At 56.7% G+C, this 115,343-nt stretch carries 109 protein-coding genes, 2 tRNA genes and 1 riboswitch (2 of these 112 running past the window's edge); of the genes, 49 read left to right on the forward strand and 62 right to left on the reverse strand.

Annotated features, from left to right (window positions below):
• Both PuT2_RS04185 and PuT2_RS04190 read left to right on the forward strand, forming a co-directional pair.
• Window positions 1-264, forward strand: the 3' portion of a protein-coding gene (locus tag PuT2_RS04185; RefSeq protein ID WP_093969774.1) for a DoxX family protein. It extends 141 nt beyond the left edge of the window; the window shows 264 of its 405 coding nt (coding positions 142-405); its start codon lies off the left edge, out of view; it ends in the stop codon at window positions 262-264.
• Window positions 265-301: 37 nt separating this feature from the next.
• Window positions 302-1,099, forward strand: coding sequence for a class III extradiol ring-cleavage dioxygenase (locus PuT2_RS04190; protein WP_093969775.1), 798 nt, complete (start codon window positions 302-304; stop codon window positions 1,097-1,099).
• On the opposite strand, the gene PuT2_RS04195 is transcribed toward PuT2_RS04190, so the two are convergent.
• From PuT2_RS04195 to PuT2_RS04220, 6 genes are all read right to left on the reverse strand, one after another.
• On the reverse strand, window positions 1,096-2,697 hold the full coding sequence (locus PuT2_RS04195) for a serine hydrolase (protein ID WP_093969776.1): 1,602 nt from the start codon (window positions 2,695-2,697) through the stop codon (window positions 1,096-1,098). The genes PuT2_RS04190 and PuT2_RS04195 overlap by 4 nt on opposite strands.
• A gap of 133 nt (window positions 2,698-2,830) precedes the next feature.
• On the reverse strand, window positions 2,831-3,280 hold the full coding sequence (locus PuT2_RS04200; RefSeq protein ID WP_093969777.1) for a PACE efflux transporter: 450 nt from the start codon (window positions 3,278-3,280) through the stop codon (window positions 2,831-2,833).
• A 30-nt stretch (window positions 3,281-3,310) separates the two neighbouring features.
• On the reverse strand, window positions 3,311-4,093 hold the full coding sequence (locus PuT2_RS04205; RefSeq protein WP_093969778.1) for an exodeoxyribonuclease III: 783 nt from the start codon (window positions 4,091-4,093) through the stop codon (window positions 3,311-3,313).
• A gap of 12 nt (window positions 4,094-4,105) precedes the next feature.
• Window positions 4,106-5,353: a muropeptide transporter gene (locus PuT2_RS04210; RefSeq protein WP_371596405.1), complete on the reverse strand. Its 1,248-nt coding sequence runs from the start codon at window positions 5,351-5,353 to the stop codon at window positions 4,106-4,108.
• An 11-nt stretch (window positions 5,354-5,364) separates the two neighbouring features.
• Window positions 5,365-5,988, reverse strand: coding sequence for a methionine biosynthesis protein MetW (metW, locus tag PuT2_RS04215; RefSeq protein ID WP_093969779.1), 624 nt, complete (start codon window positions 5,986-5,988; stop codon window positions 5,365-5,367).
• Window positions 5,985-7,214: a homoserine O-acetyltransferase gene (locus PuT2_RS04220; RefSeq protein WP_093969780.1), complete on the reverse strand. Its 1,230-nt coding sequence runs from the start codon at window positions 7,212-7,214 to the stop codon at window positions 5,985-5,987. Before PuT2_RS04220 ends, metW begins: the two co-directional genes overlap by 4 nt.
• Window positions 7,206-7,284: riboswitch (SAM riboswitch) on the reverse strand. It overlaps the preceding gene by 9 nt.
• A 154-nt stretch (window positions 7,285-7,438) precedes the next feature.
• On the opposite strand from PuT2_RS04220, the gene PuT2_RS04225 reads away from it, so the two are divergent.
• Window positions 7,439-7,693, forward strand: a complete 255-nt coding sequence (locus PuT2_RS04225) for a helix-turn-helix transcriptional regulator (protein ID WP_093969781.1) — start codon at window positions 7,439-7,441, stop codon at window positions 7,691-7,693.
• Window positions 7,694-7,749: 56 nt separating this feature from the next.
• On the opposite strand, the gene PuT2_RS04230 is transcribed toward PuT2_RS04225, so the two are convergent.
• Entirely contained in the window at window positions 7,750-8,283 is a 534-nt protein-coding gene (locus PuT2_RS04230) for a hypothetical protein (protein WP_093969782.1), read from the reverse strand.
• 115 nt (window positions 8,284-8,398) lie between these two features.
• On the opposite strand from PuT2_RS04230, the gene gshA reads away from it, so the two are divergent.
• Together gshA and PuT2_RS04240 are read left to right on the forward strand one after the other, a co-directional pair.
• Window positions 8,399-9,985, forward strand: coding sequence for a glutamate--cysteine ligase (gene gshA / locus PuT2_RS04235; RefSeq protein ID WP_093969783.1), 1,587 nt, complete (start codon window positions 8,399-8,401; stop codon window positions 9,983-9,985).
• 77 nt (window positions 9,986-10,062) lie between these two features.
• Window positions 10,063-12,870, forward strand: coding sequence for an aconitate hydratase (locus PuT2_RS04240; protein ID WP_093969784.1), 2,808 nt, complete (start codon window positions 10,063-10,065; stop codon window positions 12,868-12,870).
• A gap of 4 nt (window positions 12,871-12,874) precedes the next feature.
• On the opposite strand, the gene PuT2_RS04245 is transcribed toward PuT2_RS04240, so the two are convergent.
• The 6 genes from PuT2_RS04245 to PuT2_RS04270 all read right to left on the reverse strand — a co-directional run bounded on the left by PuT2_RS04245 (window position 12,875) and on the right by PuT2_RS04270 (window position 19,398).
• On the reverse strand, window positions 12,875-13,597 hold the full coding sequence (locus tag PuT2_RS04245) for a type 1 glutamine amidotransferase (protein ID WP_093969785.1): 723 nt from the start codon (window positions 13,595-13,597) through the stop codon (window positions 12,875-12,877).
• Window positions 13,594-15,057 (reverse strand): amidase, encoded by a 1,464-nt coding sequence (locus PuT2_RS04250; protein ID WP_254046928.1) that lies wholly within the window; start codon window positions 15,055-15,057, stop codon window positions 13,594-13,596. The genes PuT2_RS04245 and PuT2_RS04250 overlap by 4 nt, the downstream gene beginning before the upstream one ends.
• Window positions 15,041-16,207 (reverse strand): ABC transporter substrate-binding protein, encoded by a 1,167-nt coding sequence (locus PuT2_RS04255; RefSeq protein ID WP_371596299.1) that lies wholly within the window; start codon window positions 16,205-16,207, stop codon window positions 15,041-15,043. Before PuT2_RS04255 ends, PuT2_RS04250 begins: the two co-directional genes overlap by 17 nt.
• A gap of 82 nt (window positions 16,208-16,289) precedes the next feature.
• A complete protein-coding gene (locus tag PuT2_RS04260; protein ID WP_093969786.1) occupies window positions 16,290-16,613 on the reverse strand; it encodes a 2Fe-2S iron-sulfur cluster-binding protein in 324 nt (107 codons plus the stop codon).
• Between the two features lie 8 nt (window positions 16,614-16,621).
• A complete protein-coding gene (locus PuT2_RS04265; protein WP_093969787.1) occupies window positions 16,622-18,058 on the reverse strand; it encodes a glutamine synthetase family protein in 1,437 nt (478 codons plus the stop codon).
• A 2-nt stretch (window positions 18,059-18,060) separates the two neighbouring features.
• Complete coding sequence (locus PuT2_RS04270; protein WP_093969788.1) at window positions 18,061-19,398, reverse strand: aromatic ring-hydroxylating dioxygenase subunit alpha; 1,338 nt, start codon at window positions 19,396-19,398, stop codon at window positions 18,061-18,063.
• A 342-nt stretch (window positions 19,399-19,740) separates the two neighbouring features.
• On the opposite strand from PuT2_RS04270, the gene PuT2_RS04275 reads away from it, so the two are divergent.
• Window positions 19,741-20,466 carry a GntR family transcriptional regulator gene (locus PuT2_RS04275; RefSeq protein ID WP_093969789.1) on the forward strand — a complete coding sequence of 242 codons (726 nt, stop codon included), beginning with the start codon at window positions 19,741-19,743 and terminating at the stop codon, window positions 20,464-20,466.
• 1 nt (window position 20,467) lies between these two features.
• Here the strand turns inward: PuT2_RS04275 and PuT2_RS04280 are convergent.
• A tRNA-Arg gene (locus tag PuT2_RS04280) sits at window positions 20,468-20,542 on the reverse strand.
• A gap of 154 nt (window positions 20,543-20,696) precedes the next feature.
• Here PuT2_RS04280 and PuT2_RS04285 point away from each other — a divergent pair.
• A complete protein-coding gene (locus PuT2_RS04285) occupies window positions 20,697-21,608 on the forward strand; it encodes a cytochrome c5 family protein (protein ID WP_093969790.1) in 912 nt (303 codons plus the stop codon).
• Window positions 21,609-21,725: 117 nt separating this feature from the next.
• On the opposite strand, the gene PuT2_RS04290 is transcribed toward PuT2_RS04285, so the two are convergent.
• From PuT2_RS04290 to PuT2_RS04360, 15 genes are all read right to left on the reverse strand, one after another.
• Window positions 21,726-23,261, reverse strand: coding sequence for a 3-hydroxyacyl-CoA dehydrogenase (locus PuT2_RS04290; protein ID WP_093969791.1), 1,536 nt, complete (start codon window positions 23,259-23,261; stop codon window positions 21,726-21,728).
• Between the two features lie 52 nt (window positions 23,262-23,313).
• Complete coding sequence (locus tag PuT2_RS04295) at window positions 23,314-25,383, reverse strand: UvrD-helicase domain-containing protein (RefSeq protein WP_254046929.1); 2,070 nt, start codon at window positions 25,381-25,383, stop codon at window positions 23,314-23,316.
• Window positions 25,383-27,485 carry a primosomal protein N' gene (locus PuT2_RS04300; protein ID WP_093970071.1) on the reverse strand — a complete coding sequence of 701 codons (2,103 nt, stop codon included), beginning with the start codon at window positions 27,483-27,485 and terminating at the stop codon, window positions 25,383-25,385. The genes PuT2_RS04295 and PuT2_RS04300 overlap by 1 nt, the downstream gene beginning before the upstream one ends.
• 367 nt (window positions 27,486-27,852) lie before the next feature.
• Complete coding sequence (gene hemE / locus PuT2_RS04305) at window positions 27,853-28,923, reverse strand: uroporphyrinogen decarboxylase (protein ID WP_093969792.1); 1,071 nt, start codon at window positions 28,921-28,923, stop codon at window positions 27,853-27,855.
• A 30-nt stretch (window positions 28,924-28,953) separates the two neighbouring features.
• Window positions 28,954-29,862 carry a hypothetical protein gene (locus tag PuT2_RS04310; RefSeq protein ID WP_254046931.1) on the reverse strand — a complete coding sequence of 303 codons (909 nt, stop codon included), beginning with the start codon at window positions 29,860-29,862 and terminating at the stop codon, window positions 28,954-28,956.
• Window positions 29,863-30,030: 168 nt separating this feature from the next.
• Window positions 30,031-30,462 (reverse strand): F0F1 ATP synthase subunit epsilon, encoded by a 432-nt coding sequence (locus tag PuT2_RS04315; RefSeq protein WP_093969793.1) that lies wholly within the window; start codon window positions 30,460-30,462, stop codon window positions 30,031-30,033.
• A gap of 11 nt (window positions 30,463-30,473) precedes the next feature.
• Window positions 30,474-31,892, reverse strand: a complete 1,419-nt coding sequence (atpD, locus tag PuT2_RS04320) for a F0F1 ATP synthase subunit beta (RefSeq protein ID WP_093969794.1) — start codon at window positions 31,890-31,892, stop codon at window positions 30,474-30,476.
• Between the two features lie 46 nt (window positions 31,893-31,938).
• Complete coding sequence (atpG, locus tag PuT2_RS04325) at window positions 31,939-32,853, reverse strand: F0F1 ATP synthase subunit gamma (protein ID WP_093969795.1); 915 nt, start codon at window positions 32,851-32,853, stop codon at window positions 31,939-31,941.
• A 99-nt stretch (window positions 32,854-32,952) separates the two neighbouring features.
• Window positions 32,953-34,494, reverse strand: a complete 1,542-nt coding sequence (gene atpA, locus PuT2_RS04330) for a F0F1 ATP synthase subunit alpha (RefSeq protein ID WP_093969796.1) — start codon at window positions 34,492-34,494, stop codon at window positions 32,953-32,955.
• Window positions 34,495-34,527: 33 nt separating this feature from the next.
• Window positions 34,528-35,067 carry a F0F1 ATP synthase subunit delta gene (locus PuT2_RS04335; RefSeq protein ID WP_093969797.1) on the reverse strand — a complete coding sequence of 180 codons (540 nt, stop codon included), beginning with the start codon at window positions 35,065-35,067 and terminating at the stop codon, window positions 34,528-34,530.
• A gap of 15 nt (window positions 35,068-35,082) precedes the next feature.
• Window positions 35,083-35,553 (reverse strand): F0F1 ATP synthase subunit B, encoded by a 471-nt coding sequence (locus tag PuT2_RS04340; RefSeq protein WP_093969798.1) that lies wholly within the window; start codon window positions 35,551-35,553, stop codon window positions 35,083-35,085.
• Window positions 35,554-35,684: 131 nt separating this feature from the next.
• Entirely contained in the window at window positions 35,685-35,927 is a 243-nt protein-coding gene (gene atpE / locus PuT2_RS04345) for a F0F1 ATP synthase subunit C (RefSeq protein WP_093969799.1), read from the reverse strand.
• 119 nt (window positions 35,928-36,046) lie between these two features.
• On the reverse strand, window positions 36,047-36,928 hold the full coding sequence (gene atpB, locus PuT2_RS04350) for a F0F1 ATP synthase subunit A (protein ID WP_093969800.1): 882 nt from the start codon (window positions 36,926-36,928) through the stop codon (window positions 36,047-36,049).
• 78 nt (window positions 36,929-37,006) lie between these two features.
• Complete coding sequence (locus PuT2_RS04355; RefSeq protein ID WP_254046932.1) at window positions 37,007-37,456, reverse strand: ATP synthase subunit I; 450 nt, start codon at window positions 37,454-37,456, stop codon at window positions 37,007-37,009.
• A gap of 153 nt (window positions 37,457-37,609) precedes the next feature.
• Window positions 37,610-38,386 (reverse strand): enoyl-CoA hydratase, encoded by a 777-nt coding sequence (locus PuT2_RS04360; RefSeq protein ID WP_093969802.1) that lies wholly within the window; start codon window positions 38,384-38,386, stop codon window positions 37,610-37,612.
• 30 nt (window positions 38,387-38,416) lie between these two features.
• Here PuT2_RS04360 and PuT2_RS04365 point away from each other — a divergent pair, with 30 nt between their 5' ends.
• The 4 genes from PuT2_RS04365 to ttcA all read left to right on the forward strand — a co-directional run bounded on the left by PuT2_RS04365 (window position 38,417) and on the right by ttcA (window position 42,415).
• A complete protein-coding gene (locus PuT2_RS04365) occupies window positions 38,417-40,186 on the forward strand; it encodes a M61 family metallopeptidase (RefSeq protein WP_093969803.1) in 1,770 nt (589 codons plus the stop codon).
• A 14-nt stretch (window positions 40,187-40,200) separates the two neighbouring features.
• Window positions 40,201-40,974 carry an SDR family oxidoreductase gene (locus PuT2_RS04370; protein WP_093969804.1) on the forward strand — a complete coding sequence of 258 codons (774 nt, stop codon included), beginning with the start codon at window positions 40,201-40,203 and terminating at the stop codon, window positions 40,972-40,974.
• A gap of 68 nt (window positions 40,975-41,042) precedes the next feature.
• A complete protein-coding gene (folB, locus tag PuT2_RS04375) occupies window positions 41,043-41,408 on the forward strand; it encodes a dihydroneopterin aldolase (protein ID WP_093969805.1) in 366 nt (121 codons plus the stop codon).
• Window positions 41,409-41,413: 5 nt separating this feature from the next.
• The gene (gene ttcA / locus PuT2_RS04380; protein ID WP_093969806.1) at window positions 41,414-42,415 is read left to right on the forward strand and encodes a tRNA 2-thiocytidine(32) synthetase TtcA; all 1,002 of its coding nucleotides are present in this window, start codon (window positions 41,414-41,416) and stop codon (window positions 42,413-42,415) included.
• 12 nt (window positions 42,416-42,427) lie between these two features.
• Here ttcA and PuT2_RS04385 read toward each other — a convergent pair whose 3' ends face one another.
• From PuT2_RS04385 to hemA, 5 genes are read right to left on the reverse strand one after another with little or no spacing between them, the layout of a single operon-like run.
• Window positions 42,428-43,000, reverse strand: a complete 573-nt coding sequence (locus PuT2_RS04385; RefSeq protein ID WP_093969807.1) for a UbiX family flavin prenyltransferase — start codon at window positions 42,998-43,000, stop codon at window positions 42,428-42,430.
• On the reverse strand, window positions 42,993-43,319 hold the full coding sequence (grxD, locus tag PuT2_RS04390) for a Grx4 family monothiol glutaredoxin (protein WP_093969808.1): 327 nt from the start codon (window positions 43,317-43,319) through the stop codon (window positions 42,993-42,995). The genes PuT2_RS04385 and grxD overlap by 8 nt, the downstream gene beginning before the upstream one ends.
• A gap of 30 nt (window positions 43,320-43,349) precedes the next feature.
• Window positions 43,350-44,171, reverse strand: a complete 822-nt coding sequence (gene prmC / locus PuT2_RS04395) for a peptide chain release factor N(5)-glutamine methyltransferase (RefSeq protein WP_093969809.1) — start codon at window positions 44,169-44,171, stop codon at window positions 43,350-43,352.
• Window positions 44,172-44,176: 5 nt separating this feature from the next.
• Window positions 44,177-45,256 carry a peptide chain release factor 1 gene (gene prfA / locus PuT2_RS04400; RefSeq protein WP_093969810.1) on the reverse strand — a complete coding sequence of 360 codons (1,080 nt, stop codon included), beginning with the start codon at window positions 45,254-45,256 and terminating at the stop codon, window positions 44,177-44,179.
• Between the two features lie 57 nt (window positions 45,257-45,313).
• A complete protein-coding gene (hemA, locus tag PuT2_RS04405; protein WP_093969811.1) occupies window positions 45,314-46,588 on the reverse strand; it encodes a glutamyl-tRNA reductase in 1,275 nt (424 codons plus the stop codon).
• Between the two features lie 170 nt (window positions 46,589-46,758).
• Here hemA and PuT2_RS04410 point away from each other — a divergent pair.
• Window positions 46,759-46,834, forward strand: a tRNA-Phe gene (locus PuT2_RS04410).
• A 216-nt stretch (window positions 46,835-47,050) separates the two neighbouring features.
• Here PuT2_RS04410 and PuT2_RS04415 read toward each other — a convergent pair.
• From PuT2_RS04415 to PuT2_RS04425, 3 genes are all read right to left on the reverse strand, one after another.
• Window positions 47,051-47,587 (reverse strand): DUF2058 domain-containing protein, encoded by a 537-nt coding sequence (locus PuT2_RS04415; RefSeq protein WP_093969812.1) that lies wholly within the window; start codon window positions 47,585-47,587, stop codon window positions 47,051-47,053.
• A 15-nt stretch (window positions 47,588-47,602) separates the two neighbouring features.
• Window positions 47,603-47,947, reverse strand: a complete 345-nt coding sequence (locus PuT2_RS04420; RefSeq protein ID WP_093969813.1) for a zinc ribbon domain-containing protein YjdM — start codon at window positions 47,945-47,947, stop codon at window positions 47,603-47,605.
• A 93-nt stretch (window positions 47,948-48,040) separates the two neighbouring features.
• Window positions 48,041-48,937, reverse strand: a complete 897-nt coding sequence (locus PuT2_RS04425; RefSeq protein WP_093969814.1) for a LysR family transcriptional regulator — start codon at window positions 48,935-48,937, stop codon at window positions 48,041-48,043.
• A 153-nt stretch (window positions 48,938-49,090) separates the two neighbouring features.
• On the opposite strand from PuT2_RS04425, the gene PuT2_RS04430 reads away from it, so the two are divergent.
• From PuT2_RS04430 to PuT2_RS04465, 8 genes are all read left to right on the forward strand, one after another.
• Window positions 49,091-49,633, forward strand: coding sequence for a cytochrome b (locus tag PuT2_RS04430; protein WP_093969815.1), 543 nt, complete (start codon window positions 49,091-49,093; stop codon window positions 49,631-49,633).
• 85 nt (window positions 49,634-49,718) lie between these two features.
• A complete protein-coding gene (locus PuT2_RS04435; RefSeq protein ID WP_093969816.1) occupies window positions 49,719-50,291 on the forward strand; it encodes a YceI family protein in 573 nt (190 codons plus the stop codon).
• Between the two features lie 100 nt (window positions 50,292-50,391).
• On the forward strand, window positions 50,392-50,961 hold the full coding sequence (locus PuT2_RS04440; protein WP_093969817.1) for a YceI family protein: 570 nt from the start codon (window positions 50,392-50,394) through the stop codon (window positions 50,959-50,961).
• A 196-nt stretch (window positions 50,962-51,157) separates the two neighbouring features.
• Entirely contained in the window at window positions 51,158-52,984 is a 1,827-nt protein-coding gene (locus PuT2_RS04445) for a PhoX family phosphatase (protein WP_093970074.1), read from the forward strand.
• Window positions 52,985-53,142: 158 nt separating this feature from the next.
• The gene (locus PuT2_RS04450) at window positions 53,143-54,390 is read left to right on the forward strand and encodes a SpoIIE family protein phosphatase (RefSeq protein WP_255416169.1); all 1,248 of its coding nucleotides are present in this window, start codon (window positions 53,143-53,145) and stop codon (window positions 54,388-54,390) included.
• Window positions 54,387-54,980 (forward strand): SiaB family protein kinase, encoded by a 594-nt coding sequence (locus PuT2_RS04455; protein ID WP_233574790.1) that lies wholly within the window; start codon window positions 54,387-54,389, stop codon window positions 54,978-54,980. Before PuT2_RS04450 ends, PuT2_RS04455 begins: the two co-directional genes overlap by 4 nt.
• Before the next feature lie 50 nt (window positions 54,981-55,030).
• Entirely contained in the window at window positions 55,031-55,420 is a 390-nt protein-coding gene (locus tag PuT2_RS04460; RefSeq protein WP_093969819.1) for a DUF1987 domain-containing protein, read from the forward strand.
• A gap of 2 nt (window positions 55,421-55,422) precedes the next feature.
• On the forward strand, window positions 55,423-56,121 hold the full coding sequence (locus tag PuT2_RS04465; RefSeq protein ID WP_254046934.1) for a GGDEF domain-containing protein: 699 nt from the start codon (window positions 55,423-55,425) through the stop codon (window positions 56,119-56,121).
• Here PuT2_RS04465 and PuT2_RS04470 read toward each other — a convergent pair.
• Window positions 56,106-57,014, reverse strand: coding sequence for a LysR family transcriptional regulator (locus tag PuT2_RS04470; protein ID WP_093969820.1), 909 nt, complete (start codon window positions 57,012-57,014; stop codon window positions 56,106-56,108). The genes PuT2_RS04465 and PuT2_RS04470 overlap by 16 nt on opposite strands.
• A 108-nt stretch (window positions 57,015-57,122) precedes the next feature.
• Between PuT2_RS04470 and PuT2_RS04475 the strand changes: the two genes are divergently transcribed.
• The 4 genes from PuT2_RS04475 (at window position 57,123) to PuT2_RS04490 (ending at window position 61,284) form a co-directional block, all read left to right on the forward strand.
• Window positions 57,123-58,343 carry a M20 aminoacylase family protein gene (locus PuT2_RS04475; RefSeq protein WP_254046935.1) on the forward strand — a complete coding sequence of 407 codons (1,221 nt, stop codon included), beginning with the start codon at window positions 57,123-57,125 and terminating at the stop codon, window positions 58,341-58,343.
• A gap of 23 nt (window positions 58,344-58,366) precedes the next feature.
• Window positions 58,367-59,401 (forward strand): TRAP transporter substrate-binding protein, encoded by a 1,035-nt coding sequence (locus PuT2_RS04480; RefSeq protein WP_093969821.1) that lies wholly within the window; start codon window positions 58,367-58,369, stop codon window positions 59,399-59,401.
• 105 nt (window positions 59,402-59,506) lie between these two features.
• On the forward strand, window positions 59,507-59,992 hold the full coding sequence (locus tag PuT2_RS04485; RefSeq protein WP_093969822.1) for a TRAP transporter small permease: 486 nt from the start codon (window positions 59,507-59,509) through the stop codon (window positions 59,990-59,992).
• Window positions 59,992-61,284 (forward strand): TRAP transporter large permease, encoded by a 1,293-nt coding sequence (locus PuT2_RS04490; RefSeq protein WP_093969823.1) that lies wholly within the window; start codon window positions 59,992-59,994, stop codon window positions 61,282-61,284. The genes PuT2_RS04485 and PuT2_RS04490 overlap by 1 nt, the downstream gene beginning before the upstream one ends.
• Window positions 61,285-61,421: 137 nt before the next feature.
• Here PuT2_RS04490 and PuT2_RS04495 read toward each other — a convergent pair whose 3' ends face one another.
• Complete coding sequence (locus PuT2_RS04495) at window positions 61,422-63,593, reverse strand: molybdopterin cofactor-binding domain-containing protein (protein WP_093969824.1); 2,172 nt, start codon at window positions 63,591-63,593, stop codon at window positions 61,422-61,424.
• 11 nt (window positions 63,594-63,604) lie between these two features.
• Window positions 63,605-64,066, reverse strand: a complete 462-nt coding sequence (locus tag PuT2_RS04500) for a (2Fe-2S)-binding protein (RefSeq protein WP_093969825.1) — start codon at window positions 64,064-64,066, stop codon at window positions 63,605-63,607.
• 309 nt (window positions 64,067-64,375) lie between these two features.
• Here PuT2_RS04500 and PuT2_RS04505 point away from each other — a divergent pair, with 309 nt between their 5' ends.
• Window positions 64,376-65,395 carry a catalase family peroxidase gene (locus PuT2_RS04505; RefSeq protein WP_093969826.1) on the forward strand — a complete coding sequence of 340 codons (1,020 nt, stop codon included), beginning with the start codon at window positions 64,376-64,378 and terminating at the stop codon, window positions 65,393-65,395.
• Complete coding sequence (locus tag PuT2_RS04510) at window positions 65,396-65,938, forward strand: cytochrome b (RefSeq protein WP_093969827.1); 543 nt, start codon at window positions 65,396-65,398, stop codon at window positions 65,936-65,938.
• A gap of 3 nt (window positions 65,939-65,941) precedes the next feature.
• Here PuT2_RS04510 and PuT2_RS04515 read toward each other — a convergent pair whose 3' ends face one another.
• Complete coding sequence (locus PuT2_RS04515) at window positions 65,942-66,562, reverse strand: NUDIX domain-containing protein (protein ID WP_093969828.1); 621 nt, start codon at window positions 66,560-66,562, stop codon at window positions 65,942-65,944.
• Between the two features lie 29 nt (window positions 66,563-66,591).
• Entirely contained in the window at window positions 66,592-68,094 is a 1,503-nt protein-coding gene (locus PuT2_RS04520) for a methyl-accepting chemotaxis protein (RefSeq protein WP_143516099.1), read from the reverse strand.
• 331 nt (window positions 68,095-68,425) lie between these two features.
• Here PuT2_RS04520 and PuT2_RS04525 point away from each other — a divergent pair, with 331 nt between their 5' ends.
• The 5 genes from PuT2_RS04525 to PuT2_RS04545 all read left to right on the forward strand — a co-directional run bounded on the left by PuT2_RS04525 (window position 68,426) and on the right by PuT2_RS04545 (window position 73,723).
• Window positions 68,426-69,376 (forward strand): MerR family transcriptional regulator, encoded by a 951-nt coding sequence (locus PuT2_RS04525; protein WP_158214007.1) that lies wholly within the window; start codon window positions 68,426-68,428, stop codon window positions 69,374-69,376.
• A gap of 221 nt (window positions 69,377-69,597) precedes the next feature.
• The gene (locus PuT2_RS04530) at window positions 69,598-70,428 is read left to right on the forward strand and encodes a VOC family protein (RefSeq protein ID WP_093969831.1); all 831 of its coding nucleotides are present in this window, start codon (window positions 69,598-69,600) and stop codon (window positions 70,426-70,428) included.
• Window positions 70,429-70,459: 31 nt separating this feature from the next.
• Window positions 70,460-71,317: a fumarylacetoacetate hydrolase family protein gene (locus PuT2_RS04535; protein WP_093969832.1), complete on the forward strand. Its 858-nt coding sequence runs from the start codon at window positions 70,460-70,462 to the stop codon at window positions 71,315-71,317.
• 16 nt (window positions 71,318-71,333) lie between these two features.
• The gene (locus PuT2_RS04540; protein WP_093969833.1) at window positions 71,334-72,104 is read left to right on the forward strand and encodes an IclR family transcriptional regulator; all 771 of its coding nucleotides are present in this window, start codon (window positions 71,334-71,336) and stop codon (window positions 72,102-72,104) included.
• A 20-nt stretch (window positions 72,105-72,124) separates the two neighbouring features.
• Window positions 72,125-73,723: a bifunctional 3-(3-hydroxy-phenyl)propionate/3-hydroxycinnamic acid hydroxylase gene (locus PuT2_RS04545; RefSeq protein WP_093969834.1), complete on the forward strand. Its 1,599-nt coding sequence runs from the start codon at window positions 72,125-72,127 to the stop codon at window positions 73,721-73,723.
• A gap of 40 nt (window positions 73,724-73,763) precedes the next feature.
• Here the strand turns inward: PuT2_RS04545 and PuT2_RS04550 are convergent, their stop codons facing one another.
• Window positions 73,764-75,281 (reverse strand): malonyl-CoA synthase, encoded by a 1,518-nt coding sequence (locus PuT2_RS04550; protein ID WP_093969835.1) that lies wholly within the window; start codon window positions 75,279-75,281, stop codon window positions 73,764-73,766.
• A gap of 196 nt (window positions 75,282-75,477) precedes the next feature.
• Here PuT2_RS04550 and PuT2_RS04555 point away from each other — a divergent pair, with 196 nt between their 5' ends.
• Genes PuT2_RS04555 through PuT2_RS04565 form a run of 3 tightly spaced genes read left to right on the forward strand, consistent with a single transcriptional unit; the run spans window position 75,478 to window position 80,572 of the window.
• Window positions 75,478-77,931 (forward strand): ATP-binding protein, encoded by a 2,454-nt coding sequence (locus PuT2_RS04555; protein WP_158214008.1) that lies wholly within the window; start codon window positions 75,478-75,480, stop codon window positions 77,929-77,931.
• Complete coding sequence (locus PuT2_RS04560; protein ID WP_093969837.1) at window positions 77,928-78,593, forward strand: biliverdin-producing heme oxygenase; 666 nt, start codon at window positions 77,928-77,930, stop codon at window positions 78,591-78,593. The genes PuT2_RS04555 and PuT2_RS04560 overlap by 4 nt, the downstream gene beginning before the upstream one ends.
• Complete coding sequence (locus tag PuT2_RS04565; protein WP_093969838.1) at window positions 78,590-80,572, forward strand: sensor domain-containing diguanylate cyclase; 1,983 nt, start codon at window positions 78,590-78,592, stop codon at window positions 80,570-80,572. The genes PuT2_RS04560 and PuT2_RS04565 overlap by 4 nt, the downstream gene beginning before the upstream one ends.
• Before the next feature lie 46 nt (window positions 80,573-80,618).
• Here the strand turns inward: PuT2_RS04565 and PuT2_RS04570 are convergent, their stop codons facing one another.
• From PuT2_RS04570 to PuT2_RS04585, 4 genes are read right to left on the reverse strand one after another with little or no spacing between them, the layout of a single operon-like run.
• On the reverse strand, window positions 80,619-80,981 hold the full coding sequence (locus PuT2_RS04570; RefSeq protein ID WP_093969839.1) for a DUF5368 family protein: 363 nt from the start codon (window positions 80,979-80,981) through the stop codon (window positions 80,619-80,621).
• A gap of 9 nt (window positions 80,982-80,990) precedes the next feature.
• Window positions 80,991-82,283 (reverse strand): NAD(P)/FAD-dependent oxidoreductase, encoded by a 1,293-nt coding sequence (locus tag PuT2_RS04575; protein ID WP_093969840.1) that lies wholly within the window; start codon window positions 82,281-82,283, stop codon window positions 80,991-80,993.
• Between the two features lie 58 nt (window positions 82,284-82,341).
• The gene (locus PuT2_RS04580) at window positions 82,342-82,530 is read right to left on the reverse strand and encodes a DUF2892 domain-containing protein (protein WP_093969841.1); all 189 of its coding nucleotides are present in this window, start codon (window positions 82,528-82,530) and stop codon (window positions 82,342-82,344) included.
• 36 nt (window positions 82,531-82,566) lie between these two features.
• Window positions 82,567-83,427, reverse strand: coding sequence for an MBL fold metallo-hydrolase (locus PuT2_RS04585; protein WP_093969842.1), 861 nt, complete (start codon window positions 83,425-83,427; stop codon window positions 82,567-82,569).
• A gap of 118 nt (window positions 83,428-83,545) precedes the next feature.
• Here PuT2_RS04585 and PuT2_RS04590 point away from each other — a divergent pair, with 118 nt between their 5' ends.
• The 4 genes from PuT2_RS04590 to PuT2_RS04605 are packed head-to-tail and all read left to right on the forward strand — an operon-like array spanning window position 83,546 to window position 86,469.
• The gene (locus PuT2_RS04590) at window positions 83,546-83,878 is read left to right on the forward strand and encodes a helix-turn-helix transcriptional regulator (protein ID WP_093969843.1); all 333 of its coding nucleotides are present in this window, start codon (window positions 83,546-83,548) and stop codon (window positions 83,876-83,878) included.
• Complete coding sequence (locus tag PuT2_RS04595; protein ID WP_093969844.1) at window positions 83,868-84,299, forward strand: YeeE/YedE family protein; 432 nt, start codon at window positions 83,868-83,870, stop codon at window positions 84,297-84,299. Before PuT2_RS04590 ends, PuT2_RS04595 begins: the two co-directional genes overlap by 11 nt.
• A gap of 25 nt (window positions 84,300-84,324) precedes the next feature.
• The gene (locus PuT2_RS04600; protein WP_093970078.1) at window positions 84,325-84,741 is read left to right on the forward strand and encodes a DUF6691 family protein; all 417 of its coding nucleotides are present in this window, start codon (window positions 84,325-84,327) and stop codon (window positions 84,739-84,741) included.
• A gap of 18 nt (window positions 84,742-84,759) precedes the next feature.
• Complete coding sequence (locus PuT2_RS04605; RefSeq protein WP_093969845.1) at window positions 84,760-86,469, forward strand: SulP family inorganic anion transporter; 1,710 nt, start codon at window positions 84,760-84,762, stop codon at window positions 86,467-86,469.
• Here the strand turns inward: PuT2_RS04605 and PuT2_RS04610 are convergent.
• Window positions 86,466-88,256 carry a ClcB-like voltage-gated chloride channel protein gene (locus PuT2_RS04610; RefSeq protein ID WP_254046936.1) on the reverse strand — a complete coding sequence of 597 codons (1,791 nt, stop codon included), beginning with the start codon at window positions 88,254-88,256 and terminating at the stop codon, window positions 86,466-86,468. The two genes, PuT2_RS04605 and PuT2_RS04610, sit on opposite strands and share 4 nt — an antisense overlap.
• Before the next feature lie 9 nt (window positions 88,257-88,265).
• Window positions 88,266-90,110 carry a phosphoenolpyruvate carboxykinase (GTP) gene (locus PuT2_RS04615; RefSeq protein ID WP_093969846.1) on the reverse strand — a complete coding sequence of 615 codons (1,845 nt, stop codon included), beginning with the start codon at window positions 90,108-90,110 and terminating at the stop codon, window positions 88,266-88,268.
• Between the two features lie 178 nt (window positions 90,111-90,288).
• On the opposite strand from PuT2_RS04615, the gene PuT2_RS04620 reads away from it, so the two are divergent.
• The 4 genes from PuT2_RS04620 to PuT2_RS04635 all read left to right on the forward strand — a co-directional run bounded on the left by PuT2_RS04620 (window position 90,289) and on the right by PuT2_RS04635 (window position 94,842).
• Entirely contained in the window at window positions 90,289-91,482 is a 1,194-nt protein-coding gene (locus tag PuT2_RS04620; RefSeq protein ID WP_093969847.1) for an ABC transporter substrate-binding protein, read from the forward strand.
• Window positions 91,483-91,484: 2 nt separating this feature from the next.
• Window positions 91,485-91,934 carry a MarR family winged helix-turn-helix transcriptional regulator gene (locus tag PuT2_RS04625; RefSeq protein ID WP_093969848.1) on the forward strand — a complete coding sequence of 150 codons (450 nt, stop codon included), beginning with the start codon at window positions 91,485-91,487 and terminating at the stop codon, window positions 91,932-91,934.
• Between the two features lie 87 nt (window positions 91,935-92,021).
• The gene (locus PuT2_RS04630) at window positions 92,022-93,749 is read left to right on the forward strand and encodes an FAD-dependent oxidoreductase (RefSeq protein WP_254046937.1); all 1,728 of its coding nucleotides are present in this window, start codon (window positions 92,022-92,024) and stop codon (window positions 93,747-93,749) included.
• A gap of 28 nt (window positions 93,750-93,777) precedes the next feature.
• The gene (locus PuT2_RS04635; RefSeq protein ID WP_093969849.1) at window positions 93,778-94,842 is read left to right on the forward strand and encodes a maleylacetate reductase; all 1,065 of its coding nucleotides are present in this window, start codon (window positions 93,778-93,780) and stop codon (window positions 94,840-94,842) included.
• Window positions 94,843-94,857: 15 nt separating this feature from the next.
• Here the strand turns inward: PuT2_RS04635 and rmuC are convergent, their stop codons facing one another.
• Window positions 94,858-96,408, reverse strand: a complete 1,551-nt coding sequence (rmuC, locus tag PuT2_RS04640) for a DNA recombination protein RmuC (protein ID WP_173862509.1) — start codon at window positions 96,406-96,408, stop codon at window positions 94,858-94,860.
• A 57-nt stretch (window positions 96,409-96,465) separates the two neighbouring features.
• Complete coding sequence (gene panB / locus PuT2_RS04645; protein ID WP_093969850.1) at window positions 96,466-97,296, reverse strand: 3-methyl-2-oxobutanoate hydroxymethyltransferase; 831 nt, start codon at window positions 97,294-97,296, stop codon at window positions 96,466-96,468.
• Between the two features lie 83 nt (window positions 97,297-97,379).
• On the opposite strand from panB, the gene PuT2_RS04650 reads away from it, so the two are divergent.
• Window positions 97,380-98,225 carry an aldo/keto reductase gene (locus tag PuT2_RS04650; RefSeq protein WP_093969851.1) on the forward strand — a complete coding sequence of 282 codons (846 nt, stop codon included), beginning with the start codon at window positions 97,380-97,382 and terminating at the stop codon, window positions 98,223-98,225.
• A gap of 47 nt (window positions 98,226-98,272) precedes the next feature.
• Here PuT2_RS04650 and PuT2_RS04655 read toward each other — a convergent pair whose 3' ends face one another.
• Genes PuT2_RS04655 through PuT2_RS04665 form a run of 3 tightly spaced genes read right to left on the reverse strand, consistent with a single transcriptional unit; the run spans window position 98,273 to window position 101,606 of the window.
• Window positions 98,273-99,739: an MFS transporter gene (locus tag PuT2_RS04655; protein ID WP_093969852.1), complete on the reverse strand. Its 1,467-nt coding sequence runs from the start codon at window positions 99,737-99,739 to the stop codon at window positions 98,273-98,275.
• On the reverse strand, window positions 99,736-100,626 hold the full coding sequence (locus PuT2_RS04660) for a TIGR00730 family Rossman fold protein (protein ID WP_093969853.1): 891 nt from the start codon (window positions 100,624-100,626) through the stop codon (window positions 99,736-99,738). The genes PuT2_RS04655 and PuT2_RS04660 overlap by 4 nt, the downstream gene beginning before the upstream one ends.
• Before the next feature lie 35 nt (window positions 100,627-100,661).
• Window positions 100,662-101,606, reverse strand: a complete 945-nt coding sequence (locus PuT2_RS04665) for a Gfo/Idh/MocA family oxidoreductase (RefSeq protein WP_093969854.1) — start codon at window positions 101,604-101,606, stop codon at window positions 100,662-100,664.
• Window positions 101,607-101,745: 139 nt separating this feature from the next.
• On the opposite strand from PuT2_RS04665, the gene PuT2_RS16185 reads away from it, so the two are divergent.
• Entirely contained in the window at window positions 101,746-103,356 is a 1,611-nt protein-coding gene (locus tag PuT2_RS16185; protein WP_093969855.1) for a methyl-accepting chemotaxis protein, read from the forward strand.
• Between the two features lie 225 nt (window positions 103,357-103,581).
• Window positions 103,582-103,791, forward strand: a complete 210-nt coding sequence (locus PuT2_RS04675; RefSeq protein ID WP_093969856.1) for a cold-shock protein — start codon at window positions 103,582-103,584, stop codon at window positions 103,789-103,791.
• Between the two features lie 77 nt (window positions 103,792-103,868).
• Here PuT2_RS04675 and PuT2_RS04680 read toward each other — a convergent pair whose 3' ends face one another.
• The 8 genes from PuT2_RS04680 to PuT2_RS04715 are packed head-to-tail and all read right to left on the reverse strand — an operon-like array spanning window position 103,869 to window position 111,066.
• On the reverse strand, window positions 103,869-104,360 hold the full coding sequence (locus tag PuT2_RS04680) for a nuclear transport factor 2 family protein (protein WP_254046938.1): 492 nt from the start codon (window positions 104,358-104,360) through the stop codon (window positions 103,869-103,871).
• The gene (locus PuT2_RS04685) at window positions 104,357-105,130 is read right to left on the reverse strand and encodes an SDR family oxidoreductase (protein WP_093969857.1); all 774 of its coding nucleotides are present in this window, start codon (window positions 105,128-105,130) and stop codon (window positions 104,357-104,359) included. Before PuT2_RS04685 ends, PuT2_RS04680 begins: the two co-directional genes overlap by 4 nt.
• 9 nt (window positions 105,131-105,139) lie before the next feature.
• Window positions 105,140-105,691, reverse strand: a complete 552-nt coding sequence (locus PuT2_RS04690; RefSeq protein WP_093969858.1) for a DUF3833 domain-containing protein — start codon at window positions 105,689-105,691, stop codon at window positions 105,140-105,142.
• A 1-nt stretch (window position 105,692) separates the two neighbouring features.
• Window positions 105,693-107,000, reverse strand: a complete 1,308-nt coding sequence (locus tag PuT2_RS04695) for an MFS transporter (RefSeq protein ID WP_093969859.1) — start codon at window positions 106,998-107,000, stop codon at window positions 105,693-105,695.
• Window positions 107,000-107,668: a chalcone isomerase family protein gene (locus tag PuT2_RS04700; protein WP_093969860.1), complete on the reverse strand. Its 669-nt coding sequence runs from the start codon at window positions 107,666-107,668 to the stop codon at window positions 107,000-107,002. The genes PuT2_RS04695 and PuT2_RS04700 overlap by 1 nt, the downstream gene beginning before the upstream one ends.
• A gap of 3 nt (window positions 107,669-107,671) precedes the next feature.
• Window positions 107,672-108,916: a cyclopropane-fatty-acyl-phospholipid synthase family protein gene (locus PuT2_RS04705; protein ID WP_093969861.1), complete on the reverse strand. Its 1,245-nt coding sequence runs from the start codon at window positions 108,914-108,916 to the stop codon at window positions 107,672-107,674.
• A complete protein-coding gene (locus tag PuT2_RS04710; protein ID WP_093969862.1) occupies window positions 108,909-109,736 on the reverse strand; it encodes a DUF1365 domain-containing protein in 828 nt (275 codons plus the stop codon). Before PuT2_RS04710 ends, PuT2_RS04705 begins: the two co-directional genes overlap by 8 nt.
• Before the next feature lie 4 nt (window positions 109,737-109,740).
• Window positions 109,741-111,066 carry an NAD(P)/FAD-dependent oxidoreductase gene (locus tag PuT2_RS04715; RefSeq protein WP_093969863.1) on the reverse strand — a complete coding sequence of 442 codons (1,326 nt, stop codon included), beginning with the start codon at window positions 111,064-111,066 and terminating at the stop codon, window positions 109,741-109,743.
• A gap of 163 nt (window positions 111,067-111,229) precedes the next feature.
• Between PuT2_RS04715 and PuT2_RS04720 the strand changes: the two genes are divergently transcribed.
• The 4 genes in view from PuT2_RS04720 to PuT2_RS04735 are tightly spaced (at most 20 nt apart) and all read left to right on the forward strand, a layout consistent with a single transcriptional unit that may run on beyond the window.
• Window positions 111,230-112,204 (forward strand): MerR family transcriptional regulator, encoded by a 975-nt coding sequence (locus PuT2_RS04720; RefSeq protein WP_093969864.1) that lies wholly within the window; start codon window positions 111,230-111,232, stop codon window positions 112,202-112,204.
• A 20-nt stretch (window positions 112,205-112,224) separates the two neighbouring features.
• Window positions 112,225-113,454 (forward strand): efflux RND transporter periplasmic adaptor subunit, encoded by a 1,230-nt coding sequence (locus PuT2_RS04725; protein WP_093969865.1) that lies wholly within the window; start codon window positions 112,225-112,227, stop codon window positions 113,452-113,454.
• A gap of 11 nt (window positions 113,455-113,465) precedes the next feature.
• Complete coding sequence (locus PuT2_RS04730) at window positions 113,466-114,671, forward strand: ABC transporter permease (protein ID WP_093969866.1); 1,206 nt, start codon at window positions 113,466-113,468, stop codon at window positions 114,669-114,671.
• On the forward strand, window positions 114,664-115,343 hold the 5' portion of the coding sequence (locus PuT2_RS04735) for an ABC transporter ATP-binding protein (protein ID WP_093969867.1). The gene runs 52 nt beyond the window's last position; 680 of the gene's 732 nt are visible here — the first part of the coding sequence; its start codon is at window positions 114,664-114,666; the stop codon falls past the right edge of the window. The genes PuT2_RS04730 and PuT2_RS04735 overlap by 8 nt, the downstream gene beginning before the upstream one ends.

The raw sequence follows: 115,343 nt of genomic DNA on the forward strand, positions 1-115,343 counted from the left end.
TCAATTTACGGCCTGGCCGGCATTATTGAAATTGTATTTGGCATTTTGCTGTTTATCGGCCTGTTTACGCGATTTTCCGCATTCATTGCCTCGGGCTTTGCCGCAGCGGCTTACTTCATCGGCCACGTCGCACCCAAGGGCGACTTGCTATTGCCTATACTTAACGGTGGCGAAGCAGCCACGCTGTTCTGCTTTGTTTTCTTTTATATTATTTTTGCCGGGCCAGGCGCCTGGAGTGTCGACGGCTTAAGAAAGACAGCCTGACACGGCGGGGCCCACCCCAAACTGCACGAGAACCACCATGACAATGCCTGTTTACTATATTTCGCACGGCGGCGGCCCCTGGCCTTGGATGCCTGAAGCTGCAGAACGCTACGCTATTCTGACAGCTGCACTACAAGACATCCCGAACCAGTTGCCGCGCAAACCCAAAGCCATTGTCATGGTCTCAGCGCACTGGGAAGCCGACGGCGGCTTCTTAATTATGGGCAATCCGAAGCCGCCCATGTATTACGACTATTACAACTTCCCGCCACACACCTACGAAGTACAGTACCCTGCACCGGGCTCGCCAGAACTCGTCAAGCAGATCGCCACGCTACTCGACCGCGCCGGCCTGCCCTGCGCCATCGATTCTGAGCGCGGTTTTGACCACGGTACTTTTGTACCTTTGGCAATCATGTATCCAGACGCCGATATCCCGGTGGTACAGGTCTCCCTAGAAACGCATTTCGACCCAGAGCTACACCTGGCGTTAGGGCGTGCCCTTGCCCCGCTGCGTAACGAAGACATTTTGATCATTGGTAGTGGTCTGAGCTATCACAATCTGCGTGAAATCCGCACGATTGGGTCTGAACCCTCGGCTCAATTCGATGCCTGGCTGCAGCAGGTCGTGGTCGAAGGCCCGGTGGCAGAGCGCAGCAATGCCCTTAAACAGTGGGAATCGGCACCCGCAGCGCGACGCGCGCACCCACGCGAAGACCACCTGCTTCCCCTGATGGTCGCAGTAGGCGCAGCCGAAAACGAAGCCGCGACCTGTGTACACCACGAGGTCACCGCATTCGCAAACATTACCGCATCCAGTTTCCGGTTCGGCTAGTGGGCGGCGCTTGTGCGCTGCCACTGGCCCAGCCCATTCCCGTTTAGATACTCAACGACAAAGCCTTGGGCGACTTTACTGCCCGGCATTCGCTCAAACTGAACTGACGACAGCGACCCCTTGGCTTCATTCTCGGACACTGGCGCAATAGCGAAGGTGTCGCCATCCCAAGGCTTGAGCTCTGCATTGAGCCCCCCGGGGCCCAAGGCCAGATACAACGACGGCCCCCGCGCTGTAATGGTAGCCGGGCCGTAATACTCGTTGTGATAAGTGCCCACATACCCGGTCGGGTCGCCCGCCGGCCGAACCGTTGCCGGGGGTAGCTGGCCCACCAGATCACCAACCGGCTCGAGCAAGCCCTGAAACAAGGGTTGATAAGCACTAAACCAGTCACGCAAAGGCTTGCCGTACTGAACGCGATCGGTAAATTCGGCGGCAATGCTTTCGGCGACCCCCACCGGACTACCGTTGGTGAGCACCACAATACCAACATTGGCCGAGGGCAGCAGACGATAGTGCGTACCCGTGCCCAGCAAGAACGCCCCCGAATGACTGACCAGCACACGGCCGTTCGGTTCGATACCCACGTTGAAGCCATAACCATAAAAACCCGGGCGGGACTCAGCTGTGGCCATCGGCCCACTGAACGCCTGGGGTTGGGTCGCCTGTAAAAGCGCTTCGGCGGTGGCCAATTGCCGACCCTTGTACCGACCCGATGCCAGCATGAATTTCATCCAGTTCGCCATATCGAGCACGTTGGACGACACGCCCCCAGCCGGCGACTGCGCATCGGCATTACGATCGTAAAGCGCCTGAAACCGACCATCCTCAAACGCATGTTGCGCCGCCCGATTCTGGCGCCTCATAAAGTCTTGATGACGTGCACTGCTTGAAGCCATGTCCAGCGGGTCAAACAAAGCCGCCTGAATCAACGACTCCCATGGCTTGCCCACCGCCGTTGCAACGGCCTCGGCGGCAGTCGTCGTGCCAAAGTTGGCGTAGTGGTAAGAAGTGCGAAAGTCGTCGAGCGGCAACAAGTGCAGACGCGAAAGAATTTGCTCGCGCGAGTAGCCAAGGTCTTCGAGATCGTCTCCGGCCGCACTAGGCAAACCAGAACGATGGGCCATGAAGTCGCCGATAGTTGCTGTTTGACTAACGTAAGTGTTGGCCAGCCTGAAGCCCGGCAAATACTTGACAACCGGATCGTGCCACTGCACTTTGCCCGCACTGACTTGTGTGGCAATCAACGCGCCGGTCAACGACTTTGACAAAGACGCTATAAGAAAGACCGTCTCGGGGGTAACGGGCTCTGGCTTACCCAACTGACGTACACCAAAACCCTGTGCAAACACGGTGTCGCCATTGTGGACCACCGCTACGGCTACGCCCGGCACCTGGCTACGGTCGATAATATTCTGCACAATGGCCGGCAATTCGGCCAACGCCTGCGTCATACCATTGGGGGCAAGCGCGACCTGGTCGAGACCGGGAAATAGCCCCACATTGATATGCGGTGACGCACTACGTGCGCTGAACGGCACTGCCAAGGCGGCGGAAAGCCCGACGGTTACCAAAAAATTTCGGCGCAAAATGGGCATATCAGGGCTCCTGGGACAGGTGTGTACCAACCGGAAAGTCAGATGCCCATTAAAACGCCTTTAACCGTTGACCAACAAGCCCCCGAAACAAATAGGCCGCTCCAGCCCCGGAAGCGGCGCAGCGCAAGCGGGCTTACTGCGCTGACTGACCCTGCGCAACCGGCTGGGGCATAGCCGATGCGGGCAAGCCAAAGACGCGGTCGAACACCCAACTGAATACAAAGGTGTACACCAGAAAGAAAACGATCAGACCGGCGTCCAGCACCAAGGCCTCCCACCACGACACCTGCAACCACCAGGCAAAAAACGGCACCAGAAACACCACTAACCCGCCCTCAAAGCCGATGGCGTGGGCAATGCGCCGCGCAATGCTGCGCCCTTTGCGAATTTGGCGTGACTCCCAGAACTCGAAGCCGGTATTCCAGACCAAATTCCAGAGCACAGCGATAACTGACGCCACGACAGAGGCGATACCCGCGTCTGTCATGCTGTAGCCCAGCAAATAAAACACTGTCGTGGTCAGTGCAATAGCGATAGCCTCGTATAACGACACATACACCACCTTGCGTTTGATCCCTTGCATCACGCTTCCTTTAGCCAAACAACCCGAGGATTACACCTGGGTATCGTAATCAATGATCAGCGGCGCATGGTCGCTGAACCACTGTTCTTTATAAATGGACGCCTGCGTTGCGGTCGCCGCAATATCGGGCGTGGCAATTTGATAATCGATACGCCACCCGACATTATTGGCCCGTGCCTGACCCCGATTGCTCCACCATGTGTAGGCGTCACCGGTGGCCTCTGGATATAACCGACGATACACATCCACCCACGAAAGCTCATCAAACACACGGGTCAACCAGGCGCGCTCTTCTGGCAAAAAACCACTGTTCTTCAGATTGCCTTTCCAGTTTTTCAGGTCGATTTCTTTATGGGCGATGTTCCAGTCGCCACACAAGATAACCCTGCGGCCGGCTTGCGCCAACTGCTGCAAATGGCCGTAAAAGACATCCATAAAACTGTACTTTGCCGCCTGACGGTGGTCTCCGCTTGAGCCCGAAGGCAAGTAAACAGAGATAACCGAAAACCCGTCGTAAACCAGCTCGATATAGCGGCCTTCAGCGTCGATTTCAGGTACGCCCAGGCCTTCAATAACCTGATCGGGCACCTTACGGGCGTAAATACCCACACCGCTGTAGCCTTTTTTCTCGGCGTAATGAAAATAGCCCATGTAGCCCGACGGACTGCGCATTTCGTCGGTCAGATTATCGGCCTGGGCTTTTAATTCTTGCAGGCAGATAAAGTCGGCGTTTTGCTCGGGCAACCAGGTAAAAAAACCTTTATTTGCCGCCGAGCGGATACCGTTAAGGTTGGCAGAAATAACACGGAGCATAAGCGGAATCTTTTAATGTCGGTCGGTGCTGTCAAGCTGCCTGATTTCATCGCGCTTGAACCAAAGCAGCGCCAAACCTGGCAAGGCTATCAATACCGTAAATACAAAAAACTGCGGCCAGCCGAAGGCCTCTACCAAAGGCGGCGTAAATGGCCCCGCCAGATAAGTGCGACCAACGGCCGACAAAGCAGACAACAATGCAAACTGGGTTGCCGAGAACTGCTGGTTGCACAGCGCCATAAGCAGGGCCACGAATGCGGCCGTACCCAGCCCGCCGCACACGTTTTCGATAGCGACCACCATGCCCATGGTGTAAAGATGTGGCGGCGTTACCGCCAACACCCAATACCCAAAATTGGACACGGCCTGCAAAATGCCAAACAGCAATAACGAGCGATACAGCCCCATACGGGCCATAATGCTGCCACCGGCCAGCGCACCGATAATGGTGGCTACTAGGCCAAATATTTTATTAACCGCCCCCACCTCTTCGGTGCTGAAACCAGCACCGCGGATAAGAAAAGTGGTGGACAAGGCCCCGGCAAAGGCATCGCCCAGCTTGTACAGCACAATCAGCAACAAAATCAGTACTGCGCCACGCCGACTAAAAAACTCGGACAAGGGCGCAACAACGGCCACACCCAACGTGCGAGGCGCCGCCGCAATGACTTCGGGTTCGGGCGCCAACACCGTGGCCAAGGCGCACAACATCATGAACACACCCATGAGCGCATAGGTGTACTGCCAACCCAGCCACGACCCGGCCAGGACCAGCGCCAGCCCCCCGGAAACGATCATGGCCAACCTGTACCCTAATACTTTCAGGGCGGCACCTGCGGCGCGCTCGTTGTCGCGCAAGACGTCGGTACTATAGGCGTCGAAAGCGATGTCTTGTGTGGCCGACAGAAACGCCACAATAACGGCCACTGCCGCCAACAAACCCAAATGCGACGAGGGCGACAACATGCCCATGGCAATAATAAATATGCCCAGCAGCAACTGGCTGAAAAACATCCAGCTACGACGACGTCCTAGAAAATCGGGTGCATAGCGATCAACCAGCGGTGCCCACAAAAATTTGAGGGTGTAGGCCGTACCTACTAGCGTGAGAAAGCCAATATTTTGCAGCGAAACACCGGATACGGTGGCCCAGGCCTGCAACGTACCCGTAACCAGCGCCAGGGGCAGGCCACTGGCAAAGCCCAAGACCAGCAGAGGATAGACCCGCGGGCTTGCATAAACACTGCTGAACGAAGATATGTCAGCCTCCTTCAGGATGCGGCGTTGGGAGACTCGAAACGGTACACCGCCAGTGTGCTGCGCCAACCACGCAAAAAGTTGATTTCTTTATCGCGGTTAAAGGTAGCGACATGCGTCACTTTAAGCCCCAATTGTTGCGCCAGATCTTCGAAATCTTTCATGGTGCACAAATGAATATTGGGCGTGTTGTACCACTCGTAGGGCATTTGACCAGTGACCGGCATACGCCCTTTTAAAATGGATAACCCGTGCGGCCAGTAACCAAAGTTGGGAAACGACACAATGCCAAAACGCGCCACACGGGCCATTTCGCGCAAAATGTGTTCAGTATGGTGCATGGACTGCAAGGTTTGCGACAGCACGACTGAATCGAACTGCTGATCGCGAAACAAGGCAAGACCGTCTTCAAGGTTTTGCTGAATGACCCTGACCCCGCGCCGAACTGAAGCAATGACTCGCTCGTCGTCAAACTCAACCCCTGCGCCATCGACCTTTTTATGATCGCGCAGATAAGCCAGCAACGTGCCGTCGCCGCAACCTAAATCCAGTACTCGGCTGCCTGGCTCGATCCAGCCTGCAATACGGACAAGGTCGGGGCGGATGGCCGCAGTATCGTGTTTTGTGGGGGTCGTCATGCCAATACTCCCGTCGTTTTAGTGCGCTCGGGCAAACCCAGTTCGCGGGCAATCTGGTCGTAATAGCCCTGCACAACAGCATGGTAGCGACGATCGTCGAGCAAGAAGGCGTCGTGGCCGTGCGGCGCGTCGATTTCGGCATAGGTAACCGGCAACTTGTTCTCGAGCAGGGCCTCAACAATCTCGCGGGAACGCTCGGGTGGAAAGCGCCAGTCGGTCGTAAACGACACCAGCAAAAAGCCGGCTTTAACGTGGTTCAGCGCCCGGGCCAGACTACCCTCGTACCGGCGCGCCGGATCGAAGTAATCGAGCGCACGCGTAATCAGCAAATAGGTATTGGCGTCGAAATAGGTTGAGAACTTTTCGCCCTGGTAGCGCAAATAAGACTCTACTTCGAACTCGACATCGTAACCGTAATGGAAATCGCCACCCTCGGCCGGCGCCCGTTGTGTGCGACCAAACTTAGTAGCCATGTCGTCGTCTGACAAATACGTAATATGGCCCACCATTCGGGCCAGCGACAGACCGCGGCGCGGCACCGTGTTATGGGCGTAATAGTCGCCGCCATGAAAGTCGGGGTCGGTAATAATGGCCCGGCGCGCGACTTCGTTGAAGCCAATATTTTGGGCCGATAAGCGCGGCGTACTGGCAATGACAATGCAATGACCGACGCGGTCGGGGCAGATCATTGACCACCCCAGAGCTTGCATCCCCCCCAACGACCCGCCCATGACGGCGGCAAACTTTTTAATGCCCAGGTAATCAGCCAGACGGGCTTGTGCATGTACCCAGTCTTGTACTGTAAGCATGGGGAACGAGGCCCCCCAGGGCTTGCCCGTATCGGGGTTGATACTGGCCGGGCCTGTCGAACCAAAACAAGACCCGATATTATTGACACCGATCACAAAAAAGCGGTCGGTATCCAGCGCCTTGCCAGGGCCTACCATGTTGTCCCACCAACCCACGTCTTTGACATTGTCTGCCGACAAGCCGGCCACATGATGCGAGGCATTTAGCGCATGACAAACCAGCACTGCATTACTACGGTCGGCGTTAAGCGTGCCGTAGGTTTCTATGGCCAGCTCGTAGCGCGGTAAGACCTGCCCGCTGACCAGGTGCAGCGGCTCGTCGAAACTGATGAATTCGGGGGAAACAATACCGACGGAACCTGAGGGAATCGCGGTTTCGGGGGGCTGATTGGTGACTGTATGAGGTGATTGGGCCATAGAAGGACCTCTTTAGCTGGATTTATGAGGCGCCCGCAAGCAGATCAAGCAAATCGGCGCCGTACATTAAGTTAATCGAAATTCTAACACCTCGGCCACGCAGTTTTTAGCCACCCTGACTTTGATATTGTTCGCAAAATTGATACATTAATAACAAATTCTTTCAATTCACCAATAGATAAGGCCACCACAATGGTGGCGGCATACAAAAAAGGATAACAAAAATGATAGGCACGGCCCACGACACTGCAACCATCCAAGGCCCCCACCTTACACCCCGCGAAGTCGAGTGCCTGCGATGGGCGGCCATTGGTAAAACCAGCGCCGAAATAGGCGCCATCTTGGGCCTGACCGAGCGCACCGCCAACTTCCATATTAAAAATGCTTGCACCAAGCTGGATGTCTGCAACCGGCAGGCGGCCATTACACATGCTTTACGCGCCGGCTATCTGGACACGCTTGAGCGGGTTGCTGCTTGAAGCGCCGCACGCAACGATTAAAAGCAACAAACCTCCAGACGCTAAGCGCGGCCTAGTCAGCTCCCCGGCGCTTTGACCGCGTTCAAGAACTGCCCGGCCGGCTCGGTGGGAAACCGATCGGCAGGGGCCATGACCAACGCTTCGGTGATCGACGACGAATGCACCCACACCACCCCCTGAAGGCGCAACGGCCCGCCAGGGCCTTTCCCGGCAATCTCAAATGGCTGGCCCTGGCGGGGCAACGGATTGGGGGGTTGCTCCCCGAAATTCCCGTAAAACGACAGCAACGTCTGCTGATACAGGCGCTCGCGCATGCCGGCGTCTTGCCCGATAACCGGTGGCAGCGGCGCATGGCCGACAGCAAACACGGCATCGTTCAACACCGTGCCTGTCAACGAAAATTCAAGCGCGTGCCCCTCGAAGGGCAGCGTCTTTTTTTGTACCCGGGGTTTATCAGGAAACGCAGCCATGACCAGGCCGTCGGCCAGCGTGACTTCGCGCCAGTTGTAGTCGGGGGAGCACCCCACCAAAAAACCGGCAAACGCCACTACAACCAAGGCGCGCAGCGCCATCAAGACCGAACGAAACACCTCAAATCCCCTTTGGAATTTGCTGGAAATACAGCAAAAAAACATTCACAGGCGTACATTGTAGGGGCTCGGGTAAAATCCGCTGCCATACGCCCATATCAAGAAGATACACCGAATGAACCAACGCGCCGAACGACACACGCTGCTGCACCCCAAGGCCTCCGTCTTGCGAGGCATTATGCGGGGTATCGAAAAAGAAGGGCTGCGGGTAGACCTGAGCGGCGCCCTGGCCCGTACGCCTCACCCACAGCAGCTGGGCAGCGCGCTAACCAATCCTAAAATCACCACCGACTACTCCGAAGCCCTGCTCGAACTGATTACCGGCGTACACGGGTCGATCGAGTCGCTACTGGGCGAGCTTGAAGACATTCACCGGTTTGTCGCGGGCAAGCTGCGGGGCGAACTGATCTGGAACCAATCCATGCCTGCCCTGCTGCCCGGCGAGGCCGACATCCCCATCGGCTGGTATGGCACATCGAACACGGGCATGCTAAAGCATGTGTATCGGCGCGGCCTGGCCGAACGCTACGGCAAAGCCATGCAATGTATTGCCGGCGTTCATTACAACTTTTCATTGCCCGACGACATCTGGGCTCTGTTGGGCACCGAAGGCAACAGCATCGAAGAACAGCGCTCAAAAGGCTATCTGGCGCTGATTCGCAACTTTACGCGCTATTCTTGGCTGCTCATGTATCTGTTCGGTGCGTCGCCGGCCATTTCGACCAGTTTTGTCAAAGGCCAGCCGCATCAGCTCGAACGCTTCGACGACGACACGCTGTACCTACCCTACGCCACCAGCCTGCGCATGAGCGACCTGGGCTACAACAACAAGGCACAGTCCGAACTTCAGCTGTGCTACAACGACATCGAAACCTTTCTGAAGCGTTTGCACGATGCCGTCACCACGCCCTGGCCTGCCTACGAAGCCATCGGCACCCATCGCAACGGCGAATGGATCCAGCTGAACACCAATCTGCTGCAAATTGAAAACGAGTACTACTCCAGCATCCGGCCCAAGCGCTCTGTAGAGCGCGGTGAACGCCCGTCAACAGCACTGGCTGCGCGCGGAGTCCAATACATCGAAGTACGGTGCCTCGACATCGATCCGTTCTGTCCGGTAGGCATTCCAGATACCACCAGCGCCTTCATGGACGCCTTCCTGCTGTTTTGCGCAGTCGAAGACAGCCCGTTTTTCCCAAATAACGGCTTTTGCCGCGACAGCAACGATAACTTCGGCGTTGTTTCCAAACGCGGCCGCGAACCCGGCCTGAAACTGGTCCGTCAGAACCAACCCATTGGCTTACAAGAATGGGGCCGAGAACTGATTGAACGCATTGGGCCCTACGCCGAATTGCTCGACACTGCAAATAACACCACCTTGCATGCGCAGGCTTTGCAAGTGCAGGCACAAAAGGTCAATCACGTCGAAGAAACACCGTCCGCGCGTCTGCTGGCCGACCTGCGCGCCAGTGGTCGCACCTTCCACGACTACACGCTCGCGCAAAGCCTGGCCCACCATCAAACCCTGACCGCCACACCACTGGCGCCCGAAACAGTAGCCAACCTAGAGCGCACCGCGACCGAATCGCTGGCCGAACAAGTTGCCATCGAAAACAGCGACACCGAGTCTTTCGACACTTACGTCGCCAAATATCACGCGGCACTTCATGCGCCCGTGCCGTCCTGGGCCGCAACCCAATAGCAAGGTCGCTCCCCGGGGGTTAAGATAAAAGGGTAGCTGCCCTGCGGCACGCCCTTTTACCAACCGGGAGATGCGTCATGAGCAACACCAATAGTTTTGGCGCCCGACAACAGCTTGATGTCGGCGGCGAATCCTACGAAATCTACCGGCTCGATGCCGTCAAAGGCAACGGGCTCGATGTGGCCAGCCTGCCCTACAGCCTGAAGATCCTGCTCGAAAACCTGCTACGCACCGAAAACGGATCAGACGTCACGGCGCAAGACATCCGTGCGCTGGCAGGCTGGAACCCCGCAGCCGAACCCGACAAAGAAATTGCTTTCACACCTGCGCGGGTCGTGTTGCAAGACTTTACCGGCGTACCGGCTGTCGTCGATCTGGCCACCATGCGTGAAGCGGTCAAAGAACTGGGCGGCGACCCCACTAAGATCAACCCACTGGCGCCCGTCGAACTGGTCATCGATCACTCCGTCATTGTCGACGTGTTCGGGCAAAAAACGGCGTTCGAACAAAATGTTGATATCGAATACCAACGCAACCTAGAGCGCTACCAATTTTTGCGCTGGGGTCAAGAGGCCTTCCAGAACTTCAAGGTCGTCCCGCCGGGCACCGGCATTGTCCACCAAGTGAATTTGGAGCATTTGTCACGCGTCGTCTTTACCAAAGACAACGGCGTGAACAAGCAGGCCTACCCCGACACCTGCGTCGGTACCGATTCGCACACACCTATGGTTAATGGGCTGGGCATCGTAGCGTGGGGGGTCGGCGGCATCGAAGCCGAAGCGGCCATGCTGGGCCAACCCATTTCCATGCTGATCCCGCGCGTTGTTGGGTTCAAGCTTACCGGCTCGTTGCCCGAAGGCACCACCGCAACCGACCTGGTCCTGACGATTACCGAAATGCTGCGCAAGCATGGCGTTGTTGGCAAGTTTGTTGAGTTTTACGGGCCAGGGGTGTCGGCAGTACCCCTGGCCAACAGGGCCACCATCGGCAACATGAGCCCCGAATACGGCTCAACGGTTGCTATCTTTCCCATTGACGACGAAACCCTGCGCTATATGGCGCTTACGGGTCGCCCGCAAGCACAAATCGACCTGGTCGAGGCCTACGCCAAAACGCAAGGCTTGTGGCACAACCCCGCAGCAGAACCGCGCTACTCTGAACGGCTCGAGCTCGACCTCTCGACCGTCGTACCTTCTATCGCCGGGCCAAAACGCCCCCAAGACCGGATCGCACTGACCGACGCTAAGCCCTCTTTCCAAGGGGCGCTCTCGTCTTACATCAACGCTCCCGACCAAAAGCCCAAAGGGTACGACAAGGCCGTGGCCGAATCCTTCCCGGCCTCCGACCCGCCATCGCACGACGAAAAAGCAGCCCAATCCCCCGCCCCTACCGATCACACCGAAGCGGCCACCGGCACGCGTCGCCATGCGGCCGTCCCCATCAAACTGGCCGATGGCAGCACAGGCCAACTCGACCATGGTTCGGTCGTTATCGCCGCCATCACGTCGTGTACCAACACCTCCAACCCGGCCGTCATGCTAACGGCGGCCTTGCTGGCCAAAAAGGCCGTCGAAAAAGGGTTGACACGCAAACCCTGGGTCAAGACCAGCCTTGCGCCCGGGTCTCGCGTGGTCACCGACTACTACGAACGTGCCGGGCTGACGCCCTACATGGATAAACTGGGCTTTAACCTGGTGGGTTACGGATGCACCACCTGCATCGGCAACTCCGGGCCACTCATTCCCGAAGTCAGTAATGCCATCAACGAACATGATTTGTCGGTCGTGTCAGTTTTATCGGGTAACCGCAACTTCGAAGGCCGAATCCACCCCGAAGTCAAGATGAACTATCTGATGTCGCCGCCGCTGGTCGTCGCCTACGCACTGGCCGGCACAATGGACATCGATATGTACGCCGAGCCGCTAGGCAAAGGCACAGACGGGCAAGACGTATACCTGAAAGACATCTGGCCTACCACGGCCGAAGTTCAGGCAGTTATCGACAGCACGATTGCAGCCGACATGTTTGCCGGCGGCTACGCCAATGTGTTTGCGGGCGACGCGCGCTGGCAAAAGTTGCCTACACCCAAAGGGCAACTGTTCCAGTGGGATGACAGCTCTACGTATGTGCGCAAACCGCCCTATTTTGCCAACATGCCGCGCCAACCCGAGCCGGTTACCGACATCCGTAACGCGCGCGTCCTGGCGCTTCTAGGCGACTCGGTTACCACCGACCACATCAGCCCGGCAGGCTCAATTGCAAAAAGCTCGCCCGCCGCAGCGTACCTGACCAGCCACAACATCACGCCCGCCGACTTCAACTCTTACGGTTCACGGCGTGGCAACCACGAGGTCATGATTCGGGGTACGTTTGCCAACGTACGGCTGCGTAACCAGTTGGCGCCGGGCACCGAGGGCGGCTATACACGCGACTTTTCTCAGCCCGATGCGCCGGTTACCAGCATTTACGACGCATCCACCCAGTACATCAAAGCCGGCACGCCGCTGGTAATTCTGGCGGGCAAAGAATACGGCTCGGGGTCGTCTCGCGACTGGGCGGCCAAAGGTACAGTCCTGCTGGGCGTACGCGCCGTCATCGCCGAGTCCTACGAGCGAATTCACCGCTCCAACCTGCTGGGCATGGGCGTACTCCCCCTGCAATTTCCGGCCGGCCAATCGGTGCAGTCACTGGGCTTGACGGGTGAAGAGGTATTTTCAATTACCGGCATTGAGACCTTGAATCAGGGCAAAGTGCCGGCAACAGTCAAGGTCAGCGCCGGCAACATCAGCTTTGATGCCATCGTTCGAATCGACACCCCCAGCGAGGCCGACTACTACCGCCATGGCGGCATCATGCAGTATGTGCTGCGCAATCTTCTGAAATAAAGCCTTATGCTTTAAGTCCCAGTGCCCAGCGGGTATATACCCGCTGGAGTACTGCTTTCATGCCATCGGTACGCTCATCAAGCTGGCTCAGCGTGTCCTCAACCGACGTCACGGCAGGGTTACCTGCGGCATGCTCGCGTCGCAAAAAAGCGCCGTTGCGCTGATAGTAGTCGTGAACCAGAGCAGGCGTCATTTCGAAATGCGATTGCATGCCAATATGCAAGTCGCGCACCACAAAGGCCTGATTGGCACAATGGATGCCGGTAGCAATCCGGTGCGCGCGGTCGGGTAGTTCGAAGGTGTCGCTATGCCATTGAAACGTTAACAGACTATCTGGCTGCAACACGCCCCACCACCTTAACGCCAGCGGGTCGGACTCGACAGCAATGGGCTGCCAGCCGATCTCGGGTCGCACATTGCGCTGCACCGTCGCTCCTAACGCCTTGGCCAACTGCTGCGCTCCCAGGCAATGGCCAGCTACCGGAATATCCTGCGCATCGGCCCGACGTATCAAGTCCCGCTCGTGCTCCAGCCACTCGTCATTATCATTCACCCCCATGGGCCCGCCCATGAAGATCAACCCGCTGAAATCGTCGGCGTGCCGGGGCACCGGCTCGCCCCGATACGTTTCAATGATCGAATACGAAAGACCCAGGGCGTTGATAATGTCGATGACCGAACCGGGACGGCCGATATCGGAATGCTGGAATATGGCGACAGGTTTCATGCAGTGCGTTGAAGATGAAGTTCAAGTTCTGCGGCAAACCTTAACACTTGTTCGTCTTCGTAGCGACGGCCAACCACCTGCAAACCAAACGGTAAACCCGCAGCGTTAACCCCCAGCGGCATGGCAATAGCCGGCATTTGCGTAATATTGAACGGAAATGCAAAGCCATTGTCGGCAAACCAGTTCTCGGCATCCGGGGACGTCGCAACAGGGGCATCGAGGCGCGGCGCGACCTGCGACGTCGCCGGTGTCAGCAATACGTCGATCTCGCTGAACAAGGTAGCAATACGTGTTGCAAACGTGCGTAAACGTGCCCGGCTGCGGGTCAGCTCAGCGTGGTCCAGCCTGGCCCCTGCTTCATACACCCCACTCAAACGCGGGTCGAGTAAAGCCAGTTTGTCGGGAGACCAGTCGACAAACGATTCGTATATGCGCGACTGCCAGACACGCCACATGTCTTCTGCAAGGCCTTCGGTACGCAAATTTACCGGCTTTACATCGTAGCCCTGTCCACCCAGCCTCGACACAAATTGCCTGAATGCAGTGTCAATGGTCGGATCGAGCGCTTCGTCGGCATGGATTTGCGTTGCCCAGCCAATGCGCAAGCATTGCCCCGGCAACGAACCTCCAGCACGAGTAAAAAGTGAGGAAGGGTCAAGCGGATGCGCACCCGCCATAGCCGAATACGCCCAAGTGCAATCGGCCACGCTAGGCGTAATTAGCCCTAAATGCGCGAATTCGGCAAAGGCGCTTTGCGGTGCCAAAGGGATGGCGCCGAAGGTGGGTTTGAAACCGACGACGCCGCACCAAGATGCGGGAATGCGCACCGACCCGCCGGCATCACTACCTAACGCAACGGGCCCCCACCCTGCCGCCACCTGGGCCGCGGCGCCACTGCTGGAGCCACCGGCCGAATGCTCAAGCGACCGGGGGTTGCGGGTCACGCCAGTATGCGGATTGGTTGACCCGATCGTCCAGCCGAATTCGGTCGTGGTTGTTTTCCCGAAGATGACGCTGCCCGCGTTGCGAAGCAGCGTTACGGCTGGCGCATCTTGCGCAGCCACCGGGTCGGCCAATGACGATAACGAGCCGCGCCGTGTGGGCCAACCCTTGACCGCCACCAGATCTTTAACCGAAACCGGAACACCGTCGAGTAGACCCAACGGTGCCCGCGCAAGGTAGCGTGCCTGGGCGGCCTGAGCTTGCGCCATGGCCTGATCGGGGTCGAGCAGACAAAACGCATTAATACCCGCCGTGTCGGCCTGGATGTCGTCAAGCACCTGTTGCATGACCGTGACCGGGGACAGTTCACCCCTGCGAAACTGCCCGACCATCATCGCAAGGCTGCGGGCAGGCGTTACCGACTTTTCGGTGACTGGCGCTGTGCCAACTGCCAGGCTGGACGCCGGTGCTGCCGCGCCCTGCCCTGTTGCACCCCTGCCCTCAACGACCGGCTTCATACGTCTTGAACTCCACATTCATCAGCGCTCCATCGACACGCTCAAGGCGACGAATGTACTGATTCTGGACAACATCTCGCGTTTCGGGGTCGATAGCAATGGGACCACGCGGGCTTTCAAAGGACAACCCCTTGAACGCCTCAAGCAAGGCCTGTCCGTCGGCATTGGCACCAGCCTTTTTCAGACCACCGTAAATCAGGGCCATGCCATCGTAAGCAGAAACGCTCATGATCGTGGGCCGCTCTTTGGCGCCAAGCGCCGCCTGAAACTGTTGAATATAGGTACGGTTCAGCTCGGACGGATGCTGCATGGAGTAGGGATAGACTGTCGTTGCACCCAGCCCGTTATCACCAATCACGTCAAGAATCGATTCGTACACAATGTCACCGGTACCAATCAGCTTGATGCCGTCATCTGCCAGGCCTTTGGTTTTAAAGTCTTTAAACAGCGCGGGCGCCACGTTGCCAGCGTTGACGAATGCAAACAAAACATCGGGCTTCGAATCTTTGACACGCTGCAAATACGGCGCGAAATCAACAGTCATGAGCGGCACGCGAACACTACCAATAATTTCGCCGCCGCCCTGCTCGTAGGCCTGCTTGAAGGCTTTCTCGGCATCGTGCCCTGGTGCATAATCAGCCACGATCATATAAGCCTTTTTCTGGCCTTGCTCAAGCGCCCATTGGGCAATGGGCGGCACCATCGTATCGTAACCAAACGAGGTGCGCACCATGTAAGGCGAGCGCGATGTCAGGTTTGCCGATGCCGCATTCATGACCACCATGGGCACCTTGGCTTGTGTCGCTACAGGCGCAACCGCCAGTGCGTTGGGCGTAAACCCGAAGCCTGCCAGAATGTCGACCTTGTCTTGCACAATAAGCTCTTGCGCCAGACGCTTGGCCACTTCCGGCTGCGGCCCCCCAACGTCTTTGTAAATCACTTCAATTCGACGGCCGTCTACAGTCGCACCATGCTGGTTCTGATAAGCCTCGATACCGGCTTTCATCTGGCGACCAAACTCGGCAAACGGCCCTGTCATTTCGGCAATCATGCCCACCTTGATCACATCTTGTGCCGTGGCCTGGCCCGCAACCAATAACGCCCCCGAAACAACAACACCCAAAAACCCTGCTTTCTTCCACAAACCCACAATTGCTCCTTTATGATTTTCGGGTATGCCTGATCTGTTCTGTTTCGCAACCCGTTATTAATGTTCAGGCAAAGCGCGTTGACTAATACTGCGCCTCGGGGATATGCACAATCAAGCCGTCCAGCTCAGGCCCTACGCTGATCTGGCAACTTAAGCGGCTGGTTGGCTTGCGCTCGGCGGCAACACCGTCTAGCAACTCGTTTTCCATGTCGTCCGGGGCCGGCAGCAACGCCGCAAACTTCTCGTCGACATACACGTGACAAGTCGCACAGGAGCAGCAACCGCCGCACTCAGCTTCAATGCCGCGCACATTGTTCATGATGGCGTTTTCCATCAAGCTGGCACCGTCTTTAGCATCAACGGCACGGTCGGTGCCATCGCGAAGAATGTAATGAATAACCGTCATAAATCGTCCTAGAACAAATCAAAGTATTCGCGGTGTTCCCACTCGGATACGTCAAGATTGAAGCGCGCAATTTCCGCTTCTTTAATATGGCAAAAATAATCGACAAAGCCCGGGCCCAGTTTCTCCACCAGACAAGCGTCGTTACGCAGGCACTGCAGTGCCTCGCCCAAAGACCGCGGCAGCAATTCGGCCTGAGCTTCGTAGGGTACGTCGGCCGATGGCCCCGGGTCGAGTTGACGCGCAATACCGTCAAGGCCGGCGTATAACTGTGACGCCATATACAGATAAGGATTTGCGGTCGGCTCGCCCACGCGATTTTCAATGCGTGTTGCCGACTGGCCCACACCGCCCAGCACACGCAACATGGCCGCGCGATTATCGCGCGCCCAAACAGCACGATCGGGTGCCAACGAAAACGGCCGATAGCGCCGATATCCATTAATGGTGGGGCTGGCCAGGGCCGCCGCACCGCACGCATGCGCTTTAAGCCCTGCCAAATACTGCATACCCAACGGGCTTAAGTCGGTCCCTTCAACTTCTGGCACAAACGCATTCTGACCGGTAGCCTTGCTGCGCAATGACTGATGCAAATGCCACCCGCTGGACATGACATTAGGAATGCGCGGACGACACATAAACGTCGCGTGATAGCCGGCCCTGTAGCAGATTTGCTTGATGGCACTACGCACGAGAATCATCAGATCAGCCGGCGCCAGCCCCACCGTAGGGCTGAAGGTCAGTTCGAACTGGCTGGGGCCGAATTCAACCTCAAGCGAGCGCAGCGGCAACCCCAACGCTTGCAGCTGCACGCGCAGCAACTCCATAACGTCGTCCACGCGGTCATATCGCATTTCAGTCAGATATTGCGCGCCATGCGACAACAGCGATACCGTCGGCGGTGTGCCGGGCTGACCGGAATCGGTCAACGCCATATTGGGGTCATCCAACCGGAACACATGAAATTCGACCTCAAGGCCAGCAATAAACTCGTAGCCCAAATCATCGAGTTCTTTAACGGCCCGCGTCATGATCTGACGCGACGACACCGGAGACGGTTGACCGTCAGTGCTGTAGGCATCGCAAAGCACCCAGCCCGCTTTGTTGGTCCAGGGCAAAATTCGAAATGTTGCCGGGTCGGCAACAATGGTGAAGTCTGACGCCCCCTGCATACCGGGGATCTGATACCCCCCGCTATTGAATACCGGAAACACCGTTTTATGCGACGTGTCTTTCAGCAATAGCGTTGTCGTCAGGTTTACGCCTTCAGACAGCGCACCTTTCGCTTCAGCGGCAACGAGTGTCTTGCCGCGCAAAATGCCATGCTGATCGGGAAACGCAAACCGCAAGGTTTCGATTTCGCCGGCGTCAATGCGGGCGATAAGTTCGGCCGCGCAGGCGCGCTGGTCATCACCCCACAAGCCGTGGCGCTCGACAAAAGAGGCCATGCTTATTCTCCGGCGTGTGCGGTCAGGCGGGCAGCCGCCCAGTCGCAGGCCTTACGGCGTGCCAGGTCTGCCTCTTGCCAATACTGCACCGGGTCAACGCCCGCTTTTTCGATGCCGTCGATAGAAGGCGGCCCGCTAAACCCCGACGCCTGATCGGCCGAGATGAGCATGGGTGCCCCCCCCCCTTCCAGGGTGCTTTCAATGGCTCGCACCAACTGACGACGGAACGCCACAATACCCTTGTCGGTCGTTCCCAGGTGCTCGCGGGTACGATCTTGAATAGGACCCTGCGATTCAATCGCCCACTGGTCATGCACGTTGATGTCAAAACCCATACCCGTGTAGGTTTGGGTGTTTTGTTCGTCGATGTTGTAGCCGTAGTTGTTGCGCTTGTTTTTGCGCGACACATAATCGGGCAATTCATAAAGTTCCAGACGCTGCTCGCGCATACGTTTTTTATCGACCGGGCCAGTAAAGCTGGTGAAAATTGCATACCAGTAGCAATGGGTGTCATCGACCGGCACGTGCCATTGTGAAATCGTCATTTCGGCACTCATGGGGATCACGAACGCCTGAGGGAACACGACATTGGTTACACGTACGTGGGTTTGCGCTTGAGGCAGCTTGCGCAATGCTGTTAAACGGAAACCATACGCAGTAGGGTCGACCGAAATGTCGGGGCGGTCGTATTCGCGCAGCACACGTGTAATCGGCATATCAGAATCAGCCGATGCACCGCGAAACTGTTTGCCGTAACTTTCAGAGGTATCTTCGTCTTCGAAGAAACGATGCAAGTACGAGGCATGCGCAGGATCCATACCGACTTCAAGCGCTTGCAACCAGTTGCATTCGATCAGGCCTTTAAAGGCAAACGTATGCGTGTCGGGCGCGACAAAACAGTCAAATTCGGGGAATGCAGGCGGTTCGCCTTCGCCGATATAGGCAAAAATAATGCCACTGCGCTGCACCACCGGATAAGCGCGCTGCTTGATGCGCGTGTGCAGCTTGCTGCCTTCGGGCTCAGCCGGTGTTTCGAGGCAATCGCCCTTGACATTGAATAGCCAGCCATGAAACGGGCAACGCAGGCCACCGTCTTCGATACGGCCGTAGGCCAGGTCGGCACCACGGTGCGGGCAGTCGCGATCAATGAAACCCAGCTCGCCGGCTTCGTCACGAAACAAAACAAACTCTTGGCCCATGAGCCTTACGGGGCGCACGGGGCGCGGCCCTTCGAGTTCGTCGACCAGAGCAACCGGTTGCCAGTAGCGGCGCAGCAGTTGGCCGGCAGGCGCACCAGGCCCGACACGGGTAATGAAATCGTTTTGTTGTGCACTAAGCATATAGCCCCCTGAAACAATAGCAATAAATGATGAATACAATTGTATACAACAAGCCATTTTTATCGCAATTTCAGCGAACCACCAAAAAACAAAGAAAACAAGTCAACAAATAGATATTTATCAATTGCTTATACAATAAAACAACGCATAAAAAGAGAGTTTTTATTGGTGAAAACCCCTAATAACATCGCTTTTAAATCACTAGAAAAGACTCCATTGCATACAATTATTCAGGACCATTAGCGCCAGCACCCACGGCAAAAGGCGCACACAAAAACACGCATTTCCGCGCACCACAAATGGCCTGTATACAATGGCAATATCCATCAAAATCCAAACAACATGACCTCCCAACAATCTCGAGTTCTCGTACAGTTACGCGGCCTTATCCTCAACGGCACCTTTGCGCCGGGCGAGCGTCTAGCCGAAATTCCACTGTCCGAACGCCTGAACACTTCGCGCACACCCGTTCGTCAGGCCCTCGTCTCGCTCGAGCACGAAGGGCTCATCGAAGCCTCGCCAGGCGGCGGCTACCACATGCGCAGCTTCACCATGCAAGATGTGTCAGACGCAATCAGGATGCGCGGGGTGATTGAAGGCTTTGCAGCCCGACTGTTGGCCGAAAACGGCGCATCGCGGCGCACCATGAAAATTCTGAAAGACTGCCTGGAGGAAGGTGATGCCGTGGTATTCAAAGCCGGCATGGACCTTGACGACTACGCGCGTTACGCCCAAATGAACGACCGTTTTCACCAGGCCATTATCGACGGCTGCGCCAATAAAACGCTGGCACGCACCATGGAAACGCTAAATAGCCAGGCCTTTGCCGCCGCCAGTGCCACCCTGCCCATGCAGTCGTCAATGGAAGAGGGCCACGAATGGATGAAGCAGGCGCACCGCACCCATCACGCAATTGTGCAAGCCATTGAAAAGCACCAGGGAAGTCGCGCCCAGGCGTTGGGCGAAGAACACGTAGAAATCGCACGCCAGAACCTGGACTTTGCCATGGAAGACCCAGAACGGGCTGCAAAGATACTGCCGGGGTTTCAGTTGGTGCGGTTGGTCTGATTGGCGCGCCCGACAGGAATCGAACCTGTATCGAGAGCTTCGGAAACTCTAATTCTATCCATTGAACTACGGGCGCGTCAGCCCGCTATTGTAGCGCGTTTACGGCAAAGTTTTTTCGATACGCAGCACCGCGCCCTGCAATTGGGCGACACACCCGTTATAATCGCTAACTTAGTTTGATTTACCGATCCAGGCAAGCGCCTTTGTTCCCGTATACGCAGGACTCGAGTATGAACAACACAGAACACCACAACGAAGATAACCACGAAGGGCACGAAGGCCCCATCAAGACACCCAAACAACTTATTGTCACGGTTGTCCTGTCGTTTATCGTTCCCGTCATCATCATTTTCCTGCTGATTCGCCTAGTGGTCTCCAGCGATCTGATCGGCGCCGGCTCCGACGCCCAAACCCCCGAGGCCATTGCCCAGCGCATCAAACCGGTTGCCGGTTTCGCACTGGTCGATGCCAACGCACCCAAAGTTTTCAAAACCGGCCTGCAGGTTTACGAAACCACCTGTGCGTCGTGTCACAACGCCGGCGTTGCCGGCGCACCCAAAATGGGTGACAAGGCCGCTTGGGCGCCGCTGGTCGCTTCGGGCGAAGACACGCTGGTTACCAACGCCATCAAAGGTAAAAATGCCATGCCTGCCAAAGGCGGCAACCCCACCCTCGACGACTTCGAAATTCACCGCGCTGTGGTCTACATGGCCAACCAGTCGGGCGCTTCGTTTGAAGAACCCAAAGAGCCCGCCGCCGAAGAAAAGCCCGCTGAAGCCGCACCCGCTGCCGCAGCTGCGCCGGTTGCTCCTGTGGCGGCCGCACCTGCTGCTGCACCTGCCGAAGCCCCTAAAGCAGAAGCTCCCGCCGCCCAGACTGCTGCTGCAGCCCCCGCATCGGTTGACCCTGCCGGCGAAAAACTCTACAAATCCATGTGCTTCTCGTGCCACGACATGGGCTTGGCCGGCGCCCCCAAATTGGGCGATAAAGCCGCCTGGGCACCCCTTATTGCTACTGGCATGGACACCATGGTTGCCATCGCCATCAAAGGTAAAGGCGCCATGCCTCCTCGGGGCGGCACACAAGCCTCCGACGACGAAATCCGCGCAGCCGTTCAGTACATGGTTTCGAAGTCGCAGTAATCAAAGTACGGCAGGGGGCTCAAAGCGTACGCTTCAAGCAAACGCCGCCCCAACCAACAAGCCGTTCTTCATAAAAAAGCAGCCCGTAGGCTGCTTTTTTTATTTCTGTTTATCGACTTAAACCGACATGCAGGCTGGTTCGGTACGTAACGATACGCCCAACTGAACACGCCGCTGCAGCCACAAGCTGGCACGGTAACGCATGTCGCCAGTAGTCCGGTGCATCGCACGCAAAATTTCAAGAATATGCGCAGCACCCAGGGTGTCGCCCATGCTTAGCGGACCACCCATGGGGTAACCAAGGCCTAGAGACACAGCCAGGTCGATATCTTCGGGTGATGCAATCGTTTGCTGCGCGATGTCGCAAGCTACGTTGACAATAGCCGCAACCAGACGCTGGCCCACAAACCCGGCCGAGTCGTCAATTACCGACACGGGCGTATTGTCGGATGCAAACAGGGCATGGGCCGCATCGCGCCATTGCGGCAACGTCGCCAGCGAACACATGACAACACGGCGTTTGCCCTGCTCAAGACCAAAGAACGTATCCAGTGCAACGGTACGTTCGCCATCAAGCTGATATGCACTGACCACCGATGCTGTGTCTTCGCCATAGGGAGTCACCACCAACAGCGCATCGGCAGGCGGCTGCTCGGATGAGACCACCGTAACACCCAACGATTTAAGTAAACCCAGCGCCCGCTTATGACCAACCGAGTGATAAGGCGCCACCCATACTTTCAGATCGGCGGGCAGCGCTGGAACCGCAGGTTCGGCGGGCACTTGCTTTTGGCCGTCGGGATACTTATAGAAGCCCTCGCCGGTTTTACGCCCCAACAAACCGCCGGCAAATCGCACCGCAGTAATTGGCGAAGGACGAAAGCGCGGCTCGTCATAGAACTGCTGATAGATTGATTCCATGACCGGATGCGAGACATCAAGCGCGGTCAAGTCGAGCAGCTCGAACGGGCCCATACGGAAGCCGGCTTGTTCGCGCATGATGGCGTCGATTTGGTAGAACGGCGCGACCGACTCTTGTGCCGTGCGCAGACCTTCGATGTTCAGGCCTCGGCCGGCATGGTTCACAATGAAACCCGGCATGTCTTTGGCGCGCACGGGCTTGTGGCCCATTTTGCGTGCCAACGCCATCAGGGCATCACCGGTTTCACGATCAGAGCGCAGGCCGTCGATGATCTCGACCACTTTCATGAGCGGCACAGGGTTGAAGAAGTGGAAGCCGGCAACACGGCCTGGTTTGTCACATGCCGCAGCAATAGCCGTGATAGCCAACGACGACGTATTGGACGCCAGAATGCAATCGGCCGAAACAATGCCTTCAAGTTGCTTGAATAGATCGCGTTTGACATCTAGGCGCTCGATAACAGCCTCGATGACCAGATCGGCTGACGCCATATCAGACAAGTCGGCGCACGCATGAACACGTTCGAGTGATGCAGTCGCATCTTCGGCGGACAACTTGCCCTTGGCCGACAACTTGTCCCAGGTTTGCTGCAATGATTCGCGCGCAGCCAAGACCGCTGCGGCGTTCAGGTCGAACAACTTGACGACAATACCCGCCTGCGCCGCAATCTGGGCGATACCACGCCCCATAGCACCTGCACCGACAATACCAATGGTGTTGATTTCTTTCATATCACTCCGTCTCCTGACGCGCAGCCGTGGCCACGGTCATCGAAAATAAAAACTACGATTTGTTCAGTAACTGTTTAAGCATGCCCAGGCGTTCTTTAGGGCTTAACCCGGCCGCCGTATCGACACCTGCCGCATTACCGGCCTGCAAACCCATTTCGGCAATAAAGCGGGAGGGCTCGCGCACAACGTCTTCGCGCGCACGGCGACGACGCTTGCACCAGCTTAAATTCAGAGTCCGTTGCGCGCGCGTAATGCCCACGTACATCAGACGACGCTCTTCCTGAATACGCAGGGCCAGCGTATCTTCGCCGGATGCAGAGCCCGTGTCGTCGTCATCGCGACCCAAGTGCGGAAGCAAACCCTCTTCGACTCCCACCAAAAACACGTGGGGGTATTCTAAACCCTTGGACGCATGCAACGTGGACAGTTTAACGGCATCAGGCGCCTCGTCATCACTGCGTTCAAGCATGGTGACCAGCGCAATATGCTGCACTAATGCCATGACGCCCAAATCGTCTTCTACGGCTTTACGCTTTAACCACCCTACAAGTTCGAGCACATTTTGCCAGCGAGTCTGGGCCGGCTTTTCGTCAAGGGTGTCGTACAAATAACGCTCATACTGAATGGCGGCCAGCAGCTCATCCAGAATATCACCAGCCGCTTCAGCACTTTCCTTGGCGGCACGCGTTTGAATACGCTGGATGAACTCGCCAAACGTTTGCAACGGTTCGAGCTGACGCGCCGACAGGCGTTCGGTCGTGCCGATTGAAAAAATGGCGTCAAACAACGACAACTGCTGCGCAGAGGCGTACTCACCCAACGCCTGCAGGGTGGCCTGACCAATCCCACGGCGGGGCGTGGTCACCGCACGAATAAAAGATGGATCGTCGGCATCGTTGGCAATAAGGCGCAGGTACGACAAAATGTCGCGGATTTCTGCCTTGTCGAAGAAACTCTGCCCGCCCGACACCGTATAGGGAATACGCAAGTTACGCAGGGCCTGTTCCAGCACTCGAGCCTGCTGATTGCTACGGTACAAAATAGCAAAATCGCGCCAGTTGGCCTGACGCTCGACCCGCTCAGAAGAAATACGAAAAGCAACAGATTCGGCTTCGATTTCTTCAGAATCCATTGCTTTGACCTGAATGGGGTCGCCAACGCCTAAGTCCGACCACAGTTTTTTATCAAACAAATTCGGGTTATGGCTGATGACCTGGTTGGCCGCAGCCAGCACACGCTGTACCGATCTGTAGTTTTGTTCGAGCTTGATCAGCTTCAAACCTGGGTAGTCGGTCGTCAGCTTGGCCAAGTTTTGAACGGTGGCCCCTCGCCAGGCATAGATAGCCTGATCATCATCGCCCACCGCAGTAAACATGGCGCGGTCTCCTGTCAGCATGCGCACCAAGCGATACTGACATTCGTTGGTGTCCTGGTACTCGTCGACGAGCAAGTACTGTACCCGGGCCTGCCAGCGCTGCCTCACCTCGGCGTTCGACTCTAGCAGCCTGGCCGGCAGCCGTATCAGGTCGTCAAAGTCAACCGCCTGATACGCTTCGAGGGTCGCGTTATAGCTGCGGTACACACGCACAGCCTCGATATCACTAGGCGTTGTCGCAATTTTCTCGGCCTGGTCTGGCTCGACCAAGGCGTTCTTCCATAATGAAATGGTTTGCTGAACGGCTTTTAGTCGGGCCTTGTCGGTGGTGGCCAACAACTCCTGGATGATGGCCAGCGCATCAGTAGAGTCGAAAATCGAGAACTGCGACTTCAGACCCACATGCTGGGCCTCTTCACGCAAGAACCTGACACCCAGAGAGTGGAACGTGCTGACGGTCAGCCCCTTGGAAACCTTGCGATCGACCAGATTCTTGATGCGCTCACCCATTTCACGAGCGGCCTTGTTGGTAAAGGTCAGCGCGACAACTTGCCTGCCCGCGTAGCCGCACTCTCGCAGCAAATAAGCAATTTTCTGAGTAATGACTCGGGTCTTGCCACTGCCGGCGCCCGCCAGCACCAAGCACGGCCCGTTCAGATACAAAACTGCCTCACGCTGCGCCGGATTCAAATCAACAGGCAGCGTGTAGCCCACTGGCATTGATGCATTGTGCGTAAACGTTGTCATCAGATCTCCAGGGGGTCAACTTCAAGGTGGCAACGCACACGGTGGCGTGTGGCCAGCGCCGCCACATCCGCCGACCAGGTCGCCAGAAAAGTCTGCAACGCCGGCCGGCTATCGCTCTCGACCAGAAGTTGAGCCCGCTCGGTATTGGCTACCCTGACCACCCGCAACGGCACCGGGTCGTAGCGAGTCACGGCCTCGGATGTAGGATAAAGCTCAGGCGCCGTATCGGGCAGAGTCGCCGCTTCGGACAAGAACGCAACCGCAGTCTTGAGTGCTCGGGCCTCGGCGGTCAGCAACGCCTGATAGGCAAAAGGCGGCAAGCCGACGGCCTTGCGTTCTTCGAGGCTGTAACGCGCAAAGCCCTGGTAATCGTGCTTTAACAATGCCTGGTAGACCGGCTGCTCAGGGTAATCGGTTTGAATGATGACCTCGCCGGAGCCAGCGTGACGCCCAGCGCGGCCGGCCACCTGCATCAATTGTGCAAACAAGCGCTCGGGCGCACGAAAATCTTGTGCAAACAACATGGCATCGGCGTTGAGCACGCCCACCAGTCCCAACTTGGCAAAATCGTGACCTTTCGCCACCATTTGTGTGCCGACCAGAATATCGACTTCACCGGCGTGCACCTGCGCAAACAAGGCTTCGGCGCTACCCTTAAGACGTGTGCTGTCGGCGTCAATGCGTGAAATACGCGCTTGAGGGAACCATTCGGCCAAATGCTCTTCGAGGCGCTGCGTGCCTCGGCCCATGGGGCGCAAATCTTGGTCGCCGCAGTCTGGGCAGCGGCGAGGAACTGAGGCGTGATACCCGCAATGGTGACATTGCAGATGATTATGCGTACGTCCACCCTGAGTGCGATGCAAAATGGTGTAGGCCGTGCAGCGCGGACACTGGCTGACCCAGCCACACGAGTTGCAACTGACAACCGGCGCATAGCCCCGGCGGTTAAGAAAAATAAGCACCTGCTCATTTTGAGCCAAGCGCGCTTTGATTGCGTCAAGCAACTGCGGCGAAAACCCATGCTCGAGCGCAAGGCGCCGGGTATCGACAAGACGTACCTGCGGCAGTTGCACGGCGCGGGCGCGCTGTGTCAGGCTTAACAATTGATAATGACCGCGCTGGGCGTTATGCCAAGTTTCGAGGGACGGCGTAGCCGACCCTAATACCACCGGCACCTGCAGGTCATGACCTCGCCAGACGGCCAGATCACGAGCCGAATAGCGCAAGCCGTCTTGTTGCTTATACGACGTGTCGTGCTCTTCATCAACGATAATGAGACCCAGGTCGGGCATGGGTGTCATGATGGACAAGCGCGTACCCAACAACACGCGGGCTTGCCCCCGCGCGATGCGTAACCAGGCACGCAACCGTTCGCCATCGGCCAGCCCGCTATGAAGCACTGCCAATAAATCGGGATTATCGACCTGGCCCAGCCGCGCCCTCAGCGACTGCTCGAATTGAGGCGTCAGGTTGATTTCAGGCACCATGAACAACACCTGACGGCCTTGGGCCAAGACCTGCTTCGCGGCATGCATATACACTTCGGTTTTGCCGCTGCCTGTAACGCCATGCAGCAAGAAGGTTTGATGCCCCTGCGCTGCAGTGACAGCTTGTACAGCCTGTGTTTGCTCGGGGTTGAGCTGTAGCGGCGGCGCATCACCCACGCAAACTGCGGCAGCCTTACGCTTTGACTTGTCGGCCCGGGCCACTGGCCCGCCACGCGCCCCTTTACCCGTATAACTAGCGACCTTGCGCAATGCCACAGGTAGCGCTGGTAGCATTACCTCGCCCAACGGGCGCTGGTAATACCGAGCAGCAAACGACACCAGGCGCATCCAATCGTCGGACATGGGGGGGATGTCGTCGAGCACAGCTTCAATCGCCTTGACACTGCCAGGAGCGATGTCGGGGGCTGCTTTCACCTGCGCCACCAGGCCGACCATTTGACGGCGACCGAAAGAAACAATAACCCGAGTACCTGCATTAACCGGAATCAATGCGTAGTAGTCGAACAGCCCGGCGAGGGGGACGTCGAGCGCTACCCCAAGCCAATATCGCGTGGCTTCGGTCGGTTCTTGCGTCGGCACAACGTCAGCATTGATCACATCCGGCCTTGTTTAAAGTTAAAGCAATTTCTAGAATTTTCGCAGCCAAGCCAGACAACACAAGCCCTTCTGGTGTTTTCAACAAGCCTGTGGATAACTTTGGGGAAAATGCAATTGATAACCCTGGGGAAAGTCAATTAAAGTTAGTACTTAATTTACCGAAATATTTTTGTAATTCAAAAAAATAATATAAAAATCAATTGCTTATTTATATTAATTAAATTGTATCTAAGAAGACCGCGCTAATTGTGCGGCGCGAAAATATTTGTGCACAACTTAGATAAAAAGCCCGATGACTCGGGCTTGATGGGTGAATTTCAGACGGCAAACCGATACATTGCACTGCAACCAAATGTGCGTTGAATCAGTGCTTTGCGCGGCTATGGCTGTGGACTTCGTCAACCAAAATACTGACCGCTTCGGGCGGGGTAAAACGATTGATACCATGACCCAGATTAAACACATGCCCACCTGCACCCACCGGGCCGAAATCATCGATGACGCGGCGCGCTTCGGCACGAATGGCAGCCTCGGTGCCGAACAGGGTCATTGGGTCGAGGTTACCTTGCAGCGCAACCTTGTCGTTAATACGGCGACGTGCCTGCGCTAGATTGACTGTCCAGTCAACGCCCATGGCATCGCAGCCACATGCGGCGATGTCTTCGAGCCACATACCGCCACCCTTGGTAAAGACAATAACAGGAACCTGCTGCCCCCCTTGCTCACGGATCAGGCCATCGACAACCTTGCGAGTGTAAGCCAGCGAAAACTGCTGGAACAGGCTGTCGGCCAGCACCCCGCCCCAACTGTCAAATACCATAACTGCTTGCGCACCCGCCTGAATTTGGGCGTTAAGGTACGCCGTTGTGGCCTGCACGTTGACTTCGAGAATACGGTGCAAGAGATCGGGGCGGCTGTACAGCATGCTCTTGATCAGGCGGTAATCGTCAGACCCCTGACCTTCGACCATATAACAGGCAACCGTCCAGGGGCTGCCCGCAAAGCCGATAAGCGGCACTTTGCCATCGAGCTCTTTACGGATGAGCGAGACGGCGTCGAACACATACTGCAAGTTAGACAAATCAGGCGCCTGCAATTTAGCGACATCGGCTTCGGTACGCACGGGGTGCGCGAACTGCGGGCCTTCGCCCGCAACGAAATCAAGCCCCAAACCCATGGCATGGGGAATCGTCAGAATGTCGGAAAACAGAATAGCCGCATCAAGGTCGTAGCGCTCGAGCGGCTGCAACGTGACCTCACAGGCGTAATCAGGATTTTGAGCCAGACCAAGAAACGACCCTGCCTTTGCACGTGTTTGGTTGTACTCGGGCAAATAGCGGCCTGCCTGGCGCATAAGCCACAGCGGCGTATAAGGTACGGGCTGACGCAGCAGAGCGCGCAGGAAAACGTCGTTTTTTAAGCTTGGAAAAGACACGGCAATCCTTGAAAGTTAAGCATGACGATTTTAACCGTCTGGGGAAAAATTGTTTGATGGGTCGGGGCGATACACACTGGCATCGATTTGGTACTTGCGCATGAGTGCCCAGAACGCACGACGATGCTTTTGAGCGCCGCGCGCAGCCAAGGCGATATTGCCGGCACAAGACCCCAGTGCAGCCGCAATATAAGCGCGCTCGAATCGCTCGATGACTTTGCCCTTCGCCGCCCGGAACGATTCTTTATTGGTCGCAGTACGCGTAGCGGCAGCTACCGCGTAAGCGTCGAGTTCCAGACCTGTGCGCTGCAGTATGGTATCGCATAGGTCGTCTTCGCTGAGCAAGGGCTGCCTTTGGTCAATAGACGGCAAAACGGAGCCGACAGTCAATGCCAGCGACGTGCCTGGCCCCGCCGACTGCGCTGCGCGGCCAGACAGCACAGCTGCCCCACCAGCGCGCGGCGGACCAACATCGTTAAGCTGCATGACGGCCCTTGCCCGTGCCTGTTGCATCCCATAACGCGCCCCTCCCCGATTAACCAGCAACTGCTGAATGCGCGCGCGCAGCTCGTCGTAGCACAAGGGTAAGCGAATAAAGTCGGCCAAACCCAGCGACAACAGATCGTCGATTGCTGCGGCTTTCAAGCCGCTGATGACCGCAAGCACAGGCGTTTGGCCGCAGCCGCCTTCGCGAGCGGACAACAAACGACGCGTCCATGGCAAATTAGAAGCCGTAACACCCACAATGCAAACGTCATATCGACGCAGCATGACTTCGTTGTCGCGCAAGTACGAACCCATGTCGAAATCGCCAGCAGACAAATCGCCACCCACATGATGCATGATAAGCCTGCCGCCCAGATACTCACCGGCGGCCAGTGCGGACCACAAGCCATCATGCGGTTCGAGCAGTACAGCGCAATCTATACGTTCTCTCATGACTCTCCCCTTGATATTACGGGCCTGTGATCAGGCCCTGCAGGCATCTTAAGGACGAGTTTCAAGCGGGACTATTCGGAAATATCAGCATTCGGACACTACGCGCATGAGCGCTTGACGGGCAAAAAAAAGCGGCCCGAAGGCCGCTTTTTTAAGACAGACGACAGCTTAGTGACGCGAAGAGCGAGCGTTACGCAGCTTCTGAGCAGCCGCTGCCTGAGCAGCCAACATGGCCAGCTCGGCTTCGACGACAGCAATGTCGGCCTTGTCTTTGGCATTGCGAAGGGCCTCTTCGGCACGCTTGCGTGCTTCGAGTGCCTTGGCTTCGTCGAGGTCTTCTGCACGGATAGCTGTATCGGAAAGCACCGTTACACCACCGGGTTGGACTTCGAGAATGCCGCCGGCCACGAAAACATTGGTTTCACCACTACCATCGGCGAGAACAATCTTTACCGTACCCGGGCGAATGCGCGAGATGAGCGGCGTGTGACCAGGCATGATGCCCAGTTCGCCGGACTCGCCGGGCAGAACCACGAATTTCGCCTCACCGGAGAAAATCGATTCTTCTGCACTGACGACGTCTACGTGTAATGTGGCCATAAGAGTCCCTTTTACAGTGCTTTGGCTTTCTCGAGGGCTTCGTCGATGGAACCAACCATGTAGAAGGCCTGCTCGGGGATCGAGTCGCACTCGCCTTCAACAATCATCTTGAAGCCACGCAGCGTTTCGGACAGCGGAACGTATTTGCCGGGCGAGCCGGTAAAGACTTCGGCGACGTGGAACGGCTGCGACAGGAAGCGCTGAATTTTACGCGCACGAGCAACGGCCTGCTTGTCTTCGGGCGAGAGTTCGTCCATACCCAGAATCGCGATAATGTCGCGCAATTCTTTGTAGCGCTGCAGTGTTTGCTGAACACCACGAGCAATGGCGTAGTGCTCTTCGCCAACCACTTGCGGGTCGAGCTGACGGCTGGTGGAGTCGAGAGGATCAACGGCGGGGTAAATACCCAGCGCAGCGATGTCACGCGACAGAACCACAGTCGAGTCAAGGTGCAAGAAGGTTGTTGCAGGCGACGGGTCGGTCAAGTCGTCGGCAGGAACGTAAACGGCCTGAATCGATGTAATCGAACCTGTTTTAGTCGAGGTAATACGCTCTTGCAATTTACCCATTTCTTCGGCCAGCGTAGGCTGATAACCCACCGCCGAAGGCATACGACCCAGCAGCGCGGACACTTCGGTACCGGCCAGGGTGTAACGGTAGATGTTGTCGACGAAGAAGAGAATGTCACGGCCTTCGTCACGGAACTTCTCGGCCATGGTCAGACCCGACAACGCAACGCGCAGACGGTTGCCTGGAGGCTCGTTCATCTGACCAAACACCATCGCTACCTTCGACTCGGACAGGTTGTCCATCTTGATAACGCCGGCTTCAGCCATTTCGTGGTAGAAGTCGTTACCTTCACGGGTACGCTCGCCCACACCTGCAAACACCGACAAACCACTGTGTGCCTTGGCGATGTTGTTGATGAGCTCGAGCATGTTAACGGTTTTACCTACACCAGCACCACCGAACAGACCGACCTTACCGCCTTTTGCAAAGGGGCAGACCAAGTCAATAACCTTGATGCCTGTTTCGAGCAGCTCTACCGAAGGCGAGAGCTCGTCGAACTTGGGTGCGTCTTGGTGAATGGCGCGTGTCTCTTCGGACAAGATAGGGCCACGCTCGTCGATGGGGCGACCCAGAACGTCCATAATGCGACCCAGTGTGCCCTGACCGACTGGCACCGAAATAGGTGCACCGGTGTTAGCCACAGCCATACCGCGGCGCAGGCCGTCGGATGAACCCATGGCGATGGTGCGAACGACGCCGTCGCCCAGCTGTTGCTGAACTTCGAATGTCAGACCAGCTTCGGCAAACTTGGAGCTGTCGTCTGCGAGTTTAAGCGCGTCGTAAATTTTTGGAATGCTGTCGCGGGGGAACTGAATATCCACCACGGCGCCGATGCACTGAACGATGGTACCGTTGCTCATGTTTAGTCCTTGCTAAATATCTTTGACGGGATGCCCTTCTGTTTGGTTAAACAGCGGCAGCGCCCCCGACGATTTCTGAAATTTCTTTGGTAATGGCAGCCTGACGGGTTTTGTTGTAAACCAGTTCGAGATCGCCGATGATTTTCTTGGCGTTATCGGACGCTGCCTTCATGGCCACCATACGAGCAGATTGCTCGGATGCCATGTTTTCGGCAACTGCCTGATACACCAGACCTTCAACGTAACGCTGCAGCAGGTCGTCGATGACCGACTTCGAGTCTGGCTCGTAGATGTAGTCCCAACCATACTTTGTGTTCAGGACCGCGTCTTCGGATTTCTCCTGGAACGTGCCCTCGGTTTGGAACGGATCGGACAAGCCACTAGGCAGGGGCAACAAACGCACGAATACCGGCTCTTGCTTCATGGTGTTGACGAAGCGGTTGGTGGCCAGATAAACGGCATCGATTTTGCCATCGACGAAATCGTCGATTTGTACCTTGAGCGCACCAATAAGACGTTCGAGGTTGGGTTTGTCGCCCAACTGAACTTCTTGGGACACCAAATTGGTGCCGATACGTGTCAAGAAGCCAAGACCTTTGTTACCCAATGCGGTTGCCTGAACCTTGATACCTTTTTGGTCGAACTCTTTGATACGGTTCAGGACCAGACGGGTAACGTTGGTATTCAGGCCACCACACAGGCCTTTGTCGGTAGTGACAAGCACAATGCCTACGCCTTTCACGTCGGAACGTTCGACCATGAAAGAATGTGTGTAGTCGGGATGCGCTTGCATCAGGTGCGAGGCAATGTCGCGCACCTTGGTTGCATAGGGACGACCAGCACGCATCCGGTCTTGCGCCTTGCGCATTTTGGATGCAGCCACCATCTCCATGGCTTTGGTGATCTTCCGCGTGTTTTGCACGCTTTTGATCTTGGTTCGAATTTCCTTAATTCCGGCCATCGCAATTCCTGTCAGGGCGTTATGGCGGAGCAGGCAACGCCTGCTCCTGTAGTCCTACGGGCGGCCAAGCTAATTGCTTTGCCACCCTCGCCAGTCAAATTAAAAAGCACCGTGCTTTTTGAACTCTTCAATTGCGGCAACCAGCTCTGCTTCGTCTTCTTTGGACAGTTCTTTCTTGTCTTCGATACGCTGAACCAGCGCAGCGTTCTTGGACTTGAGCGACTCTTTGAGTGCTTTTTCGAAAGGCAGAATCTGATCGACTTCGAGATCGTCGAGGTAGCCTTTGGTAACGGCGAACAACGAAACGGCCAGTTCCCAGACTTGCAGCGGCTGGTACTGAGGCTGCTTGAGCAATTCAACCACACGCTTACCGCGCTCGAGCTGGCGACGGGTTGCGTCGTCGAGGTCGGATGCAAACTGCGCAAACGCAGCCAGTTCGCGGTACTGCGCCAAGTCGGTACGAATACCACCTGCCAGCTTTTTAACGACCTTGGTTTGTGCCGCACCACCCACACGCGATACCGAAATACCCGCGTTAATAGCAGGACGGATACCGGCGTTGAACAGGTCGGTTTCAAGGAAGATCTGACCGTCGGTAATCGAAATTACGTTGGTAGGAACGAACGCCGAAACGTCGCCTGCCTGAGTTTCGATGATAGGCAGCGCTGTAAGCGAACCTGTTTTACCTTTGACTTCGCCTTTGGTGAACGCTTCGACGTAGTCGGCGTTAACGCGAGCAGCACGCTCGAGCAGACGGGAGTGCAGGTAGAACACGTCGCCGGGGTAAGCTTCGCGACCAGGAGGACGACGCAGCAACAGCGAAACTTGACGGTAAGCCCAGGCTTGCTTGGTCAGGTCGTCGTACACGATAAGGGCATCTTCGCCGCGATCGCGGAAGAATTCGCCCATAGTGCAACCCGAGTAAGCTGCCAGGTATTGCATGGCGGCCGAGTCAGAAGCCGAGGCAGCAACAACAATGGTGTATTCCATTGCGCCGTGCTCTTCGAGCTTGCGAACTACGTTATTGATGGTCGACGCTTTTTGACCGATAGCCACATAAACGCAAGTAACGTTTTTGCCTTTTTGACTGATGATCGTGTCGATAGCAACGGCGGTTTTACCAGTTTGGCGGTCGCCAATGATCAGCTCGCGCTGGCCACGGCCGATTGGCACCATGGAGTCAATCGCCTTGATACCGGTTTGCAGCGGCTGGTCGACTGATTGACGTGCAATAACGCCGGGCGCAACCTTTTCGATGATGTCGGTGTGCTTGGCGTTGATGGGGCCTTTGCCGTCGATGGGAGCGCCCAGGGCGTCTACCACGCGACCACGCAATTCGGGGCCAACGGGCACTTCGAGAATGCGGCCGGTTGTTTTAACCGGATCACCTTCGGAAACGCCTGTGTAGTCACCCAAAATAACGGCACCCACGGAATCGCGCTCGAGGTTGAGCGCCAGGCCGAAGACGTTATTGGGGAATTCGAGCATTTCGCCCTGCATTACGTCGGACAAGCCGTGAATGCGGGTGATACCGTCGGTCACGGAAACGACCGTGCCTTGCGTACGTACGTCGGTAGACGCGCCCAAGCCTTCGATGCGGCTTTTCAACAGCTCGCTGATCTCTGACGGGTTAAGTTGCATGTTCAGACTCCTGAATCCTGTTATATGGCTCGCTTAGGCGGCCAGCGTGTCGCGCATGCGGGCCAACTGGGCCTGCACAGAAGTATCGAGTACCTGGTCGCCAACGATCACGCGGACACCACCGATAAGGGCGGAGTCGACGGTGACAGATGGCTTGAGCTTGAGGCCAAACTTTTTCTCGAGACCGGTTAAAAGCTCTTGAACCTGCGAATCGCTCAGCTCGAATGCGCTGGTGATTTCGGCAAGTGCGGTGCCCTCGAACTGGTTTTTCAACAGATCGAATTGCTGGGCAATTTGGGGCAACAACAAAATGCGCCCGTTCTTGACCAGCAGTTCGATGAAATTACGTGCCGCATCTGACAGGGGTGATTTGATCAACCCTGTGAACAGTTCGATGCGCTGATCGTTGCTGAGGCGCGGATCAGTCAGTGCTTCGCGCACGTCGTCAAGGCTTGCCACTTCGGCAAGCTCGTTAACCAAACCCGACCAGGATGCCAAGGCGTCCTGGTTGCCCTTGGCCGTAGCGAAAAGCGCTTCGGCGTAGGGTCGGGCAATAGTCGATAATTCAGCCATGGCCTTGCCCTAATATTAGAGTTGTGCCTTGAGCTGATTTAACAGCTCGGCGTGTGCCTGTGCATTGACTTCTCGTTTGAGAATCTGTTCTGCACCCTTAACAGCCAAGTTTGCAACGTCGGCACGGAGCCCGTCGCGCGCACGCTGAACTTCTTGTTCGGCGTCTTGCTTGGCCTGCGCAATGATTCGAGCTTTTTCAGCTTCGGCTTCACGACGAGCTTCGTCGATGATGGCCGCGGCTTGCTTTTCAGCTTCGAGCATGCGGGCGTGATTCTCGGATTTGGCAGAGGCCTCGATCAGACTGATACGTGCCTGGGCCTGGGCCAAATCGGCCTTACCCTTGTCGGCAGCTGCAAGACCATCGGCAATTTTCTGACGGCGATCTTCGATTGCTTTTGTCAAAGGCGGCCATACGAATTTCATCGTAAACCAACCCAAAACAAAAAACACGATCATCTGAAAAAAGAGAGTCGCGTTTAAATTCACGGTCGTGTCCCTTTAATACCACAAGTGCCCGCAGCGATGCTGCAAAACACCCAATGTCCAAGTCGCGAGCAGCGCCCTACGGCACTGCCTACGACTACTTAGCCCACCCGTATTGGCGGGCGTATTGTTGCTTAGCCGACGAAGGGGTTGGCGAAAGCAAACAACATGGCGATACCAACACCGATCAGGAACGCAGCGTCGATAAGACCAGCCAACAGGAACATTTTGGTTTGCAAAGCGTTCATGAGCTCGGGTTGACGAGCCGAAGCTTCAAGATATTTACCACCCATCAAAGCGATACCGATCGAGGCGCCAAAAGCACCCAGGCCAACAATAAGACCGCAAGCCAGAGCAACGAAAGCAACGTTGGTCATAACAACTCCTTGGTTAAAAAACCTTGTGTAATCAAAAAGCCAAAAGAAAACTGCTTTGCAAGAAAACCTTGCGCCCCGAACGGCTGCCCCCGGGTGAGAGCAACCGCGCCGGAAATTTATTAATGGTCTTCGTGAGCCAAACCGACATATACAAGTGCCAACATCATGAAAATGTAAGCCTGCAGTATGACGATAAGGATGTGGAAGATTGCCCACACGGAACCGGCCAGAATGTGACCAATACCCAAACCTATACTTGCACCATTAAAGCCTGTCCACGCACCACCCAGCAGAGCGATAAGCATGAAGAGCAATTCGCCGGCAAACATGTTGCCGAACAACCGCATTCCGAGCGACACGGTTTTGGCGGCGTATTCCATCAGGTTCAACAGAACGTTGAACGGAACGAGGAGCAGACCAACAAAGCCATGGGCATGGAAGGGAGCTGTGAACAGACTTTTTACGAAGCCGCCACCGCTCTTGATCTTGATGCCGTAGTAAATAGTAAGCAGCAACACACCCAGGGACATACCCATAGGCACGTTAAGGTCGGCTGTTGGCAGAATACGGTGGTAATAAAGTGGGTCGCCGTGCTCGGCACCAACACCAGTCGATTTGAAGATCCAGGCCAGCAAATCGACGGGCACCAGATCGAGGGCATTCATGAGAATGACCCACAAGAAAATCGTAAGCGCGAGCGGCGCAACAAAGCGGCGCGTTGATTCGCTAGGGATAATGCTTTTGGATTCTTGGGCGACCATGTCGACAAGCATTTCGACGGCGGTCTGGAAGCGACCTGGAACGCCGGCACTGGCGCGGCGCGCCGCCGACCACATGGCCAGCACGACAATAAGACCCATAAGAATGGACCAGAACAACGAGTCGTAGTTGATGACCGAGAAATCGGCGATTGTCGATTGCTTCTCGCCGAGGCCATTCAAATGCACTAAGTGGTGCTGAATATAATAGGACTGTGGCGAAATATCACTAGCAGCAGCCATTTGAACCCTTACCCTGTTGACTATATAACGAGCACGATGCCGCTTGAGACGACATCGCACATGAATTTTTGCACCACACTACGGCAACTTGCTAAACATTAGCAAAAGGACGTAGCCCTTAAGTACCATGACCAGCCCAAAAATAAGCGCCGGCCAAACTAGCCACGCCTGAGCCAGATATACACCCAGCACCAGCAACGCAACGGCAGCCCCTAGCTTGATGAGCTCGCCGAGCAGAAACCCTGCCGGGTTAGCAGGACGACCCATAACCAGGCCGACCAGCAAGCGCAACGCAAACAACGCGTTAGGCACCAAGTAAGCCGCAGCGCCCAATAAAGCCGAAGCGCCTGCGTACACCCCCGCAACCAGCCAGCATATTGCAACTGCAACAAGCGCCATGATTGCCTGTGCAACCAGGGCCCGAAGCAGACCTTTTTTGGCCTTTGCCTGCAAGCTGGCTTTTTGTGCTTCGGTTAGCTGCACTGCAGCACCAGAGCCCGGGGATTTTACCTGATTAGCGGATGACACGTTGGGGTAAACCTTATTGGGGTAACCGCAAACCTGCCCGCGCATTCCCGCCGTTGTTTGTTAAGCGTCAAACCCGCAGAGTATAACTTTATTTTTTAAGCGTAAGCAAATCGTAAGGTGGCCCGCCTATGACAGCTGACGGGCCTTTGCCCACTATTCGTGTTTGAACTGGGGCTGACGCTTTTCGATGAAGGCGTTCATGCCCTCTTTTTGATCGTGGGTGGAAAACAACGCATGAAAATTGCGACGCTCGGAGAGAAGACCCTCATTGAGCGGCGCCTCGTAGGCGCGGTTAATCGCCTCTTTGGCCATCATGACCGAAGGGAGTGACATCGAGGCAATGGCTGCAGCGGCCTCAAGCGCCTCATCGAGAACTCGGTCGGCCGGCACAACACGCGACACCAGACCCGCACGCTCCGCCTCGGCCGCATCCATCATGCGCGCCGTCAGAATCATATCCATGGCCTTGGCTTTGCCCACCGCGCGCGGCAAACGCTGGGTACCCCCAAAGCCCGGAATAATGCCAAGCTTGATTTCAGGCTGACCGAATTTTGCATTTTCGCCAGCAATAATGAAGTCACACTGCATGGCCAGTTCGCACCCGCCACCCAAAGCAAACCCGGATACGGCCGCAATAATAGGCTTGCGCACGCGACGCAGGTACTCCCACTGATGGCCCAGATAGTCTTGCTTGTAGACGTCGGTGTAAGACCAGTCTTTCATGGCGGCAATATCAGCACCAGCAGCAAAAGCTTTTTCGCTGCCCGTAATAACAATGGCGCCAATACCGTCATCCGCATCAAACGCCTTCATGGCATTGGCCACCTCATCAATGACCTCGTTGCTCAGGGCGTTAAGGACTTTGGGGCGATTCAGTGTCAAAAGACCGACCCGGCCGCGTGTCTCGACCTTGACCAATGGCTCACTCATGCTGACTCCTTGCAAAGTAATATATGCGTTATGAATGCAAAACCATTACTTTACCGCTTAATTCCCGCCGACCCAGCCGGTCATTATTTTTCGGTCGAACTGACCTTGCACAACCCGAACCCCGACGGACAAGTATTCAGTCTGCCCGCGTGGATTCCAGGCAGCTACCTCATCCGCGACTTTTCGCGACACATTGTGCATATCGCAGCCAGTGTTAATGGCCGCCGTGTAGACATCCAAAAAACAACCAACCACAGTTGGCGCTGCGCGCCCTGCAAAGGCCCACTAACGGTTCAGTACACTGTTTACGCTTGGGACCTATCCGTTCGCGGCGCGCACTTCGACGAGACGCATGCCTTTTTTAATGGCACCAGCGTTTTTCTGGCGCCCGAAGGCCACACACACCTTCACTGCCTGGTCGACCTGCAAGCCCCCGCCCACCGATCCGACTGGAAGGTCTATACCAGTTTGCCGGAAGCAGATGCCGCGCATTACCCAAATGCCGCCAAGCGGCACGACTTTGGGCTGTATTGCGCCCCCGACTACGACGCCCTAATTGACCACCCCGTTGAAATGGGTACGCCGAAAGTCGCCCAATTCAAAGCCCATGGCGCCGAACACGAACTCGTATTCAGCGGCATCGCCCCAAACCTGGACTTGGATCGCATCACCGCAGATGTCCAGAAAATATGTGAGACCCAGATCAGCTTTTTTGAGCCCGAGACTCATGCGGCGCCTTTTCTGGACAGCAGCAACCGTTATGTATTCATGACCATGGTCACTGGCGATGGGTATGGCGGCCTCGAACATCGCGCTTCGACTGCGCTGATGACTTCGCGCAACGACCTCCCCGTTGCCGGGCAAACCAACCCTCCCGATGGCTACACTAACTTCTTGGGCTTGGTCAGCCACGAATATTTCCACACCTGGAACGTCAAGCGCATCAAACCCGCGGCCTTCGTGCCCTACCAGCTCGACCGCGAAAACCACAGTCGCCTGCTTTGGGTATCCGAAGGCTTTACGTCGTACTACGACGACTTGATGCTGCTGCGCGCAGGCCTTATCGACGAAGCCAAGTATTTCGAGCTGCTCGCCAAAACTATCGACACCGTCACCAAGGCACCCGGTCGCCTGAGGCAGTCGGTTGCCGACAGCTCCTTCGACGCCTGGACACGATTCTACAAACAAGACGAGAACGCGCCCAACGCATTGGTCAGCTACTACAGCAAAGGGTCGCTTATTGCCCTGGGCCTCGACCTTTTTATACGACATACTTCCGACGGACAGACTTCGCTTGACGATGTCATGCGCTTGCTATGGAGCCGTTACGGACGGCACTTTTACACAGGCACCCAAGAAGGTATTGATGAAGATGACATGGCCTCATTAATACACGAGGCCTGCGGCGTCGATGTTTCCGACTTTCTGGCGCGTTATGTTGACAACTGCGAAGATGTACCGCTGCAAGCACTACTGGCCGACGCCGGCATTTTGCTCGAACGCACAACGCCCCCCAGCTCGCCTTCACTCGACGTGCGCACACGCGCAAGCCATGGGCGCATCGAACTGGCCAGCGTCATCAACGGTGGCGCCGCACACCAGGGCGGGCTGTCGGCGGGCGACCAGTTGGTCGCCATTGGCGGGTTGCGTGTCGCCGACGCCGGCGACGTCGATCGCCTTTTACGCGCCTACAACGCCAACGACACTGTTGTCGTGCACGTCTTTCGCCGCGATGAACTTCGTACCTTTAACGTATGCCTTAGCCCAGCCGCTGCAGGTTGGGCACTAAAGCGTAAATAAATAGCATTCACGCCATGACTGATCGTTCCGAAGCCCAAAAAGTTGTCCTGATTACCGGCGCCGCCAAGCGCCTGGGCCGCGAAGTCGCCCTCAAGTTTGCCCGATCGGGTTGGGACGTTGCCATTCATTACCACCGCTCGGGCGTAGATGCCGAGCGTACGCTGGCCGAACTACAACAGATAGGCGTGCGCTGCACTACCGTTGGCGGCGACCTGGCCGACCCTGAGGCCCCACTGGCGGTGTTCAAACAAACCATTGATGTCCTGGGTCAGGTCGACGCCATCGTCAACAACGCCTCGCTGTTTGAATTCGATGACCCAAAAACGTTCTCGGTAGCGTCGCTACAGGCGCACGTCATGCCGAATCTGGCCGCCCCGCTACTGCTGGCGCAACAACTGGCCGCGCATATCGAAACCCGCAGCAACGCCCAGGGCGTTGTTATCAACTTGCTCGATCAAAAACTCTGGAGCTACAACCCCGACTTTTTTTCGTACACTCTGACCAAGGCCGCACTTCAGGCCGCAACCACCATGCTGGCCCAAGCCTTCGCTCCCCGTTTGCGCGTCGTAGGTGTCGCACCGGGCCTGACACTGCCCAGCCACATGCAATCCGAAGCCGATTTCGAACGCACACACGCACTGTCTCCGCTGGGCAAAGCCAGCAGCCCGGAAGACATTGCCCGAGCGATTTTATTTGCGGCCGAAACGCCCAGCATGACGGGGACGTCTATCGTGGTCGACGGCGGTCAGCACCTGCTTGGCCTGCAGCGCGACTTTAGCTGCTTATAATCTGTCTTCTTACGCCAACCTGCGTTGGCCGCAGCAACATGCCGCCGCCAACCTCTATGCCACTACCCATGCTTACCCGCCGGATCTACTTTTCGCAGCTCGCCCTCGATGCTCATATTGGCATTCTGGAACACGAATTGCGCGCCACCCAGCCCCTTCACATCGACGTAGAGCTGGACGTCGACATTCACCAGCCTGTCGACGACATGAATATCCAGACGGTGCTTGATTACCGCCTGGTGCGTGCTGCCATCGTGCAAGAGTGCACCCAGGCTCATGTGCACCTTATCGAGACCCTGGTTGAGCAAGTGACCGAGCGCCTGCTTCGCGACTTCCCGGAAATCAAGCATATCAAGCTGCGTATCAGCAAACCCAATGCGTTTTCCGACTGCGCTGCCGTAGGCATCGCAGTCGAACGAAGCCGCCAGGCCTGAACACCATGAACACTACAGCCACCCCAGACACCACCGCGGTCGACGCGCCCCGCGACCCGCGCAAGATGAGCGTCAGCGAAAACAAGCTGACCAAGCGTCTGATCCGCGAAACAGGCCGCGCCATCATCGATTTCAATATGATCGAAGCCGGCGACAAAGTCATGGTTTGCCTTTCCGGCGGCAAAGACTCGTACGGCCTGCTCGACCTGTTGCTTATCCATCAGTCTCGCGCACCGTTCAAATTCGATATTGTGGCGGTCAACCTCGACCAGAAACAGCCCGGCTTCCCCGAGCACGTTCTACCTGAATACCTGACCCGTATCGGCGTACCCTTCCATATAGAGAACCAGGACACCTATTCAGTGGTGACCCGTGTGATCCCCGAGGGTAAAACCATGTGCTCGCTGTGCTCGCGCATGCGCCGGGGTATTTTGTACCGCGTCGCCAAAGAGCTGGGCGCCACAAAAATTGCGCTGGGCCACCACCGCGACGACATCTTGGCCACTTTCTTTTTAAATCTGTTTTACGGTGGGCGCATGAAAGGCATGCCCGCCAAACTTAAATCGGACAATGGCGAGCACATTGTGATCCGGCCTTTGGCTTATGTGCCCGAAAAAGACCTGATCGCTTACGCCAAACTCAAAGAATTCCCGATCATCCCGTGCACCTTGTGTGGCTCTCAAGAAAACCTGAAACGCCAGGAGATCAACCGCATGATCGCCGAATGGGATCGCAAGTTGCCCGGCCGGTCGTGGAATGTATTTGCCGCACTTGCCCATGTCGTGCCGTCGCACTTAATGGATAGTCGCATCTTTGACTTTGCCGGCCTGAAAGCCGATGGCACGGCAGATGACGAGGGCGACAAGGCGTTTGACACCGAAGACTTCAGCGATGCTTTAGCCGCGTTCAGTGACGACGATAGCGATACCGACACCGAAGTGCCTGCAAACCATAGTCATAAGGTTATCCCGCTAAACGTAGTGGGCGACCTGCAAAAGCTGGGCTAAATGCCTATGGCGTCAGGTGCCTTCCCAGCGGGGGCCCTGTACGTCGATGCCCACCAGTTCGAGCACGCGCGCCACAGTGTGATCGACCATCTCTTCGATAGATTTGGGGTGATGATAAAACGCCGGTAGCGGCGGAAAAATAACGCCCCCCATTTCGGTGACAGACGTCATGTTGCGCAAGTGCGCCAGATTCAGCGGCGTTTCGCGAACCATAAGCACTAACCGACGGCGCTCTTTGAGGGTGACGTCGGCAGCGCGGGTAATGAGGTTATCGGAAAACCCGTGCGCCACAGCGGCCAGTGTACGCATGGAACAGGGCACCACGACCATGCCGGCCGTATCAAACCCACCACTAGCCAGCGTAGCGCCGACGTCGCGGAAGCTGTAGACGCGATCGGCCAGCGCGTGCACAGCCTTTCGATCAAGATCAAGCTCGTACTTGATGTTCAGCACGCCCGATGGCGAAACAACCAGATGGGTTTCGATATCGGGCGCCTTTTCGCGCAGCGTTTGCAGCATGCGCACGGCATAAATGGAGCCCGTAGCCCCGGTAATGCCAATAACCAGACGACGCTTGTTAGCCAAGTGCGCCTGCTTCTTTCAGTGCAGTGACCAGTTCGCCGGACTCGTGCATTTCGGCCAAAATGTCGGAGCCGCCGATGAACTCGCCAGCAACATACAACTGGGGGATGGTCGGCCAGTTCGAATACTCTTTAATGCCCTGGCGAACCTCTTCGTCTTCGAGCACGTTGACGGTAACCAGCTTGGTCACGCCCGACGCCTTCAGAATTTGAATGGCACGCCCGGAGAACCCGCACTGCGGAAATTGCGCCGTACCCTTCATGAACAACACAACGGGATTACTGGTAACCGTTTCCCGGATGAAATCTTGAACTTCGCTCATGGTGCCCTCTAAACAGTGGAATTGTGTCTATTATAAATAGCCGCCGGAAATCCGCTCGATACCGGCCAGATCACAACGACTTTCGACCCGTTGAAAGCCGCGTTGAACCAATAATTGCCTAACATCGGCAGCCTGATCCCAGCCATGCTCGAGCCAGAGTGCCCCACCTGGCGCCAGCCAGGTCGGCGCACATTCGATGATTCTGACAAGGGCCTGCAAACCGTTAGCATCATCTGTCAAGGCGCCGCGCGGCTCGAAGCGCAAATCGCCTTGGGCCAAGTGCGTATCGTCGGACCGGATATACGGCGGATTTGAAACAATTAAATCGAAAGGGGTGGTCGCGGCCGGCAGCGCCTGGTACCAATTACCTTCGAAAAACTGCACTACAGCCCCCAGTTGCCTTGCATTAGCCTGGGCGACATGCAGCGCCTCTGGGCTTGAATCTGTTGCGGTAACGCAGGCCTGTGGGCAAGCTAAAGCGATAGATACGGCAATCGCCCCGCTTCCCGTCCCCAGGTCAAGCACGCGAGGCCGTACCAAAGACAAGCTTTGCAGCATTTCGAGTGCCGTTTCAACCAGGACCTCGGTGTCGGGGCGCGGTATGAGCACGGCCGGCGATACCTGAAAATCGTGGCCCATAAATTCGCGGGTGCCCAGAATGTAAGCCATGGGTTCGCCCGCCTCACGTCGGGCCATCAACGCACGAATCGTGGCGACGGTGTCGTCTGCCAAAGGGTCGGTGTCGTGAGCTACCAGCCAGGCACGCGAAACGCCCAGCACCTGTTGCAACAACATCTGCGTTTCAAGGCGCGGCAAAGGTGAGTCGCGAAGCAGATCGCGCGCACAACTCATGCCGCTCAGGCCTCGCTCATGGCAGCCAGCAAATTGGCCTGGTGTTCAGCCAGCAAGGTATTGGTCAATTCGTCCAGATCGCCTTCCATAATGGCACCCAACTTATACAGCGTCAGGTTAATGCGGTGATCGGTCACCCGCCCTTGCGGGTAGTTGTAGGTACGAATACGCTCGGATCGGTCACCCGAACCCACCAGGCTTTTACGCTCTGCCGCTTCTTTGCTTTGCTGCGCTTGGACCTGCTGGTCTTTCAGGCGCGCGGCCAGAACCTGCATCGCTTTGTCTTTATTGCGGTGCTGTGACCGGTCGTCTTGACATTCGACCACCAGACCCGTGGGCAAGTGAGTGATGCGCACAGCCGAATCGGTTTTATTGATGTGCTGCCCGCCCGCCCCACTGGCGCGGAAGGTATCTATGCGCAAGTCTGACGGGTTAATCACGATATCGGAGACCTCGTCGGCTTCGGGCAATACAGCCACCGTACACGCCGAGGTATGAATACGCCCTTGGGTTTCGGTCGCGGGTACACGTTGGACACGATGAGCGCCGGACTCAAACTTCAACTGGCCGTAAACGCCATCGCCATCCAGGCGCACGATGACCTCTTTGTAGCCCCCCACTTCTGACGGGCTTTCAGACATGAATTCAACCTTCCAACCTTTGGATTCGGCGTAACGGGTATACATGCGCAACAGGTCACCGGCAAACAGCGCACTTTCGTCGCCCCCCGTACCTGCCCGAATTTCCAGAAACACGCTGCGACCATCGTCAGGGTCTTTGGGCAGCAACAACACCTGCAGGCTGTCTTCCAGGGCGGCAATACGCGCCTTGCCCAGCTTCATCTCTTCTTCGGCCATGTCACGCATGTCGGGATCAGCCAACATGTCGGCAGCAGCCTGCATGTCGCCTTCGACAGAAACGTAAATTTCGAATTCGCGCACCACAGGCTCAAGCTCTGCACGCTCACGTGACAAGCGGCGAAACTTGTCCATATTGCCGGCAATCTCGGGCTCGGCAAGCATGGCATCAATTTCTTTGAGTCGACGAGCAAACTGCTCGAGTCGATCGCGCATGGAGTCTTTCATAGGGAAACGAAAAAGAAGAGTTGGAAGGCGCGGCGCAGCAAAGGACCAGGAAGGTCGCTAACGGCGGCGTTCGGCGTCGGGCAGCAGACGGGGCAGCAAGTCGAGCAATTGCTGACGCTCGGTGTCTTCGCTACGGTTCAGGGCGGCAAGCGACCCGTGGATATATTTTTGAGTAAGGCTGTGTGCGAGTTGCTCGAGCACGGCTTCGGGAGATTGGCCTTTGGCCAGCAAACGGCGAGCGCGTTGCAGCTCGGCATCTTTGAGCGCTTCGGCTTTTTGATGGATATCGACGATGGTGGGCACAATTTCGCGGTTGTGCAACCAATGCATAAAGTTTTGAACGCGTGTCTCGATAATGGCTTCGGCCTGCACAACCGCTGCACGACGGGCATCGGTACCGCTTTGCACCATACGGCCCAGGTCATCGACCGAATACAGGTATACGTCATCAAGGCGCCCGACTTCGGTTTCGATATCGCGAGGCACTGCCAGGTCAACCATGACCATGGGCTTGTGACGACGAATGCGGGTGGCGCGCTCGACCATGCCCAGGCCCAAAATGGGCAAGGAGCTTGCCGTACATGAGACAACAATATCGAACTCGGCCAACGAGGCAGGCAGGTCGGACAGTTTCATGGTTTTAGCCATGAAACGCGATGCCAAGGCCTCGGCGCGCTCGGCCGTGCGATTGGCAACCGTCATTTGCGCCGGTTCGAGCGCTGCGAAGTGGGTCGCACAGAGCTCGATCATTTCGCCCGCGCCAATAAACAACACACGGGTTTGCGACAGATCGCCAAACACACGTTCGGCAAGGCGAACCGCGGCAGCCGCCATAGACACCGAGTGCGCACCAATTGCCGTTTGCGACCGAACCTCTTTGGCCACAGAAAAGGTGCGCTGAAATAACTGATGTAACAAGGTACCCAGCGAGCCGGCCTGCTCGGCGGCGCGCACGGCATCTTTCATCTGGCCCAAAATTTGGGGTTCGCCCAAAACCATGGAGTCGAGCCCGCTGGCCACACGAAACGCGTGGCGCACAGCTTCGTTTTGCTGGTACTGGTATAGATGCGGCTGCAGACTACGCGATTCGAGCTTGTTAAATTCGGCCAGCCAGTCGGCCAGACCCGCCGACACATGCGGCTCGGCGGCGCAGTAAATTTCGGTGCGGTTACAGGTAGACAAAATGGCGGCTTCTTTGACCGAAGCGCCAAACGCCGAGCGCAAACCGTCGATAGCCGGCTTGAGAACCTCAAGCGGCATAGAGACACGTTCGCGCACCGATACCGGCGCCGAGACGTGATTTAGACCGAAGGTAATAACGTCTACTGACATAATTAGGCTGTCAAAAACAGCAAACCGACACAACCAGTCATTATACCCGGGCAAGGGGAAAACCCTGATCCCCGAGTTACGTTTAAGGATAAAGACAATTTATTTAAAATAAAAAGCGTTGCCCAAAGCACACAATTTATTTTTGGTGTATTATTCTGCCTTCACCAGATGGCCTGGTAGCTCAGTTGGTAGAGCAGCGGATTGAAAATCCGCGTGTCGGTGGTTCGATTCCGCCCCAGGCCACCAAAATTTAAAAAAGCCCGAATGCATCACGCGTTCGGGCTTTTTGCTTTTCGGGTGCTACATCGCCCCCCGCGTCGCCAGGCTGGCTTACGCGGAAAGCGTGTTCTTTTATTGAATCGGCGAAAAACTCACTGGTTTAAGAATGCGCGAATGCTGGACGTCGATGAGGTCGGCCGCCTTGCTCAGAAAAGCCTGCGCTCTGATCGTCAGGCTCACAGATCACCACATCAAATCATCAGGAATTTTGTAATCGGCATAGGGGTCATCCTCGTCGAGTCTGGCCTCTGGCTTTTTCACGCGAACGACAACTGACGGATCACGCTCGGCAATTTTATCGGCCACAACCTTAGGTACTAGTTCGGTAGCGTCCCCCAATCGAATGATCACCAGTTGGCCTGCTGCCAACTGCGACCGCACGGTCGCGGACACATAGATGCGCTCGATCTTCGTTCCAAACGTAAAGTTGTAGGCAATATCACCACCACCCGTGCCCTGGCGACTTTGTTGCACCATCTGCACAATCTGCGCCTGAATGGCCTTTGCTCTGGCTTCTGCATCGCGTTTTGCATTGAGCTCACGCACGGCATCGCGCTGTTTTTGCAGCTCGTCAAGCGCAGCCTGTCGGGCTTCGTCGACAAGCGGCTCACCGGTACGACGAGCGACCTTTTTCTGCTGACTTTTATCCTGATGGACTTTTTTTATTTTTTTCTGGTCAACCAGACCGGCCTTCAAAAACTGCTCTTGCAATGAAACCATCTTCACACCCTGTAATTACAGTACTTTCCTGACAAATTCGGATTTCAATTGCATGGCACCGAACCCGTCGATCTTGCAGTCAATATCATGATCACCGTCAACCAAACGGATGCTCTTGACCTTGGTGCCAACCTTGATTACCCCGCCCGACCCTTTGAGTTTCAGGTCTTTGACTACGGTTACCGTGTCGCCATCGACCAGCACGTTACCGGCTGCGTCGCGATACACCTTGTCTTGCAACACCTCGGTCGCTGTGTCCTGCGGGCTCCATTCGTGCGCGCACTCCGGACATACATAGACAAGCCCGTCTTCGTAGGTGTACACCGATTGGCATCGGGGGCAAGGGGGCAATTCACTCATTACGGTATCCATGAAATATGCAGCAGCTGGCTAAACGACAAGACGCCATTGTATGCGCTGGCTGCGCGGCACAAAGACCCAACACACCTGCCCCTACCCCAACACTTCTTTAAGCGTTTCTATAAAGGCCAGGGTTCGCTGGGGCAGCAGTTTTCGTCCCGGGGTCACGCACCACACATTCATTTTCGGCAAATGCCATTGCGGCAATACCCGCAACAGTTCGCCGCGATCGACATGCGGGCGTGCGAAGCTTTCGGACAAGCCAACAATACCCAGTCCCTGAACGGCCAAGGCCTGCTGCAGGCCCACCGAGTTGGCAGACAACGTGCGCAAAGGCAAGCCTTCCCAGTGGTCGGTGTTGCTGCGGCTCAAACGCCATATTTGCTGATCTCCGGCGCTGGTGACCAGAACGAGCCCGGTGTGGCCTTGAAGCTGCGATGGGTTTTGGGGCGTACCGTGCAGCGCCAAATACGCCGGCGACGCGTACAAGCCGTTATGCAAGGTGATAATGCGCCGCGCGACCAGCGCGTTGTCGTCAGGTAACTGAGCGGCAACACGCACCGCAACATCGAAGCGCTCGGCGACCAAATCGACACGACGCGAAGACAAGTCGATATCGAGCCGGACGTCGGGGTGACGGCGCGAGAATGCTGACAAAATCTGCACCAAAGACAGTTCGTGATATTCGGGGGGAAAAGAGACGCGCAAAATGCCCTGCGGCGTCACTTGCCGATGCAAAGCCAGCGCGGTCGCTGCTTCGGTATCATCGACCAGACGACGCGCGTATTCGAGCATGCGCTCGCCAAATTCGGTCAGCACCAGACGCCTGGTACTGCGCTGCATCAGGCGCTCACCAAACACGTTTTCCAGCTCTGCCAACCGCCGCGACAAGGTAGATTTGGGCAAACCCGTCAGGTCAGACGCACGCGTAAAGCTGCCGGCGTCGACGATGTGTGCGAACAGAATCAGGTCGTTTGCGTACAGGTTCATGGTCATCAGCTTGGGCTATTGTCCCGTTTTTGGGAATATTAAAACCATTAAAGCCCATTTTTATCCATTTTTGTTTTCAATACAATGAAATGCTTAATGCCAATAGGAACCTTTCTACCCGGGCATCAGACCAACTCTGTTTTCGGAACCAAGATGAAGCAACGCTACTCCCGCACAGCAATTTTCTTGCACTGGCTCGTCGCCCTGGGCCTGGTGGGTACGTTTGCGCTGGGTTTCTACATGGAAGACCTGCCACTGTCGCCCAACAAGCTCAAGCTGTATTCGTGGCACAAATGGGCCGGTATGACGCTGTTTGCCATCATCGTCGTTCGCGTGGCGTGGCGCCTGTCGCACCAACCTCCCGAACTCCCGGCATCGACAGGCCCCCTTGCCAAGCTGGCCGCCCATGCCGGGCATCTGCTGCTGTACGTACTTATGCTGCTTATCCCTCTTAGCGGCTGGTTAATGAGCTCTGCGCAGGGGTTCCCAGTGGTGTGGTTTGGCGTCGTGCCCCTGCCCGACCTGATACCCAAAGACAAAGCGCTGGGCGATGTGCTTCAAACCGTGCATGTCGTACTGAACTACACCCTACTGGCCTCGGTAATTGGCCACGTTGTTGCCGCGCTTTACCACCAACACATCAAAAAAGACGGCCTGCTGTCCCGCATGCTGCCGAGCTTTGACGCAAAAGCATAGAACGTTCGTACGTGACATACCGCCAAGGCCACAGGTCAGGCGTGATGAACGCATGTGAAAACAAACCCATACCAGAGGAACCAAGATGAAACTGACAACCTTACCTGCCCTCGCGCTGGCATTTGCAATGAGCTTTGGCACCGTCGCCCCGGCAACGGCCGCCACCTACACAACCCTTGATCCGGCGGCCAGCCACATCACGTTTGGCTACAGCCAGATGAACGTCAAGATGGATGGCAGCTTTGGCGAAATTTCGGCCAAAGAACTGCAGTTCGACCCTGCCAAACCCGAGGCGGCCAAAGTAACGCTTGATATCAAGCTGGCCAGTGTTGATGCCGGCTATGCCGAAGCCAATACAGAACTGGAAAAGGCCGAATGGCTGAACTTGGCGGCCCACCCGTTGGCGACCTTTACATCAAGTTCGGTCAAGGCCCTGGGCAATAACCAGTTTGAAGTGGCTGGCACCTTATCAATTAAAGGTCACTCCCAGGATATCGCCGTACCTGTCACCTTTACCGAAAAAGACGGCAAGGGCGAGTTTGAAGGCCAATTTACGTTCAAGCGGGGTGACTTCAAAATCGGCGAAGGCGAATGGGCTGACTTCAGCATTGTGGCCAACGACATTCAGGTCAAGTTCCATATTGTGACTACGCCATAGCCACTTTGCGGATTGTCACCGCGCCGCAACCTTTTTATAAGTTAATACGCACAGCGTCTCCAACGTTATCCATCAACCTGCACCTCTCCAAGGAATCATCATGAAAAAAACCCTGATTGCCGCCGCGTTTGCCACCTTCTTTGCTGGCCAGGCCTTGGCCGCACCGCAAACTTACGTCATTGACTCCAGCCACACATTCCCACGGTTTTCTTACAACCACATGGGCATGTCGAAGCAAATTTTGCGCTTTAACAAAACTACTGGCACGGTTGTACTGGACAAGGCAGCTAAAGACGCCAAGGTCGATGTCACCATTGACACCACCAGCATCGACACCGGTTTCGAAGCCTTTGACGGCCACATCCAGGGCGCCGACTTCCTTGACACAGCCAAGTTTCCCACCGCTACATTCAAATCGAACAAAGTCGTCTTTGAAGGCGACAAACCTGTCAGCATCGAAGGTGACCTGACCATCAAGGGCATCACCAAGCCCGTCACCTTGACGGTCACGTCATTCTTCAATGGCCCTCACCCCATGCTGAAAAAAGAAGCCGTGGGCGCAAACGCGACGACAGTCATCAAGCGCAGCGACTTTGGTGCAGGCAAATATGCGCCCGCCGTGGGTGACGAAGTCACTCTCGACATCGCGCTTGAAGCCATCGTCGAGTAAGACACGACCGGATAGCCATACCGTCATACTACGGAAATATGCACGATGAATACTTTGGCTTTTTGCTTTGACAAAGGAATTCATCGTGCGTACCGACCTGTTCGGCGATGACGGCGACTCGCCGTGCAATCCATCGACCGCCCCGCGTTTTCAGACCATTGTCGACCAATCCTGTAGCCGGCGAGGTTTTCTGAAAATGGGCCTGGGCATGTCGGCCGCTATCTTTTTAGGCGGGCCGGCAGCGCTCAAAGCAGCGCGTGCATCCACTGCAACCGCTTCACCGCTGCTAGGCTTCAAAAGCATTCCGACGTCTATCGACGACGCATTGCATTTGCCCCACGGTTATAGCGCACAAATATTTGCCCCCTGGGGCACCCCCCTACTGGACAACGCCCCGCCCTGGAAGCCTGACGCAACCGACGATGCCGCAGCCCAGGCAACCCAAGTTGGCGACAACCACGACGGCATGCATTTTTTTGCCTTGAAAGGTAGCCATGACGAAGGCCTACTGGTCATCAACCACGAATACTCAACATTAACCAAAGTCGATTATCAATGGCTGTTCGGACGCGGCGGCACACTGCCCTGGACGGCAGACAAAGCACTTAAGGCGATGAACGCGCACGGCGTTTCAGTCATGCATATCAAACGCCTCGCCGAGGGACAATGGGAAATCGTTCAGGAGTCGTCTTACAACCGCAGAATTACCGCAAGCACGCCAATGGCGTTAACCGGCCCGGCCGCAGGCAATAGCCTGCTTAAAACCTCGGCCGACCCGTCGGGCACCCGGGTTCTGGGTACCTTCAACAACTGCGGGAATGGGTGGACACCCTGGGGCACCTATCTCGCGTGCGAAGAAAACTTCAACTTTTATTTTGGCAGCACACCACCGACCAGCACACCTACCACCGCCCAACAACGCTATGGGTTGCCCACCGACCGAAGCTATTTCCGTTGGGATGACTTCAACCCCCGCTTTAACTACGCCAAAGAACCCAATGAACCCAATCGATTCGGTTGGATCGTTGAAATCGACCCCTTTAACCCCGCCTCAGCCCCCAAGAAAAGAACAGCGCTAGGACGCTTCGCGCACGAAAACGCGGCGCACACTTTTACCAAAGACGGCCGCATCGTTATTTACATGGGTGATGATCATCGCGACGACTACCTGTACAAGTTCGTATCACGAGACAGGTACATCGCCGGTGGTGACAATAGCCAGTTGCTTGACCATGGGCAGCTCTACGTTGCAAGGTTCAATGCCGATAACCCCTCGAAGGACTTCGCCGGCGATGGCGAGTGGCTGCTACTGGATAAATCCAAGAACCCGATTCTGGCCGCGCACCCCGGGTTTGCCGACCAAGCCGAGGTGCTGATTTATACGCGCTTGGCGGCCGACGCCGTTGGCGCAACACCAATGGATCGCCCCGAGTGGGTCAGCGTTCACCCGCAGACCGGAGAGGTCTACGTCACGCTGACCAATAACAACAAGCGCCAGAAGGCCGGTCCGGCGAATCCTCGCGCGGACAATATCTATGGCCAGATCGTGCGCTGGTGCGAAGCAGGCGGTGATGCAGGCGCGACGGCATTTGAATGGGATATCTTTGTGTTGGCGGGCAACCCTGTCAAACACACAGACCGCAAAGATTTACGCTCGGGGTCAGACAACATCACCCCCGACAATATGTTTAACAGCCCTGACGGTTTGGCCTTCGACGCATTCGGGCGCCTATGGATTCAAACTGACGGCAAATACAGCAACTCGGGTGACTACGAAGGCCAAGGCAACAACCAGATGCTGTGTGCCAACCCGGCCAGCGGAGAAATCAGGCGCTTCTTGGTGGGCCCAAAAGAATGCGAAATTACCGGCCTAACATTTACGCCGGACCACCGCACCCTGTTCGTCAATGTTCAGCACCCAGGCGAAACAGGCAACAGCAACTGGCCGAATGGCGGCAACGCCATACCTCGCTCTGCAACAGTAATCATCACAAAAGATGACGGTGGCATCATAGGCACCTGAAGAACCGAACCGCCACCCTGCAAGGCGGCGCGGACACTGTTCTTAACCTTGTCACGCCGCCGTCATATGCCGCGTCTATCATTCACGCAGTAGCGTCGAGTCAACACAAATTCGACGCTACGTTGTTTACGTAATGCATGCGTACAGAGACGGCGACAGTGACATCCAAATTCAGCACCCACTCGGCGGTACCTCTAGCGAATCATCGCGCGACTGCCCGGCGGCTTGCCATCGACGTCCCAACCATCACGTCTGACATGACCAACGCCGATGTGCTGCACATTCTGGGCGAACATCGCGACTTGGTCAGCTTGCCTGTGCTTGAGGATGACCAGCCGATTGGCCTGATCAGCCGCAACATCTTCATGTCGCAGATGTCCAAGCCCTACTACCGCGAGCTATACGAAAAGAAAAGCTGCATTGCGTTTATGGACAAGTCACCCCTGATCGTGGACATTGACACACCCATAGAAACGCTGGCGGCCAAAGCGGTCGCCTCCGGCGACAAGACGCTAGCCGACGGGTTCATGTTTATAGAAGGCAATCGGTTTGCCGGCATAGGCGTCGGCCTTGACCTGATGCATGCACTGGTCGAGCTTCAAATCGAAAAAAACCGGCAAGTCATGCAAAGCATTGACTATGCCAGCACGATTCAACGCGCCATGCTGGGCGAGTCGTTGAATGCCATGCAGGCCACGCAGCAAGATGTTGCGATTGTCTGGGAGCCTCGCGACGTTGTGGGCGGCGACTTCTACCACTTTGAAATGTTTGCCAACGGCTGGTTCGCCGCGCTGGCCGACTGCACGGGGCACGGTGTACCGGGCGCCTTCCTTACACTGATCGCGTCGTCTTCGCTGCGACACGCACTAAACCAACATGGACCGCAAAATCCGGCGTTCCTGATGTCGGAGGTCAGCAAGGGAATGAAGCAAGCGCTGGGCCAACATGCACCAGGCAGCGCCGAGACCGCGTCGAATGACGGTATGGACGCCATCTTTATGTGGTTTGATGCCAGTCTTAATACGTTAACCAGCGCCCACGCCAAAATGCCGTTGTTTGTGTTGGCTGCAGACCAGGACGATGTGGTTGCCGTTGACGGCGAACGCCGCGGCCTGGGTTACCCCGACACACCCGCCGACGCCAACTGGACGAACCACACCACTTTACTGCGGCCTGGCACCCTTTTATTTGCGTGCACCGATGGCCTGATTGACCAGATTGGCGGCCCGAAAAATATTGCATTCGGTAAACGACGCCTACGGCAAGCGCTGCAAAAACATCGATCGCAAGACCTGACAGCACTTTTCGACATACTGATGAAAGAGCTACGCAGCTATCAGGGTGCCCAATTGCGTCGCGACGACCTCACACTTTTCGGCTTTCGTTTTCCAAGCAATCAACCATGATGAACGCCCAAGCGTTACCCACCACGAAGAACCATAGCTTGCACTGGCGTCTGTTTTGCCAGTGCGCCGAAGCACGCGAAATCATCTTCTATTACGAAGGCTATTTTTCGCAAACCATTATTGCCGCCGTGGCCGACGCGGTAAAACTGCGCACCGAACACGTTGGCGCGGCCAACACGACGCGACGCAAGCTGTTCTCGTCGTTCATTGAAATGACACAAAACATCATTCACTACTCGGTCGACGCCTACAACACGCGCAACGGTGAGCACTTCAATAATGAGATCAGGCACGGCTCGATCTGCATCTCGGCAGCAGCAGGGCGCTACTACCTGCATTGCGCAAACCCTGTCGACGCCAACGTAGCCGGGCAATTGCAAGGCAAACTGGCACACCTTCGCGGCTTGACCATTGACGATATCAAGCGCGAGTACAAGGAAAGCCTGCGCGCCGAGACCGCTGAGGACAGCAAAGGCGCCGGGCTGGGCCTGCTAACCGTCGCACGCGACGCAAGCGAACCACTGGAATTTGACTTCGTCCCCATTGAGGGTAGCCAAAACAAGTTTTTCTGCCTTAAAGCGACGATCTGACGCATGCAAGCCCTGCGCCTTTTACCTTGCTGCCCTTATCTGTAAAGACCATGAACAATATTTTCACTGCCGCCACAGCCAGTACGCCAGAAATCGACTTTAAGTTCGACGAACGGGTTCTGTGCATCAAAGGCGAGGCGTACCCCGAGAATGCCGCCCTGTTCTGGGGCGAATTGATTGGGAACGTCAAAGCATTCATTGACCAGAATGACAGCCGCGCCCCGGTCATCGTCGACGTTGCGCTGACCTACTTCAACAGCTCAAGTACAAAAATGCTGTTTTCGCTCTTTGATGCGTTAAATGAACTGGCGGCGAGCGGCACGCCAGTACTGCTGAACTGGTACCACGACGAAGACGATGACACTATTTATGAGTTTGGCCAGGAGTTGTGCGAAGATTTCGATAGCCTGACCTTTAGAGACCACGCGTTGCAAGGCTGACTGTGGACAAGGCATTGTTTGAGGCCGAAATGGCCGCGCTTGCGCGGGCCAACGCGGCACTGGCTTGCGGGTCGAGCTGTGCTCAGTTACGCGAAGCACTGGAAGACCTGACCGCGCACTATCACAGACTGATGCGGGAAACCCATCGGTTGATTCGGCATGGTGATCGTACCGAAGCCGAACTTAGCACCGCCAACACAAAGCTGCAACAGCTGAGCGAAGAGCTGGACTACAAAGCCCGCCACGATACCCTGACAGGCAGCCTGAACCGTGGTGCCGTTTTTGAGCTGGCCCGACGTTATCTAACCCAGACGCCGCTGTCGCTGATTATGCTAGACATTGATTTCTTTAAGCGCATCAACGACACCTACGGCCACCCCGCAGGGGATGCCGTGATTCGGGAGCTGGTAGAACGGCTACGCGCTGTACTGGGCGACGCAGGGCATATTGGCCGTGTGGGCGGCGAAGAATTCACCATACTGTTACCTGACACAGCCTTGCAAGCCGCAGCGCACATTGCAGAACGCATACGGGCCAGTGTGGCCAACCAAGCGTTTGACTGTTTGCCGCAACACCCAGTAACAGCAAGCTTTGGCATTAGCTGGAGCACGCCAGGCACGCCGTTTGAACAAGCTTATTCGCAAGCCGACGCGGCGCTGTATCAAGCCAAGAAACAAGGACGGAATCAGGTGGTGTGCTGATCGGCCGCCAAAATGGCGCGCTCGAACCAGATGCGCAACCGGTCTGCGGCGGGCGTAAACGGTACACCTCGCACGCTGAACAACCCCAATGTGGCATCTGGGGGATGCGGCTGCACACTGAACGGTACAACGCCGCAACTGGATAACGGGTCGACCATGAGCCGGTCTGGCCCGATGCCCACCAGATCCGTTCTGCGCAGCATTTCCATCATCAGCGTCGGTGACGTGCAGTGCACGACATGGGTTGGGCGCGGCAAACCGGCCTCGGCTAGCCAATGCAATAGATGATGTCCGGTGCTGCCATTGGTCATGTTCAGAATCCAGCGCGCCTTCGACAGTACCTGCCAATCGGTCACGTTGGCCAGCGGGTGCCCGGCCCGCCCCGAAATCAGTAGACGGGTTTGGGTGAGCGGTTTGAATGAAAGCTCGGTGGGTAAGGTATCGCGCGTTGAAATGGCCACGCCGAAATCCAGCTGGCCTTCCAGTAAGCCGGGCACAATTTCAGTCATAAACCCTTCTTTAAGCGTCAACTGGGCATCGGGAAACTCGTGGGCGAAACGCCGGTAGATATCGGGAAACACCGTCGTGGCCACCACGGGCGTAATGCCAATGGCAATCTTTGCACCTGCCCCGCCGCTAATTTGCCTGACCTCATCGCGAGCGCGGTCCATCGTGGCAAGAATATGCCGTGCCCGGCCCAACAGGGCCTTGCCCGCGTCGGAAAACGTCACGCCGCGATAGCTTCGGTTCAGTAACTCGGCGCCCACATCTTCTTCAAGCTCTTTCATCGAACGCGTCAGCGCGCTCTGGCTGATGCGTAAGGCACGGGCTGCCGCACGAATAGAGCCGCTATCGGCAACCTGCACAAACGCTTTGATATGTTGATGTTTCATGGGGTGACATCAAAAAGTGGTCATGTATACGAAATTAACGTCTTTAAATTATCACCAAAACACTCAAGAATAGAAAAAAGTGAAATAAAAATTACCCGGAGGAGACAAATGGCATCGACGATGCTGGACCTGCACGCCATGAAGACCTGGCGTCACGCCATACACCAACACCCGGAGCTTGGCTTTGAAGAACAGCGCACCAGCGCCCTGGTGGCACAGTGCCTGACCGATTGGGGTTACGACGTACACACGGGGCTGGCCGACACCGGCGTCGTCGGGACGCTGGTGATCGGCAACGGCCGGGGGCCGCGACTGGGTTTACGCGCCGAAATGGACGCCCTGCCTATCCACGAAGCCACCGGCCTGCCCTGGCAAAGCACCATTAACGGGAAAATGCACGCCTGCGGCCACGACGGGCATACAGCCATTATGCTGGGCGCTGCGCAGGCGCTAGCCAAAATAAACGCGGCCGGCACCGAACTGGGCAACGGCACGCTGCACATTATTTTCCAACCCGCCGAAGAAGTGGGGGGCGGGGGCGGCGCACAACGCATGATAGAAGACGGTTTGTTCAAACAGTTTCCATGCGACGCCATATTTGCCCTGCACAATTTACCCGGTACCCCGGTCGGCCAGTGCTTTTTCCGGCCCGGCGCCTTTATGTGTTCGTCAGACAAAGTCACCATCAAGTTTCATGGCAAAAGCGGGCACGGGGCGATGCCCGACCTGGCGCTGGACCCAACCGTGCCCATGGCCGCGACATTGCTGGGCTTGCAAAGCATTGTGGGGCGCAACCTTAGCCCCTTCGACTCGGGCGTGATCAGTGTCGGGCGCGTGACGGCCGGCACAAGTTACAACATTATTCCGAACGAAGCCGAGATCGAGTTGAGCGTACGTGCACTACACCCCGAAACTCGCGAAACACTGTGTTCGCGCATTTCTGAACTGGCCAAACACCAGGCGCAAGCGTATGGTTGCACGGCCACGCTTGACTACGTTTTTGGCTACCCCGTATTGGTCAACGACGACGCGCAGTCGCGCCTTGTGGAACAAGCGGCACGCGAAACCTTTGGCGCCGATAACGTCAACGCCGAGGCCCTGCCCCTGGCCAACAGCGAAGACTTTGCCTACATGCTGCAAGAAGTCCCGGGGTGCTATCTGATTATCGGTAACGGCGATAACGGTCACGCCGAGGGCCAACGCTTGGGCCCCTGCAGCGTGCACAACCCGCACTACGACTTCAACGACGAATGCCTACCCTACGGCGGTGCCTTCTGGCTGAACCTGACCCGCATGTTCTTTACCCAACCCCCGGCCACCCGGGGCTGACCCACCCAAAGGAAAACCAAAAAATGAAAATGAGACAAACCTTTAACGCGCTTAAATTACTGGCCGCCACGGCCTTAGCCACCTGCGCCGTCGGCGTCAATGCCACAACGCTTACCTTGTCCAACTGGGTACCGCCCACCCACTTCCTGACCACCGATGTCCTTCAGGTCTGGGCAGCCAACGTCGAGAAAGCCACTGAAGGGCGAGTAAAAGTTCGCATGCTGCCCAAGCCTGTCGGCAGCCCCCCGCAACATTGGGAGCTGGCACGCAAAGGAGTGGCCGACGTCACCTGGGGTAACTTCACCTACGAGCCCGACCGTTTCAAAGCCCTGTGGTTTGCCGAATTTCCCCTGAACGGCGACAACGGTGAGGCGCAGTCCGTTGCGCTGTGGGACACCTACGAGAAATTCCTGAGCGACAAGCCTACGTTCCAGGGCGTCAAGTTGCTGGGGGTCGGCTTGTTTGGCGGTGGCGCCATCCATCACGGCAAAAAAGATATCGTTTCGCCCGAAGATCTGAACAACCAGAAAATCCGTATGGGTGGGCCTATTCAAAAACGCCTGCTGGAAGAGATGGGCGCGATCCCCATTGCCGCCCCCGGGCCGCAGGTATACGACTTATTGCAAAGCGGTGTAGTCGACGGTTCGTTAAACCCGATTGAATCAGTCATCAACTTCCGCGCTGCCGATCTGCTCAAACACCACACGCTGGTGCCCGAAGGGTTCTACGATGCAACGTTCTTCCTGGCCATCAACGAAAGCAAATGGAATAAGCTGTCAGAAGCCGACCGCAAGGCAATCATGACGGTTTCAGGCGAACACTTCTCGCGGTTATGGGGCAAAGTCTACGACGAGCAAACTCGGGCTGCACTGGTCACCCTGAAAGAAAATGGCCATAAATTCAACACGCCGTCGCCCGAGCTAATGGCCAAGATCAAGCAAGTCAGCGATGGCATTTATACCGACTGGGTCGCCGACAAGGCAGAGTACGGTGTTGAAAACCCGGAGGAGATGGTCAAGTTCTACCGCGAGCGGTATAAGGCGCTGAAGACAGACTAAGCCGGCTCGCGCGCGTGTTCATATACACGCGCTTCAATCGCCCTGCGCGCACCTGCCCCTGAGGTAGGTGCGCCGTACAGCCCCCCCCCTTTGAAGAGACGCTTCATGCCCATGCTTTTTCAAAAACTGCGCAAAGCTATCGAGACGCTGCTGATCGCTGCGCTACTGGCCATGGTAGGGCTGACTTTTGCCGACGTCACTGGCCGGCGTTTTTTCAGCGCGCCCATTTACGGCGCTCACGACCTGACCGAGCACCTGATGGCGCTAATTGTCTTTACCGGTCTGCCGCTGCTAACCGCGGCCAGGGGGCATCTGGTTGTCGACCTGTTCGACCGTTACCTGATGACCGACGCCATGCGCTGGTGGCGCGGCGTCATTGCCGTGCTGGTCTCGGCCGTATTGCTGCTTATTGGCTACCAGTTTGTACTGGCTGCACTCGATGCCCACCTTATTCGCGAGATCAGTCAGGAACTGCTTATCCCGCGCAGTTACTTTTACGGCCTGATCAGCGCAAGCTGCTTTATTAGCGCTATTGCTGCACTGTTACCTCCACCCCACTCAAATAACATCGTCACAAAGGAAAACACATAATGATTGTGGGATTCTCTGCGCTGGTCGCAGTGTTGCTGCTGACATTTCTGCGGGTACCTCTGGCGTTTTCTTTGTTGACGGTATCTATAGTGGCTATTGGTATCGACATGGGTTTTGATACTGCCCTGACCATGACATCAATGACCATATCAGAAGCCGTATTTTCTTACGAGCTGGCAGTGGTGCCGCTGTTTATCCTCATGGGCAACATTCTGTCCCGCTCGGGTATATCGGCCGACCTGTTTCGGGCCGCCAACGCCTGGTTTGGTCATGTCAAAGGCGGGCTGGCCCTGTCAACCATGGTGACATGTGCCGGGTTTAGCGCGGTATGCGGGTCGAGTCTGGCCACTGCGGCCACCATGGCCAAAGTAGCCTACCCCAGCATGAAAAAGTACGGGTATTCCGACGGCCTGGCCGCCGCATCGATAGCTGCCGGCGGCACGCTGGGCATTCTAATTCCGCCGTCCATCATTTTGATGATTTACGGCATTCTGACCCAAACTAATATCGGCCATTTGTTTATTGCTGGTGTCATACCTGGCTTGCTGGGGCTGGCGCTTTATATGGCGGCCATCTATGTTGTCGCCTTGCTTAAACCACACAGTGCGCCACGCGGCTCAAAAACCGACATCAATGAAAAGCTGACATCATTAAAAGGCATATGGCCGTTCTGTTTATTGTTTTTACTGATTATCGGCGGCATTTACGCAAAGATATTTACAGCAACCGAAGCAGCTGGCATGGGTGCAGGCTTTGCGCTGCTGATTGCACTTTTTCAAAAGCGCATCAGCAAAGAAGGGTTTCGGGAAATTTTTCTCGAATCGGCGTTTATTTCGGTCATGCTGTATTGCGTACTGTTCGGCGCCATGCTGTTCGCGAAGCTCATTTCTTTCTCGGGCCTGGGCGAAGGGCTGCTGGGCTGGGTGCAATCGGCCGGGCTATCGTCTTACGGGTTAATTTTTGCAATTTTGCTGGTGTTCTTGCTGTTGGGCTGCGTGCTTGACTCTTTGGCCATCATTCTTATCTGCGTACCGCTGTTTGTACCCATTGTGGTGGCCAACGGGTTCGACCTGGTCTGGTTTGGCATTTTGGTTGTAGTCGCCACCGAAATCGCTCTGATCACCCCGCCTATCGGCATGAACGTCTTCGTCATCAAAGCCACCTTGCCCAATGTGTCATTTCCTGCCATCTTCAAAGGCCTGATTCCGTTCATTGGCGTCGACATTCTGCGCCTAATCATCCTAGTCTTGTTTCCTTCTATTTCTTTAGGGCTGGTTTACTTGATGCAATAAGCCGAAGCCCCAACCATAGGCGGGACCTGTCTATTGCTGTCGTAAACAATCAGTTGCCACCAACAAAAAACGGCCCCTTTCGGGGCCGTATAAACTGCTTGAACACGCGATGAGATCAAGCAGAACGCTAAGGCTGATTAAATAGTTTTGGGGAACGGTAGCTCGCGAACGCGCTTGCCGGTTAGCTTGAACACCGCTGCAGCCACCGCAGGGGCTACAGGGGGCAAGCCCACTTCACCCATCCCGCCGGGCGGGTTGTCGGTTGGGATAACCTTGACCTCGATAGGTGGCGTTTTATTGGCGCGCAACAACTGATACTTGTCGAAGTTAGTTTCCTGTACCTGACCGCCCTTGTAGACCAGACGCTCGTCCATCATGGCCGAAATCCCGAAAACAGCAGCGCCTTCGACCTGACTGCGAATATTGCGCGGCGAAATGGCATGACCACAATCGACAGCAGCCCATAGCTGGTGAATATGAGGACGGCCGTCTTTCATGGACACTTCGGCGATCATGGCAATATTGGTTGTCCAGGCATCAGAGAAGGCCAGACCCAACGCACGACCTTCGGCACGGGGCTTGCCCCAGCCGGCCATAGCGGCAACTTCTTTAAGCACAGCCTGAGCACGCGGCTTGTTCTGCAGAAGCTCAAGACGCAGTTCTAACGGGTCTTTTTTCGTGCTTTCGGCAATTTCATCCAGCAACGACTCGAGGGCAAACTTGGTGTAGCCCGCCCCTACGGCACGCCAAAATGACACATCGATGCCACGCTTTTCAAGGCAATGTTCGACCAATTGTCCAGGAATCTCGTAGATGCTGTCGGCCGCTTCCATGACGGGAGCGTCTTTGTTGCCCGCCGATTGATACGCTTTAGGATTGACGCGCGCGTAAATGCCTTCGGAGACCACGCGGTGATGCAAACCCACAACCTTGCCCTGCGCATCGAGCCCGGCCACCAAGTGCTGTGCGGTTAGCGGACGGCCGCGTGAACGCTGGAAGTCGTCTTCGCGTGTCCAGATGACGTGCACCGGCACACCCGGCATGGCCTTGGCCACAAGCAAAGCGTCAACCGCGTAATCGGCCTCGACGCGACGGCCATAACCGCCGCCCAACAGGGTGACATTAACGGTAATGTTTTCGGGCTTGAATTTACCAACAGCGGCAGCTGTACCCGTCACAATACTGGCCGCCTGCGCGGGGACCCAGAACTCGATTTTTTCGCCATCGACGCGCGCCGTACAGTTCATGGGCTCCATGGTGCACTGGGCCACGTGGTCGGTCGTGTAGGTCGCAGCAAAAGTACGGGCGGCACCTTTGAGTACGGCCGCGGCATCGCCTTCTTTGTGCCATACGGCGCCGGCGTCAGCAACTTGCTCGGCACGGGCGACGAACTCTTTAAGCGCTGTTGCGCTGTCGTACTTGCGAGCAGGTGATGTGTCGGACCACGTTACCTTGAGCAGATTGCGAGCTTTACGCGCCGTAGCGAACGAGTCGGCCACCACTGCCACACCATAAGGCAGCATGACGACTTGTTTGACGCCCTTAACGGCCAAAGCCGCCTTGTCGTCTACGGTTTCCGGCTTTTCGCCCTGAACCGGTGTGTACAAGACCGATGCCCAGACCATGTCGGGCAAGCGGAAATCGATACCGTATTGCGCCGTACCGTTAGACTTGGCCGGTAGATCGACGCGAGGCAGATCGGTACCGATGATTTTGAATTGAGACATCGGCTTAAGCATGGCCTTATCGACCTTGGGCGCTTCGATGTCGCCCTTAACCTGCGCGGCGGCTTCGCCGTACGTCATTTGACGGTTACTGGCCGCATGCTTAAGAACGCTTTTCTCGGCCACGATTTGATCGGCCGGTACACCCCATACCTGCGCTGCGACGTTGACCAAAGCCAGTTTGGCTTGCAGGCCGGCCAAACGCATGACGTCGTAGTAGCCCACCACGGTGCGCGACGAGCCGGTAACCATACCGCCGCCGAACTTAGGGTTACCGAACAGCTTGGCAATGCTGGGCGATTTTTCGACCCGTACGGTCGACCAGTCGAGCTCCATGTCTTCGGCCAAAATGGCGGGAATGGAAGTCATCGTGCCCTGCCCCATTTCGGAGCCTGGCGAGTAAATAAGTGTGCTGTTGTCGGGTGCAATACTGACCCACGCCACCGGGCTGAAGCCACCGGATTTGTTGGCGTCTTGTGCCGCTTGAGCCAGCGCGCTAAGGCTACCGCCCCCCAGCATGATACCGACCGCGGCCGAACCACTGCCCACGAGGAATGAACGACGCGAAATAGATTGAATAGTCATGTCGTTCCCCCTTATGACAAAGCTTTCTGGGCGTTGATGACTGCGGCAGCGACTTGGTTATAGGTACCGCAGCGGCAAAGGTTGCCTGACATTTCGGTCAGGACTTCCTCGCGAGACAGTGGTCCCTTTGCCTTTTTAAGCACGCCAGCGGCCGACATGATTTGACCCGACTGACAATAGCCGCACTGGGCGACCTGCTCGTCGATCCAGGCCTTTTCAAGCGCTTTGCCCGCATCGGTTTGCATGAAACCTTCGATGGTTGTGATGTTTTTACCCTTGACCGCCGCGACCGGCATGACACAGGACCGCATGGGTTCGCCATCGATGTGTACCGTACAGGCGCCGCATTGCGCCATACCACAGCCAAACTTTGTGCCAGTGAGCTCAAATTGCTCGCGCAGAACCCATAAAAGGGGGGTGTCGTCTGCTACATCTGCCGACACGGGCGCGCCGTTCAGGTTGAAATTAACCATACGAGTAGTCTCCGTCGTTTTCGATTCGTTATAGACCGCGGTTCAGTGCACTGAAATACGGGTTCCTTACATTACCGACATCGGCGCCGCTTTGCAATTCACGCAACTCCCTATATGGCGTGCAATTCTCGACATGGCTTATGCATTCTGCTTATGACCCGGTTTTATTGCAGCAAATAGAGGAAAATCAGCAACCTGTCAGGCGTCCATGGTTCTAATGAAGATTCTGGGTAAACAGACGTCTTGGATCTGCAACATGCGGGTTCATTGAACTGAATATCATCACAAAACAAATCTTTCTTTCTCACCATGAACTCTCACATTAAAGGCACGCTCGCCGTCGGCTTGATCGCCGCTGGCTTGGCACTGGCCTTTTCCTGGGCCGGCGGCATTTTCGGGCGCGACACACTTAACGCGCCTGACTTTGTCAACTTGCAACAAGGGGCAAAGCCTCACGCGGGCTTCCGTCGCGCACACGCCAAGGGCCTGTGCATTTCGGGCGAATTCGTCTCGAACGGAAATCTGGCGACGTACTCGGCAGCTCAGTTGTTTGAACAAGGCAGCACGCCTTTTACCGGTCGCTACTCGATTGGCGGCGGCAATCCCACGGCGCCTGATCTCGCATCCCCTGTGCGCAGCCTGGCGCTCAGCCTTGCACAGGCCAACGGCGAGCAATGGCGTACCGCGATGAATACGCCGCCAGTGCTTGCAGTCGGCAACCCCGTCGATTTTTTTGAGCAATTGCAGTCTTTGCAACCTGACCCCGCCACCGGCAAGCCGGACCGCAGCAAGATCATGGCGTTCTTCCAGGCGCACCCCGAGAGCGCAGCCTTCCTGGCATGGCAAAAGACGTACACACCTACCGCCAGCTTTGCATCAGAGCAGTTTCACGGGATTAATGCGTTCTACCTGGTCGACCGCAACGGTAAACAGCATGCCGTACGCTGGGCCGCGGTGCCGCGCTCTACCAACACAGAAGCAACGCTTGACCGCGACAACCCGAATGCATTGCAAGAAGAGCTGATAAAAAGGCTGCAAAACGGGCCCGTGCAATACGACCTGGTGTTCACATTCGCCAACGATTCCGATGTCATTGATAACGGGGCTATTCCTTGGGCTGGCGAGCGCAAGCAGATTACGGCCGGCACCATCAACATTACCCGCGCCGAAGACCAATCCACCGGCAATTGCAATGCCATCAACTTCGACCCGCTGGTGTTGCCCCGCGGCATCGCGCCTTCGGGCGACCCGATCTTGCGCGCCCGCAGCGCCGCCTATGCCGAGTCGTACCGTCGCCGCGCCCGCGAAACCTTGCTGGAATCGAATTAAATGAATACGCCACTTGTTTACCCGCTCGCCATGCGCTTGATGCACTGGGCCATGGCCGCCATTATTTTGTCGTTGCTATTTTTAGGCGTGTCGATGGTCGACAGCCTGGCCCCTTGGCAAAACACCGCACTGCAAATTCATAAGCTACTGGGGCTGACTGCCTTGGTATTGGTCGTGCTTCGTTTGATTTTGCGCTTACGCCTGCCAACGCCGGACTTGCCTGAAGACTTGTCAGCCTTGCAAAAAGCCGGCGCCAAAGGCGCCCATGTTTTGCTGTATGGCGCCATGCTGGCCATGCCGCTGTCGGGCTGGGCCATGCAAAGCGCCGCAGGCACCCCCGTGGTGTTGCCTTGGGGTACGGTACTACCCGCCTTAGTACCCGAAGGGCTCAAGACCTACGGGCTGCTGCGCGAAATTCACGGCATAGTGGCGTGGCTGTTTATTGCCCTGGTTATTGCACACATTGCGGCCGCCCTGCACCACAAACTGGTACGGCGCGACGGTGTACTGAGCACCATGACGGGCTGCAAAAGCCGACGTTAATATCTAGGCAGGCTGCCAATCCAGCGTCCAGGCCCCGTTACGTACGTTTTGCAGCCACAACATGCAAGTCAGTGTTTTGGCGTCGGTGATGCCACCGGCGCCGCACGCAGCAAGCACATCATCGACCCGCGCGATTTTCACTTCAAGAAATTCGTCGTGATCTAACTGTGCCTGACCGGGGCGCAAATCTTTGGCGAAAAAGATATGAATGACCTCGGTTGAGTAGGCAATCGCCAGGTCAAGCACCCCGGCATAAGCCCATTGCCCGGCGGTGTAGCCCGTTTCTTCAAGCAGCTCACGCTGAGCGCACGCTAAAGGGGTTTCGTGAGGGTCGAGCTTGCCGGCGGGGAACTCGGTCATGACTTTGCCCACTGGATAACGATATTGCCGTTCAAGCAAGACCTGATCGTCTTCGAGCAGCGGAATAATGACTACCGCGCCGGGGTGAATGATGTACTCGCGACTAGCGGTATTGCCATTAGGCAGCCTGACCACATCACGACGCGCCTTCAGGAAGCTTCCTTCGTATACCGTGGTACTTTGAAGGGTAGTTTCAGTCAAATGCGCATCGGCGTCGCCCGCTTTAACGGGCGCCGACGACGAGGTGGAATATGTGCTGGACATGGCATTAGCGTTACGTTGAATACAAGGCTTTACTGTAACGCCAATCGGCTGAGCCCGCCTGTCAGCGCCCCTGGCTGAGCCTCCTGACCGTAGGCGTCGGCACGCTGCGCATCACGTGCATCAACCGTAAACACGGCCATCACCTCGGCAAGCATGTCCGACTCGTGTTCCAGACGCCTGACCGATAGATCGGTTTTACCGACCAACGCCATGTTCTCGTGAACAATGCCGTTGATTTGCCCGATGGCCTGACCCACTTCAAGAATACGTTGGCCCTGGGCCTCGTTTGCGTCCATGATTTCTTTGAAGGTTTTTGCAACATTGACGATGCCTTCAGACAAATCGCTCATGACATTACCCGTGCTTTCGATACGCGTTGTCCCCTCGGACACCTGATTGACCGACGCTTCGATAAGCCCTCGAATTTCTCGGGCAGCGTCGGCGCTACGTTGGGCCAGACTGCGTACCTCGCCGGCTACCACGGCAAACCCCCTACCTTCCGGGCCTGCCCGCGCAGCCTCAACTGCAGCATTCAAGGCCAGAATATTTGTCTGGAAAGCAATGCTGTCGATGACTGATGTGATGTCGGCAATTTTTGCCGATGTTTGACTGATGCCTTGCATCGTTTTAACGGACGCTTGCATTGCATCACTACCCTGCTCGGCCAGGGCCATGACGTGATCGACCTTCTTTTCTGCTTCTAGCGCCTGCTGGCGATCGTGCTTGACCGTGTCGCCAATAGACTGAATAGTCGCCACGGCCTGCTCGACCGCTTGGGCCTGTAAATGCGCACCGGCTTGTACATCGCGGTTACCGGAGGCAATGGCATCGACGGCGCCATGAATGGATATTGCCCCGGTACGCACCTGACCGACGGCACCGGCCACTGAAGACAACGCCGCCCAAAGCGCTCCTGCTGCCGGACTTTGTGGCTTTTCGGCAGGCAACGTCAGATCGATACCTTGGCCACCCTGAGCCAGCCGGTCGACCATATGACGCAACTCGGCAGCCTGCAAGGCATCGCGACGCAACCACACCGCAATAATGCACAAGGCGATCGATTCGGCCAAAACATACGCAGCATGGGCTATCACGCGGCCAAAGCCAGGCTCGGTAAAACACAACACACCAAAGCCCAACTCTTGAAAATAATTGAAGCTTAAGTGGTGAATAGCAATTACCGCCGCAGCTACGACAATTACCAGCCAGTCGCGATAGCAAAGCAAAATGGCCAGCAGCACAAAAATCCCAAAGTGAAGCTCGGCAACACCCAGCGACTGTTGGATGTGCAGCGCGCAGAACATCATGACAGCCGCCGCAACCACCACGCGCGTCAGGCGCGAACCAGGCATGAGAAAAATGAAGGCCGTTGGCAAGGCCGCTAATGGCAAGCCAACCCCTACGGCCATCCCCCAAGTGTCGTACCAAGGGGCGAGCCCCAGCGCCATCACGAACAACAGCCACAGCACAGGCAACATGATGCGGTCCGCCTGACGATATTGCGTTGTCAATAAATCGGAAGAAGGTGTCATTGATTTGAGCTTTTGAAAGAGAGAAGAAGCAAAGGCCTGACCACGCTGCGTCTGGCCTTCAACGTCATCATGCACGTTGCAGACATTACTATTGTTTCACCAATGTCTAGGACAAACATAGTTTAAATTGAACTCTGTCGCACCTGGACAACCCCACGTCAAATACCGGGTCAAGCATGAATAAGTATGGCTTCATAGGGAAAAACAGCCGGGTCAAGACAAAAATTAATGCCCGCTTGACCCGAAACATAAAATATCAGGCTTGTCTAAGACAGAATGGATTAATATGATGACTCGGAAATCAACCAACTTAAAGGGTCAGTTCCTGGTCATGACTACACACACACTTACCCCACAAGCCGCGCCATCCGGGTACCGCAGCGGCACCGCTGCCCGGCTGACAGGCGTACCTGTTGAAACCCTGCGTGTCTGGGAGCGGCGCTACAGCGTCATCGGGCCCCGGATGAGCGAACGTGGACAACGGTTGTACTCCAGCGATGACATACAGCGCTTGACACTCATCAAGCAACTGGTCGATGCGGGCTACCCGATTGGGTCGGTTGCCCGGCTGCCGACGGCCACCCTGCAAGACATGCGCACACCTTCCGAGCCGCCCAGCCGCAGCTTCAAGGTAGGCGTAGCAGGCACCTTCATGGCCAGCCCGACCGTTATTGATGCACTGAAAAGCGGTCCTTTGGAGGTGGTGTGCCACAGCATGATGCCGCAGCAGGCCGCCGATATTTTTGAAGATGCGCATGTTGATGCCGTAATCGTCGAACTGCCTACACTGACCGAAGCAACCGCCACACTGATCACGACCATCCAGAAGTCGTGCGATGCGCGCCAAGCCATTGTTCTTTACCGATTTGCGCCTGGCAAAGTCATCCGTCGCTTGCGTCAATCGGGGTTTAAGGTGGCCCGTGCCAGTTCCGACCCGCGCGAAATCGCCACACTGTGTCAGACCTTGCTTCAAAGCCCGGCGAACCCAGACATCGCAACACGCTTGCCCGTCAATAACGAAACACCGCCACGCCAACGCTTTAACGATGAACAGCTGTCGGCCTTCCTGGCTTCTGCCAACAACCCCTACTGTGAGTGCCCACGCCATTTGGTAGAGTTGATACTGAGCTTGAACAGCTTTGAGGCCTACAGCGCCGAATGCGTGACCCGCAGCCCGGAGGACGCCGGTTTGCACCGCGACCTTCAACGCACCGCTGGGCACGCCCGTGCCATGCTTGAAAACGCGCTTGAAAGAGTTGCCGAGGTCGAGGGATGGCAGTAGGCCCCGCATAAAGACCACGACTCGTCTGCGCTAAATCGCAGTCATTTTCTTAACCATCCCGACCTCGTCGGGGTGGTTTTTTATTTCTTAATTCCCAATATCTGATAATTATGAAATAATAAAAATACAAATTTACTAATTAGCAAAAAAACCGTTCGTAGCACAGCTGCTATCTGCCTTTCTCAGCCCTCGCTACCCGCCTTTATTTGCCGGAGCCCACAATGTCTACGTTTACCGCCCACCTAGATCACTTATGCGTTGAGTCGGCCAACCCGCAGGCCTTGGCGACCTTTTATAGCCAAGCCATGCAAATGGCTGTACTGCCGCAAGTGGACGGCAGCTATGCCTGCGAGGGCCGCGAACGACGCATGGTTTTTTGCCCAGGCACAGCCAAAGCACTGCGCTACTTTGCCTGGAACTTACCCAGCCCCGAAGCCCTTGAGGCCGCCCGCAGCAAGGTGGTTGCGGCAGGCCTTGCCATTGCTGCATCGCCCTCGCCTTTTTTTGACGAAACAGCTTTTGCAGTACACGACCCCGACGGAAATTTGCTGGTGTTGGGTCACGACCCCGCCGACCGCACAACCCCCACGGGTTTGCCAGCGCGATTGCAGCACCATGCTTTTGGCACTACGCATATCCAGCCCATGCTCGATTTCTACACCAGGGTGCTAGGTATGTCCGTCAGCGATAACGTTTACGCCGACGATGGCAGCCTGCGTTCCTCTTTTTTGCGTGCCGGCACCGAACACCACATTTTGGCTATCTTTGTCGCGCCCCAATGCAGTTTCGACCATCATTGCTACGAGGCCGGCGAATGGAACCTGATTCGCGACTGGGCCGACTTGCTGTCGGAACAAGACATTTTGCTGGACTGGGGACCCGGGCGGCACGGCCCCGGCAACAACCTGTTTTTCATGATTCGCGACCCGGACACCAATTGGCTGGAAATTTCAGCCGAACTTGAACTTTGCGATGCTTCGCGCCCCACCGGAAGCTGGCAACACCGTGAAAAAACCCTGAACAGTTGGGGCAAGGCATACTTGCGCAGCTAACCCTTCGCTTTCATTTACTCAAGGAATCCATATGCGTCTGTTATCTTTTGTCGGCCGCAACGGCCAATCGGGCTATGGCGCCCAAATTGACGATACCCACGTCGCCAACCTTGGCGCCATCCTGGGTCATCGCTACGCCGATCTGCGTGCACTGCTGGGTGGCAACGGCCTTGCCGAAGCCAAGGCGGCTCTTGCCATTGCCCCAGTGCTTTCCATTCATGAAATCAAACTACTGCCGGTGATTCCCAACCCCGACAAAATCATTTGTGTCGGCCTGAACTACGAAACCCATCGTAAAGAAACCGGTCGCCCGGTAGAGCAGCACCCCTCGATCTTTACCCGTTTCGCCGCCAGTCAGATCGCCGCAGGCGACCCGATTCTGGTGCCGCGCGTGTCTACTGCACTTGACTATGAAGGCGAATTGGCTCTGGTCATTGGCCGTCCGGGCCGATACATCAAAGCAGAAAACGCCTTCGACCATGTCGCCGGTTACGCCTGCTACAACGACGGCTCCATCCGCGACTGGCAGCGCCATTCGCATCAATTCACGCCCGGCAAGAATTTTGTCGGCACAGGCGCCTTCGGCCCATACATGGTCACGGCAGACGAAATCTCCGACATCGAAGCCCAAACGCTGACCACCCGCCTGAACGGCGAGATCATGCAGCAGGCCAAAATTTCCGACATGATTTTTTCAATTGGCCAGATTATTGAATATGTATCGTCGTTTACGCCCCTAGAGCCGGGCGACGTCATTGCCACAGGCACCCCGGGCGGCGTCGGCTTCAAGCGCGAGCCACAGGTTTACATGAAACCCGGTGACATTTGCGAAATCGAAATCACCAAGGTTGGCCTGCTGCGCAACCCGATTGCGCAAGATCTGGCCTGACTTTTCTGCGCGACACATGCCATCAGAACGCCAAAGTTCGGTCGATCGACTGCTTTCCATACCCCGGCTTTTCACCGACGAAAAGCCGCTATGGACGGTCGAAGAAGTTGCCGACAAATTGCAGATTTCTATCAGCAGCGCCTACCGGTACTTTCAAAGCTTGCTCAAATTTGAATATCTGGATGAGGTGCCCGGCCAGGGCTATTGCCTGGGCCCAGCCTTCATTGCGTTCGACCGTACCATACGCGTTACCGACCCGCTGGCGAGAGTGGCGGGTCCGGTACTGGCGGGCCTGGCTAGCGCGCTGGATGACGGCACCGACCTGATCATCTGTCAGGTGTATCGTAAAAATGTCATGTGTATTCACCACGAAAACATTGGCAAAGCCAGCGCCGGCACGAGCTACGAGCGCGGGCGACCCATGCCCTTTTATCGTGGCGCCACATCAAAAGTAATCCTGGCGCACTTGCCATGGCGCCAGCAAAAGCGCGAATACGAGAACAATACAGCCGCTATTGCTGAAGCCGACATGGGCCACGACTGGAAGTCTTTCAGCGCCGGGCTGCGCGAGATCAGGAAGAAAGGTTACTGCGTGTCTCATGGCGAGGTTGACCCAGGCCGCGTCGGAATAGCCGCACCGATCTTCAGCCCCGATGGGCAAGTCAGACACAGCCTGAGCATTGTTGTGCTCGACACCCGCACCGATGCCGCCCGCGAAGATCGTCTGACCATGAGTATTGTCGCCGCTGCGTCCCTTATCTCTGAACGCCTGGCCCTGCCAAACTGATTTTTACCTGGCCACACGCTATGACCACAGAAACCATGACTCCCGTTACGATTGTTGGCGCCGGCCCTGTTGGCCTGATGCTGGCCAACCTACTCAGCGCCTACAACATACCCGTTGTGGTCATTGAAAAAAACGCCACCACGGTTCAGGCGCCCCGCGCGGTCTCTATAGACGACGAGTCTCTGCGCGCCCTACAAATAGCGGGCCTGGCCGATACACTAAAGGCGCGATGCGCCATGGATTACGGCTCGGTTTATCTTGGCCCAGGTCGTCGCCCATTTGCGCGTGTCTCGCCTACATCGGCCGAGTACGGACACCCCCGCCGCAGCGCCTTCGCCCAACCCGAGCTTGAAGCTCTATTGGCCGAAGGCCTCAAGCGGTTTGCCCGTGCCGAAGTCCGGTTCGAACAGGAAGTGGTGGGCCTGACCCAGCACGACGGCCACGTAACGCTTGAGGTTAAACGAAGTGATGGCAGCACCTACGTACATGCCAGCCGTTATGTAGCCGCGTGCGACGGCGGCCGCAGCCCGCTGCGCCACATGATTGACGTCGGCATGCAAGGCTACACCTACGAAAAAAAGTGGCTGATTATCGACCTGAAAGGCACGCGCGACAACTTTCGCGAAACACGGGTTTACTGCGACCCGCGCAGACCCGGCATCAACCTGCCCGGCCCAAACCGCACCCGACGGTTTGAATTTATGCTGCTTGAAGGCGAGACCGATGAACAAGTCACCCACCCCGACTTCATCAGCAAACTGTTACGCGACCACGGCCCCGACGAAGGCATTGAAATTGTACGCAAGCAGGTTTACACCTTTCATGCCCGTATGGCCACCGACTGGAAAAAGGGCAGTGTTTTCTTGCTGGGCGATGCCGCCCACCTGACCCCGCCCTTCGCCGGCCAGGGCCTGAACAGCGGCCTGCGCGACGCCGCTAACTTGTCCTGGAAACTGGCTGCGGTATTAAATGGCCAGATGACGCCTGCCGTGCTTGAAAGCTATCAACAAGAACGCCCCGAGCATGCCTGGCAATTGATTGAAATGGCGATCAAGCTGGGGCGCATCATGATGCCCGAAACCATGCTCAAGGCACACCTGCTTGAAGCGGGGTTTCGGGCGCTGCAACTCATCCCCCCGGCCCACGAATACATCACCCAAATGCGCTACAAGCCCAAGCCCAGGTTCTCGAAAGGCTTTTTTGTGCGCGATGGAGCCGACCTCAAGAAAACACGCGTGGGCCGCATGCTGCCACAGCCTTGGGTTGAAACCGAGCACGACCGCAAAACACACCGACTTGACGACATTCTGGGCCACGGCTTTACATTGATTGCACTCACGGAAACACCCGAAACAGCGTTTGAGGCCCTGCCGCCGCTGCCGTTTGAAAAAAAGCTGGGACTAAAACGAATCTGCATCACCCCGCGCTATTACAACGCATTTCCTGCCGCGCCAAGCGCTGCCACCACCGTACGCGACGTGTACGGCGATTTCGAAAAACACACCAATGCACACGATGTGTGGCTACTGGTTCGGCCCGACCGCTATGTGATGGCGTGCATCCCTCGCCAAAGCCCGCAAGCTGCCGTGGCCGAGCTAACCCGACTGCTGGAAAGCTGAATCAGGCCCAGCGGCCACTGCGGGCCGTGCCGCAGCGCGGCTACAACGCCTGGAACTGTTCGCGCAATACGTTCTTTTGCACCTTACCCATGGTGTTGCGCGGCAGCTCACTAACCACATGCACCTTTTTAGGGACTTTAAAATTGGCAATACCCGCCTTCAGGGCGGCCTGAATCTGGTCGGCATCGAGAGCCACGCCCTCGCGGGGCACCACAATAGCCACAACCGCCTCACCAAAATCAGCGTGAGGCACCCCTACGACGGCCGATTCGGCCACACCAGGCATATCGTCGATAATGCTTTCGATTTCTTTGGGATAAATATTAAAACCACCCGAAATAATCAGATCTTTGCTGCGCCCCACAATCACCAAATAACCGCGTTCGTCCCAGCGCCCCATATCGCCGGTTCGAAACCAGCCGTCGCGGGTGAACTCTTCTTTGGTTTTTTCGGGCATACGCCAATAACCAGAAAAGACGTTGTCGCCACGGACCTGGATATGACCAATGTCGCCCCCAGTTACCGGCTGCAGCTGGTCATTTACCACGCGCACCGACACGCCAGGCAAGGGCTTGCCAACAGTGCCACCCAAGCGCGGCCCCTCGGTCGCGAGATAAGGATTAGAAGTCAGCATGACAGTTTCACTCATGCCGTAACGCTCGAGAATGGTGTGCCCCGTTCGTGTTTGAAACGACTCGAAGGTATCTGTCAGCAAAGGCGCCGAGCCGGAGATAAACAGCCGCATGGACTGACATATGTCGCGATTGAGGCGGGCGTCGGCCAACAAGCGCACATAAAACGTAGGTACACCCATCATGACGGTTGAGCGCGGCAAATAATGCAGCGCCTGCTCAAGATCGAACTTAGGTAGCCAGATCGTACGGGCGCCGGCCAACAAGGCGCCATGAGCCGCCACAAACAAACCATGCACATGGAATATAGGCAGCATGTGCAGCAATACATCGTCGGATTGCCAGCCCCAGTAAGTGTCGAGCACCCTAGCATTGGCAATCATGTTTTTGTGCGATAGCATCGCCCCCTTGCTGCGCCCCGTTGTGCCCGAGGTGTACAAAATGACGGCCAACGTATCGGGCGAACACTGTACTGTTTCGAACGTTGCAGACAACCCGGCGATGGCTTCGGACAGGCTACCCGAGCCGTCTTCCTCGAGCGTGAGTACACGGCATCCGTCTTGTTGCTCTGCCAGTGGCGCGACCCAACTGCGGTTCTTGGCCGAACACACCACGACCGACGGTTCGGCATCGCCCAGGAAATAGGCCACTTCTGTTTCGCGATACGCCGTATTCAAGGGCAAATACACCAGACCGGCACGCAGCGTACCCAAATACAGCATCAAAGCTTCGGGCGATTTTTCGACCTGAACCGCAACACGCGCTCCCGGTGGCAATTGCAACGAAGTCAGGTAATTTGCCACCCGCGCTGACCCAGCCTCCAGATCTTGAAACGAATAGGTCCGCAGAGGCGATTCGATAGCCACGCGGGACAAGTCATGGGCAAACCCGGTACGCAGAACACTATAAAGATTGGTTTGGAGCACGTTTTAATTCCTGACAAGGCATAGAGTCTGAAAAATTAGCAAAAGCAACGGTATTGGGCAACCTGCGTGGGCTGGCACACAAAGACTATGAATAACCCGAAGGCCGGGTCATTTCGCTTCTGTTAATGGGCCGAAGACCTGTAATATAAAAACGATAATGCCCCGCAGACACACCACACCCTTCTCGAGGCACCGCGTGCAACAAGTCACACATATCAGGCGCTTGCTTGTCGCCCAAGCCATCATTGCCGTTGCCATTATTGCCGGCATCGTTTACGAAATGGCGGGCGCGTATTACAACGCCCTTGACGGTACCTACGCTCGCGCTACGCGCACACGCAACGCGATTATGGCCCACAGCACGCAAACGTTCACGATGATCGACCAAGCCTTGTCGAACATTGTCGAACACGCCGTGGTTATCGTGGCCGACGGGCCCGACATTCTGAACCAATATCTACTGGTCCGACGCAACGATCTGCCCTATGTCGAGGTGCTGCAAATCACTGATCGCAATGGCACCGTCATTGCAACAACACGCCCGCGGCTTGACTACCTGGGGCACCGCGATTTCTTTGCCGAGCATCGCGATGACCAACATCGGCAACTACGTATTTCAACGCCGTATATTGGTCAGCACGACGTCATTAGCGGTAAATGGGTGGTTGACCTGACCCGCCCCGTGTTTGACAACGACGGTAACTTCAGCGGCGTGGCAATCGCCACCCTGTCGCTCGAAGACATGTCGCAGGTATACGATGACATGCGCCACACGACCCAAGACATCATCGGCCTAGTGCGCGACGACGGCGTGCTGCTGGCGCGCAGCCCGTTTGCGGCGTCCAGCATCGGGCGTCAGGTCTTCAATGCCGAGGGCTCAGACCAGGTTATTTTGCAAACATTGCAGGGGGACTACCGGCGTACTTCACCGATCGACGGCAATGACCGTGTAGTGGCTTATGGGCAAATCAAACACTTTCCCCTCATGGTTTATGCCGGCGTGTCCGTCACCGAAGCACTGAGCCTCTGGAAGCGCAGGGCCATTCTGGACGGATCGCTCGGCATTTTGCTGGGCGCCATGGTGATGGCATTTTCCTATTTGCTCTACCGGCAAATTCGCAAGAACTATGCAGCCGACGCCGCCAGGCAGCAGGCACAAGAAGAAACCGACCGTATTTTCCGGTCGATTTCCGATGCGGTGTACCGCATTGACAAAGCATGGCGGTTCACCTTCTTAAACCGTCAGGCCGAACAGCTCTTCGGGCAAAGCACCGAAGACATCAAAGGCAAGCTGTTATGGGATGCTTTCCCGGCGCTGCGTGAAACACAAACCAAAGCGGAGTTCGAGCACGCTATACAGCACCACACAATGGCTGACTTCGAACAGTACTATGCGCCAACCCGCACCTGGTTCAATGTCAGGGCTTACCCCGGCCTCGATGGGCTGACCGTCTATCTTCAAGACATCACCGCCAAGAAAGTTCGCGAGGAGCAAAAGCACGAGGCCCAACGCATGGACACCCTGGGGAAACTCACCGGTGGCGTGGCTCACGACTTCAACAATTTGCTTACCGTCATCATTGGCAACACCGAACTAATCGCCGAGTACGTTCAGCACGACAAAACCCTGCGAGGTATGGCCGACACCTCGCTGAAAGCCGCCGAGCGCGGCGCCAAGCTGGTGTCACAACTGTTGTCTTACGCGCGCCGCCAACAGCTTAACCCCAGCCCCATCAATATCCCCGTGCTGCTAGACAACATGAAACACTTGCTGGACACCGCTGTAGGCAACGGCGTGCGTATCCGCTGCCAGCATGCTCCCGATGTCTGGCCTGCCCTTGCCGACGAAGGCCGGCTGCAAGACGCCCTAATTAACTTATGTATAAACGGCCGCGACGCCATGCCCGACGGCGGCACCATTACTATTAGCACCAGCAATCTTCATGTCACCCCCGATATGGTCAAGCAGGGCGATGCGCTGGCCAAAGGCGATTACGTCGCCATTTCGGTACGCGATACCGGTGTCGGCATGGACAAAAACACGCTTAAACGCGTTTTCGACCCCTTCTTTACCACCAAAGACGTGGGCAAAGGCAGCGGCCTGGGGTTGCCCATGGTGCAAGGGTTTGCACGGCAATCGAATGGGTCTGTCGGGATAGAGTCCACCCTCGGTAAGGGCACAACCATCACGCTTTACCTGCCACGCGCTTCAAGTATCGACACCACCTCAACCCACATTCAAAGCGCCTCATTACCCACCGGCAAAGAAAAAATCCTGTTGGTCGAGGATGAACCGCTAGTAAAAGACCATGTCGGTCGCTTGCTGAAATCTTTGGGGTACGATCTGTTGTGTGCAGGAAGCGGTGCCCAGGCATTGCAATTACTTATGGCGCATAACGATATCGACTTGCTTTTCACCGATGTGACCATGCCCGGCGGCATGTCGGGGCCCGAACTGGCCCGCGAGGCCCGCCTGATCTACCCCGAACTGCCGGTGCTGTTTACGTCGGGCTACCCCGAACAACTCACCACCGAAAACTACGACGGCCTTGACAGCTGGTTGCTCGAAAAGCCCTATAACCGCGAACAATTAGCCCGCAAAATCCGCGAGGCCCTTGGCGCCGGCCCGCATACGCCAACACGACAATGAACGCTGCACATGAAGCGCGCCATGCCGGTCGCCAGGCATGGCTTCGCAACCACACTCAGGCACTGCATGCCCGACTTGACTCGTCGGCGCCGTTACGTGCCCTTTTACAACCCGGCCTGACGTCAGTGGCGTACCAACGCGTTATGGCGGCCATGTATACGGCCCACGCCCAGGTCGAGCCTGAGCTGTTGGCGCTTGACAGCGCACGGCCACCCGCGCTGCCGGCTTATGCGTCTCGCCTGACACTGATTTCCCTGGAAATAGCCCGGCACAATAACGACGGGACAACAGTAACCCCCGCCCATGTCGGTACAGCATTGGCGCCAACACACACGTTTGTATCCCCTGCTGACAAGCGCCACGCCCTAGAAGCCATCATCTCGTCACAACAGCAGTCGCGCTACCTGGGCCTGCGTTACGTGCTGGAAGGAGCGACACAAGGCAGTCGCTTTATTCAACGAAGCCTGCAACAGCACAACCCTGGGCTACGCGTCGGACCCGACAGTTACTGGGCCACTTTGGCCAACAACTCAAACGCCTGGTCTTGCCTGTGCGACATCATTAACGATCAGAGCACCGACATAGATGACGCCGAACTACTGGCAGGGGCTACACTCGGATTCAAGATATTCATCAACACCTTCTATAGCACCGCGACATGACGATGAACCGGCCGGTCTTCGACGATTGCCTGACTGCGCAGTTGCAATCCATGGGAAAGATCCAAACTCATGGCGCGCTGTTAATTGCCGACCAAAATGATGTCATTGTTGCGGCATCATCCAACGTTTCAGACTGGCTGGGGCTGACCACGCACGACCTATTGGGTCGCCCCTGGATGGCCCTGTTTCCCGAACTTCACCCACCGTCCAGTCTGGCCAACTCGCCCCTGCACGGGGTGTCCAGCGTCCATCTGCACACGGTCGCTATTCGTGGGCGACGTCTGGTCATGGCGCGACACCGTGCGCGCAACCAAGTCATTATCGAATTCGAGAACCCGTCCGACACCGAGTTGATCAGCAGCGATCGGGGCGCCATACTGGCTGCCTGCTTCAGTCAGCTGACACGCGTCGAGACCGAACAACAAGCGGCCGAAAGCCTGCTGCAGTTTATTGCGCTGGTTACCGGCTACGACCGCGTCATGCTGTTGCAGTTCATGCCCGACTGGCACGGCAAAGTCACCGCCCAAATTACCAAACCGGGCATACAGGGGTATTTGCATCAACACTTCCCAGCCAACGATATTCCCGAGAACGCGCGCATGCTTTACCGCAAAAAGCTGCAGCGTCTTATTGCCGACGCACAAGCTACGGCTGCAGATATTCTTTCTGCCCAGTCCGACCCCATCGACCTGACATTTGCCGAATTGCGCGCCGTACACCCCGCGCATATCCAGTACATGCACAATATGGGTATTCGCTCGGCGTTCAGTGTGTCGATTATTGTCGGGGGTGAGTTGTGGGGGCTGGTCACGTGTCACAACCTTGAGCCTAAAGGGCTATCGTTTGCCGACCGCCAGCTTTGTGAACACCTGGCCAGCGCTACCGGCCTTCACATGAGCGGACTTAAACGCTTGTGCCGAGCCAACGAGCGACACGAGCACTTGCTGATGCGTCGACAGCTTAAACAAGATATTTTGGCCAATGGTGTCACAACTGGCCTGATTCAGCGCCAAATAGCCGAAGCGCGTCGGATATTCGAGGCGGACGGAGTCTGGGTCAGTTACCGGCACGAGCATTACTCCGACGGCGATGTACCGTCAGCTGCCGACCGACGCGCGCTGCTCGACTGGCTAGTCAGCCAGCAAGCCGGTCCCATTTTTTCATGCAACCAAATCACCGACGCACTCAGCGCCAACGACAACTTGGTCAAATTGGCATCGGGTGTGTTGTATATCGAAGTTTCCGACCAAGACTTCATTGTGCTCTTGCGCAAAGAAATCCGCGAAACGCTCGAATGGGCCGGGTCACCCGCCGACGACGTCAGTGCTGACACCCATGCCGGGCTATCGCCGCGCACGTCTTTTGCAGCATGGGTAGAACAAGCGCGAGGGCAGGCAAAACCTTGGTCGCAGGTCGACCTCGAAGCGGCCGACCAGTTGCGAAAAATCACGCTCGAACTGACTGACTATATTACGCTGGAGCACCAGACACTCACCGACCCGCTAACCGGCCTGGGCAACCGAAACATGCTGAACCGAGCCCTCGAGCAATCGCTGGTCGTTGATGCATATGTCGGTATGCTGTTGATCGACATGGATCATTTCAAGCCAGTTAACGACAAATACGGCCATGCCACTGGCGACAAGGCACTGGTTGAACTGGCCCGCCGGATGAAATCGTTATTACGCGAAGGCGACGTACTAGTGCGCTTGGGCGGCGATGAATTCGCCATTGTGATGCCCAACATCAACCGCCCGGATGATACAGAAACGCTGGGGCACCGACTGCTGAATGCCCTGACGGCACAACTGGCACTGGACAACGGGGAGACTATCCAGCTAACCGCCAGCATTGGCGCTGCGGTTTACCCACTACACGCCAAAGACGCCAAAGCACTGATGCACCATGCCGACATGGCCATGTATGCCGTAAAACACGAAAGCCGCAACGGCTTCAAGCTGTATACGGCATCGGCCTAGCGAAGTGCCTGCAGTACAAGATTACCTAGCGACAAATAGCTGCACCTTATGAACGAGCGCTGGCAATGCGCCGCCTTGCCATTACAGTAAATACCAACGCAAACGCCCCCAAACCAGCAACCAATGCCATAGCCAATACCGCAAGAAAGTCGACAAACGCAGTGAATGCGGAAAGGTCAGCGTGGCTGCTGTACGGCAACAACCACGTCGCCAGCACGGTTGCGATAAAGCCAGCGAGCAACCCTGCAAACAAGGCGCCGCCGGCCGACAGCCCGCGCCTGCGTAACTTTTTAAAGCTGCTGACAACACCCCACAAAAGCAACAGCGTAATGATCAGCAACGGCCAAAACCACACCGAAAATATTTCCGAAACAATGTAGAACAACGACAGTGGATTGAAGTCACTCATTGTGGTCTCCTAGGCGCGGCCCATTAACATGGCTCGATATGTACCCAACAGGGCCTTTTCGTCGATCAACCAAGACACCCAGAGTTCTTCAAGAGGGTTGATAAACGGAAACGATGGCACCAGTTTGCCATCGTAGTCGAACTCGATAAGCATGGCTTTACCATAGCGCGTAATCATCGGGCACGACGTATAGCCGTTATATGCGGCCGACGATGTCTTGCCTGATATATCGGCCAGCAGGTGCTCGATAACCACAGGCACCTGCCACTTGACGCTGGCCGCCGTCTTGCCACGGGGTACACCCGCGACGTCGCCAACCGAAAACACATTGGCATACCGGGGGTGACGTAACGTAGTCTTGTCGGCCTGCACCCAGCCATCGGCAGCAAACGGGCCATTTTGCCAGGGCAGTGGGCTGCTTTTAACGGCATCTGGAGCACGCATGGGTGGAATGACATGGATGAAGTCGTAATCTTGCCAGACATCGCCCTGCGCTGTTTTAAAGCGCGCCGTTTTGCGGTCTGGGTCGATAGCAGACAGCACATGGCCGTAGTTCACTTTAACGTCGCGCTCGGCGAACAAGGCTTTAACCTTGTCATTGACCGGCGCAACCGAAAAAACCGTAGTGTTGTGAGCGTTGTAAACGATATCGAGCGCCTGACGGCGCCCTTGTCGACGCGCCTTGTCGTCAGTAAGAAAGGTCATTTTCAGGGGTGCCCCAGCGCACTTAATTTCAGTGCTGGGCCGACCAAACAACCCAACGCCACCACCGTCGATGTAGGCATCGATTACCTTGGCCGATGCTTCGGCAGCCTGGGGGCCCGCATAGACGCTCGCAATACCTTTTTTACCTATAAGATCAGTGCTCATGCCTTCGATCGCGTTGTAATCGAGGGTAAGACCGGTAGCCACGAACAGGTAATCGTAAGCGATAGACTTGCCATCGGCTGTGATCACACGGTTGGCCTCGGGGTCAAATTCGGCAATTGCCTGCTGAACCCATTCAACCCCTGCCGGCACGTAGCGGGCATTTTCGTCGATGACTTTATTTGCCGGCCAAAGACCCGCCCCAATCAGCGTCAGACCCGGCTGAAAAACATGCTGTCGTTTAGCATCGACCAAAACAATGTGAGCATTATCGATGGCACGCGACAGCCGCGAGGCCAGGTTAAGACCCGCAGCTCCTGCCCCGGCAATAACAATACGCGCGCCCTTACCCGCCTGTGCTTGCAAAGGCTTAACCCCCGCCGCGCTTAAAAACGCAAGTGCACCGGCAGACTGCAAAAAATGCCGCCTTTTCATGACTCCCCCAAATAAAAGAGCAGAGCGCCATCGCAGCACGCCCTTATGCCGGAAATTTCTATTTTTTTACCGGGCAACTGGAAAAGCCAAACAACTTATAAGCCGGGCACGACCCCAACAAACCGGTGGCCAAGGGTACGACACCGATCCAGCCCCAAACCCCGATATAACCCATTAACGTGGCCACAATCAGTGCCAGGCCAACAATAATGCGCAATGCGCGATCAATTCCGCCGACGTTCTTCATAGCTCACCTCGTTTTAAGTAAGTAAAACAGCTTCGCCTACAACATATTGACCGGGATCTTCAGATAGCTAACCCCGTTGTCTTCTGTGGGCGGCATATGGCCGGCCCGGATATTGACCTGTACCGACGGCAAAATAAGCGTCGGCATATCGAGTGTGGCGTCACGCTGCGTGCGCATGGCCACGAATGCGTCTTCAGAAATGCCATCGTGGATGTGAATATTATGGGCCCGCTGCGCCGCCACCGTGGTTTCGAACTGCACATCGCGACCCTCGGGCGGGTAATCGTGGCACATGAACATACGTGTTTCGGGCGGCAAGCTAAGCAACTTGCGCACCGAACGATATAAGGCGTGGGCATCACCGCCGGGGAAGTCGCAACGCGCCGTGCCGACGTCGGGCATAAACAGCGTATCGCCCACAAACACCGCATTACCGATCTTGTAGGCCATGCAGGCCGGCGTATGGCCTGGCACATATAAGGCCTCGCCCACCAAGCCACCAATACTGAAAGGCACGCCTTCGTGGATGAGAGCATCGAACTGGCTGCCATCAAGCTGGAAGTCGGGTTCGAGATTGAAGATTTTTTTGAATACACCCTGGACCTGAGTGATATTGGCGCCGATCGCGATTTTCCCGCCCAGTTGTTTGCGCAAGTAAGGTGCAGCCGAAAGGTGATCGGCGTGGGCATGGGTTTCGAGGATCCATTGCACACGCAAATTGTGCTGTTTAACAAACGCAATTACCTGGTCAGCCGAATGCGTGCGCGTGCGACCGGACTTTGGGTCGTAATCGAGGACCGAATCAATGATGGCGCATTCTGAGCCTGGCTTTTCGTAGACCACATAGGTCACCGTCCAGGTTGCCGGGTCGAAGAATCCTTTAACAATGGGGTTCATGAGACACCTTGTATGCATAAGCGGAAGAGAATGCAGTCATTATATTGATTTATATAATATGTGTAAATATAATATATCGGAGTTCACAACATTCTGGTTTGATCACCGTCAACACATCATGGAACAAGCCACACTAGATTTACAAGCCATACGTTCGGCGGCCAACGAGGCCTGCCGCCTCATGAAAATATTATCGAATCCCGATCGCCTGCTGCTGCTGTGCCAGCTTACCGAGGGAGAACGCTGCGTGAGCGAACTGGAAGACCTGGTAGGCATCGCCCAACCGACACTGTCGCAGCAGTTGGGCGTACTGCGCACCGAGGGCCTGGTCACCACCCGCCGTGTCGGCAAAAACATTTACTACCAAATTGCCAGCCCGCAAACGTTGGCCATCATGCAAGTCCTGTACGAGCAATTCTGTCACGATCCGGAGCCACACCATGAGCATTGACTGGACAAACTTCACCCCATGGACATCCCTGTCGGGTGGCCTGCTTATCGGCTTGTCGGCCGCGCTGTTCATTTTGTTTTTTGGCCGGGTGCTGGGCATCAGCGGCATTGTCGGCGGGCTGTTACGCCCTGGCGCCGGCGATTTCGGCTGGCGCGTTGCCTTCATTCTGGGCATTTTTGCCGCCCCGTGGCTCTGGCTGCTGCTGGCCGACCCGGTCAACATCGCGATCGAGGCCAATACCCCAACGCTGATTATTGCGGGGCTGCTGGTGGGCCTGGGCACCCGGTTCGGCTCGGGATGCACCAGCGGCCACGGTGTTTGCGGCCTGTCGCGGCTGTCGCCACGCTCGCTGGTGGCTACGCTAAGTTTCATGGCCGCAGGCTTTATTACCGTTTATATCGTGCGCCATGTCGTGGGCTAAGGCGGCTAACTTGAAGGACACCATCATGTTACGTATTTTCGAATTTGCAATCGGCCTGGTTTTTGGGCTGGGTCTGATACTGTCGGGCATGAGCAACCCGGCCAAGGTGCTGGGCTTTCTTGACCTAACTGGCACCTGGGACCCCTCCTTGGCCTTTGTAATGGGAGGCGCCATCATGGTGGGCCTGGTTGCATTCCAGGTCGCCCGCAAACGGACCCAGACATTTCTGGGCGGCGCACTTAAATTACCCACCGCAAAAGATATCGACAAGCGCTTGGTTTTGGGCAGCCTTGCCTTTGGCGCAGGCTGGGGCCTTGCGGGTTTTTGCCCCGGTCCTGCACTGGTCTCACTGGGCTCCGGCGAAATCAAGGCCTTTATTTTTGTAGCAGCCATGCTGGCAGGCATGGGACTTTTCGAGCTTATCAACCGCAGGGCCAAATAAACGGCCAACACCCAAACCATGAAACGACTGCTACCCGACTGGCTGAAACACTACCGGGCCGACAAGCTTTCGGGCGACCTGACCGCCGGACTGATTGTCACGGTCATGCTGATCCCGCAAAGCCTGGCTTATGCCATGCTGGCGGGCCTGCCGCCCGAAATCGGTCTGTACGCCAGCGTGTTGCCGCTCATTGCTTATGCCTTGCTTGGCAGCAGCATGACGCTCGCGGTGGGGCCTGTTGCCGTTGCCTCTCTCATGACGGCCAGCGCACTTGCTCCCCTGGCCGCACCGGGCAGCGCCCAGTATGTTGCTCTGGCAGCGCAACTGTCGTTACTGTCCGGGGTCATGCTGCTAGCCTTTGGCGCGCTGCGCCTGGGCTTTCTGGCCTACTTCCTTAGCCACCCGGTCATCAGCGGGTTTATCTCGGGCTCGGCCATCCTCATCACCATCAGTCAAATCAAGCACCTGTTTGGCATCAACAGCGCGTCGCCCGATGTTTTGGGCATCTTGCACGACGTAATTACCCATTTGCATCAAGCCAACCCGGTAACCACCGTCATTGGGCTGGGTACCCTGGCGTTTCTGGTGGTGGCCCGAAAATGGCTGTCACTATGGCTGCAAAAGCTCGGGGTGTCGGCCCAGCTGGCCGGGCTCTTGGGGCGGCTAGCCCCCATGGCAGCCGTGATTGTCTCGACAGCCATGGTCAGCAGCCTTAACCTCGCCCAGGACGCTGGTGTGCGTATTGTGGGCAACGTACCGCAGGGCCTGCCTGCCCTGCAATTAGTTTTGCCCACATCGGAAGGCATGGCCGCGCTATGGCTACCCGCCTTGCTGATTTCTTTAGTCGGCTTCGTCGAAAGCGTATCTGTCGCGCAGTCGCTCGCGCTTAAACGCCAGCAAAAAATCGTGCCCGACCGCGAGTTGCTGGGGCTGGGCGCTGCAAACGTCGCCAGTGCGTTGTCGGGTGGCTACCCGGTAACCGGCGGCTTCGCTCGATCGGTCGTCAATTTCGCGGCGGGTGCAAACACCCCACTGGCCGGCATTGTTTCGGCGCTGTTAATGGCCGTCGTGATTGCGGCATTTACCGAACTGTTCTACAACCTGCCGCAAGCGGTATTGTCAGCCACCATTATTGTGGCTGTCACCTCGCTTATCGATGTCAGCACACTCAAAGAAACCTGGCACTACGACCGCGCCGACGCACTCTCTTTATTAGCTACTTTACTGGGTGTGGTGTTGCTGGGCGTAGAAGCCGGCGTCATTCTGGGCGTGGCGTTATCGCTGGCGGCCTTGGTATGGCGCAGCAGCCACCCCCATATTGCCGTCGTTGGCCGTGTGCCGGGCACCGAACACTTCCGCAACATCGAGCGCCACAAAGTAGATACTTTGCCTAATTTGCTGGCGTTACGCGTCGACGAAAGCCTGTTCTTTGCCAATGCTGCGCTGGTGCAAAGCAAAATAGAAGCACTCGTCGCCCGCGACCCGAAGATCCGATTCGTTTTGCTGCTGTGCCCGGCTGTCAACCAAATAGACTCTACCGCTCTCGAGGCGTTAACCCAATTGCAAAGCAGCCTTCAGGCAAAAGACATTAAATTTATGCTGGCCGAAGTCAAAGGGCCGGTAATGGATCGCCTGCAAGGGACGACACTCGGGCAACGGTTGGACGGGCTGATTTTTTTAAGTGCCCACGATGCATTTTGCTACGTCGGGCGCCAGTCATCGGCTTAAAAATAAATGCTGTCGCCGCCACTGTCCAGCGAACGCTTCATGGCAAAGTAGGTTTCGAGCACCGACGACTTGTACACAACACCCAACAACTTGGGCTGGTCGCCCCGGGTGACCACCGGCAAGCGCTCCCCCAAAAAATTCACGAACAGTTCCTGCGCCTCATCCAGGCTCATGTCGGGGTGCGCTGGTTTGACGAAATCCAGGCGCAGCACATCGCCAGCCGTCGTCTCGCTGACGTCACTCTGAGTGCGTAGCAAATTGGTCAGGTCTTGCTGGGCAATAACCCCCTGAAACACGCTGTCTTCGTCAACCACATAAACATAACGCACCGGGTAGTCGTTAAACATTTGCAGGGCAACCGATACCGGCGTGGGCGTGGACACCACCGTCACCGCCGGCTTGACCAAATCACCCAACAACGTATTACGTAGACGGTTGCGCAGCAACACGTCACGCTCACGCGTCAGGGTCACTTCGTAAATGGCGACTTCGGCAATGGCACGCGCAACAAAATAGGCCACCACACTGGCCAGCATCAGCGGCAACACCAGCGTAAAGCTATGCGTCATTTCGAAGATCATCAGGACGGCCATGAGCGGCGCCCCAGTACCTGCCGACAAGAACGCCCCCATGCCTACCGCCGTATATAGATAAGGCGACAATGCCAACGACGGGGCTACCCAAGCCAATACTTGGCCAAACAAAGTGCCGACAGCGGCGCCCACAAAAATGGTAGGCGTAAAAACCCCGCCGACAGCGCCTGAGCCCACCGTAAAAGCAGTGGCCAACAACTTGAACACGATGATAAACAACACCGCATACCAGGGCCAAGGCGTGTTTAGCAGCGATGACACAACACTGTAGCCGTTGCCCGATACCGCGGGCAAAAACACCAGCAACATCCCCAGCAAGGCGCCGCCCAGGGCTAGGCGCAACGGTAAAGCCAGGCCGGTGCGCTTAAACAGCGAGCGCGAAAAATCGAGGCCTTTTAAAAAATAAGGTGCCGCAACCCCCGACAGCACACCCAGCAACAACAGGGGTAAGACCGTCACGGCATCGACCATGGGCAAATCGGGCACCGTATAGCTGACTTTGTGATTGGCCAACGTAGACACCGTCAGGCTAGACACCCCGGCAGCAATCAGCAACGGGCCAACCGTTTGGATAGCCATGGTGCCCAAAACAATTTCAGCCACAAAAAGCGCGCCAGCAATGGGCGCACCGTAGGCCGCAGCCACCCCTGCGGCTGCGCCGCAAGCCACGATAAGACGCAGACGAGAGCGGTTGAAAGAAAAGAACCGGCCCAGAATGGAAGCACCCATCGCCCCCAAGTGCACCATTGCCCCTTCACGACCAATCGAGCCGCCGGAAGCCACCGAAAACAGGGATGAGACAGAACGCAGCAACCCTTCACGTACGGACAGCTGCCCATCGCCAATTGCGACAGACTCCATGTAGTCGGAAGGTTTGTTATTGCCGTAACGACCGGCACAGACCAGCAAAATACCGGCAACCAGACCGCCAAACACGGGGGCCAGCAAGCGACCCCACCACGGCAAGGCGTGGATTACATCTTCGACAGCCCCCTGTTGGCCGAAGAACGTACGCTGAAAAATGTGAATGCCTTCGTAGAAAGCCATGGTGGCCAGCGCCCCAAGGACACCGGCCACCATGGCCCATACCAGCATCGCAGGCTGTTGGGACAACCAGCGATAGCCTTGCAAACGGCGCTGTGACGCCACGGGCAAGGCAACCAGACCTGCCCAGAAGCGACGAAGCATGCCCATTGACGCTGCTTAAGCCTGCAGACGAATCGTCAGTTGACTGTGGTGCCGGGGCAGTGCTTCGGGCAAACCGTGACTCAGCTTTTCGAAGAGCTCGGCATGTAGTTCAAGCTCTTTTTTCCAGGCAGCATGATCGACAGCCGTAATCCGCTCGAACAGGTCGACCGTAAACTCAAGGCCTTCCCAATTAAGGTCATCGTAGCGGGGGGTAATGCCCAGCAAGTGCTCTTGCCCGTCGGCCTGGCCCTGGATACGTTCGAGCATCCATTTAAGAACACGCATGTTCTCACCGAAACCTGGCCAGATGAACTTGCCGTTGTCGTCGGTCTGGAACCAGTTGACGCAGAAAATACGAGGCAAGGTTGCATTGGCTTGCTCGAGGCGCTCGCCCATATTTAGCCAGTGCTCGAAGTAGGCGCTCATGTTGTAACCGCAGAACGGCAACATGGCGAACGGGTCTCGGCGCACGACGCCCTGTTGCCCGACAGCGGCTGCAGTAGTTTCGGAACCCAGCGTAGCCGCCATGTAAACACCTTCGAGCCAATTACGCGCCTCGGTAACCAAAGGCACTGTGTCGGAGCGACGGCCACCAAAGATAAAGGCATCGATAGGCACACCGGCAGGGTTGTCCCAGTCGGGGTCGATAACCGGGTTTTGGTCGGCGGCCACCGTAAAGCGGGCGTTAGGGTGGGCTGCCTTGCGACCGCAGTCGGGCGTCCAATCTTTGCCCTGCCAGTCAACCAGGTGGCTAGGTGCCGGGCCCATGCCCTCCCACCAGACATCGCCGTCGTCTGTTAACGCGACGTTGGTGAACAGCACGTTTTCGCGCAGCGTGGCCATACAGTTGTAGTTGGTTTTTTCGTTGGTGCCGGGCGCAACACCAAAATAGCCGGCCTCGGGGTTGATGGCATACAAGCGGCCATCGGCACCGGGTTTGATCCAGGCAATGTCGTCGCCAATGGTGGTGACCTTCCAGCCGGGCAGTGCCGCGGGCGGGATCAGCATGGCGAAATTGGTTTTACCGCATGCCGACGGGAACGCGGCCGCGACGTGCATTTTTTTGCCTTCGGGCGACGTAACGCCCAGAATCAGCATGTGCTCGGCCATCCAGCCCTGGTCGTTGCCCATGGCCGATGCAATACGCAAGGCCAGGCATTTTTTACCCAGTAGCGCGTTACCGCCGTAGCCCGAACCAAACGACCAGATTTCGCGGGTTTCGGGGTAATGAACAATGTACTTTGTGCTGTTGCAGGGCCAAGCGACATCAGCCTGCCCCTGGGCCAGCGGCATGCCCACCGAATGCACACAGGGCACGTAACTGCCATCGGTGCCCAGAACGTCGTAAACCTTACGGCCCATACGGGTCATGATGCGCATGTTGACAACAACGTAAGGCGAGTCGGAGAGCTCGACACCAATATGGGCAATGGGCGAACCCAACGGCCCCATGGAAAAGGGAATGACATACATGGTGCGGCCACGCATGCAACCCTCGAAGAGGCCGTTAAGCGTTTGCCGCATTTGGGCCGGGTCCATCCAGTTGTTGGTGGGGCCAGCGTCTTCTTGCTTTTGCGAACAAATAAACGTACGGTCTTCGACACGGGCCACGTCGGACGGATCGGACCAGGCCAAATACGAATTGGGGCGCTTTTCGGGGTTGAGGCGCCGCAAGGTGCCGCCCTCGACCATCATGTTGCACAGACGGTCGTACTCTTCTTGCGAGCCATCGCACCATTCGATGCGATCGGGTTGAGTCAGTGCTGCGACTTCAGCAACCCATGCTTTCAGGCGCTCGTGGCGCACCCATTCGGGGGCGTTGATGTCAGTAGTAAGTTTGCCGTCGGTAGCAGCGCTCATAAGCCAAGGTCTCCGGGAAAACAGGGCACACCAATGCCCTCAAATAATCGTGGTCAGTAAATAGACCGGGCCATTTTATTACCATTTCGCGACAGCGCATACTGGCCATAAACTTGACACCTTAGTAAGGCATATTTACTATCAGTGCACACAAAAACACAACCACCGGAGGCACTCCATGCAGATGACTAAATTCCTTAAACGCAGTCTCGTTGCGCTGTCCATCGCCTCGATGGGCACTGTGGCGCACGCCGCTGAAGACCTGAAAATCGGCTTCATCCTGCCTATGTCCGGCCCCTTCTCTTCTTATGGCCAACAAATTCTTAACGGCGCCAAAGTGTATATGGCACAGCACGGCGACACCGTCGCCGGCCGTAAAGTCGTCATCGAAGTCAAAGACGACACTGGCGTCGCGCCCGAAGTCAGCAAACGCGCCGCTCAAGAATTCGTTGTGCAAGACAAGGTCGACATTCTGGCCGGCTTCGGCCTGACCCCGTCGGCATTTGCCGTGGCGCCCATCGCAAGCCAGTCCAAAACACCGATGATCGTTCTCAATGCCGCCACTTCGTCCATTACAGAACGTTCCCCCTATATTGTTCGCACCTCGATGACCCTGCCGCAAACCACGGCGCCTATGGCCCAGTGGGCCGCCAAGAACGGCATCAAAAAGGTCTACACGGTGGTGGCTGACTTCGGCCCGGGTCACGATGCTGAAAAGCAGTTCACCAAAACCTTCACCGAAAACGGCGGCGAAATCGTCGGTCAGGTCCGCACACCATTGGCGAACCCCGACTTTTCCCCCTTCCTGGCACGCGTCAAAGACAGCGGTGCTGATGCGGTCTTCCTGTTTGTGCCCGCCGGCGAACAGGGCGTGTCTTTCCTTAAGGGCTACAAACAACGTGGCCTCGACAAGGCCGGCATCAAACTTATTGCCCCGGGCGACCTGACCGACGAAGACGTCCTCGACGCCATGGGCGACGAATCCATCGGCGCAATCACCTCGATGCAGTACGCCGAAGCCCACGACTCTGACTTGAACCGCAAGTACACGCAAGACTATTACAAGGCCAACCCTAACAAACGCCCTAACTTCATGTCGGTTGCCGGTTACGACGGCATGAAGCTGATTTACAGCGTGCTTGAAAAAACCAAAGGCGACGCAAGCGGTGACGCGTTTGTCGCAGCTGCCAAAGGCATGAGCTGGGAAAGCCCGCGCGGCCCAATCACCATCGACCCCGAAACACGCGACATTATTCAAAACATTTACATTCGCGAAGTTAAAAAGGTCGACGGCAAGCTTCAAAACGTCGAATTCGACGTAGTCGAACAGCTTAAAGACCCTGGCAAGGCCGCTGCTGCAGCCGCCAAGTAACTATGTCTGAAGGCGATTTGCACAACGACCTGTGGCGTCATCAAAATGTAGGTCGCCTGCTGAACAACGCCATTACCCGGCTTGAACACCGCGTACTGGACGAAATGCGAAAGGCCGGCCACGGCGGCCTTTCGCTCAGCCACATCACCATTACCCGGAACCTCGACCTGACCGGCACACGAGCCACCGAGCTGGCCCGTCGCGCCGACATCACCAAGCAATCGGCCGGCGAACTGATTGCCCAACTAGAAACACTGGGCTTGGTCGAGCGCCTGCCCGACCCCGAAGACCGCCGGGCAAAAATTGTTTGCTTTACGCCCGCGGGGCTGGCCTGGTTGACTGCCTTCAAGCATGCCCTTGAAATCGCCGAGCAAGAAATGGCCCAAGAAATTGGAGCCGCCTCATTTGCGCAATTACGCAAGGCCTTAAGTCGGTACAACCAGGGCCGCTGATTCGCGCTGCCTTTCGCGCACCTCACTGACACAACGACACAAGATCATCAGTCCTGCCTGTTGACAAATTAGTAAGGCAAACTTACTATGTCGCATAGCCGTGCCAATGCCGATTTCGATGGCACACAAATAACCCAACGACCTACTGGTGAACCCGATATGACTTTACCCAGCATAACTTCTGTCATGATTGTGGGCGGTGGCCCATGCGGCCTGATGCTGGCCAACGAGCTGGGCCGGCGTGGCGTCAGTGCGGTACTGATCGACGAGAAAGCCAGTACGGCTTTCAACCCCCAGGCCAACGCCACCCAGGCGCGCACAATGGAGCACTATCGGCGACTGGGTTTCGCACACGAAATCCGCGACTTGGGCTTGCCCTCTGATTTCCCCACCGACATTGCTTACTTCACGCGTTACGCCACCCACGAGTTGGCGCGCTTTCAGCTACCCTCGGCTGCCGAAGCCAAGAAGAAGATCCATTCTTTATCTGGGTCGTGGAGCGCGGCCGAACTACCTCACCGTATCTCGCAAAAATACGTTGAACAGGTACTGCACAAACACGCCGAGAAACTGCCGGGCATATCTATTAATTTTGGCTGGCGCATGCTGGCGTTTCGCGACTTGGGCGACCATGTCGAGGTAGACGTTGAGTGCGTGGCCGATGGCAAGCAACAAACCATTACCGCCGACTACATGCTGGGCGCCGACGGCCCCCGCAGCAAAACCCGCGAAACCCTGGGCTATCGCTACAGCGGCGAAACGGGCGTTGTGCGCGACTTCATGGGCGGACGTATGTATGCCATTTACGCACGTTGCCCCGCCTTTTACGACGAAGTCCCACACCCCCCGGCCTGGATGAACGTCTGCTTCAACGGCGAGCGTCGCGCTTTTATGGCGGCTGTCGACGGCAAGGGCGAGTTTGCCTTCCACACCCAACTCAAGCCGCACGAATCCGAAGACAACATCACAGAAGCCGACGCGCGGCGCATGTTCCAAATGGCCGTCGGCAAACCTGTTGAAGTCGAAATTTTGTCGCACGGTGCCTGGACGGCAGGCCATGCGCTGGTGGCCGACCACATGCAAAAGGGCCGTGTTTTTATCGGCGGCGATGCAGCACACCTGTTCACCCCGACGGGCGGACTGGGCTACAACACGGCTGTTGAAGACGCCGTTAACCTGGCGTGGAAACTAGCGGCCGTTCTCAAAGGGCTGGCCTCACCCGCCTTGCTTGAGACCTATGAAACCGAACGCCGGCCACTGGCTGTGCGCAACACGGGTTACGCCCGGACATTCGCCGACTCATTAGGGCTCTACACACCTGTCCCGGAAATTGAAGACGACAGCGAAGCCGGCCAAAAGGCGCGCGATGCCGCCGGTGCTTATCTTGCCGGACACGGCCGGGCCGAATTCAATATCCCCGGCATCACTTTTGGCGGCCGTTACGACGGATCGGCGGCGATTGTGTCCGACGGCACGCAACCACCACCCGACGCCGCCAACGAATACACGGCCACAGCCTGCCCCGGCGGCCGCCCGCCCCATTGCTGGCTTTCCGAAACCACCTCGCTGTACGATACCTTCGGATTTGAATGGACCTTGCTGTGCATGAGCCCGGACCAAGCCAGCACACAGGACATCGAGCAACATGCGCAAAAGCGCGGTCTTGATCTTAAAATTGTGCACGCGCCACAAGCCCGCGCCCTGTATGACGCCGACTTTGCCCTGATCCGGCCCGACCAGATCGTGGCATGGCGTGGCAGCAGTGTCGACCGCGCCGGCAAGGCTCTGGCGCAAATACTGGGTTACAACGTTTAAAAAGCAAACTTGCCGGGGACTCCAACACATGCAAACCGACTTTATCTACGAAGCCCTGCCCACCCGCGTGGTTTTTGGCGAAGGCAAACTCGACCAATTACTGCCAGAAATAGAACGACTGGGTGCAAAGCGCGCATTGGTACTGTCGACCCCGCAGCAAGAAGCCTGGGCACAGCAAATTTCTGAAAGTCTGGGCGCGGCCAGCGCCGGCGTCTTTGCAGGCGCTGCCATGCATACACCGGTAAGCGTCACGTTAACGGCCATGGAGCACGTCAAAGCCAGCGGCGCCGACTGCCTCGTTGCCCTGGGCGGCGGATCTACCATTGGCCTGGCCAAAGCCATTGCCGTGCGTACCGGGTTGCCGCAAATCGCCGTACCCACCACCTACGCCGGCTCAGAAATGACGCCCATTCTGGGGCAAACCGAAAACGGCATAAAAACCACCATACGCCAGCCGGTCATACAACCCAAAGCCGTAATTTACGACGTTAACCTCACACTGACACTGCCTGTAGGCATGTCGGCCACCAGTGGGCTAAACGCTATGGCGCATGCCGTCGAAGGCCTTTACGCCCAAGACCGCAACCCTATTATTTCGCTGATCGCCGAAGACGGCATCCGGGCCATGGCGTATGCGCTGCCCATTATTGCTCAATCGCCGCAAGACAAAGAAGCCCGACTACAAGCCCAGTACGGCGCGTGGCTGTGCGGGATTTGCCTAGGGTCGGCCGGCATGGCACTGCATCACAAGCTGTGCCATGTACTGGGGGGGTCATTTGACTTGCCACACGCCGAAACCCACGCCATTATGCTGCCGCACACCGCTGCCTATAACACGCCAAACGCGGGCGAGGCCATGTCGCGCGCCGCACGGGCGCTCGGTACCGACGACGCTGGTCAGGGGCTTTGGCAGTTGGCTAAAAACATTAATGCGCCCATGGCGCTCAAAGACATCGGCATGGCCCAGGCAGACATCGAAAAAGCGCTGGACATCGCCCTGAAAAACCCCTACTGGAACCCCCGCCCCCTTGAAGCCAACAGCCTGCGCGGCCTGCTGCAGAGAGCCTGGGCGGGCGAGCCGCCCCAACCTTAAAAACGCCGCGCCCCATCAAGCATCGGCAGTTTTATCGGGCTCGGGTTGGGCTACCAACAGTTCAAGCTTTTCAATATCAATGTCAGTATGCAGGGGCTCGATAGCCGGCATGGTTTTATTGGCTTTAGCAGACAGCTCGTTAAAGCGTGAGACCTTGCCGTACAACCCCTGCCGGCCCGCCAACGATGTAACAGCGCGGTTGTAGTGGTTATTTGCGGTACCCAACGTGTCGCCCAGTTTTTTAAGGTTTTCGGCTACCACAACCACTTGGTTATAGATTTCGCCGGCTCGGGCGCTGAGCTCTTGCGCCTGTGCATTGCTGCGCGACACCATCCAGAGGTTCGCCACCGTCTTAAGTATGGGCATCAGCGTGGTGTGCGAGACCATAACCACATTGCGCTGATAGCCATAGTTGAACAGGTCTTTATTGAATTTTAGGGCTTCGATGTAAGCCGACTCGATCGGCATGAACATCAGCACGAAACTGGGACTACGCATGCCGATAAGGTTGCTGTAGTCTTTGCGTGACAAGTCATCGATGTGATTGCGTACGGCCTTGACATGAGCCTCCAGCGCGGCGTCGCGCTCGGCATCGGTAGCCGCCGACAGCGCCCGGTCGTAATCCACCAGCGACACTTTACTGTCGATCACCATATGCTTGTCATCGGGCAGCTTGATGACGAAGTCGGGGTGACGGTACTGGCCTTCAGTATCCTGGAAGCGCAATTGCGCATCGTAGTGGTCCCCTTTGACCAGCCCGGCCAGCTCAAGCGTACGCTCAAGCTGGATCTCGCCCCAATTACCCGTGGTTTTCTTATCACCCTTAAGCGCCAGCGCCAGGCTATTGGCCTCGCTACTCATGCGCAAACCGACTTCCAGCACTTGCTTGATTTCAGCCCCCAACGATGCTTGACCTCGCACCGACGCATCGTGCACCTGATTAATGCGCTGCTGAAATGCGGAAATTTGCTCGCGAAACGGTTTAAGCAAGCTGTCGAGCGACGACTGGCTGTTTTGCGCAAACGTCTTACCCTTCTCTTCCAGTATCTGGTTGGCCAGATTCTGGAATTCGTTCTTAAGCTGTTCACGCGACTGATCGAACGATTGGCGCAAGGTATCGAAACTGGCCTGCTTTTCGTCGTACTCGGCCTGAAGCCGGGTGAGCTGCCTGTCGATATCAGCAAACCGGCCTTGTAAAGATGTCAGCTCACGTTCTTTATCGACAACGTTGTCGCGGGCCTCATCGAGGCGTTCGCGCAAATTACGGGTTTCGGATTCGAGCCCGGCCACTTTACGATCGAGCTGCTGCTTGTCGTCGTCAAGCTCGGCCAGGCGCAAGGTTTGCTGCTGACGTTGCGTGTCGGCCTCGGCCAGCCGCGCGTCAAGCTGGCGGGCTCGCCCTTCGGACTCGGACAAACGAAAATCGGCCTGTTGGCGGTCAAGCTCGGCCTGCCTGCGCACCGCCGCCAACACCCCCCGGAAGTAGAGCGCCGACACGAGCACACCCAACAGCACGCCGGCCAGCACCCAACCCACAAGCGCGATTTCGTTTCCCTGGAAATTCACCGTTTACCTTCACTTTTCGTTTGCATAACCTGATCGTCGCCCAAATGGAGCGACGCCTTAGCTGACATTCTTCTTGACGCCGAAGCAGTGGTCCAGCGTGGGGAAGGTGCCATCGCGTACGCTGTCGGCATACTGCGCCGCCGCGTCGCGAATCAGCGTAGCCGCATCACCAAACTGCTTTGCAAATTTGGGGATGCGATCGCCACTTAAACCCAGAATGTCTTCGGTCACCAAAATTTGGCCATCACATGCCGGCGACGCGCCTATGCCAATGGTTGGAATAGACAAGGCCTCGGTAATGCGACGCGCCAGCCCTTCGGCCACGCCCTCAAGCACGACCCCAAAGGCGCCGGCTTTTTCGTGTGCCAGGGCGTCCTGGAAAATACGTTCGGCTGCAACGTCGTTAAGCCCTTGCGCCTTGAAGCCCCCCATCGTATTGACGTGCTGCGGCATCAGGCCGACGTGCGCCAGCACAGGCACGCCCCGTTCGACCAGAAACTGGGTCGTGGGCGCCATCACGGCACCGCCTTCAAGCTTGACCCCCGCCACGCCGCTCAGCGACATCATGCGAGCTGCACTACGAAAAGCCTGCTCGGGGGATTCTTGATAGCTGCCAAAAGGCATGTCGACAATAATGCAGGCCCGACGGGTGGCGCGCACGACAGCCGCCGCATGCGCGGCCATTTGGTCGACAGTGATGGACAAGGTGTCGGGCAGCGCGTAACCCACCATCGCGGTAGAGTCGCCGATCAAGATCATGTCCTGACTGTCGTCGAGCAAGCGCGCAATAGGCGCAATGTACGCCGTCAGGGACGCAATCTTCTTTTGGCCCTTGTAGGCCATTAACTGCGGAACGGTAAGCCGCTTAACCTCGGTATGTATACTCACAGAGTGCTCCTGGATGACTGCGCATTATTGGCCGTAGGTTCAAAAAAGGGGCATACCCTGTTTCAAGCTTTACGGAGATACGCATGTCCTCTATTGTAAATAGCGTCAAGTTCCACGACGGTAACACAGCGCCCCGCGTAGGTTTTGGTGTGTGGCAAATTGAAAACGACGTGGTCACGCCAGCAGTACAGACAGCCATTGAATCGGGCTACCGCCTGATCGACACTGCGGCCATTTACGGTAACGAAGAAGGCGTCGGCCGTGCCATTAAAACCTGTGGGCTTGACCGCAAAGACCTGTTCATTACCACCAAACTCTGGAACGATCGCCATGGCTACGACGAAACCATGGCCGCGTTCAACGAAAGCATGGACAAGCTTGACCTGGACTACGTCGACCTGTACCTGATTCATTGGCCCGCGCCGAAAATTGGTCTGTATGTTAAGTCTTGGAAGGCCCTGATACAACTGCGTGACGAAGGTCGGATCAAATCAATCGGGGTGTCGAACTTTAACAAGAACCACCTCGAGACGCTGCTTGATGAAACCGGAGTGCTGCCGGTGGTGAATCAAATCGAACTGAACCCCCGCTTTCAGCAGCCCGAATTGCGTGAGTTTCATGCACAGCACAACATAGTGACCGAATCATGGAGCCCCTTGGGTCATGGTTTGCTATGGGACAACCCCGTATTGACCCAAATTGCCCAAAAGCACAAGCGCTCGTTAGCCCAGGTGGTGCTGCGCTGGCACTTGCAACTAGACTGCATGGTGATCCCGAAATCGGTCAACCCCGAACGCATGCGCGAAAACCTGGCGCTTTTCGACTTTAGCCTCGACGAACAAGACATGGTCGAAATTGCGGCGTTGCATGATGCAGAGGCCCGCCATGGGCCCGACCCAGAGCGATTCAGGCTACCCAAGGCCGGCTGACGACGGCCACGGCCAATACCCCGGGCGGCCGCCCGGGGCTTCTGGGTTCAGGCAGCCTGCTGCCGACGCGCCTGATCGCTTTGACGTTTGGCGGTCACCACCCGCGCCATGGCCCAAAACGCAAGCGCGGGCGCCAGCGCAAACAACAAGAACAAGGCTTGCGACGCCTGCACGGCGCCCACCACGCCCCCCGGGTCGGTCATGCCGGCCGCGTTAACGACCATGCCGCCCAACGTCGACCCCAGCGCCAACGCATACAACTGAACGGTAATCATGCCAGATGACGCAATGCTTTCTTGCCCCGACGGTGCGCTGCGGAAAACCTGAGCCAGCAAGTGCGGCCAGCACATGCCAATACCCAGACCCACACCAAGCAAAGCCAGACTAAGCACCCATACCCAGCCAGTGTCAAAAGCATCGAGCCATGGCACCAGTACCAACAGCGCCAACAAAGACAACGCCGTCACCGCGGGGCCGCTACGCATTAAAAAGCGGGCGACCGCCGGCCCCCGGCCCGAGCTGGAAATAGAGCCAATCGTCCAGCCCATGGACATGATCGCCGTCATGTAGCCTGCCGCCAGGGGTTCGAGGTCATGAATGGTTTGTAAGAAATACGGCACAAAGATTTCGACGGTAATTGCAGCACTCATGAGCGCGACGCATGCGTAGATACTGCCCATGGGTTCGCGTAATGAATAGGAGCCCTCGGGCAACCAGCGAACGGTGCCTGGGCGTTGCTCTAGTCGGACCACGTAAATGGCAATAAGCACCCCCGCCAAAATGCCCAATGCATTCCAGGTGACTGCCGTCGACAAGCTACCCGCTGAAACAGCCAGCACCGACAACACAATGAGCGCGACCTTTCCCACGGGCACATTCACGCGCTGACGGGGCGCATCGGCATTACTGACGGTGTTTTCGTTGATTTCGCGGATGACCAGCCACGCCAAACCGGCCGCTACCGGCAAGATGGCGCCAAAAGCCCACCGCCAATGACCCGACTGGGCAAACATGCCGCCAATAGCAGGGCCGCTGAGCGTCGCCACCCCCCACATGCTCGACGTCAAACCCATGGCGCGCGTCCAGAGTCGCTCTTCGAAAACCACACGAATGGACGAATAACACAACCCCAGGAGCAAACCGCCTCCCAGGCCCTGAATCGTGCGACCAAACAGCATAAGCGCCATAGAGGGCGCCAGCGCACAAAGCGTCGTGCCCACGGAAAACACCACAATGGCCACCAAAAACGCCTTCTTCAACCCCAAGGTATCGAAGGCCTTGGCCGACAGCGCCGATGCCATGATTGACGCTGCGACGAACAACGTCATGTTCCAGGCGTAATACTCGAGGCCGCCGATGTCACGCACCACAGAAGGCAATATGGTCGTGGCGATATAAACATTGACGGCGTGCAGTGCCACGCCACCGGCCACGGCCAGCGAACGCAAACCGTTGCGCCCCGAAAGCAATTCCCCCCACGAGGCTTGCTGCCCCGACCCTGCATGCTGACTCATATAACCCCTTTGGGTGGAAGGCGACAATCGTCGCAGTCTGGATAAAATCGTTCAAGAATGGCCACGACTTCGTCGGCCGTTTCGACCACACTGACCAGATCGCGATCTTGCGGTGAAATCATGCCTTCCTCGACCAGGAAGTCCAAGTCGACCAAGCGAGACCAGAATGACTTGCCGACCAACACGATAGGCATGCGCGCCATTTTCTCGGTTTGCACCAGCGTTAGCGCCTCGAAGAGTTCGTCGAGCGTGCCGAACCCACCCGGGAACGCCACCAATGCGCGCGCCCGCATCATGAAATGCATTTTGCGCAACGCAAAATAATTGAAGTGAAAACACACCGTCGGGCTGATATACGGATTGGGCTCTTGTTCATGGGGCAAAGTGATATTTAGCCCCACGCTCAAGGCATCGGCTTCGAAAGCGCCGCGGTTACCGGCCTCCATGATGCCGGGGCCGCCGCCGGTTACCACCACAAACTGGCACGGGCTGTTGACCTGAAAACGCTTGGACACGATATGCGCAAACCGCCGTGCCTCTTCGTAATATCGAGAGTAATGCACCTGCTTCGCGGCTTTGGCTAGTGCCTGTTGGGCCTGGGGATCTTCGGGATGACGCGCAGCGTTTTCGGTGGCTTGACTCAGCACATGCTGGGCCTGTTCAGCCGGCAAGATACGCGCGCTGCCAAAAACCACAATGGTCGATTCGATATGGTTTTTGCGTAGGTAATACTCGGGCTTGAGCAGCTCAAGCTGCAAGCGTACCGGCCGCAGGTCTTCGGCCTCCATGAAGTCGGCGTCTTTATAGGCCACGCGGTACGAGGGACTATCGATGAGATTTTGCTTTAACGCAGAAAGTTGTTCAGGAGTAAGTTTGTGACTGGGCATTATTGTTCTTCATTGAAGGGACCAAGGCGTTTGGGTCAGGCCAAGCTGCGTTCAAGGCGATCAAGGGTTTCGTAGGCCGACAGCACCCCGGCCACGCCCGATCGCGGTTCGCGCCCCGCCTGGATGGCCTCGAAAAACTCGCGATCTTGCAGCTCAATGCCGTTCATGGACACGTCGACACCCGATAAGTCGACCGGGCGGCCATGCCCATCGACCAGCTCATCGTAGCGCGCAATGTACGTGCCGTTGTCGCAGATGTACCGGAAAAAGGTACCCTGCGGACCATCATTATTGAACGAAAGCGTGAGTGAGCAGAGCGCCCCCGAGGGCACCTGCAACTGGATCGACATATCCATGGCAATGCCCAAATCGGGGTGCGGCGGCCCCTGCATGGCATGTACGCGCGACGCAGTCTGGCCGGTTTGGTACTGAAACAGGTCAACGGTATGACAGGCATGGTGCCAGAGCAGATGGTCTGTCCAGCTACGGGGCTCACCGGCCGCATTGATATTGCTGCGGCGAAAAAAGAACGTTTGCACATCAAGATGCTGCAACGTGAGCTCGCCCGACAAAATGCGGCGCCGGATCCATTGGTGCCCCGGGTTGTAACGCCGCGTGTGGCCCGCCATGGCCACCACCCCGACTTGTTGCTGTAATGCGACTATTTTACGTGCATCGTGCAAGTTATCGGCCATAGGGATTTCAATTTGAACCGGCTTTTTTGCGTTTAAACACGCAATGGCCTGCGCGGCATGAACCTGGGTTGGGCTGCACAAAATAACCGCATCAACATCATTGCGCGCCAGGCTTTCGTTCAGGTCGAGCGTGACGTGCGGCACCCCAAAACGCGCGGCAACGGCCTGCGCCTGCGCCAAACTGCGCCCCCCAACCACCGAGCTGACGGCCACGCCATCGATGGCGGCGATGGCATCCAGGTGCTTTTGGCCAAAAGCGCCAAGTCCCACAATACAAACCTTCATTTCAGACCTTTAGACTTCGACAAGCCTCAATAAAATGCGTGAAGCGTTTTGCAAGAATAGCCGTAGGCATTTGTTACAAAAGCACTTTTACGTTTACCGCGCAGGCTGCTCCCGCTGCGCCAGCCCTCAGGTTTCCACCATGAACAATCTCAAAATCGGCACCCGCCTCATTGTAAGCTTTGCCGTCATGCTTCTCTTCATCGCCGTGCTGGCAAGTATCGGCATTTGGCGGGTCCAGGGCTCCGACGCCATGGCCTCTGACCTGACCGAAACCCGTTTGGCCAGCGAACGCATGATCACCGAATGGAGCAAGCTGACCGCACTTAATGCCACACGCACCCTCGCAAATGCCCGACTGACCGACACCGCCACCATCAAGCACTTCGAGGACCAGATGAAGGTCACCAGCGCCGAGATCAGCAAGATCCAGACTGCGCTGAAAGAAAAGCTCACCAACCCCGAAGCCCTACGGCTTTACGACGTTATCCAGCAGCGTCGTAATGAATACGTTGGCAAACGTAACGATGCGCTTGAACAACGCCGCCAGGGCAACCTGCAGGCCGCACAAAATTTTTACGACAACGAACTCGAAGGCCTGCTTGATCGCTACAACGGCAGCATTACAGACCTGCTCAAGTTCCAACAAAGCCTCATCGATAGTAACGCCCACACACTCCACGACAACAACACACTGGCACTGAACCTGCTTGTCGGGTTGACGGCTGTGTCTTTGCTTATCGGGCTGCTGCTGGCCATCTCCATCACGCGCTCTATCACCCGCCCACTCACCAATGCCGTCAACTTTGCCGAAAAAGTCTCTAACCGCGACCTGACCAGCCGTATCAACGTCAAGGGCAGCGACGAACTGGCCGCCCTCATGACCGCTCTGCAGCGCATGAACGCCAACCTGCTTAACGTCGTACGCGAAGTCAAAGACGGCGCCGACTCGATTGCCACCGCCGCAGGGCAAATCGCCGCGGGCAATATGGACTTGTCTTCACGTACCGAGCAACAGGCCAGCTCGCTGGCCGAAACTGCAGCCACCATGGAGGAGCTCACGACCACCGTCAAACAAAATGCCGACAACGCCCGTCAGGCCAACGGACTGGCCGAGTCGGCCGCCAGCGTGGCCACCAAAAGCGGTCAAGTCGTCGCTCAGGTGGTGGACACCATGGGCGCCATCAACGAGTCGTCCAAGCAAGTGGTCGACATCATCAGCGTCATCGACTCTATCGCCTTCCAGACCAATATTCTGGCCTTGAACGCGGCGGTCGAAGCGGCACGCGCCGGCGAACAGGGCAAAGGCTTTGCGGTCGTGGCCTCTGAAGTACGTTCACTGGCCCAGCGCAGCGCCCAGGCCGCCAAAGAAATCAAAGACCTCATCGACAAGTCGGTCAGCATCACACAAACCGGCAACCGCTTGGTCGCCGAAGCCGGTACCACCATGCAGGAAACCGTTGCCAGCATTAAACGCGTCACCGACATCATGGGCGAAATCACCGCCGCCAGCCAAGAGCAAAGCATCGGCATTGACCAGGTAAACCAGGCCGTTTCGCAAATGGATCAGGTCACGCAGCAAAACGCCGCCCTCGTTCAAGAGGCCTCGGCCGCCTCCGACAGCCTGCAAGACCAGGCCGGCACCCTGGCCAAGCTGGTCTCGACCTTCCGGGTCGACAGCAATAACCGAGAAATCGACGTCACCCCACGCAACGTCCAAGCCATCGGCGAGTCGCGTCAGTTGCTGGCATAGCCGCGCACTGGTTTTAAGCAACAAAAACGACGGGCCGACACAACAGTGTCGGCCCGAATACATTCAGTAGTAGACAACGCGCAAAAATACGACTACATTCATTCAAAGATTTTTCAAGTTCGTTGTATTTAAGTTCAAACAGTACGTCTTTTTGCTCGAGTCGCCGTTCCTTGAATAAGTCTTGCCTAGGGCATATTGGCCCATATTTTTTTAAGGAATTGTCACATGACTACGCAAACCGGTATTGTTAAATGGTTCAACAACGAAAAAGGCTTCGGCTTCATCACTCCCGATGCTGGCGGTAAAGACCTGTTCGCACACCACACCGACATCGTTGGTACAGGCTACAAATCGCTGAACGAAAACCAACGCGTTTCGTTCGAAACAGCCGACAGCCCCAAAGGCCCCCAAGCTAAAAACATCCAGGCCGCCTAAGCACACGTTTACCGTGTCTTAAGCTAAAAACGCCCCGAAAGGGGCGTTTTTTATTGGGTTTTAGGCAACAACACCAGCTATCGGACTACCGGCACAGCAAGCTTGCGCTTTAAATACCGCATCAACCCGCCCAGTACGGGCAGCTTTTCGTAAAGCTCTTCGGCTGCGTCCCAGTAGTCGCGATGCAACACAATTCGGCCGTCGCTACCCCACTGCACATGACTGCCCCCTTTTATTTCCCACGCCCGGGCGGTACGACCGCCGGTCGAATAAAAGTGAAATGACCAAACCAAAAACCCCTTGTCGCCCTGAACAATAGTGTCGTGCACCACAAAACGCGGCTGCTGCACGGTATCGAACATATGGCGGAAAATAGATTGAATGGCATCCACGCCCACGACATCATTAAACGGGTCTTTGAAGCGGGCCTGCTCAGCGTAAAAACGTCCTAAGCGCTCTAGGTTGCCCAGGGACAACTGCTCGTAGTAGGCCGCCAATTCGGCCATGTGCCGAGCCGGCCCCACCAAATGCGTTTGCCCGTCAGTGCCGGGCGACGAGGTCTGCGTCATAGTCCAGTTCCTTTATGAACCAGCTTGAAGTAAAGGCTATAGGGTAGCCAACGCAAGGCTTTAAGAATCAAAGAAAAGCGTTTGGGAAAGTCGATCTCGAAACTGCCACGCAACCAACCCTTTTCAATGGCATCAGCTGCCTGCTCAGGAGTTTGCAAAAACGGCATGGGGAATTCGTTTTGACGGGTCAAAGGGGTTTCGACAAACCCGGGATGAACCACCGACACCCCAATACCCAGAGGTCGCAAATCCAGAAAAAGTGTTTCGGCCAAATGCGTCAGCGCGGCCTTAGTGGGGCCATACGCCAGACCTTGCGGCAGCCCGCCAAAGCCAGCCACACTGGACACCAGGCTGATATGCCCGCTGCCTTGCTGCAAGAATAACGGTATGACCGGTGCCAGCACATTCAGGGCCCCAATGTAGTTGACCTGCTGATGCTGCACCATTTGACTGAGGTCGAATTGCTGGGCGCGCATCGCCTGATAAACGCCAGCGCAGTACAAGACGCGGTCTAAACGCCCGTATCGATGCACAATGGCGTTACACGCAGAACGCACTGCCGCGACATCGGTAACATCGAGTGCGAGCGCCAGACAACCGTTGAATCGGGCCTCGAAGGTGTGGAGCGCCGAAGCATTACGGGCCGACACCACTACCTTGACGCCCTTTGAGGCCAACCTTTCTGCAACGGCACGGCCGATGCCCGTTGAGGCACCGACGACCCAAACGACCTGATCAGCCGAATAATCGAAGCGGGGATTCAGTGCCATACGTTACCTTTAACGTTTATGAAACGACAGCGTGACATCGCCCAGACGGATGCCGAATTTGCTCATGACCGCCTTATTCAACATGACCTTGTCATCCATCAGGTACATCCAGTCGTTGAACGAAACGTCGTAGGTGCGTTCGCCAACGGGCAACCGCAACACATAACGCCACTGAAACGCATTACCCGCTACCTCGCCGGACGCTTCGCCAACCACATCTTCGGCGGTGCCCGTATAACGCCCGTCGCCCTGATAAGTCAGGTACCAGACACGGCGTTGCTTCTCGCCGTCGCTGTAAATAAAGTCCTCTTCCAGCACCCCTTTATTGCCTTCCCAACTGGCCTTGATTTTGACAGTAAAGCGTTTGACCACCTTGCCGCTGCGGTCGGTAAACAAGCCGTAGGCATCAATGTCACCCACAAAATATTCGCGCAAATCAAGCACGGGCCGCTCGGCTGCATAATCGGCAGGCTTGGGCGATGCGCAGGCGATCAGCCCCATACAAGCGACCGATAGCGTGGCCCAACGCACGCCCCGTTTCCAGGCAGTAAATACAGGCATATCAATGCTCCTTATCCCAACGGCGACGCCATAGCCATAACGTATAAAGCGCCACCAGTTTCAAACAACAAGGCAGGACTGCGTACGCCAGACTTAGCGAACGCAACCCCTGTTCGTCGGTTTGGCCAGGCGTATACCCCAGCCACTGCAACATCGGCAACACCAGCCCTGCCGCCAGGGCCAGATTCAATTTCGACGCACTGTTCCACCAGCCAAAGTACGCACCTTCGGCGTCGGCGCTCATTGCCTCAGTACGAATAACGCGAGCCAGCAACGGCGTCGGCAACGCAAGGTCGGCGCCCAGCGCAAAGCCGCTGGCCGCACAAATCAATAAAAACAATGTCGTGTCCCCGGCTCCCAGAAACGCCGCCCCGAAAAAGCTGACAACGGCCAAGGTCATGCCCGCCGCCCAGCTTGCCCCCAGGCCAACACGGGAAACCACTTTGACCCAAACCGGCAGCGACGCCGCCGCACAGGCAAAGTAAATGGCCAGAAACGCCCCTTCCCAACCTGCCGCCTGCAAACGGTCGTTGACAAAGAACAGCAACAAAGTCGCAGGAATAGCACTGGCAATGCCATTGACCAGAAACACGCCTATCAGCCCACGAAACGCAGGGCCATGCCAGGGCAACGCAAAATAATGCAAGGACAGCTTATGAGTGACAGCGCCTTGAGCAGCCCCGGCGCGACTGATGTCGAGCGCTACAGGAGCAGGCGCGCGTCCCAACGCCAACCAGCCCAGCCACAGCGCTACCCCCAAGACCACAGCAGTCGCCGACATACCAACCACGGTAGGCAAGACGCTGGCGAGCATCACACCGACCAGGGTGGCGGCTTCGCGCCACGACACCCAACGGCTTTGTACCTCGTCGCCGCCCTTAAGGCGCGCAGCCCACGCCTGATGGGTAATGGTGAGCGCACTGTAGGCCAGGTAAGTCAACATCAGCATGAGCGCACACCATGCCAGCAACGCCGTGTGTGGTTCATGCAAGGCCAGTGGTGGGAAAAACAACCCAGTAAAGCCCGCCAGCAATACCAAGCACCCCACACCTAGGGAAAGCTGCAACGCGCGCCTGGAGACTGAAAAGAGGCGATCGGCCACATAGCCCATCACCGGGTCGGTGACAGCGTCGAAGATACGGACAAACAACAGCACCGCCCCCAATGCCGCCAATGAGGTCCCGAACTGTTCGGCATAATAGGCCGGCATGTACACGTAAAGCGGCAACGCGACGAACGCCAAAGGCAACCCCAGGGCGCCATAGTAAAAGCCCGCCGCGGGCGCGGGGTGCACCTCGCGGGCCGTCATTACAGTTGCCCCAGCAAGGCAGCGCGCATCGTCGGCTCAGAGGTCTTCTCGGACAACCAGATCCCGAAGAAAAGACGCCCAAACCTGGCATCTTGTACTGACGCCGTTTCTTTCCCATTGAAGAAAAACTGCACCGTACCGTCAGGTCGCCACACGCCCGTCAACCGGTCGCCTGCGGCAACGTCGGGAAAGGCGCGCGTCATCAACGCCAGCCAATCGGCTTGCTCGCTCGAGCTGATGGTATCCAGATTGCTCATTTCTTCGATTGAGCGCTGGGCAATCGCCTCACCCTTCAGGCTGCGCGCGTAATCAAGCTCGAGTGCAAACGGCGCGTTGTATAGCGCCTGTGGCGTTGCGCCCGGCGACAACCAAAGGCGAATGTCATACACCGAGAAAGCAAACCAACGAAACCGCTTTTGCCCCTGCAGCCGCGGCTGACCTAGTGCGGCAACGACTTCGGGCGGTGCTTTGACTGCAGCCGCTGCGTCGGGAGCAGACGACTCCGACGCTGTGGGCTGCACAGGTGTTTCTTGCAGACGGCTTGACGATACCGAGGAAGCCAGCCCCCCGTTGGGCTGAGCTTGGGCGACCATTGAACCGCCGATCGTCAAGACCAGCCCCAAAGACCAGCCCGACACAACACGACGAAAGACCGTAACCTGTGCCATGATTTATTGCTCCGGCTTATACAGCGTAAACTGAATGACGTCGGTATTACCCGTATCGAACGCCGCTTCGCAATAAGACAGATAGAAGTCCCAGGTGCGCATAAAACGGGTATCAAAACCCAATGCCCGGATAGCTTGCTCGTTGGCCTGAAACGGCGTGCGCCAACGGCGCAAGGTTTCAGCGTAGTCGGGCCCGAAGGCCAGCGAACGCTCTACTTTCAAGCCGGCGGCCTGCGCCTGCTGAATGAATACCTCGCGGCTGGGCAACATGCCCCCGGGAAAGATGTACTGCTGAATAAAATCGGTAGATCGGCTGTAGCGCTCGAAGAGGTCGTCGCGAATCGTGATGCTTTGAATACAGGCGCGACCGCCAGGCTTGAGGTTGCGGGCCAGTACGTTGAAATACTCGGGCCAGTAGGCCTGCCCCACGGCCTCAAACATCTCGATCGACACAATCGCGTCATAGGGGCCGTCTTTTATGTCGCGATAATCTTGAAGGCGCAAATCGGTCAATTGCGCCAACCCGGCATCGCGTAAGCGCTGCTGTCCAAATACCAGTTGTTCGGTCGACAACGTCACCCCGGTAAGGCTGGCGCGACGCTCGGCGGCCACGGTTTCAGCAACAGCCCCCCAGCCACAGCCAATTTCCAGTACGCGCTGACCGGGCTGCACACGCACCTCGTCCAGGGCACGACGAATCTTAGCGCGCTGAGCATCGGCCAACGACTGCTGAGTGTTGCCGTTGAACCAGGCCGACGAATAGTTCATCGTGTCATCAAGCCAATGGCAGTAAAAAGCGTTGCCCAGGTCGTAATGCGCATGAATATTGCGACGGCTACCGCTACGACTATTGCGGTTGAACAGATGGCGAAACCGGTACAGCAAGCTACCCCACCACGATCCGTACAGGACGCGTTCCATGTGGTCGCGATTCAGGATGAACAAACGGATAAGGCCGGGAAGGTCATGAGTGCTCCAGTCGCCATTGATGAACGTTTCGGCAAAGCCGATATCACCCGACTTGAGCGCAGCAGGAAACACCGCCCAATTGTTCAGCCTGACGGCTGCATGGGGCTGCTGACCGCTACCAAAGCGTCGCAAAGTGCCATCGGGCAGGGTCAGTTCCAGGGTGCCATAGGCCAAGTTGTCGAGCATGCGCAAAATAGTGCGAGCAGCCGCAGGCGGGCGTGTTTTATGCACAGGGGCTTGCGACAAACCAGGCGTACGGGGGTTCAGGGTGTCAGTCATGAGGGGCACTCTTCAGAGGTTTGGTCGAGAACGGCACACGTTTCCAAAATAGCTTGACCGCCTGCCAATGAATTCGGGCAATGATGGCCAAGGTCAGCAACGGCATGGACATGACCGTGCGCCACAAGCTGTTTGGCGTCAGCGGCGTCAATGCGCCGCTGACGCTCGTTTGCAATAAAGGGCCGACGTCATCGTCGTAATCTATACGCACCACAGTGCGGGGCGCTTGTGACGGGCCACCAGCAGTTTGCATAAAGCGAAAGCGGTAGCCGCCATTGACCTGACAAAACGGCGACACATGAAAGGTTTTTTCAGCGCGGAGCTCTTGCCCCCAGCGCAAGTCGGGGCCAGCCAGCAAGTAGCAATGCCGCTGCCCGAACGTATTGTTGACCTCGGCAACGATGGCCTTAAGGGTGCCATCGGCGTCGTGGGCGTACCAGAAACTGACCGGGTTAAACACATAGCCCAGCACCCTGGGATAAGTATGTAACCAGACTTCGCCATCGGCCTTCACACCTGCCTGCAGAAGCACATTCTCCAGCCAAGCCAAGGCATCGGGGCCGCCGTCACCATGGTCTGCATCGTAAAAGCTGACCCAGCCCCGCTGATTGCGCTTTAACCCTGGCACCGGGGCATGACGCCAACTGCGCATAGGCAACATCAAAAACCATGTTTTATAGGCAAAGGCATTGCGGGCCGGCCGCAAACGGGTGTGGCGCACCACGCCTTTACCAATTTTTGCGACTGCCCGCGCAGTGCTTGTCGCAAGCGGGGTCGATTCGGGAAGCTTCGATTGAGGGGGAAGACTTGCAGTGCGCATGATACTAAGCCGCTTGCGGCAAGTTGGCGGTAGCGCGCCAGCGCGCTTGCAACGCATGCGCCACGGCCAACCCGGATTTCAATCCGTCTTCGTGAAAGCCATAACCGGTCCAGGCGCCGCAGAACCACGTATGGTTTTCGCCCTGGATACTAGGCAATTTTTCTTGCGCGTCTCGGGCGGCCAGATCGAAGGCTGGGTGCGCATAGTTGATGTTCGCGATAACCTTGCCCGGGTCAGGCTGGCGGATAGGATTGAGCGACACAATGACGTCTTGGGCAAATGGCAAGGGCTGCAGTCGGTTGAGCAAGTAGTGCAAGCACACACCACCTTGGCCCTGATCATCTTGCGCATCACGATGCTCATAATTCCAGGCGGCCCACGCCAAACGTCGCTTGGGCAGCAAGGCCGTATCAGTATGAAGCACCGCATGGTTATCTTGATACGGAATCGCAGACAAAATCGCTTGTTCTGCAGGACGCGCGTCTTGACCCAAAATACGCAGGGTCTGGTCAGAATGGCAGGCAAAAACAACGTCGTCGAAGTGCTCGGCGTGTGAAGGGCTGAATACCGTAACCCCTGCGCCCGGGCCATTGCGACGCACTGCCGTCACCGGCGTATTCAGGCGAACATCTGGAATCGCCTTCAGCATGCGCTGCACATACTGACGCGCGCCGCCGCTAACGGTGTACCACTGCGGACGATCGTTAACCTGCAGCAAGCCGTGATTGTGGCAAAAGCGAATCAGGGTAGACACAGGAAATTGCAGCATTTGCCCCGCCGGGCACGACCAGATGCTGCTGATCATGGGCAACAAATACCAACGACGGAACGATTCGGTGTAACCCCTGCTGTCCAGAAAGTGCCCGATGCTCTGGGTGAGTTCAACCTCGGTGCCCGTTTCGGCAAGCCGCGTCGCTTCTTTATTAAAGCGCAGAATTTCGCGCAGCATGAACCAAAACGACGGCTTGAAAATATTGCTTCGTTGAGCGAACACCCCATTAAGGTCGGTTCCGCACCACTCCAACCTACCTTGCTCTGCCTGCACCGAGAACGACATATCGGAAGGCGCTGTTGGCACATCGAGCGTTCTGAAAAGCTCGACAAGCTGCGGATACGTCCGATGATTAAAGACCAGGAACCCGGTGTCGACCCCGTGGGTGACCGGGTTGCCGTTTGCATCGTTAAGCGTGACATCGACAGTATGAGTATGCCCACCCGCATAATCGGCGGCTTCAAACAGGGTGACGCGAGCCCCCTCGTTAGCCTGGGCAAGCGACCAGGCGGCACTGAGGCCGGATATGCCTGAACCAATGACGGCAACATGCTTCATACAAGACTCCTGTCCCTGGACAAAACAATGAATGTCCTAGTCAAAATTAAATACTTTCACTATATTAACGATTAAATTCGCATTTAACAACATTTTGTCCAAGACAACATTAATTGATATCATATATGTCCAAGACAAACCCGCGCAACGACCCGAGTCCACCATGAGCAATCCCGAAAACGCCAATCAGTTGATGCTTAACATCACCGCCGTCGAGCGAGACACCCGTATTGGGAAAGACGCGCTACGGGTCTGGGAAAAGCGTTATGGCTTCCCCACCCCTAAACGCGATATCAATGGCGAACGGCTGTATCCACCCGATCAGGTTGAAAAATTGCGCGTCATCAAACGCCTGCTCGACGCCGGCCATCGCCCCGGGCGTATCGTTTCGTTAACGCTTGAAGATTTGCACCGCCTGGGCGAAGAACTACGGGAAAGCGATGTTGCAAAGCCGGCCGCGGCCAACGTCGCCCCCGAGCAGCAAAACGAAATACAGGACATCATCACCCTGCTCAAGTCGCATAACCCGGCACAGATCCGGCGCCGGTTCTCGCAAATCATCATGCGGACCGGTCTATCGCAATTTGTGCTTAAGGTAGCGATCCCCCTTATGCATGAAATCGGGGAAGCCTGGGCTAGCGGCGAGTTGCATATTTTTGAAGAACACCTTTGCAGCGAAATGCTTGAAACAAGCTTGCGTACGGCGATGGCTTCGGCCCCCGAAGCCAACCAGCACAGCCGGCCTCGTGTTTTGCTGTCCACCTTTCCAGGCGAAAGTCATAGCCTGGGGTTACTGATGGCCGAAGCCATTTTCCAGGTCGAGGGGTGCGCCTGCATGAGCCTGGGCGCGCAAACCCCACTGCACGACCTGGTCAACGCAGCACGCGCGCACCGGGCAGACATCATCGCCGTCAGCTTTTCAGCCGCCAGCAATCCCGGACATGCCACCGACGGGCTAACCGAACTACGCGCCATGCTGCCCCCCAACATCGAGCTGTGGGCCGGCAGCCCGCACCCCATCTTGCACCGTCGTGGGGTCCCTGGCGTACAGTTGCTGTCCGATCTGGAGCACATACCTGTGCAAATACATCGTTGGCGGGCCCAAGACCCAGGCCGGCCCGATATACTGTCAAACTGATTTAACATGGGTTTCGCACGGTGACTAAACATCCTTCACGCTGGAAGCTATTCCTGGGGCTTGGTCTGGTCGTTATCCTTGGGCTGTGGGGCTGGCGAACGTGGCAAGGCCCTGTCGTTATTGGTTATAGAGTCGAAACAACCCCGTTGGTCCAACAGGTTGTCGCCACAGGGCGGGTCGTCGCTAACTCGCGCGCCCAGGTGGGCAGCGAAATCACCGCGGTTGTCACCGAACGCCGGGTGCGCGAAGGCGACAGCGTGAAGCGCGGTGACGTTTTGCTGGTGCTACGCGCCGATGCCCTGAAAGCTCGCGTCGAAGAGGCCCGTGCTGCGCTCGACTTACTGCGCACCGCACAGCGCCCTCAGGCCCAGGCAACGTTGGCGCGCACCGAATCACAACTTGCACAAGCAAAGCGCGAACTCGACCGACGCAAAAAACTGCTCGATACGCGCGCGGTGCCCAAAGAAGATGTAGAACAGGCCGAGAATGCCGTGGCCATTGCGTTGGCGGCCGCTCGCCAGGCACGCATCGATGCCCAGGCGCTTGCACCCGATGGCGTACAAGAGTCGATCTTGCAAGAGCGCCTGCGAGCCGCCGAGGCCGATCTGGATAAAACTACGGTACGCGCCCAATTCGACGGCACGGTGCTGACACGCAACGTCGAACCCGGCGACCTGGTTCAGCCGGGCAAAACACTGCTGGAAATCAGTACCGACGCCAACGCAGAGTTGCTGATCCCCATCGACGAACGCAACCTGGGCGTACTCAAGGTCGGCCAACCAGCCGTCGTCATTGCCGATGCATACCCCGAGCGCCCATTCCCCGCGTATATCAGCTCCATTGCCCCCGCCATCGACCCCGAGCGCGGTACCGTCGATGTACGCCTATTGGCGACGCCAGAGCCCGACTTCCTGCGCCAAGACCTGACCATCACTGTCACCATCACAACAGGCGAACGTGATACTGCCATCGTCGTACCCAACGATGCATTGTTCCGTTTGGCCAATGGCGCAACAGCAGTTTGGCGTTACGAACACGGCAAGCTGATATCTACCGAGGTCAAAACAGGTTTGCGGGGGCAATCGTTGACCGAAGTGACCGAAGGGCTGTCAGCAGAAGACCTGATAGCCCGTGCCGGCGCTGCCTTTGAGCCCGACCAGCGCGTGCGCCTGAACGTTGTGCCCATGCCCGACTCGGCGTCGACACGGCCTGCGTCTACTGCTGGCGAGACCCCCATGAAGTTCAACTAGGTACGGCCACCATGCATTGGCTGGAAACCACTGTCGCGCTCAAATTCCTGCGTCAGAACATGACCCAGACCCTACTGATCCTGGTAGGCATTGCCGTTGGGGTCTCGGTCATTGTGTTCATCACCACCCTGATCAATGGCCTGCAGGCAAACATCATCGATCGCACGCTAGGCACCCAATCGCATATTCGGGTCGAGCCCCCCGACGAACGCAACCTGATCGCCCCCCTTGCCAGCAACACACGCCGTCTGCTACTTGAGGACCCCCGCGCCCAACGGCTGCGCTCTGTCAACAACTGGCAAGCCGTCCAGCAAACGCTCGATACCCTGCCCGAAGTCACCGCTGTTTCTCCTGTCATTTCGGGGCCTGCCTTTGCACGACGTGGCAACGTGCTGAAGTCGGTATCACTGGTCGGCATCGACCCGCAGCGTTATCAAAAGATTATTCCGGTGCAAGAGGACATCATCGAGGGACAGTTCCGGGTTGGCGCCGGTGATGCCGTCATTGGTGCCTTGCTCGCCCGCGACCTGGGCATGCGAACCGGCAGCAAATTACGAATCGAATCAGGCGACGGCCGCACAGCAACCGTCACCATTGCGGGCATCTTCGAGCTAGGCGTGCGCGAACTCGATTTACGTTATATCTATCTCGACCTCAAACAAGCTCAATCACTGCTCGACCTGCCCGGCGCCGTCACCGTTATCGACGTGACCGTCAATGACTTGTTTCAGGCCGACCAAATTGCCGCGCGCATCGGACGTCTGACAGGACTAAAGGCTGAAAGCTGGATCGAAACCAACGCCCAGCTCATGAACGCATTAAGCTCGCAACGGCTGTCCACCACCATGATCAGCTTCTTTGTGGCCATGTCGGTCGCGTTCGGCATTGCCAGCGTTCTGGCGATCAGCGTGACGCAGCGCACCCGCGAAATCGGCATTTTGCGGGCCATGGGCATGCAGCGCGGCCAGATGCTGCAGGTATTTCTGGTACAAGGGGCCGTGCTGGGGCTGGCGGGCTCGGCCGCCGGGTCGGCTGTGGGCTACGCGCTGGTATGGTCGTTCAACACCTTTGGCCCCAAGCTGTTTTATATCCCGCTCATGCCCAGCTTGATTCCAACCACCATGCTAGCTGCCATGGTTACCGGTGTACTGGCGGCCATGGTGCCCGCGTGGCGAGCCGCACGACTAGACCCCGTCGAGGCGATAAGATATGTCTGACGTCGCCCAGCCAGTATTGGCCCTGGAGGCCCTGAAAAAATCGTACAACATAGGCAAACCCAACGAACTTGAGGTGCTGCACGGCATCGACTTGACCCTCAGGCGCGGCGAATTTACGGCGCTTGTCGGCCCGTCAGGGTCGGGTAAAAGCACGCTGCTCAACCTGTTGGGCCTGCTCGACCAACCTACCGCCGGCGAGCTTTACCTGATGGGCCAACCCACACGCACCATGGACGACGAAACCCTGACCACCATGCGTAGCCGCCATATCGGGTTTGTCTTTCAGTTTCATCATTTGATACCAGCCTTTAATGTGCTGGACAATGTGCTGATGCCCATGATGATCCGGCAGGGTCGACCCAACGCCGAAATGCGCGACCGCGCGTTGCAGTTGCTGGATCAGGTCGGACTGAACCGGTTTACCGACCGGAAACCGGGGGACTTATCGGGCGGACAGCAACAACGCGTAGCGATTGCGCGCGCCTTGATGACACGCCCCAATTTGATTTTGGCCGACGAGCCGACCGGCAACCTTGATACCCAAACCGCGGCTGGCGTGTTTGACGTCTTCAGAGAATTTAATGAAACCTATGGGTGCGCGGTACTGATCGTAACGCACGACCCACGGTTATCGGCCGTCTGTGACCGAACGATTACGCTGATTGACGGAAA

It is taken from the genome of Pusillimonas sp. T2, from assembly GCF_002236805.1.
Lineage (GTDB): Bacteria > Pseudomonadota > Gammaproteobacteria > Burkholderiales > Burkholderiaceae_B > Neopusillimonas.

Excerpts from the sequence above, each read along its gene's own strand:
- PuT2_RS04190 (WP_093969775.1), top strand. The coding sequence starts at position 302 with ATGACAATGCCTGTTTACTATATTTCGCACGGCGGCGGCCCCTGGCCT.
- PuT2_RS04195 (WP_093969776.1), bottom strand. The coding sequence starts at position 2,697 with ATGCCCATTTTGCGCCGAAATTTTTTGGTAACCGTCGGGCTTTCCGCC.
- PuT2_RS04200 (WP_093969777.1), bottom strand. The coding sequence starts at position 3,280 with ATGCAAGGGATCAAACGCAAGGTGGTGTATGTGTCGTTATACGAGGCT.
- PuT2_RS04205 (WP_093969778.1), bottom strand. The coding sequence starts at position 4,093 with ATGCTCCGTGTTATTTCTGCCAACCTTAACGGTATCCGCTCGGCGGCA.
- metW (WP_093969779.1), bottom strand. The coding sequence starts at position 5,988 with ATGACGACCCCCACAAAACACGATACTGCGGCCATCCGCCCCGACCTT.
- PuT2_RS04220 (WP_093969780.1), bottom strand. The coding sequence starts at position 7,214 with ATGGCCCAATCACCTCATACAGTCACCAATCAGCCCCCCGAAACCGCG.
- PuT2_RS04225 (WP_093969781.1), top strand. The coding sequence starts at position 7,439 with ATGATAGGCACGGCCCACGACACTGCAACCATCCAAGGCCCCCACCTT.
- gshA (WP_093969783.1), top strand. The coding sequence starts at position 8,399 with ATGAACCAACGCGCCGAACGACACACGCTGCTGCACCCCAAGGCCTCC.
- PuT2_RS04240 (WP_093969784.1), top strand. The coding sequence starts at position 10,063 with ATGAGCAACACCAATAGTTTTGGCGCCCGACAACAGCTTGATGTCGGC.
- PuT2_RS04245 (WP_093969785.1), bottom strand. The coding sequence starts at position 13,597 with ATGAAACCTGTCGCCATATTCCAGCATTCCGATATCGGCCGTCCCGGT.
- PuT2_RS04250 (WP_254046928.1), bottom strand. The coding sequence starts at position 15,057 with ATGAAGCCGGTCGTTGAGGGCAGGGGTGCAACAGGGCAGGGCGCGGCA.
- PuT2_RS04260 (WP_093969786.1), bottom strand. The coding sequence starts at position 16,613 with ATGACGGTTATTCATTACATTCTTCGCGATGGCACCGACCGTGCCGTT.
- PuT2_RS04265 (WP_093969787.1), bottom strand. The coding sequence starts at position 18,058 with ATGGCCTCTTTTGTCGAGCGCCACGGCTTGTGGGGTGATGACCAGCGC.
- PuT2_RS04270 (WP_093969788.1), bottom strand. The coding sequence starts at position 19,398 with ATGCTTAGTGCACAACAAAACGATTTCATTACCCGTGTCGGGCCTGGT.
- PuT2_RS04275 (WP_093969789.1), top strand. The coding sequence starts at position 19,741 with ATGACCTCCCAACAATCTCGAGTTCTCGTACAGTTACGCGGCCTTATC.
- PuT2_RS04285 (WP_093969790.1), top strand. The coding sequence starts at position 20,697 with ATGAACAACACAGAACACCACAACGAAGATAACCACGAAGGGCACGAA.
- PuT2_RS04290 (WP_093969791.1), bottom strand. The coding sequence starts at position 23,261 with ATGAAAGAAATCAACACCATTGGTATTGTCGGTGCAGGTGCTATGGGG.
- PuT2_RS04295 (WP_254046929.1), bottom strand. The coding sequence starts at position 25,383 with ATGACAACGTTTACGCACAATGCATCAATGCCAGTGGGCTACACGCTG.
- PuT2_RS04310 (WP_254046931.1), bottom strand. The coding sequence starts at position 29,862 with ATGAGAGAACGTATAGATTGCGCTGTACTGCTCGAACCGCATGATGGC.
- PuT2_RS04315 (WP_093969793.1), bottom strand. The coding sequence starts at position 30,462 with ATGGCCACATTACACGTAGACGTCGTCAGTGCAGAAGAATCGATTTTC.
- atpD (WP_093969794.1), bottom strand. The coding sequence starts at position 31,892 with ATGAGCAACGGTACCATCGTTCAGTGCATCGGCGCCGTGGTGGATATT.
- atpG (WP_093969795.1), bottom strand. The coding sequence starts at position 32,853 with ATGGCCGGAATTAAGGAAATTCGAACCAAGATCAAAAGCGTGCAAAAC.
- atpA (WP_093969796.1), bottom strand. The coding sequence starts at position 34,494 with ATGCAACTTAACCCGTCAGAGATCAGCGAGCTGTTGAAAAGCCGCATC.
- PuT2_RS04335 (WP_093969797.1), bottom strand. The coding sequence starts at position 35,067 with ATGGCTGAATTATCGACTATTGCCCGACCCTACGCCGAAGCGCTTTTC.
- atpE (WP_093969799.1), bottom strand. The coding sequence starts at position 35,927 with ATGACCAACGTTGCTTTCGTTGCTCTGGCTTGCGGTCTTATTGTTGGC.
- atpB (WP_093969800.1), bottom strand. The coding sequence starts at position 36,928 with ATGGCTGCTGCTAGTGATATTTCGCCACAGTCCTATTATATTCAGCAC.
- PuT2_RS04360 (WP_093969802.1), bottom strand. The coding sequence starts at position 38,386 with ATGAGTGAGCCATTGGTCAAGGTCGAGACACGCGGCCGGGTCGGTCTT.
- PuT2_RS04365 (WP_093969803.1), top strand. The coding sequence starts at position 38,417 with ATGAATGCAAAACCATTACTTTACCGCTTAATTCCCGCCGACCCAGCC.
- PuT2_RS04370 (WP_093969804.1), top strand. The coding sequence starts at position 40,201 with ATGACTGATCGTTCCGAAGCCCAAAAAGTTGTCCTGATTACCGGCGCC.
- folB (WP_093969805.1), top strand. The coding sequence starts at position 41,043 with ATGCTTACCCGCCGGATCTACTTTTCGCAGCTCGCCCTCGATGCTCAT.
- ttcA (WP_093969806.1), top strand. The coding sequence starts at position 41,414 with ATGAACACTACAGCCACCCCAGACACCACCGCGGTCGACGCGCCCCGC.
- grxD (WP_093969808.1), bottom strand. The coding sequence starts at position 43,319 with ATGAGCGAAGTTCAAGATTTCATCCGGGAAACGGTTACCAGTAATCCC.
- prmC (WP_093969809.1), bottom strand. The coding sequence starts at position 44,171 with ATGAGTTGTGCGCGCGATCTGCTTCGCGACTCACCTTTGCCGCGCCTT.
- prfA (WP_093969810.1), bottom strand. The coding sequence starts at position 45,256 with ATGAAAGACTCCATGCGCGATCGACTCGAGCAGTTTGCTCGTCGACTC.
- hemA (WP_093969811.1), bottom strand. The coding sequence starts at position 46,588 with ATGTCAGTAGACGTTATTACCTTCGGTCTAAATCACGTCTCGGCGCCG.
- PuT2_RS04415 (WP_093969812.1), bottom strand. The coding sequence starts at position 47,587 with ATGGTTTCATTGCAAGAGCAGTTTTTGAAGGCCGGTCTGGTTGACCAG.
- PuT2_RS04420 (WP_093969813.1), bottom strand. The coding sequence starts at position 47,947 with ATGAGTGAATTGCCCCCTTGCCCCCGATGCCAATCGGTGTACACCTAC.
- PuT2_RS04425 (WP_093969814.1), bottom strand. The coding sequence starts at position 48,937 with ATGAACCTGTACGCAAACGACCTGATTCTGTTCGCACACATCGTCGAC.
- PuT2_RS04430 (WP_093969815.1), top strand. The coding sequence starts at position 49,091 with ATGAAGCAACGCTACTCCCGCACAGCAATTTTCTTGCACTGGCTCGTC.
- PuT2_RS04435 (WP_093969816.1), top strand. The coding sequence starts at position 49,719 with ATGAAACTGACAACCTTACCTGCCCTCGCGCTGGCATTTGCAATGAGC.
- PuT2_RS04440 (WP_093969817.1), top strand. The coding sequence starts at position 50,392 with ATGAAAAAAACCCTGATTGCCGCCGCGTTTGCCACCTTCTTTGCTGGC.
- PuT2_RS04445 (WP_093970074.1), top strand. The coding sequence starts at position 51,158 with ATGGGCCTGGGCATGTCGGCCGCTATCTTTTTAGGCGGGCCGGCAGCG.
- PuT2_RS04455 (WP_233574790.1), top strand. The coding sequence starts at position 54,387 with ATGATGAACGCCCAAGCGTTACCCACCACGAAGAACCATAGCTTGCAC.
- PuT2_RS04460 (WP_093969819.1), top strand. The coding sequence starts at position 55,031 with ATGAACAATATTTTCACTGCCGCCACAGCCAGTACGCCAGAAATCGAC.
- PuT2_RS04470 (WP_093969820.1), bottom strand. The coding sequence starts at position 57,014 with ATGAAACATCAACATATCAAAGCGTTTGTGCAGGTTGCCGATAGCGGC.
- PuT2_RS04475 (WP_254046935.1), top strand. The coding sequence starts at position 57,123 with ATGGCATCGACGATGCTGGACCTGCACGCCATGAAGACCTGGCGTCAC.
- PuT2_RS04480 (WP_093969821.1), top strand. The coding sequence starts at position 58,367 with ATGAAAATGAGACAAACCTTTAACGCGCTTAAATTACTGGCCGCCACG.
- PuT2_RS04485 (WP_093969822.1), top strand. The coding sequence starts at position 59,507 with ATGCCCATGCTTTTTCAAAAACTGCGCAAAGCTATCGAGACGCTGCTG.
- PuT2_RS04490 (WP_093969823.1), top strand. The coding sequence starts at position 59,992 with ATGATTGTGGGATTCTCTGCGCTGGTCGCAGTGTTGCTGCTGACATTT.
- PuT2_RS04495 (WP_093969824.1), bottom strand. The coding sequence starts at position 63,593 with ATGACTATTCAATCTATTTCGCGTCGTTCATTCCTCGTGGGCAGTGGT.
- PuT2_RS04500 (WP_093969825.1), bottom strand. The coding sequence starts at position 64,066 with ATGGTTAATTTCAACCTGAACGGCGCGCCCGTGTCGGCAGATGTAGCA.
- PuT2_RS04505 (WP_093969826.1), top strand. The coding sequence starts at position 64,376 with ATGAACTCTCACATTAAAGGCACGCTCGCCGTCGGCTTGATCGCCGCT.
- PuT2_RS04510 (WP_093969827.1), top strand. The coding sequence starts at position 65,396 with ATGAATACGCCACTTGTTTACCCGCTCGCCATGCGCTTGATGCACTGG.
- PuT2_RS04515 (WP_093969828.1), bottom strand. The coding sequence starts at position 66,562 with ATGTCCAGCACATATTCCACCTCGTCGTCGGCGCCCGTTAAAGCGGGC.
- PuT2_RS04520 (WP_143516099.1), bottom strand. The coding sequence starts at position 68,094 with ATGACACCTTCTTCCGATTTATTGACAACGCAATATCGTCAGGCGGAC.
- PuT2_RS04525 (WP_158214007.1), top strand. The coding sequence starts at position 68,426 with ATGACTACACACACACTTACCCCACAAGCCGCGCCATCCGGGTACCGC.
- PuT2_RS04530 (WP_093969831.1), top strand. The coding sequence starts at position 69,598 with ATGTCTACGTTTACCGCCCACCTAGATCACTTATGCGTTGAGTCGGCC.
- PuT2_RS04535 (WP_093969832.1), top strand. The coding sequence starts at position 70,460 with ATGCGTCTGTTATCTTTTGTCGGCCGCAACGGCCAATCGGGCTATGGC.
- PuT2_RS04540 (WP_093969833.1), top strand. The coding sequence starts at position 71,334 with ATGCCATCAGAACGCCAAAGTTCGGTCGATCGACTGCTTTCCATACCC.
- PuT2_RS04545 (WP_093969834.1), top strand. The coding sequence starts at position 72,125 with ATGACCACAGAAACCATGACTCCCGTTACGATTGTTGGCGCCGGCCCT.
- PuT2_RS04560 (WP_093969837.1), top strand. The coding sequence starts at position 77,928 with ATGAACGCTGCACATGAAGCGCGCCATGCCGGTCGCCAGGCATGGCTT.
- PuT2_RS04565 (WP_093969838.1), top strand. The coding sequence starts at position 78,590 with ATGACGATGAACCGGCCGGTCTTCGACGATTGCCTGACTGCGCAGTTG.
- PuT2_RS04570 (WP_093969839.1), bottom strand. The coding sequence starts at position 80,981 with ATGAGTGACTTCAATCCACTGTCGTTGTTCTACATTGTTTCGGAAATA.
- PuT2_RS04575 (WP_093969840.1), bottom strand. The coding sequence starts at position 82,283 with ATGAAAAGGCGGCATTTTTTGCAGTCTGCCGGTGCACTTGCGTTTTTA.
- PuT2_RS04580 (WP_093969841.1), bottom strand. The coding sequence starts at position 82,530 with ATGAAGAACGTCGGCGGAATTGATCGCGCATTGCGCATTATTGTTGGC.
- PuT2_RS04585 (WP_093969842.1), bottom strand. The coding sequence starts at position 83,427 with ATGAACCCCATTGTTAAAGGATTCTTCGACCCGGCAACCTGGACGGTG.
- PuT2_RS04590 (WP_093969843.1), top strand. The coding sequence starts at position 83,546 with ATGGAACAAGCCACACTAGATTTACAAGCCATACGTTCGGCGGCCAAC.
- PuT2_RS04595 (WP_093969844.1), top strand. The coding sequence starts at position 83,868 with ATGAGCATTGACTGGACAAACTTCACCCCATGGACATCCCTGTCGGGT.
- PuT2_RS04600 (WP_093970078.1), top strand. The coding sequence starts at position 84,325 with ATGTTACGTATTTTCGAATTTGCAATCGGCCTGGTTTTTGGGCTGGGT.
- PuT2_RS04605 (WP_093969845.1), top strand. The coding sequence starts at position 84,760 with ATGAAACGACTGCTACCCGACTGGCTGAAACACTACCGGGCCGACAAG.
- PuT2_RS04610 (WP_254046936.1), bottom strand. The coding sequence starts at position 88,256 with ATGGGCATGCTTCGTCGCTTCTGGGCAGGTCTGGTTGCCTTGCCCGTG.
- PuT2_RS04615 (WP_093969846.1), bottom strand. The coding sequence starts at position 90,110 with ATGAGCGCTGCTACCGACGGCAAACTTACTACTGACATCAACGCCCCC.
- PuT2_RS04620 (WP_093969847.1), top strand. The coding sequence starts at position 90,289 with ATGCAGATGACTAAATTCCTTAAACGCAGTCTCGTTGCGCTGTCCATC.
- PuT2_RS04625 (WP_093969848.1), top strand. The coding sequence starts at position 91,485 with ATGTCTGAAGGCGATTTGCACAACGACCTGTGGCGTCATCAAAATGTA.
- PuT2_RS04630 (WP_254046937.1), top strand. The coding sequence starts at position 92,022 with ATGTCGCATAGCCGTGCCAATGCCGATTTCGATGGCACACAAATAACC.
- PuT2_RS04635 (WP_093969849.1), top strand. The coding sequence starts at position 93,778 with ATGCAAACCGACTTTATCTACGAAGCCCTGCCCACCCGCGTGGTTTTT.
- PuT2_RS04650 (WP_093969851.1), top strand. The coding sequence starts at position 97,380 with ATGTCCTCTATTGTAAATAGCGTCAAGTTCCACGACGGTAACACAGCG.
- PuT2_RS04655 (WP_093969852.1), bottom strand. The coding sequence starts at position 99,739 with ATGAGTCAGCATGCAGGGTCGGGGCAGCAAGCCTCGTGGGGGGAATTG.
- PuT2_RS04660 (WP_093969853.1), bottom strand. The coding sequence starts at position 100,626 with ATGCCCAGTCACAAACTTACTCCTGAACAACTTTCTGCGTTAAAGCAA.
- PuT2_RS04665 (WP_093969854.1), bottom strand. The coding sequence starts at position 101,606 with ATGAAGGTTTGTATTGTGGGACTTGGCGCTTTTGGCCAAAAGCACCTG.
- PuT2_RS16185 (WP_093969855.1), top strand. The coding sequence starts at position 101,746 with ATGAACAATCTCAAAATCGGCACCCGCCTCATTGTAAGCTTTGCCGTC.
- PuT2_RS04675 (WP_093969856.1), top strand. The coding sequence starts at position 103,582 with ATGACTACGCAAACCGGTATTGTTAAATGGTTCAACAACGAAAAAGGC.
- PuT2_RS04680 (WP_254046938.1), bottom strand. The coding sequence starts at position 104,360 with ATGACGCAGACCTCGTCGCCCGGCACTGACGGGCAAACGCATTTGGTG.
- PuT2_RS04685 (WP_093969857.1), bottom strand. The coding sequence starts at position 105,130 with ATGGCACTGAATCCCCGCTTCGATTATTCGGCTGATCAGGTCGTTTGG.
- PuT2_RS04690 (WP_093969858.1), bottom strand. The coding sequence starts at position 105,691 with ATGCCTGTATTTACTGCCTGGAAACGGGGCGTGCGTTGGGCCACGCTA.
- PuT2_RS04695 (WP_093969859.1), bottom strand. The coding sequence starts at position 107,000 with ATGACGGCCCGCGAGGTGCACCCCGCGCCCGCGGCGGGCTTTTACTAT.
- PuT2_RS04700 (WP_093969860.1), bottom strand. The coding sequence starts at position 107,668 with ATGGCACAGGTTACGGTCTTTCGTCGTGTTGTGTCGGGCTGGTCTTTG.
- PuT2_RS04705 (WP_093969861.1), bottom strand. The coding sequence starts at position 108,916 with ATGACTGACACCCTGAACCCCCGTACGCCTGGTTTGTCGCAAGCCCCT.
- PuT2_RS04710 (WP_093969862.1), bottom strand. The coding sequence starts at position 109,736 with ATGCGCACTGCAAGTCTTCCCCCTCAATCGAAGCTTCCCGAATCGACC.
- PuT2_RS04715 (WP_093969863.1), bottom strand. The coding sequence starts at position 111,066 with ATGAAGCATGTTGCCGTCATTGGTTCAGGCATATCCGGCCTCAGTGCC.
- PuT2_RS04720 (WP_093969864.1), top strand. The coding sequence starts at position 111,230 with ATGAGCAATCCCGAAAACGCCAATCAGTTGATGCTTAACATCACCGCC.
- PuT2_RS04730 (WP_093969866.1), top strand. The coding sequence starts at position 113,466 with ATGCATTGGCTGGAAACCACTGTCGCGCTCAAATTCCTGCGTCAGAAC.